The 115,343-nt window shown below is 52.4% G+C and carries 105 protein-coding genes and 4 pseudogenes (2 of these 109 running past the window's edge); 61 read left to right on the top strand and 48 right to left on the bottom strand.

Annotation, left to right across the window (positions count from 1 at the left end; genetic code table 11):
• A protein-coding gene (locus A6301_RS02385) for an ABC transporter ATP-binding protein (protein WP_234257022.1) crosses the window boundary here: on the bottom strand, positions 1-920 show its 5' portion. It extends 175 nt beyond the left edge of the window; 920 of the gene's 1,095 nt are visible here — the first part of the coding sequence; it begins with the start codon at positions 918-920; its stop codon lies beyond the left edge, outside the window.
• Between the two features lie 191 nt (positions 921-1,111).
• Positions 1,112-2,605, bottom strand: coding sequence for a PLP-dependent aminotransferase family protein (locus A6301_RS02380; protein WP_234257021.1), 1,494 nt, complete (start codon positions 2,603-2,605; stop codon positions 1,112-1,114).
• Between the two features lie 138 nt (positions 2,606-2,743).
• Here A6301_RS02380 and A6301_RS02375 point away from each other — a divergent pair, with 138 nt between their 5' ends.
• The 8 genes from A6301_RS02375 to A6301_RS02340 all read left to right on the top strand — a co-directional run bounded on the left by A6301_RS02375 (position 2,744) and on the right by A6301_RS02340 (position 12,756).
• Positions 2,744-4,009, top strand: a complete 1,266-nt coding sequence (locus tag A6301_RS02375; protein ID WP_234257020.1) for a 4-aminobutyrate--2-oxoglutarate transaminase — start codon at positions 2,744-2,746, stop codon at positions 4,007-4,009.
• A gap of 10 nt (positions 4,010-4,019) precedes the next feature.
• Positions 4,020-5,492 carry an NAD-dependent succinate-semialdehyde dehydrogenase gene (locus A6301_RS02370; protein WP_234257019.1) on the top strand — a complete coding sequence of 491 codons (1,473 nt, stop codon included), beginning with the start codon at positions 4,020-4,022 and terminating at the stop codon, positions 5,490-5,492.
• Positions 5,493-5,893: 401 nt separating this feature from the next.
• Positions 5,894-6,973, top strand: coding sequence for an ABC transporter substrate-binding protein (locus A6301_RS02365; protein ID WP_234257178.1), 1,080 nt, complete (start codon positions 5,894-5,896; stop codon positions 6,971-6,973).
• Positions 6,974-7,015: 42 nt separating this feature from the next.
• On the top strand, positions 7,016-8,284 hold the full coding sequence (locus A6301_RS02360; protein ID WP_215482956.1) for an ABC transporter permease: 1,269 nt from the start codon (positions 7,016-7,018) through the stop codon (positions 8,282-8,284).
• Between the two features lie 37 nt (positions 8,285-8,321).
• Positions 8,322-9,140, top strand: a complete 819-nt coding sequence (locus A6301_RS02355) for an ABC transporter permease (protein ID WP_137739791.1) — start codon at positions 8,322-8,324, stop codon at positions 9,138-9,140.
• A 481-nt stretch (positions 9,141-9,621) separates the two neighbouring features.
• Positions 9,622-10,356: an SDR family NAD(P)-dependent oxidoreductase gene (locus tag A6301_RS02350; RefSeq protein WP_205542596.1), complete on the top strand. Its 735-nt coding sequence runs from the start codon at positions 9,622-9,624 to the stop codon at positions 10,354-10,356.
• On the top strand, positions 10,349-11,458 hold the full coding sequence (locus tag A6301_RS02345; protein WP_234257018.1) for a phosphotransferase: 1,110 nt from the start codon (positions 10,349-10,351) through the stop codon (positions 11,456-11,458). The genes A6301_RS02350 and A6301_RS02345 overlap by 8 nt, the downstream gene beginning before the upstream one ends.
• Positions 11,455-12,756 (top strand): aspartate aminotransferase family protein, encoded by a 1,302-nt coding sequence (locus A6301_RS02340; RefSeq protein ID WP_234257017.1) that lies wholly within the window; start codon positions 11,455-11,457, stop codon positions 12,754-12,756. The genes A6301_RS02345 and A6301_RS02340 overlap by 4 nt, the downstream gene beginning before the upstream one ends.
• 34 nt (positions 12,757-12,790) lie before the next feature.
• On the opposite strand, the gene A6301_RS02335 is transcribed toward A6301_RS02340, so the two are convergent.
• Together A6301_RS02335 and A6301_RS02330 are read right to left on the bottom strand one after the other, a co-directional pair.
• Positions 12,791-14,278, bottom strand: coding sequence for a methyl-accepting chemotaxis protein (locus A6301_RS02335; RefSeq protein ID WP_234257016.1), 1,488 nt, complete (start codon positions 14,276-14,278; stop codon positions 12,791-12,793).
• Between the two features lie 482 nt (positions 14,279-14,760).
• Entirely contained in the window at positions 14,761-16,068 is a 1,308-nt protein-coding gene (locus A6301_RS02330) for a phosphatase PAP2 family protein (RefSeq protein WP_234257015.1), read from the bottom strand.
• A 210-nt stretch (positions 16,069-16,278) separates the two neighbouring features.
• Here A6301_RS02330 and A6301_RS02325 point away from each other — a divergent pair, with 210 nt between their 5' ends.
• From A6301_RS02325 to A6301_RS02295, 7 genes are all read left to right on the top strand, one after another.
• Entirely contained in the window at positions 16,279-16,941 is a 663-nt protein-coding gene (locus tag A6301_RS02325) for an HAD hydrolase-like protein (protein ID WP_234257014.1), read from the top strand.
• 399 nt (positions 16,942-17,340) lie between these two features.
• Positions 17,341-18,363: a methionine ABC transporter ATP-binding protein gene (locus tag A6301_RS02320; protein ID WP_234257013.1), complete on the top strand. Its 1,023-nt coding sequence runs from the start codon at positions 17,341-17,343 to the stop codon at positions 18,361-18,363.
• A complete protein-coding gene (locus tag A6301_RS02315; protein WP_107169635.1) occupies positions 18,356-19,015 on the top strand; it encodes a methionine ABC transporter permease in 660 nt (219 codons plus the stop codon). The genes A6301_RS02320 and A6301_RS02315 overlap by 8 nt, the downstream gene beginning before the upstream one ends.
• A 41-nt stretch (positions 19,016-19,056) precedes the next feature.
• Positions 19,057-20,169: an o-succinylbenzoate synthase gene (gene menC / locus A6301_RS02310; protein ID WP_234257012.1), complete on the top strand. Its 1,113-nt coding sequence runs from the start codon at positions 19,057-19,059 to the stop codon at positions 20,167-20,169.
• Between the two features lie 322 nt (positions 20,170-20,491).
• The gene (locus A6301_RS02305; protein ID WP_107169633.1) at positions 20,492-21,319 is read left to right on the top strand and encodes a MetQ/NlpA family ABC transporter substrate-binding protein; all 828 of its coding nucleotides are present in this window, start codon (positions 20,492-20,494) and stop codon (positions 21,317-21,319) included.
• 63 nt (positions 21,320-21,382) lie between these two features.
• The gene (locus A6301_RS02300) at positions 21,383-21,772 is read left to right on the top strand and encodes a type II toxin-antitoxin system RelE/ParE family toxin (RefSeq protein WP_107169632.1); all 390 of its coding nucleotides are present in this window, start codon (positions 21,383-21,385) and stop codon (positions 21,770-21,772) included.
• Positions 21,765-22,085, top strand: coding sequence for a DNA-binding transcriptional regulator (locus A6301_RS02295; protein ID WP_039358997.1), 321 nt, complete (start codon positions 21,765-21,767; stop codon positions 22,083-22,085). The genes A6301_RS02300 and A6301_RS02295 overlap by 8 nt, the downstream gene beginning before the upstream one ends.
• Positions 22,086-22,185: 100 nt before the next feature.
• Here A6301_RS02295 and A6301_RS02290 read toward each other — a convergent pair whose 3' ends face one another.
• Positions 22,186-23,604, bottom strand: a complete 1,419-nt coding sequence (locus A6301_RS02290; RefSeq protein WP_234257011.1) for a M20 family metallopeptidase — start codon at positions 23,602-23,604, stop codon at positions 22,186-22,188.
• Positions 23,605-23,746: 142 nt separating this feature from the next.
• Here A6301_RS02290 and A6301_RS02285 point away from each other — a divergent pair, with 142 nt between their 5' ends.
• Positions 23,747-24,673 (top strand): LysR family transcriptional regulator, encoded by a 927-nt coding sequence (locus tag A6301_RS02285; protein WP_234257010.1) that lies wholly within the window; start codon positions 23,747-23,749, stop codon positions 24,671-24,673.
• Positions 24,674-24,691: 18 nt separating this feature from the next.
• On the opposite strand, the gene sctU is transcribed toward A6301_RS02285, so the two are convergent.
• From sctU to sctW, 11 genes are read right to left on the bottom strand one after another with little or no spacing between them, the layout of a single operon-like run.
• Entirely contained in the window at positions 24,692-25,771 is a 1,080-nt protein-coding gene (sctU, locus tag A6301_RS02280; protein ID WP_234257009.1) for a type III secretion system export apparatus subunit SctU, read from the bottom strand.
• 13 nt (positions 25,772-25,784) lie between these two features.
• Positions 25,785-26,585 carry a type III secretion system export apparatus subunit SctT gene (gene sctT, locus A6301_RS02275; protein WP_205542578.1) on the bottom strand — a complete coding sequence of 267 codons (801 nt, stop codon included), beginning with the start codon at positions 26,583-26,585 and terminating at the stop codon, positions 25,785-25,787.
• Positions 26,586-26,591: 6 nt separating this feature from the next.
• Positions 26,592-26,852, bottom strand: coding sequence for a type III secretion system export apparatus subunit SctS (sctS, locus tag A6301_RS02270; protein WP_107169627.1), 261 nt, complete (start codon positions 26,850-26,852; stop codon positions 26,592-26,594).
• A 7-nt stretch (positions 26,853-26,859) separates the two neighbouring features.
• Entirely contained in the window at positions 26,860-27,513 is a 654-nt protein-coding gene (sctR, locus tag A6301_RS02265) for a type III secretion system export apparatus subunit SctR (RefSeq protein ID WP_205542576.1), read from the bottom strand.
• Positions 27,510-28,664, bottom strand: coding sequence for a type III secretion system cytoplasmic ring protein SctQ (gene sctQ / locus A6301_RS02260; RefSeq protein ID WP_234257008.1), 1,155 nt, complete (start codon positions 28,662-28,664; stop codon positions 27,510-27,512). The genes sctR and sctQ overlap by 4 nt, the downstream gene beginning before the upstream one ends.
• A complete protein-coding gene (locus tag A6301_RS02255; protein WP_205542572.1) occupies positions 28,661-29,182 on the bottom strand; it encodes a type III secretion system HrpP C-terminal domain-containing protein in 522 nt (173 codons plus the stop codon). The genes sctQ and A6301_RS02255 overlap by 4 nt, the downstream gene beginning before the upstream one ends.
• Entirely contained in the window at positions 29,179-29,616 is a 438-nt protein-coding gene (locus tag A6301_RS02250) for a type III secretion protein (protein ID WP_107169623.1), read from the bottom strand. Before A6301_RS02250 ends, A6301_RS02255 begins: the two co-directional genes overlap by 4 nt.
• Complete coding sequence (gene sctN / locus A6301_RS02245) at positions 29,606-30,973, bottom strand: type III secretion system ATPase SctN (protein WP_205542569.1); 1,368 nt, start codon at positions 30,971-30,973, stop codon at positions 29,606-29,608. Before sctN ends, A6301_RS02250 begins: the two co-directional genes overlap by 11 nt.
• On the bottom strand, positions 30,973-31,920 hold the full coding sequence (locus A6301_RS02240) for an FHA domain-containing protein (RefSeq protein WP_234257007.1): 948 nt from the start codon (positions 31,918-31,920) through the stop codon (positions 30,973-30,975). The genes sctN and A6301_RS02240 overlap by 1 nt, the downstream gene beginning before the upstream one ends.
• A gap of 9 nt (positions 31,921-31,929) precedes the next feature.
• Positions 31,930-34,032: a type III secretion system export apparatus subunit SctV gene (gene sctV / locus A6301_RS02235; RefSeq protein WP_234257006.1), complete on the bottom strand. Its 2,103-nt coding sequence runs from the start codon at positions 34,030-34,032 to the stop codon at positions 31,930-31,932.
• The gene (gene sctW / locus A6301_RS02230; protein ID WP_234257005.1) at positions 34,029-35,219 is read right to left on the bottom strand and encodes a type III secretion system gatekeeper subunit SctW; all 1,191 of its coding nucleotides are present in this window, start codon (positions 35,217-35,219) and stop codon (positions 34,029-34,031) included. Before sctW ends, sctV begins: the two co-directional genes overlap by 4 nt.
• Positions 35,220-35,546: 327 nt before the next feature.
• Between sctW and A6301_RS02225 the strand changes: the two genes are divergently transcribed.
• From A6301_RS02225 to A6301_RS02210, 4 genes are all read left to right on the top strand, one after another.
• Entirely contained in the window at positions 35,547-36,092 is a 546-nt protein-coding gene (locus tag A6301_RS02225) for an RNA polymerase sigma factor (protein ID WP_107169619.1), read from the top strand.
• A 240-nt stretch (positions 36,093-36,332) separates the two neighbouring features.
• Complete coding sequence (locus A6301_RS02220; protein WP_234257004.1) at positions 36,333-37,805, top strand: PAS domain S-box protein; 1,473 nt, start codon at positions 36,333-36,335, stop codon at positions 37,803-37,805.
• Between the two features lie 33 nt (positions 37,806-37,838).
• On the top strand, positions 37,839-38,480 hold the full coding sequence (locus A6301_RS02215) for a response regulator transcription factor (RefSeq protein WP_107169617.1): 642 nt from the start codon (positions 37,839-37,841) through the stop codon (positions 38,478-38,480).
• A 369-nt stretch (positions 38,481-38,849) separates the two neighbouring features.
• A complete protein-coding gene (locus A6301_RS02210; RefSeq protein WP_234257003.1) occupies positions 38,850-39,869 on the top strand; it encodes a sigma 54-interacting transcriptional regulator in 1,020 nt (339 codons plus the stop codon).
• Positions 39,870-39,934: 65 nt separating this feature from the next.
• Here A6301_RS02210 and A6301_RS02205 read toward each other — a convergent pair whose 3' ends face one another.
• The gene (locus A6301_RS02205) at positions 39,935-41,515 is read right to left on the bottom strand and encodes an EAL domain-containing protein (RefSeq protein WP_234257002.1); all 1,581 of its coding nucleotides are present in this window, start codon (positions 41,513-41,515) and stop codon (positions 39,935-39,937) included.
• 376 nt (positions 41,516-41,891) lie between these two features.
• On the opposite strand from A6301_RS02205, the gene A6301_RS02200 reads away from it, so the two are divergent.
• The 11 genes from A6301_RS02200 (at position 41,892) to A6301_RS02150 (ending at position 49,182) form a co-directional block, all read left to right on the top strand.
• Entirely contained in the window at positions 41,892-42,098 is a 207-nt protein-coding gene (locus A6301_RS02200) for a hypothetical protein (protein WP_014915546.1), read from the top strand.
• A gap of 67 nt (positions 42,099-42,165) precedes the next feature.
• Positions 42,166-42,537, top strand: a complete 372-nt coding sequence (locus A6301_RS02195; protein WP_234257001.1) for an EscI/YscI/HrpB family type III secretion system inner rod protein — start codon at positions 42,166-42,168, stop codon at positions 42,535-42,537.
• Between the two features lie 6 nt (positions 42,538-42,543).
• Positions 42,544-43,311 carry a type III secretion system inner membrane ring lipoprotein SctJ gene (gene sctJ / locus A6301_RS02190; protein WP_107169613.1) on the top strand — a complete coding sequence of 256 codons (768 nt, stop codon included), beginning with the start codon at positions 42,544-42,546 and terminating at the stop codon, positions 43,309-43,311.
• On the top strand, positions 43,308-43,925 hold the full coding sequence (locus A6301_RS02185; protein WP_234257000.1) for a type III secretion protein: 618 nt from the start codon (positions 43,308-43,310) through the stop codon (positions 43,923-43,925). The genes sctJ and A6301_RS02185 overlap by 4 nt, the downstream gene beginning before the upstream one ends.
• 36 nt (positions 43,926-43,961) lie before the next feature.
• Positions 43,962-44,561, top strand: a complete 600-nt coding sequence (gene sctL / locus A6301_RS02180; RefSeq protein ID WP_107169611.1) for a type III secretion system stator protein SctL — start codon at positions 43,962-43,964, stop codon at positions 44,559-44,561.
• Positions 44,562-44,687: 126 nt separating this feature from the next.
• On the top strand, positions 44,688-44,912 hold the full coding sequence (locus A6301_RS02175; protein WP_009112566.1) for a type III secretion protein HrpF: 225 nt from the start codon (positions 44,688-44,690) through the stop codon (positions 44,910-44,912).
• Complete coding sequence (locus A6301_RS02170) at positions 44,899-45,333, top strand: type III secretion system chaperone (RefSeq protein ID WP_234256999.1); 435 nt, start codon at positions 44,899-44,901, stop codon at positions 45,331-45,333. The genes A6301_RS02175 and A6301_RS02170 overlap by 14 nt, the downstream gene beginning before the upstream one ends.
• Positions 45,326-47,395 (top strand): type III secretion system outer membrane ring subunit SctC, encoded by a 2,070-nt coding sequence (gene sctC / locus A6301_RS02165; protein WP_234256998.1) that lies wholly within the window; start codon positions 45,326-45,328, stop codon positions 47,393-47,395. Before A6301_RS02170 ends, sctC begins: the two co-directional genes overlap by 8 nt.
• Before the next feature lie 27 nt (positions 47,396-47,422).
• Positions 47,423-47,614 carry an HrpT family type III secretion system protein gene (gene hrpT, locus A6301_RS02160; protein WP_107169608.1) on the top strand — a complete coding sequence of 64 codons (192 nt, stop codon included), beginning with the start codon at positions 47,423-47,425 and terminating at the stop codon, positions 47,612-47,614.
• Complete coding sequence (locus tag A6301_RS02155; RefSeq protein ID WP_107169607.1) at positions 47,607-47,954, top strand: type III secretion protein; 348 nt, start codon at positions 47,607-47,609, stop codon at positions 47,952-47,954. The genes hrpT and A6301_RS02155 overlap by 8 nt, the downstream gene beginning before the upstream one ends.
• 145 nt (positions 47,955-48,099) lie before the next feature.
• Positions 48,100-49,182 carry a harpin HrpZ family protein gene (locus tag A6301_RS02150; protein ID WP_107169606.1) on the top strand — a complete coding sequence of 361 codons (1,083 nt, stop codon included), beginning with the start codon at positions 48,100-48,102 and terminating at the stop codon, positions 49,180-49,182.
• 89 nt (positions 49,183-49,271) lie between these two features.
• On the opposite strand, the gene A6301_RS02145 is transcribed toward A6301_RS02150, so the two are convergent.
• From A6301_RS02145 to A6301_RS02135, 3 genes are all read right to left on the bottom strand, one after another.
• Complete coding sequence (locus A6301_RS02145; RefSeq protein ID WP_234256997.1) at positions 49,272-49,574, bottom strand: hypothetical protein; 303 nt, start codon at positions 49,572-49,574, stop codon at positions 49,272-49,274.
• 299 nt (positions 49,575-49,873) lie between these two features.
• The gene (locus A6301_RS02140) at positions 49,874-50,197 is read right to left on the bottom strand and encodes a DNA-binding protein (RefSeq protein ID WP_205542550.1); all 324 of its coding nucleotides are present in this window, start codon (positions 50,195-50,197) and stop codon (positions 49,874-49,876) included.
• Between the two features lies 1 nt (position 50,198).
• The gene (locus tag A6301_RS02135) at positions 50,199-51,647 is read right to left on the bottom strand and encodes a pectate lyase (protein ID WP_234256996.1); all 1,449 of its coding nucleotides are present in this window, start codon (positions 51,645-51,647) and stop codon (positions 50,199-50,201) included.
• A gap of 176 nt (positions 51,648-51,823) precedes the next feature.
• On the opposite strand from A6301_RS02135, the gene A6301_RS02130 reads away from it, so the two are divergent.
• Positions 51,824-56,707 carry an AvrE-family type 3 secretion system effector gene (locus A6301_RS02130; RefSeq protein ID WP_234256995.1) on the top strand — a complete coding sequence of 1,628 codons (4,884 nt, stop codon included), beginning with the start codon at positions 51,824-51,826 and terminating at the stop codon, positions 56,705-56,707.
• Between the two features lie 20 nt (positions 56,708-56,727).
• The gene (locus tag A6301_RS02125; protein ID WP_234256994.1) at positions 56,728-57,150 is read left to right on the top strand and encodes a type III secretion system chaperone; all 423 of its coding nucleotides are present in this window, start codon (positions 56,728-56,730) and stop codon (positions 57,148-57,150) included.
• Here the strand turns inward: A6301_RS02125 and A6301_RS02120 are convergent.
• Positions 57,147-57,818 carry a GntR family transcriptional regulator gene (locus A6301_RS02120; RefSeq protein WP_107169600.1) on the bottom strand — a complete coding sequence of 224 codons (672 nt, stop codon included), beginning with the start codon at positions 57,816-57,818 and terminating at the stop codon, positions 57,147-57,149. The genes A6301_RS02125 and A6301_RS02120 overlap by 4 nt on opposite strands.
• 116 nt (positions 57,819-57,934) lie before the next feature.
• Between A6301_RS02120 and A6301_RS02115 the strand changes: the two are divergent.
• The 8 genes and pseudogenes from A6301_RS02115 to A6301_RS02080 all read left to right on the top strand — a co-directional run.
• A pseudogene (locus tag A6301_RS02115) lies at positions 57,935-58,358 on the top strand (hemolysin); the annotation flags it as partial.
• A gap of 189 nt (positions 58,359-58,547) precedes the next feature.
• On the top strand, positions 58,548-58,937 hold the full coding sequence (locus A6301_RS02110; RefSeq protein ID WP_234256993.1) for a contact-dependent growth inhibition system immunity protein: 390 nt from the start codon (positions 58,548-58,550) through the stop codon (positions 58,935-58,937).
• An 88-nt stretch (positions 58,938-59,025) separates the two neighbouring features.
• Entirely contained in the window at positions 59,026-59,388 is a 363-nt protein-coding gene (locus A6301_RS02105) for a hypothetical protein (RefSeq protein ID WP_234256992.1), read from the top strand.
• 192 nt (positions 59,389-59,580) lie between these two features.
• Positions 59,581-59,838, top strand: coding sequence for a hypothetical protein (locus A6301_RS02100; RefSeq protein WP_133169864.1), 258 nt, complete (start codon positions 59,581-59,583; stop codon positions 59,836-59,838).
• A gap of 106 nt (positions 59,839-59,944) precedes the next feature.
• On the top strand, positions 59,945-60,328 hold the full coding sequence (locus A6301_RS02095; protein ID WP_234256991.1) for a hypothetical protein: 384 nt from the start codon (positions 59,945-59,947) through the stop codon (positions 60,326-60,328).
• 32 nt (positions 60,329-60,360) lie between these two features.
• Complete coding sequence (locus A6301_RS02090) at positions 60,361-60,747, top strand: hypothetical protein (RefSeq protein WP_234256990.1); 387 nt, start codon at positions 60,361-60,363, stop codon at positions 60,745-60,747.
• Positions 60,748-60,840: 93 nt separating this feature from the next.
• Entirely contained in the window at positions 60,841-61,569 is a 729-nt protein-coding gene (locus tag A6301_RS02085; protein ID WP_234256989.1) for a carbon-nitrogen hydrolase family protein, read from the top strand.
• Positions 61,570-62,135: 566 nt separating this feature from the next.
• Positions 62,136-63,257 carry an ABC transporter substrate-binding protein gene (locus A6301_RS02080; RefSeq protein WP_107169590.1) on the top strand — a complete coding sequence of 374 codons (1,122 nt, stop codon included), beginning with the start codon at positions 62,136-62,138 and terminating at the stop codon, positions 63,255-63,257.
• A 148-nt stretch (positions 63,258-63,405) separates the two neighbouring features.
• On the opposite strand, the gene A6301_RS02075 is transcribed toward A6301_RS02080, so the two are convergent.
• The 3 genes from A6301_RS02075 to A6301_RS02065 form a co-directional block, all read right to left on the bottom strand.
• Positions 63,406-65,112 carry a pectate lyase gene (locus A6301_RS02075; protein ID WP_205542529.1) on the bottom strand — a complete coding sequence of 569 codons (1,707 nt, stop codon included), beginning with the start codon at positions 65,110-65,112 and terminating at the stop codon, positions 63,406-63,408.
• 100 nt (positions 65,113-65,212) lie between these two features.
• Complete coding sequence (locus A6301_RS02070; RefSeq protein WP_107169588.1) at positions 65,213-65,965, bottom strand: oligogalacturonate-specific porin KdgM family protein; 753 nt, start codon at positions 65,963-65,965, stop codon at positions 65,213-65,215.
• A 131-nt stretch (positions 65,966-66,096) separates the two neighbouring features.
• Positions 66,097-66,915: an oligogalacturonate-specific porin KdgM family protein gene (locus A6301_RS02065; RefSeq protein WP_107169587.1), complete on the bottom strand. Its 819-nt coding sequence runs from the start codon at positions 66,913-66,915 to the stop codon at positions 66,097-66,099.
• An 877-nt stretch (positions 66,916-67,792) separates the two neighbouring features.
• On the opposite strand from A6301_RS02065, the gene A6301_RS02060 reads away from it, so the two are divergent.
• Positions 67,793-69,532 carry a type III effector HrpK domain-containing protein gene (locus A6301_RS02060; RefSeq protein WP_234256988.1) on the top strand — a complete coding sequence of 580 codons (1,740 nt, stop codon included), beginning with the start codon at positions 67,793-67,795 and terminating at the stop codon, positions 69,530-69,532.
• 24 nt (positions 69,533-69,556) lie between these two features.
• Here A6301_RS02060 and A6301_RS02055 read toward each other — a convergent pair whose 3' ends face one another.
• Positions 69,557-69,733, bottom strand: a complete 177-nt coding sequence (locus tag A6301_RS02055) for a hypothetical protein (protein WP_011093700.1) — start codon at positions 69,731-69,733, stop codon at positions 69,557-69,559.
• Between the two features lie 146 nt (positions 69,734-69,879).
• Between A6301_RS02055 and A6301_RS02050 the strand changes: the two genes are divergently transcribed.
• Positions 69,880-70,887 (top strand): Gfo/Idh/MocA family protein, encoded by a 1,008-nt coding sequence (locus A6301_RS02050; protein WP_234256987.1) that lies wholly within the window; start codon positions 69,880-69,882, stop codon positions 70,885-70,887.
• Positions 70,888-70,908: 21 nt separating this feature from the next.
• On the opposite strand, the gene A6301_RS02045 is transcribed toward A6301_RS02050, so the two are convergent.
• The gene (locus A6301_RS02045; protein ID WP_234256986.1) at positions 70,909-71,805 is read right to left on the bottom strand and encodes a helix-turn-helix domain-containing protein; all 897 of its coding nucleotides are present in this window, start codon (positions 71,803-71,805) and stop codon (positions 70,909-70,911) included.
• A gap of 144 nt (positions 71,806-71,949) precedes the next feature.
• On the opposite strand from A6301_RS02045, the gene A6301_RS02040 reads away from it, so the two are divergent.
• The 10 genes from A6301_RS02040 to urtE all read left to right on the top strand — a co-directional run bounded on the left by A6301_RS02040 (position 71,950) and on the right by urtE (position 87,023).
• A complete protein-coding gene (locus A6301_RS02040; RefSeq protein WP_234256985.1) occupies positions 71,950-73,278 on the top strand; it encodes an MFS transporter in 1,329 nt (442 codons plus the stop codon).
• A gap of 103 nt (positions 73,279-73,381) precedes the next feature.
• A complete protein-coding gene (locus A6301_RS02035; RefSeq protein ID WP_215483002.1) occupies positions 73,382-75,058 on the top strand; it encodes a glycoside hydrolase family 43 protein in 1,677 nt (558 codons plus the stop codon).
• A 205-nt stretch (positions 75,059-75,263) separates the two neighbouring features.
• The gene (gene atzF / locus A6301_RS02030; protein WP_234256984.1) at positions 75,264-77,066 is read left to right on the top strand and encodes an allophanate hydrolase; all 1,803 of its coding nucleotides are present in this window, start codon (positions 75,264-75,266) and stop codon (positions 77,064-77,066) included.
• Positions 77,059-80,673, top strand: a complete 3,615-nt coding sequence (uca, locus tag A6301_RS02025) for an urea carboxylase (protein WP_234256983.1) — start codon at positions 77,059-77,061, stop codon at positions 80,671-80,673. The genes atzF and uca overlap by 8 nt, the downstream gene beginning before the upstream one ends.
• Positions 80,674-80,710: 37 nt before the next feature.
• Positions 80,711-81,484 carry a GntR family transcriptional regulator gene (locus tag A6301_RS02020; RefSeq protein WP_234256982.1) on the top strand — a complete coding sequence of 258 codons (774 nt, stop codon included), beginning with the start codon at positions 80,711-80,713 and terminating at the stop codon, positions 81,482-81,484.
• Positions 81,481-82,749, top strand: a complete 1,269-nt coding sequence (gene urtA / locus A6301_RS02015) for an urea ABC transporter substrate-binding protein (RefSeq protein WP_234256981.1) — start codon at positions 81,481-81,483, stop codon at positions 82,747-82,749. Before A6301_RS02020 ends, urtA begins: the two co-directional genes overlap by 4 nt.
• Before the next feature lie 55 nt (positions 82,750-82,804).
• Positions 82,805-84,394 (top strand): urea ABC transporter permease subunit UrtB, encoded by a 1,590-nt coding sequence (gene urtB / locus A6301_RS02010; protein WP_234256980.1) that lies wholly within the window; start codon positions 82,805-82,807, stop codon positions 84,392-84,394.
• 23 nt (positions 84,395-84,417) lie between these two features.
• Positions 84,418-85,494: an urea ABC transporter permease subunit UrtC gene (gene urtC, locus A6301_RS02005; RefSeq protein ID WP_215483065.1), complete on the top strand. Its 1,077-nt coding sequence runs from the start codon at positions 84,418-84,420 to the stop codon at positions 85,492-85,494.
• Positions 85,487-86,323, top strand: a complete 837-nt coding sequence (gene urtD, locus A6301_RS02000) for an urea ABC transporter ATP-binding protein UrtD (protein ID WP_107169578.1) — start codon at positions 85,487-85,489, stop codon at positions 86,321-86,323. The genes urtC and urtD overlap by 8 nt, the downstream gene beginning before the upstream one ends.
• 1 nt (position 86,324) lies before the next feature.
• The gene (gene urtE, locus A6301_RS01995) at positions 86,325-87,023 is read left to right on the top strand and encodes an urea ABC transporter ATP-binding subunit UrtE (RefSeq protein ID WP_234256979.1); all 699 of its coding nucleotides are present in this window, start codon (positions 86,325-86,327) and stop codon (positions 87,021-87,023) included.
• A 243-nt stretch (positions 87,024-87,266) separates the two neighbouring features.
• On the opposite strand, the gene A6301_RS01990 is transcribed toward urtE, so the two are convergent.
• The gene (locus tag A6301_RS01990) at positions 87,267-87,662 is read right to left on the bottom strand and encodes a hypothetical protein (protein WP_107169576.1); all 396 of its coding nucleotides are present in this window, start codon (positions 87,660-87,662) and stop codon (positions 87,267-87,269) included.
• Between the two features lie 637 nt (positions 87,663-88,299).
• Between A6301_RS01990 and arsC (A6301_RS01985) the strand changes: the two genes are divergently transcribed.
• Positions 88,300-88,725 (top strand): glutaredoxin-dependent arsenate reductase, encoded by a 426-nt coding sequence (gene arsC / locus A6301_RS01985; RefSeq protein ID WP_107169575.1) that lies wholly within the window; start codon positions 88,300-88,302, stop codon positions 88,723-88,725.
• 35 nt (positions 88,726-88,760) lie between these two features.
• Here arsC (A6301_RS01985) and A6301_RS01980 read toward each other — a convergent pair whose 3' ends face one another.
• The 3 genes and pseudogenes from A6301_RS01980 to A6301_RS01970 all read right to left on the bottom strand — a co-directional run bounded on the left by A6301_RS01980 (position 88,761) and on the right by A6301_RS01970 (position 93,226).
• Complete coding sequence (locus tag A6301_RS01980) at positions 88,761-89,585, bottom strand: amino acid ABC transporter ATP-binding protein (RefSeq protein WP_233671819.1); 825 nt, start codon at positions 89,583-89,585, stop codon at positions 88,761-88,763.
• A 15-nt stretch (positions 89,586-89,600) separates the two neighbouring features.
• Positions 89,601-90,215, bottom strand: a pseudogene (locus A6301_RS01975) (amino acid ABC transporter permease); the annotation flags it as partial.
• Positions 90,216-90,239: 24 nt separating this feature from the next.
• Positions 90,240-93,226, bottom strand: a pseudogene (locus tag A6301_RS01970) (Tn3 family transposase).
• A gap of 167 nt (positions 93,227-93,393) precedes the next feature.
• Between A6301_RS01970 and A6301_RS01965 the strand changes: the two are divergent.
• Both A6301_RS01965 and A6301_RS01960 read left to right on the top strand, forming a co-directional pair.
• The gene (locus A6301_RS01965; RefSeq protein ID WP_234256978.1) at positions 93,394-94,053 is read left to right on the top strand and encodes a recombinase family protein; all 660 of its coding nucleotides are present in this window, start codon (positions 93,394-93,396) and stop codon (positions 94,051-94,053) included.
• 136 nt (positions 94,054-94,189) lie between these two features.
• Positions 94,190-94,720, top strand: a complete 531-nt coding sequence (locus A6301_RS01960) for a GNAT family N-acetyltransferase (RefSeq protein ID WP_007372632.1) — start codon at positions 94,190-94,192, stop codon at positions 94,718-94,720.
• A gap of 82 nt (positions 94,721-94,802) precedes the next feature.
• On the opposite strand, the gene arsH is transcribed toward A6301_RS01960, so the two are convergent.
• From arsH to A6301_RS01915, 9 genes are all read right to left on the bottom strand, one after another.
• A complete protein-coding gene (arsH, locus tag A6301_RS01955) occupies positions 94,803-95,525 on the bottom strand; it encodes an arsenical resistance protein ArsH (protein ID WP_234256977.1) in 723 nt (240 codons plus the stop codon).
• Between the two features lie 298 nt (positions 95,526-95,823).
• Entirely contained in the window at positions 95,824-96,243 is a 420-nt protein-coding gene (locus A6301_RS01950) for a tyrosine-protein phosphatase (RefSeq protein WP_234256976.1), read from the bottom strand.
• 217 nt (positions 96,244-96,460) lie between these two features.
• On the bottom strand, positions 96,461-96,970 hold the full coding sequence (locus A6301_RS01945; RefSeq protein WP_234256975.1) for an arsenate reductase ArsC: 510 nt from the start codon (positions 96,968-96,970) through the stop codon (positions 96,461-96,463).
• A 72-nt stretch (positions 96,971-97,042) separates the two neighbouring features.
• Complete coding sequence (arsC, locus tag A6301_RS01940) at positions 97,043-97,471, bottom strand: glutaredoxin-dependent arsenate reductase (RefSeq protein WP_234256974.1); 429 nt, start codon at positions 97,469-97,471, stop codon at positions 97,043-97,045.
• A gap of 57 nt (positions 97,472-97,528) precedes the next feature.
• Positions 97,529-98,818, bottom strand: a complete 1,290-nt coding sequence (locus A6301_RS01935; protein ID WP_234256973.1) for an arsenic transporter — start codon at positions 98,816-98,818, stop codon at positions 97,529-97,531.
• A gap of 40 nt (positions 98,819-98,858) precedes the next feature.
• Entirely contained in the window at positions 98,859-100,625 is a 1,767-nt protein-coding gene (gene arsA, locus A6301_RS01930) for an arsenical pump-driving ATPase (RefSeq protein ID WP_234257177.1), read from the bottom strand.
• Between the two features lie 23 nt (positions 100,626-100,648).
• Positions 100,649-101,014, bottom strand: coding sequence for an arsenite efflux transporter metallochaperone ArsD (arsD, locus tag A6301_RS01925; RefSeq protein ID WP_234256972.1), 366 nt, complete (start codon positions 101,012-101,014; stop codon positions 100,649-100,651).
• 22 nt (positions 101,015-101,036) lie between these two features.
• Entirely contained in the window at positions 101,037-101,516 is a 480-nt protein-coding gene (locus tag A6301_RS01920; RefSeq protein ID WP_234256971.1) for an arsenate reductase ArsC, read from the bottom strand.
• A gap of 56 nt (positions 101,517-101,572) precedes the next feature.
• Positions 101,573-101,926 carry a metalloregulator ArsR/SmtB family transcription factor gene (locus A6301_RS01915; RefSeq protein ID WP_234256970.1) on the bottom strand — a complete coding sequence of 118 codons (354 nt, stop codon included), beginning with the start codon at positions 101,924-101,926 and terminating at the stop codon, positions 101,573-101,575.
• A gap of 413 nt (positions 101,927-102,339) precedes the next feature.
• On the opposite strand from A6301_RS01915, the gene A6301_RS22450 reads away from it, so the two are divergent.
• From A6301_RS22450 to A6301_RS01900, 3 genes are all read left to right on the top strand, one after another.
• A complete protein-coding gene (locus A6301_RS22450) occupies positions 102,340-102,882 on the top strand; it encodes a sigma-70 family RNA polymerase sigma factor (RefSeq protein WP_370642166.1) in 543 nt (180 codons plus the stop codon).
• A 197-nt stretch (positions 102,883-103,079) separates the two neighbouring features.
• Entirely contained in the window at positions 103,080-104,081 is a 1,002-nt protein-coding gene (locus A6301_RS01905) for a permease (RefSeq protein ID WP_234256968.1), read from the top strand.
• A 13-nt stretch (positions 104,082-104,094) separates the two neighbouring features.
• Positions 104,095-104,325 (top strand): thioredoxin family protein, encoded by a 231-nt coding sequence (locus A6301_RS01900; RefSeq protein ID WP_234256967.1) that lies wholly within the window; start codon positions 104,095-104,097, stop codon positions 104,323-104,325.
• 204 nt (positions 104,326-104,529) lie between these two features.
• Here the strand turns inward: A6301_RS01900 and A6301_RS01895 are convergent, their stop codons facing one another.
• From A6301_RS01895 to A6301_RS01860, 8 genes and pseudogenes are all read right to left on the bottom strand, one after another.
• Positions 104,530-104,718, bottom strand: coding sequence for a hypothetical protein (locus A6301_RS01895; protein WP_234256966.1), 189 nt, complete (start codon positions 104,716-104,718; stop codon positions 104,530-104,532).
• Between the two features lie 95 nt (positions 104,719-104,813).
• Positions 104,814-105,641: a universal stress protein gene (locus A6301_RS01890; protein WP_234257176.1), complete on the bottom strand. Its 828-nt coding sequence runs from the start codon at positions 105,639-105,641 to the stop codon at positions 104,814-104,816.
• A gap of 17 nt (positions 105,642-105,658) precedes the next feature.
• The gene (locus A6301_RS01885; RefSeq protein WP_234256965.1) at positions 105,659-107,137 is read right to left on the bottom strand and encodes a SulP family inorganic anion transporter; all 1,479 of its coding nucleotides are present in this window, start codon (positions 107,135-107,137) and stop codon (positions 105,659-105,661) included.
• Positions 107,138-107,592: 455 nt separating this feature from the next.
• Positions 107,593-107,937: pseudogene (locus A6301_RS01880) on the bottom strand (amino acid ABC transporter permease); the annotation flags it as partial.
• Positions 107,938-108,015: 78 nt separating this feature from the next.
• Positions 108,016-108,570 carry a GNAT family N-acetyltransferase gene (locus A6301_RS01875; RefSeq protein WP_234256964.1) on the bottom strand — a complete coding sequence of 185 codons (555 nt, stop codon included), beginning with the start codon at positions 108,568-108,570 and terminating at the stop codon, positions 108,016-108,018.
• A gap of 74 nt (positions 108,571-108,644) precedes the next feature.
• On the bottom strand, positions 108,645-109,625 hold the full coding sequence (locus tag A6301_RS01870) for an ABC transporter substrate-binding protein (RefSeq protein WP_234256963.1): 981 nt from the start codon (positions 109,623-109,625) through the stop codon (positions 108,645-108,647).
• A 68-nt stretch (positions 109,626-109,693) separates the two neighbouring features.
• The gene (locus A6301_RS01865; protein WP_205542508.1) at positions 109,694-110,629 is read right to left on the bottom strand and encodes a transporter substrate-binding domain-containing protein; all 936 of its coding nucleotides are present in this window, start codon (positions 110,627-110,629) and stop codon (positions 109,694-109,696) included.
• A gap of 22 nt (positions 110,630-110,651) precedes the next feature.
• Positions 110,652-111,980, bottom strand: a complete 1,329-nt coding sequence (locus A6301_RS01860) for an LLM class flavin-dependent oxidoreductase (RefSeq protein ID WP_107169569.1) — start codon at positions 111,978-111,980, stop codon at positions 110,652-110,654.
• A 280-nt stretch (positions 111,981-112,260) separates the two neighbouring features.
• Between A6301_RS01860 and A6301_RS01855 the strand changes: the two genes are divergently transcribed.
• The gene (locus A6301_RS01855) at positions 112,261-112,806 is read left to right on the top strand and encodes a flavin reductase (protein ID WP_234256962.1); all 546 of its coding nucleotides are present in this window, start codon (positions 112,261-112,263) and stop codon (positions 112,804-112,806) included.
• 180 nt (positions 112,807-112,986) lie between these two features.
• Here A6301_RS01855 and A6301_RS01850 read toward each other — a convergent pair whose 3' ends face one another.
• A complete protein-coding gene (locus tag A6301_RS01850; protein WP_205542504.1) occupies positions 112,987-114,183 on the bottom strand; it encodes a M20 peptidase aminoacylase family protein in 1,197 nt (398 codons plus the stop codon).
• Positions 114,184-114,450: 267 nt separating this feature from the next.
• Here A6301_RS01850 and A6301_RS01845 point away from each other — a divergent pair, with 267 nt between their 5' ends.
• On the top strand, positions 114,451-115,343 hold the 5' portion of the coding sequence (locus A6301_RS01845) for an LLM class flavin-dependent oxidoreductase (RefSeq protein ID WP_234256961.1). The gene runs 88 nt beyond the window's last position; the window shows 893 of its 981 coding nt (coding positions 1-893); the start codon lies at positions 114,451-114,453; its stop codon lies beyond the right edge, outside the window.

The raw sequence follows: 115,343 nt of genomic DNA, 5'->3' as shown, positions 1-115,343 counted from the left end.
TGCTGAATGCGCGCTTTGACGTGCTGCATGGTGTCGTCGGTATGAGCCGCGTTGACGTGAATACGTTCCGGGCGGATGCAGAGGGTGATTTTACGACCCGGCGAACTGGGGCGGACTTTCAGTGCGCGCAGCGAGGTGCCGTCGTCCAGCGTTGCCCGATAGAACGCGCCTTCGGCCTCGGCGCGGGTGGCGAGCAGCGTATTATTTTCGCCGATAAACTGCGCCACAAAGGCGTTCTCCGGTTTTTCGTAGATATCGCTCGGGCTATCCATCTGCTGAATCACGCCGTCGTTAAACACGGCAACGCGGTTGGACATCGTCATCGCTTCGCTCTGGTCATGGGTGACGTATACCACGGTCAATTCCAGCGACTGATGCAGTTCTTTAATTTCCAGTTGCATATGTTCACGTAGTTGCTTATCCAGCGCGCCCAATGGTTCATCCATCAGCACCAGTTTCGGTTCGAAGACCAGTGCGCGAGCCAACGCCACGCGCTGCTGCTGACCGCCGGACATCTGGGCGGGATAGCGATCGGCCAGGCTGGTGAGTTTTACACGGTCTAATACCCGATCGACTTTCTCTTTGATATCGGCACGGTTCAGGCGGCGGATGGACAGCGGGAACGCCAGATTCTCTGCCACGGTCATATGTGGAAACAGTGCGTAGTTCTGAAATACCATGCCGATGTCGCGCTGATGCGGGGGAAGATGGTGCAATGGCGCTTCGCGCAGCAGAATTTCCCCCTGAGTTGGGGTCTCAAATCCGGCGAGCATCATCAAACTGGTGGTTTTTCCCGAACCGGAAGGCCCGAGCAGGGTCAGAAATTCACCTTCGCGGATATCCAGATTCAGGTTTTTGACGATCAGGCGATCGCCGTCGTAGGTTTTCTGAACATTCCTGAAACTGACATAATTTCTCATTTTTCACTCTCCGGCAGTCACTGTTATTCATAAGAATGCATAAACCATGCCGGATGCTGAACGAACAGAAAACACCGCGCGGTAATGCGCTAAAACGCGATTTATCATCACAACGGATGCGCAGTTATGGGGCGTGCAGGGGCAAATGGCACCGTAATGGTGCGAATCGACTCGAATGAAAACGAGGGCTGTCAAACGTCTGAATGGTGGGTATCCAGTGCCTTAATACAGGCCACAATCACGGAAAAAGCCGGCTCCATTTGAGGTTCCTCGACGCTGGCATAGCCCAGTAATAAACCGCGCTGTTGCGTCGGTTGCAGATAATAGCTGGAAAGTGGTTTGACCATCACGCCACGGCGCAGGATCGCGGCACTCAGCACGACATCATCAATGTGGGGCGGCAGGCTAAGCAGCATATGCAGTCCGGCGTTGCTGTTGTCTCCGATGTAAGCCGTTCCCAAATGCTGTTCGATCAGCGACGTCAATAACGTGCGCCGTTTGGCATACAGCAAACGCATACGGCGGATATGTGCGGCGTAGTGGCCTTCGCGGATAAACTGCGCAAGCGTTGCCTGTGTGAGCCAGTGTCCGCCGCGGTAGAGCTCGGAGTGTGCCGTCTTTAGCGATTGTGCCAGCAGTGGTGGCAACACCATGTAGCTGACGCGTAGGCCGGGGTAGAGCGTTTTGCTGAATGTGCCGATGTAGATCACCGGGGATTGCGACTGGAGTCCTTGTAGCGCGGGGATCGGGCTGCCGGAAAAGCGGAATTCGCTGTCATAATCGTCTTCCACCACCCAGCAACCATGCTCTTGCGCCAGTGCCAACAACCGTTGGCGGCGTGCCAGGCTCATCACCGCGCCCAGTGGATACTGATGTGACGGTGTCACGCAAATCAGGCGCGGTGCGGTATCGGACGAAAGCGTTTCCGGCGGTGCCAGCCCTTGTTCATCGACATCAATAGGAGCAACGCGCAGGCCGTTAATCGTCAGGACATTACGAATCCCCCAGTAGCAGGGATCTTCAATCCATGCCAAATCACCGGGGTTGCACAGCATTTTAGCCAACAGATCCATTGCCTGATGGGTGCCTTCGGTAATCAGAACCTGTTCCGGCGTACACTCGACGGAACGGGCGACACGTAGATAATCCACCAGTGCCAACTGAAGTTCGGGACAGCCGCCAATGGGCGAGTAAGAAAGTTGTTCAGGACGAACGCGCCGTGTCAGACGCGTCTGAATCCGCCGCCATAAATCATGCGGGAAGCTGGCGATATCAGGGATGCCGGGCATAAATGCCCCCCATTGGCGAACGGAAGCCCCGGCATAACCCAGCAGATGCATCCCGCGGCGGGAAAGCTCATGTTTAGGCTCTCGTATTTCCCCCGCATTACCGCTGCTCACCGGCAGCATATTGCCATCGGGTAACTGTTCCGTGACGAAGGTTCCGCTTCCTTTGCGTGCGTCAATATAGCCTTCTGCCAGTAGCTGCTCGTAAGCCGTCAACACGGTATTGCGTGACAGCGACAACTGCTGCGCCAGATCGCGTGACGACGGTAGGCGTTCACCAGCGGTAATGGCACCATCAAGAATCGCCAGCCGAATGCTGTCGTACAAACGCTTGTTTAGCGCACCGTCCTGCTGGTTGGCCAAACGTTGAAGCAATAAGTCGGTCAGGAGTGAGCGCAAAAGTGGACCCTTCAAATATTCAAAACTGGCACTGGATTATAGAACCATCTCGCGTCTAAATAACATCATCATCTTGCAACTACACTAACAGTCATCATTCAACGACTAACAGATGTGTTTAGGATACCGGAGCCGATCATGAAGAATAGCGAACTGAATCAACGCCGTCTGGCCGCCACGCCGCGTGGTGTGGGCGTCATGTGTGATTTCTATGCTGAGCGTGCGGAAAACAGCACCCTATGGGATGTTGAAGGGCGAGAGTTTATCGATTTCGCCGCCGGGATTGCGGTACTGAACACCGGGCATCGTCACCCGAAAATTGTCGCTGCGGTGCGTGAACAACTGGATCGCTTTACCCATACGGCCTATCAGATTGTACCTTACGGCAGCTACGTTACGCTGGCTGAGCGTATTAACGCGCTGGCACCCATTCAAGGCGCGGCAAAAACCACGTTCTTTACCACCGGCGCCGAAGCGGTGGAAAATGCGGTGAAAATCGCCCGTGCTTACACCAAACGCCCCGGCGTGATTGCTTTCAACGCGGCGTTTCACGGCCGCACGTTGCTGACTATGACGCTGACGGGCAAAGTGGCTCCGTACTCAACGGGATTTGGCCCGTTCCCCGGTTCTATTTTTCACGCGCTTTACCCGAATGAAAAGAGTGGCATCACCGTTGAACAGGCACTGGAAAGCGTCGAACGTTTGATGCATACCGACATCGCTGCCGATCAAGTTGCCGCGATTATTTTGGAGCCGGTTCAGGGTGAAGGCGGATTTCACGTCGCGCCACCTGCCTTTATTAGCGGGCTGCGCACGCTGTGCGACGAGCATGGCATTCTGCTGATTGCCGATGAGGTACAGACCGGCTTTGCCCGTACCGGTAAACTGTTTGCGATGGAGTATTATACTGAGAAAGCGGATCTGATCACCATGGCGAAAAGCCTGGGCGGCGGTTTCCCGATCTCTGGTGTGGTCGGCCGTGCTGAGGTAATGGATGCACCATCGCCGGGCGGGCTGGGCGGTACCTATGCGGGCAACCCGCTGGCGGTGGCTTCCGCGCTGGCGGTATTGGATGTGATTGAAGAAGAAAAATTGTGCCAACGGGCGCAGCGGCTGGGTGCCGCGCTGGTCGAAATGCTGGAAAAAGTGAAAGCGCAGTGTCCGGCACTGGTGGCGATTCGTGCACAAGGATCGATGGTCGCGGCTGAATTTAGCGATCCGAACACGGGTAAACCCTCGGCAGAGATTACCCGCCAATTTCAGAAAAGCGCGTTAGAAGCGGGCTTGCTGCTGCTGACCTGCGGTGTACATGGCAACGTGATTCGTTTCCTGTATCCGCTGACAGTTCCCGATGAGCAGTTCAGCAAGGCGATGAACATCCTGACGCGCGTATTAACACAATAGAAGAGATGCTATGCAACTGAAACAGTCTATTTCACTGAAACAACAAACATTATTCCGTCAACATTGCCTGATTGACGGCGAGTGGCAAGACAGCCAAAACGGTGAACGTCTGGATGTCACTAATCCGGCGACGGGTGAGGTGTTGGGTAGCGTGCCGCTCGTGACGGTGTCACAAACTGAGCTGGCGATTGCTGCTGCGGAACGGGCGTTGGTTGAGTGGCGTAAGAAGACGGGAAAAGAACGTTCGGCGCTGTTGCAGGCATGGGCGCGTCTGATTATGGACAATCAGGACGATCTGGCTGCGTTGCTGACGGCGGAACAGGGAAAACCATTGGCGGAAGCGCGCGGTGAAATTGCCTACGCCACCAGTTTTATCGACTGGTTTGCGGAAGAAGCCAAACGCATTGAAGGCAGCGTATTGCAATCGCCGCAGGGGCAACAGCGCTTGATGGTGATTAAGCAGCCCATCGGCGTATGTGCCGCGATAACGCCGTGGAATTTCCCGGCGGCGATGATTACCCGTAAAGTTGGCCCCGCACTGGCGGCGGGCTGTACGATGATCGTTAAACCTGCCGAGCAGACGCCGTTTACCGCGCTGGCGCTGGCGGAACTGGCGCAGCAGGCGGGTATTCCGCGCGGCGTGTTACAGCTCATTGTCGGTGATGCGCAGTCAGTGGGTAAGGTGCTGTGCGATAGCCCGGTGGTGCGCAAGCTGAGCTTCACCGGCTCTACGGAAGTGGGCCGCATCCTGATGGCGCAGAGCGCGCCGACGGTGAAAAAGCTCTCGTTGGAGTTAGGTGGCAACGCGCCGTTTATCGTGTTCGATGATGCCGATGTGGATCAGGCGGTGAAAGGCATTCTGGCCTCCAAGTTCCGCAATAGCGGGCAGACTTGCGTCTGTGCTAACCGAATCTATGTGCAGAATGGGATTTATCCAACGCTGGTAGAACGACTGCTCGAAGAAGTGAGCAAATTAAACGTAGGCGACGGTACGCAGCCGGGTGTGACACAGGGGCCGCTGATTGATGCCGATGCGGTTAGCAAAGTTGAGCAACATATTGCCGATGCGTTATCGCACGGCGCGACGCTACTGCTGGGTGGCAAACGTCATGAGCGAGGAGGCACGTTCTTCACGCCAACCATTGTCGGTGAGGTGACCCGCGAGATGCGTTTCGCTCGTGAAGAGACGTTCGGGCCCGTTGCACCACTGTTCCGCTTCAGTGACGAAGCCGAGGTGATTGCAATGGCGAATGATACCGAATTCGGGCTGGCCGCTTATGTCTACACGCGCGATGCCGTGCGTCAGTGGACGGTGCCGGAAGCGCTGGATTACGGCATGGTTGGCATCAATACCGGGCTGATTTCGAATGAAGTTGCGCCGTTTGGTGGCGTAAAACAGTCTGGGCTGGGACGCGAAGGCTCACGTTTCGGTATTGAAGACTATCTGGAAATGAAATATCTCTGCGTCGATCTTTCTCGGTAAATTGTTGTCCCGATAGTCGATGAAAGTGCGTGTCGGCAACCCACGCTGGCACGCACACAGCAAACGCGCAATGCGTCTGTGTGGTGCAGAGATAGGCTGGCTTGCACCACGATATGGCAAAAATGGCGAAATACAATCAGGGCAACATGTTGACTGCATAACCTTGTTGTTTCTCAGCCCCATTCCCGCCGTCGTTTTAGTAAAACATCAATAAAATTTCTGCATTGGCACAGTTTATGCTCATCTCTTTTTGCATAATTATGCTGATGCATCATGCATCAAAAGTACAGTGCACGAAAATAGAGTACGCAAAATAGTGATACGCATTTGACCGTTACGTTGACTACCACTCCAGGAGCGAAACTATGTCTATATTCAAGCCCATGTCTATATTCAAGCCCATGTCCAAACTTAGCAGCAACGCCAAAGCGAAAGGCCGCTTCAACCGTCCGGTACTGAAGAAAATAGCGGCCACGGCTTTTCTGGTGACGATGGCCTGTCAGGCGCAGGCGGAGTCCGTCACGGTGATCTCATTCGGCGGATTAAACAAGGATGCGCAGGATAAGGCGTTTTACAAACCGTTCGCCGCTGCGGGTAAAGGCACGGTGGAAGCCGGTGAGTATAACGGTGAAATGGCACGTATCCGGGCAATGGTAGAAACCGGGCAGGTGGGATGGGACGTCGTGGAAGTCGAAGGCCCTGAGCTGATGCGCGGTTGTAGCGAAGGCCTGTTTGAACCGCTTGACTGGTCAAAGCTTGGCGACCCATCCCAGTTTGTCAAAGGTGCTGTCACTGAATGCGGCGCGGGGATCTTCCTGTGGTCAACCGTCTTGACCTACAACGCAGCGAAACTGAAACAGGCGCCGAAAAGCTGGGCCGACTTCTGGAATGTGAAAGATTACCCCGGTAAGCGTGCGTTGCGTAAAAGCGCCAAATTTACGCTGGAAATCGCGCTGTTGGCCGATGGCGTGAAGCGTGAAGATCTCTACACCGTGCTGGCGACGCCAGAGGGCGTCGATCGTGCCTTTAAGAAACTGGATCAGATCAAATCCAATATTCAGTGGTGGGAATCCGGCGCTCAGCCGCTGCAATGGTTGGTGTCCGGCGATGTGGTAATGACCTCTGCCTATAACGGCCGCGTCGCAGCGGCGCAGAAAGAAGGGCATGACTTCAAGATTGTCTGGGCCGACAGTATTTACGATCTGGATAGCTGGGCGATCGTCAAAGGCTCCAAACACAAGGCGCTGGCGGAGCAGTTTATTGCGTTTGCCAACCAGCCGGAAAACCAGAAAATGTTCGCTGAGAACATTCCATATGGCCCGACGCACGTCAAAACCACCAGCCTGCTGGTTCCTGCTGTTGCCGCCAATTTACCGACCGCACCGGATAATCTGGCACAGGCCTTGCAGGTCGACACTGAGTTTTGGATCGATCACGGTGAAGAGCTGGAGCAACGCTTTAACGCCTGGGCCGCCCAATAAGATCGCAGTGATTTACCGTACGTGATGATGGAGAAAGTGCCTATGTCCCAGAGCGAAATCGTCGCCTCTGCACCGCCTGGCGGGAGCGAGGAAAATGCGACACTGAAACAGCAACTGTGGATCGCGCAGAAAGCCTATAAGAAACGCTCTTTGCTGCTAATTGCACCGCTGTTTCTGTTTATCGTGGTGAGCTTTTTGTTCCCAATCACCTCGATTTTGGGGAAAAGCGTCTCCAACCCGGAATTGCGCGACAACATGCCGCAGACCATTGCCGCGATGCGGCTTTGGTCGGGCAACAATGCGCCGGATGAGGCGGTCTTTCGGGCGCTGGTCAGCGATCTGCGCGATGCTCGCAGCAGTGGCAAGCTAAGTACGATAACTAAACGATTGGGGTATGAAGGAGCGGAATATCGCACGCTGATTACCCGTACATTGCGCAAGCTGCCCGCTGAGGGCAGCAGTGATGTACGTGACCAACTGATACGTGAGCAGCCGATGTGGGGGGAATTGGCGACCTGGCAAACGTTCGATCGCGCCGCGCGGCCTTTTACCAGCTATTACCTGCTGGCGGTGTTTGACCATAAAGTCGATGCCACGACCCAGCAAATCGTCCCGCAGCCTGCCGATCAGTCACTGTATGTCGATGTGCTGCTGCGTACGTTGCTGATGGCGGGCGTGGTGACGCTGCTGTGCGTGGGGCTAGGGTATCCGCTAGCGTACTGGCTGGCAAAACAGCCGTCTAACCGTGCCAACCTGTTACTGATTTTGGTCTTGCTGCCGTTCTGGACATCGCTGATTGTACGAACGGCAAGCTGGATTGTGCTATTGCAGTCTGGCGGGCTGATCAACCGCTCGCTGATTAACATTGGCATTATTGACGAACCGCTGGTGCTGGTATTCAACCGCATCGGTGTCTATATCTCGATGACTCACATTCTGCTGCCGTTCTTCATTCTGCCGTTATACGCGGTGATGAAAGGCATTTCCCCGAATTATGTACGTGCGGCGATCTCGCTGGGTGCGCATCCCTTTATTGCGTTCTGGCGGGTTTACGTGCCGCAAACGTATGCGGGTGTGACGGCGGGGGCGCTGCTGGTCTTCATGATGGCGATTGGTTACTACATTACGCCCGCATTGCTGGGGGGGCCAAGTGACCAGATGCTGAGCTACTTTGTTGCGTTCTTCACCAATACCACCATGAACTGGGGAATGGCAGCGGCATTGGGTACGCAACTGCTGATCATCGTGACGCTACTGTATGTGGTGTATATCCGCGTCACGCGCACCAATGCGGAAGCGGCGGCACATTAAGCTCGATATCCATAACCTTATACTGGGGAGATAACCAATGAGACAGCAGGGTGAAGTGGGTATCCGTCTGTGGAACACGTTCTTTAATTTCTACGGGGCGGCGATGCTGTTGTTTTTAATCGTCCCCGTGCTGGTGATTGTTCCGCTCTCGTTTAATGCGGGGTCGTTTTTGAGCTATCCGCTGACGGGATTTTCTCTGCGTTGGTATCGCGAGTTTTTTAGCTCTAGCGAGTGGCTGGGGGCGCTGGGCAACAGCCTGCTGATTGCGCCGCTGGCAACGTTACTGGCAACGGTGCTCGGCGTACTGGCCTCGGTCGGGCTGGTGCGCGGTGAATTTCGCGGTAAATCGCTGGTGATGGCGGTACTGATTTCGCCGATGATTGCGCCGGTGGTGATTGTTGCGGTCGGGATGTTTTTCTTCTTTGCCAAGCTGTCGCTGCTAAATAGCTATTTAGGACTGGTCTTGGCGCATGCGATGTTGGGCGTGCCGTTCGTAGTGATTACGGTCACGGCGGTGTTGAAGAACTACGATCACAATCTGACGCGGGCGGCTGCCAGTCTGGGGGCATCACCGCTGCTGGCTTTCCGCAAGGTAACGTTTCCGCTGATTGCGCCGGGGGTATTTTCCGGGGCGCTTTTTGCCTTCGCGACGTCGTTTGACGAGGTGATCGTCACGCTGTTTCTCGCCAGCCCACGCCAGCGCACGCTGCCGCTACAGATGTTTGCGGGCATTCGCGAGAACCTCGACCCAACGATAGCCGCCGCTGCCACCATGATGGTTGGTGCCGCGCTTGTACTACTGATCGTAATGGAGATCCTGCGCCGCCGTTCGGAGCGATTAAGAAGTGGGGGTTAATCTGGCGCACGTAGGGTATGCGTTATGTTTCGTGCGGGTTGATATTTGCATGCCGTTTCTTATCGCTATTAATGTAATGCGCAAGTGAGGGCAGTTGCTATCCGGCGTAAGAAATTATGCTGAGGAGATATCAGGTTTAGGATGAGCCGCATGGACGCGGCTCAAGCTTGCGCCACGTCGGGAGCGTGTCGCAAGCGGTCCTCTAAGCCTGATACCGACGAAGGCACCGCGTCAGCGGCATAATTAGCGCCGAAAAGCCAGTGGTCAAGGCGCTGCGGCGATTGAGCGCGCCTTGTCGGGCGTGTGATGAAGTCACAGAGAAATAACACTACTCATACGCACGAAACTTTCACATTAGGATGTATGTAGTCGTGAAAAGACTAGATTTCGCTGAAATTTTCTTCAGCTTTTTTTAAAACCCAATTTATGATGCATCAAACATCGTTTTGATGCATGTGTACAAAGGCTCAGGAGGTACGGTATGACTGCGCAAAAAACGTTACTGCTGACCGGTGCCAGCCGGGGGATTGGACATGCTACCGTTAAGCATTTCCACGCGGCAGGGTGGCGGATCTTTACCGCTTCACGTCAGAATTGGGCAGAAGAGTGCCCGTGGGCGGAAAAGTTACTCAATCATATTCATCTCGATTTGGAAGACATCGATAGCCTGCAACAGACGCTGCCGCTGATTAAGGAAAAGCTAGGCGGTCGCCTGGATGCGCTGGTTGATAACGCAGGGATTTCGCCAAAGGGTGAAGGAGGGCAACGTCTGGGCATACGTGATACGGATTATGCTACCTGGCTGCGCGTTTTCAACGTCAACCTCTTCTCCAGTGCGCTGCTGGCAAACGGTTTGTTCGATGAACTCAAAGCATCACAGGGGTGCATCATCAATGTGACCTCGATTGCGGGGTCGCGTGTGCATCCCTTTGCCGGCGTTGCCTACGCTACCTCAAAAGCGGCGCTATCTGCGTTGACGCGAGAAATGGCGTTTGATTTTGGTCCACACGGCGTTCGCGTCAACGCGATTGCGCCAGGGGAAATTGAAACCTCGATACTGTCACCGGGTACGGATGACATTATTGCGCGGCAGGTGCCGATGCAGCGTTTAGGTAAACCCGAAGAAGTGGCAAGTTTGATCTATTTTCTTTGTACCTCCGGTGCTTCTTACGTCAATGGTGCAGAAATCCATATTAATGGAGGACAGCATGTCTGATGTTTCCTCCATGTTGCAATGTCCAGCCTCCAACCAGCCGGTATTTGCCGAGGCTTTACCACACGATGACGAGTTAATGACGCAGCCTGTACCGCAGGTTTCCTGCCAGCAGGCGTTGGCGATTGCACAGCAAGAATATGACCTGTTCGGGCAGATGACCCTGCTTCAGGGCGAACGTGATATGAATTTCTGCCTGACGGTCACGCCAGACGAACGCTATATGCTGAAAGTGATCAACGCGGCGGAACCCGCCGACGTCAGCGATTTTCAAACGTCATTATTGTTGCATCTGGCTAGTCATGCGCCTGAACTGCCAGTGCCGCGTATCAGGTTGACAAAAAATGGTCGGGCAGAAACAGGCGTTGAGATTGGTGGCGAACTGCTGCGTGTGCGGCTGGTGAGCTATCTGGCAGGCGTGCCGCAGCATCTGCTCTCATCTTCAACGGCGCTGATGCCGCAGTTGGGGAGTACGTTGGCGCAGTTGGATAATGCACTTCACCGCTTTACACATCTGGCGGCAAACCGTTCGCTGCTGTGGGATATCAGCCGGGCGGATCAGGTGCGTCCTTACCTCGATTTCGTGTCTGAACCCCAGCAGTATCAGCATCTTCAGCGTATTTTTGACCGCTATGACAGCCACGTAGCCCCTGAGTTGGCGACGCTGCGCCGTCAGGTCATTCATAACGATCTTAATCCGCATAATGTGCTGGTGAGCCGTTCGTCGCCGACGCGGGTGACCGGCATTATCGATTTTGGCGATGCCGTGTTCGCCCCGTTAATCTGCGAAGTGGCGACCGCACTGGCGTATCAGGTTGGTGAGGGGCAGGATCTGTTGGAGCATGTTCTGCCGTTTGTTGCGGCGTATCACCAACATATGCCATTAACGCCGGGGGAGATCGCGCTGCTGCCGGATCTGATCGCGACCCGCATGGCGCTGACGCTAACTATTGCGCAGTGGCGCGCATCACGCTACCCCGACAATCGAGAGTATCTGTTACGTAATGTGCCGCGCAGTTGGCACAGCTTACAGCGCATGATGACCTATTCCCATGCGCAGTTTGCGACTCGTCTACAGCAGGCTTGCCAGGAGAACGTACGATGAATCAGAGTGGAATGATGTCTGAAATGACTGCGACAGATGCGTTATTGGCACGCCGCCAGCGGGTGCTGGGTAGTGGTTACCGCCTGTTTTATGAAGAGCCGTTGCACGTTGTGCGCGGCGAGGGCGTATGGCTGTTCGATCATCAGGGAAAACGTTATCTGGATGTTTATAACAATGTAGCCTCAGTCGGGCATTGCCATCCGGCGGTGGTTGAGGCGATGGCGTTGCAGAGCGCACAGCTCAATACTCACACACGTTATTTGCACCCTGCGATTGTCGATTTTGCGGAAGATTTGCTGAGCGAATTTCCCGCCGAGCTGAACAATGTGATGCTGACCTGCACCGGCAGTGAAGCTAACGATCTGGCGCTGCGCATCGCTCGACATGTTACGGGGGGAACGGGTGTCCTGGTGACGCGTTGGGCGTATCACGGCGTGACCAGTGCGCTAGCGGAACTGTCACCGTCGCTGGGGGAGGGTGTGGTGCGGGGGGATCATGTGAAGTTGATCGATGCGCCGGATACCTATCGTCAGCCCGGTGCATTTCTTACCAGTATTCGTGATGCGCTGGCACAGATGCAACAAGAAGGTATTCGTCCTGCTGCACTGTTGGTGGACACCATTTTTTCCAGCGACGGGGTGTTCTGTGCGCCGAAAGGCGAAATGGCGCAGGCGGCGGCGCTGATTCGTCAGGCGGGTGGGCTGTTTATTGCGGATGAGGTGCAGCCGGGCTTTGGACGCACTGGAGAATCGCTGTGGGGCTTTGCGCGTCATGGCGTCGTCCCAGATTTAGTGAGTTTAGGGAAGCCGATGGGCAACGGACACCCGATCGCCGGATTGGTGGGGCGTTCCGCGCTGTTCGATGCTTTCGGACGCGATGTGCGCTATTTCAACACCTTCGGCGGTAATCCGGTGTCCTGTCAGGCGGCACACGCGGTGCTGCGGGTGATTCGGGAAGAGCAGTTACAGCAGAATGCCCAGCGGGTTGGCGATTATTTACGCCAGGGGTTGCAGCAGTTGGCGCGGGATTTCCCACTGATTGGCGATATTCGGGCTTACGGTCTGTTCATCGGGGTGGAACTGGTCAGCGATCGCGAAAGTAGATCTCCGGCGCGTGAATCTGCGTTGCAGGTGGTGAACGCGATGCGTCAGCGTGGTGTACTGATCAGTGCGACAGGGCCTGCGGCGAACGTGCTGAAAATTCGTCCACCGCTGGTGTTTCAGGAAGAACATGCCGATGTGTTTTTAACCACGCTGAGCGACGTATTAGCGATAATCAGCGCCCGCGCGCGCGGGTAAGCGATTGCGCGGGGCGGTGAAAAAAAGAGGGGTGTTAGATACGGAACGCGGCAACGGCATGGCTGAGTTCACCCGCCCGCTCGGACAGTGAACCCGCGGCAGCGGCGGCTTCGTTAACCAGCGCGGCGTTTTGCTGCGTGACGGTTTCCATCTGTGAAATGGCGGTATTAATCTGCCCAATCCCCAGACTTTGCTCATTACTGGCAGTGGAAATTTCGGTCACGAGCGATGCCACGCGTTTTATGTCTTCCACCACGCTCTGAATCGTACTGCCCGCATCGATGACGACAGCATGGCCGAGCGTTGCCTGTTCGACGGACGTCCCGATCAGGCTTTTAATCTCTTTGGCCGCATTTGCACTGCGTTGTGCCAAAGTGCGGACTTCACCGGCAACGACCGCAAAGCCTCGTCCCTGTTCTCCCGCGCGAGCGGCTTCCACGGCGGCGTTCAACGCGAGGATGTTGGTTTGAAACGCGATACCGTCGATTACGCTGATAATATTGGTGATTTTTTCTGCGGATGACACCATGGTTTGCATCGCTGATGTGACATCACCCATCATCTTGCCTCCATCAACAGCACGTTGCGAAGCGGTTGTCGCCAACTGGCTGGCATGGGCGGCGTGGGTCGCATTCTGCTTGACGGAGGAGGTCATCTGTTCCATTGATGCTGCGGTTTCTTCCAGTGAACTGGCCTGCTGCTCAGTTCGGGAGGAGAGATCGATATTGCCGCTGCTAATCTGGCTGGATGCGGTTGCGATAATATCGGCGTTGCTGTGTACGCGCTCTACGATATCCGTCAGATTCAGCACCATTTCTCGTAGTGCGGTTTGCAACTGTCCCATTTCATCGCGCGAGGTAATGGCGATACGATGCGTCAGATCGCCACTCGCCACTTTTCTTGCCAAATCTACGGCATGCTTTATCGGCACGGCAATTGACATAATCAACCGCCAGCCTGATAACGCAACGATGATTATTCCCGCCAAAAGGATAATCACCACGGAGAATAATATTTTATTGAAACTACTTTGTGATTCGGAATAGAGTTCCTGGCCAACATCAGATTGTAATTTAATCAACTGGTCGGCAATTTTTTGCAGGGGTTCATATTCGCTTTTTAGTGTGTGATTGATAATATACTCTAATGCGTTCGTGTCATTTTTTTGTATTGCATTAATGGCGGGAATAACCGCTTTTTCATTGTACTGTTTGTATAAAACGGCAAATTGTTCTTCTAAGGTTTTTTCTTCGCCTGTTAAATAAGTCTTACTGTATAAGTCCCATTGCGCGTCATAAATTTTTTGTGCTTCTGCGATGTGCGCCAGTCCAGCTCTGACATTGTTTGGCTGCGAGAGATCAACGCTGGCAATTTCAAACATCACGTTGTTCACCTGTCTGGTGATATTATCCAGATAACCCAGTGCGATCAGCCGATCCTGATACAGCGTTTTTATCGATTGATTGGTATTATTTATGCCAAACAAACCGGTAACAGAGACAACCAAAAGCAATAATGCCATTAACAACATAACCGAAATTAATTTAAGTTTAATGCTCATAAGTACCTCTAAATGACTCCCGAATAAGGAGCGGTATTTCTATATCGACGGGAGAAAGAGAAGGTTTATGTTGAGATTAACTAAAATTTAAAAGTGGCATGAGGGGGCTTGCGATAGCAGTTGTTTACATTGATTTACAAACTGTTCAATATTCTATGCTGACTGGTTGGTAATAATTAAAATATTATCCTAGCCGGAAAGTTACCGTTACAGCTAAGTGAATAAAATAATCGTTAAGGTAATGCCATGAAGTCCGTTTTTTTTACGCCATGGTATCGCCATTGTGATTATTTTAAAAAAACAACATGGTTGTTTTTTAATAAAAATGAAACAGTACGAAGGATGACGATAATAGTAAGAATGATAAATTTCCGTTATTAATTTTTATTTTTAATGATAACCCTCTTCCCCGTGCACGAAAATGTGGAGGAAGAGGGTTACCGCTAACGGTGTTGAGCTAACTTCACAGCATCATGAAGATTAAGGCGCTGCCAGAAATTCTGTGCTCCTTTATCACCCGGCTCGCCGGAAAGCGGGTAGCCATCGGCCAGCGCGGTTTTCACCATCAGGTTTCTGCGTTGGGCGGCGGAGAGTGTTGGCAGTACAGCGTCGAGCAAGACTTCGGCACCTTCGGGAACGCTAACCGGAGACGCCGCACCAGGCTGAGCGGGTAGGCCGTACGTCATGGTGTAGTGATAAAACGTTTTCATTTCCGGTGCAGCGTAAGGGTCGTCCTGTGGTGAGTTTTTAGCGCAGTCGCTCAACGTGGTGCCACAAGCTTTCTCTAACGCGCTGCGTAACTCGGCTTTGGCCTGTTCAAACAGCCGGCGATACTGCGGATCGTTGAGATAATGTGCCACGTTACGTTCGGCAATCATGCGTGAACCGATCACGTCCAACGGATAATGCACACCCAGTACGACGCGTGAATAGCCATAGCGTGCACCGCGATCGATCAGCGGAACGAAACGCTCGGGGATCATTTCCGCTAGTAGTAGAGCGTCGGTGTAACCTGTATTGGTATGTCCGCTCGGAAATGCGCCGCCGGTAGCGGTATACGGTTTGTTATCGCCAATTACAGCGGTGTCTGGCACCAAATGAATCGTATTGTTCGGCTGTAGGAAAGGACGAGGATAGTTAAAATGTTGCTTGGCAGCGGACGTGCTGACGGCAGATAGCTTGAGCAACACGGCGGCCTTACGGATTTCACCGCGGTCATAGGCGGTGATAAATATCTTACCCAGCCGTGGGCCCAATGCATCAGCCAGATAGTAGAGATACCCCTGGCCTTCAGCATCCACTAGCGCCTGTTCGCGTTGACCCGTTGTGGCTTCACGATTAATGCGCGTCACGATAGCCGTATTTTGCTGTAACACATCGGTAGAAAGGTGTGAAAAGGATTCCAGTAGCGCAATGCCTGCTTGCTGGTTGGTTTTTACCGCGAAATCATAGCCGCTGTTGTTGAGCCAGTTGATATCCGCCTGCTGCGGTGTTTCTTGTGCCTTTTCCAATTGCGCGCGGGTGAGCTGTGGGGCATCGCCCTGTATCGCCTTGCGTAGTGCGGCCTGAATAGATTGTTCCAGTTCTATGACGCGGGGGCGGCTACTGGCCTGTGTGGTGGTATCGACAAGGGTGCTAATAGTCGCACTCTCCGGCTGAGGTGGGGCAGCAAACCCGGAAAGCGGTAGTAGAAAGAGACTGGCAATCGGTAATGTTCCGATCGTCGCAAACAGAGTCGTGCGATGACGCATGATGGCATCCTTAATGGAGAGGATAAACGTTTGTTGGTGCAGGATCAGGCTAGATGCAGATTGTGATAGTAATGTTTCAGGATATATTTTGAGATACTTATCAACGAATTATTATGCTTTGTTATGTTTTAGAACCCATCATGACTTATTCTTGGATAAGCCTAAAAGGAAATGTGAAGCCAGAAAATCAGACAACGGGGAAATGTCGGTATGAATATCATTTTTGATTTAGATGGAACCATCATTGATTCTGTTCCGGGAATTAAAGAGAGCCTTATTTATGCCATTCGAAAACAAGGGCATATGATTGATGACGACATTGACATTTCATCGCTCATTGGGCCACCCATGCACAATATTGTCAGAACACTGTTGGAGCCTTATGGTGACAACAGAGTAGAAGAAACAATAAATCTGTATCGTGCGCATTATGGTCAATTCGGACTTTACAATAGTGTTATCTATGAAGGGGTGCTGCCAGTGCTGAAAACCTTAAAACAGCGTGGCGATAAACTGTTTATTGCGACATCTAAAAGACAACTATTCGCTGGGAAAATACTCGATGATATGAAGATAAGCCCTTTCTTCTCAGACATCATTGGGACGTCGTCGGATGGAAAAATGGATGATAAGACAAAACTATTAGCTCATTTACTGACTAAAAATGGGTTGAAACCACGTTGTTCAATCATGGTGGGAGATAGAGAGGACGACATTATTGCAGCACAAAACAACCAGTTATTATCCGTCGGTGTACTGTGGGGATACGGAACGGCCAATGAGCTAACAACCCATCAGGCTGACGCCCTGTGTGCTCAGCCAACTGAGTTATGCCATGCGATCGACAAGATAATGTCATCACATCCTGCATAAAACTGCGCGTGACTATATAGAAGTAAAAAGCATAAAAAAGCTTCTAAAAAACAGAAAGGTGATTTGCTTTTTTTATCATTGACGCAAAGCTCATTTCTCTCTAACTTAAATAGACGATAATTTTTAAGTATTTTATTGATTTATAAGAAATTAATCGAATTATAACAAAAATGGCAGCCAAAAATAGCCCGGTTATTCCTCAATCTAAAAAGGCGATGAAGAGCCTATCTCTGTTCAAAATAACAAGTGAAATGGTTCCGTGGCACAGGCTTAACGCAGACTAGTGCGAAATGGTTTTACCCACGGACAAAGGCTTCCCTACATCAAACAGGCACACGGTTGCGTATGCCGACGTTACATCTCTTAAAATAGTCAGCAATAGCAGGAGTGAGTCAGGTAATGATTCGGTTAGAAAACGTGAGCGTTGATTTCCCCGCCGGGAAAACTGCACAGTCCAGGGCGGTAAACAACGTCAACCTGACCATTCAACAGGGTGAAGTTTTTGGGATTGTCGGCACCAGCGGCGCAGGGAAAAGTACGCTGCTGCGGACGATCAATTTATTACAGCGTCCCACCGAAGGGCGGGTTTTCCTGGGCGATACGCTGATCAGTGATGCGTCTGGCCGCGAGTTGCGCCAGCATCGGCAACGTATTGGCATGATCTTCCAGCATTTTAATCTGATGCACACCCGTAATGTCTATGACAATGTGGCGTTCAGCCTGCGTGCTGCGGGTAAAAGCAAAGCGGAGATTGCTGAGCGCGTGCCGGAAATTCTGGCGCTGGTTGGATTGCAGGATAAAGGAACCGCTTATCCGGCGCAGCTGAGTGGCGGACAAAAGCAGCGTGTTGGCATTGCTCGTGCCATTGCCAACCATCCCGAAGTGCTGCTGTGTGATGAACCCACCTCGGCGTTGGATCTGGAAACGTCGGCATCTATTCTGGCGTTATTGAAGAGTATTAATGTCCGGTTAGGTATCACGATCGTGCTGATTTCCCACGAAATGAGTGTGATTAAAAGTATTTGTCAGCGTATGGCGGTAATGACGGGCGGGAATATTGTAGAAGAGGGAGACGTTTTTACGATCTTCTCTGCGCCTCAACACGCTTATACCAAACAACTGGTTAGCCATACCAGTCCGGTCGAATTACCTGAGCGCTTTAAGCAAAATAATAAAGGCGTCTTGTTAAAAATACTTTTCGCCGATGATTCGGTAGAACAACCGATATTATCCGACGTGGCACAGCAGTTTCAGGTTTCGGTAAATATTCTGCACGGCAATATTGAATATATTAACGATCGCGCGTTGGGGCATATTATTGCCCAGATTTCATACCGTGACGATCCGGCAGCGGAAAATCTCGCTGCGGCTATTGCTTATATTCGACAGAATACCTTTGGGGTGGAGGTCATCAATGACTGAGTTAATCGGTGAATTAATCTTCGCCTTTGGTGAAACCTTCACCATGGTGTGCATTTCAACGCTGTGTGCGGTGGTATTCGGCCTGCCATTAGGCATCGCGATTTATGTGACCGATCGTCATTTATTCTGGCAGAACCGTTTTATCTATCTGGTCTCGACCATTCTGGTGAATATTATCCGCTCGATCCCCTTTGTGATCCTGCTGGTGCTGTTGTTGCCACTAACACAGTTGCTGCTGGGGAACACTATAGGGCCCGTGGCGGCGTCGGTGCCGATGTCGGTGGCGGCGATTGCGTTCTATGCCCGTCTGGTAGATTCCGCGCTGCGTGAAGTCGATCCAGGCATTGTGGAAGCGGCAGAGGCCTTTGGAGCCAGCCCGACGCGCATTATCGCTACCGTGCTGTTGCCGGAAGCCTTGGCTGGCTTATTACGTGGCCTGACGATCACGCTGGTCAGCCTGATTGGCTACTCGGCGATGGCCGGGATTGTTGGCGGCGGCGGTGTCGGCGATCTGGCGATCCGCTTCGGCTATTACCGTTATGAAACTGAAGTCATGGTTGTGACGGTGATTGCATTGGTCGTGTTGGTGCAGGTCGTGCAAACGCTGGGCGATATGCTGTCACGGCGGGCGAATAAGCGCGAGCGCCGCTAAACCGCGACAGAATACGTTATTCAGGACAGCAGAGAGATGTCATGAAAATAGACAAAATTGTATTACGAAAAATGAAAATGGCGTTGAAAACGCCATTTACTACCAGCTTTGCGACGCAGACGGAAAAACACTTTTCTATCGCGGAAGTTCATGCCGATGGGCAGATTGGCTACGGTGATTGCTCGGCTATTTCTTTGCCGTTTTATAACGAAGAAACCAACGTCACTGCCTGGCATATTATGCGTGACTTCCTGATCCCGATGGTTAAACAGGCGGGGGATATTGAACATCCTTCTCAGGTTCGCGATATTTTCGCGCCGGTAAAGCGTAATAACTGTGCCAAAGCGGCAATCGAAGGCGGTATCTGGGATGCGTACGCGAAGATAAAAGGTGTACCGCTGCATCAATTACTGGGCGGCGTACGGGATAAAGTCGAAGCCGGTGTCAGTATTGGTATTCAGGAAACGCCGGATAAATTAGTCAGCGTGGTTGATAATTTCCTGAAGGAAGGCTACAAGCGCATCAAAATAAAAATCAAGCCGGGAAAAGACTACGACTATATTGCGGCGCTGCGTCAGACGTTTGGTGATATTACGCTAATGGTGGATGCCAATTCTGCCTACACGCTGGATGATATTGATTTCTTTAAGCGCATCGATAAATTTAACCTGTTGATGATTGAACAGCCGCTGGCGCACGACGATATTATTGACCATCGCAAACTTCAGGCCGCGGTAAATACGCCGATCTGTCTGGATGAAAGTATTGCCTCGGTAGAAGACGCGCGTAAAGCAATAGAGCTGGGCAGTGCCAAAATCATCAATATTAAAGTGGCGCGCGTGGGCGGTATTACTGAAACCAAGCTGATTCATGACTACTGTCAGGCGCACAACATTCCGGTGTGGTGCGGTGGCATGCTGGATACGGCGGTCGGTAAGGCGCACAATATTGCGGTATCTACGCTGCCGAACTTTATCTACGCGCACGATATTCCACCGTCTTCCCGCTACTGGCATGAAGACTTCATGCTGCCGTTTGTCGAATTAGGCAAAGACAGCTGCGTCGCGGTGCCAAATAAACCGGGAATTGGCTTCGATATTAACCCTGCTCTGTACGATAAATATTGCTATGGACAGGAAACCTTTTTGTTTTAACTGATTATTGAATAAGTATTTTTTAGTAAGACGTGTGAGCAGTAAAGCGTTATCCAACACCAGGGAATAACGTTATAAAAATAGAATAGGGCGCTACGACGCCCATAACCGTTATACGACATGGCAGCAGAGAGCGTGGGATAGAAGAGTAAAGCGTCCGCGCCAGGGATGGCGCGGCTCGAGCGTACAGGGATGTATTTACAGCGTCTTTACGATCTACCCACGCTCTCTGCCCGCCTTACTTCGTCATCAATATCATGGCACCTATTACGCCCCAAATAATGGTAAAGACTGACTAAATCGGACAGACAGGAACGCGACGATGCGATTGAAAAAACTTATTCCACTGATGCTGGCGTTAGGTATCTCTCAGGCTTACGCAGCAGATTCAGGCAAAGAAATCACCATCGGCGTATCGCCGGGGCCGTATGGCGATATGGTCACGAAAGCGATCAAGCCGGAAATGGTGAAAAAAGGCTATGACGTGAAAGTGCGCGAATTCAGCGACTACATTCAGCCGAACCTGGCGCTGTCGAATAACAGTATCGACGCCAACCTATTCCAAAACCGCCGCTATCTTGACCGCTTCAGCGCGGATAAAGGGCTGAAACTGACGGAAGTGATCACCGTGCCGACTGCCAGCATGGGATTTTACTCCAACAAGGTGCGCTCGCTGAATGAGCTGAAAGCCGGTGATATCATTACGTTACCGAACGATCCGTCCAATCTGGCGCGTTCACTGGATTTCCTGCAAAAATACGGTCTGATCAAGATCAATCCAGAGATTACGCCGACTAAAGCTTCTGTGCGTGATATTACGGAAAACCCGAAAGGGCTGGTCTTTAAACCGCTGGAAGCAGCACAACTGCCGCGTGCATTGGGTGGTGTCGCGGGTTCATTGATTAATGCGAACTTCGCGATGGCTGCGGGTCTGAACCTGTCTGATGCGATTCAACTGGATGTGCTGCCGGAAGATTTGAAAAACATGATTGTTGTGCGTGCGGAAGATGCCGACAAACCGTTTGCTCAGGATCTGAAAGCCGCTGTTCAATCCCCTGAGTTCGCTGCATTCTTTGAAGATAAAAATTCCATGTTCCACGCGTTCCAAAAGCCTGAGTGGATGAAGAAGAAAGGTACGCAATCCGAATAAACGACTCCCGAACCGGTTGACGCTATTGCCCGATATTACCATAGTAATATCGGGCATTCTTTTATGGGACAAAAAAGGATTTTTGTTGCGCGTCACTACAATAAATCTCGTAGAAAATCAGGCATAACCGATCAACAGTTACGTGATATTGCGGCAGACATTATTGATCATCCAGATAAAGGCGGTCTCGGTGGTGGTGTTTATAAAAAGCGCGTTGCTACCAGTATGGGTAAACGTGGCGGTGCCCGGACAATAGTGGCTTACCATCGAGAAGGTAAGGTGTTTTTCTTTGAAGGATGGGAAAAAAACACGGTATCAACGCGTGGGAAAGAAATTCCCGATGATGTATTGGCGGCTTTTAAAATTGCGGCAACGGTGTTTAAAAATAAATCTGATGCCGATCTCGAAACAGACCTTAAAAACAAAGAGCTTGTTGAGGTGATAAATGGTTGATAAGCGCTTATTAAATATACAGAGCATGATTCAGCGTCAACATGCCGCAGGTACGGCCAGTGACGTCGATCTTGACGCTATCAATCGCCTGGTAGCGGAAAGTCAAAAAACGGAATCACGCGCCAGTATGGACGCGAGCAGAGTGCGGGCCATCCGTGAGCGTGAAAAAATTAGTCAAAGCCAACTGGCTGGCATCATTAATATGTCGGCCAACAGCGTTCAGAAATGGGAACGTGGAGTAAGCGCACCAACGGGTGCGGCGTTACGAATACTGGAGGTCATCGAGAGAAAAGGCTTAAGTGCTATTCTTTGATGATGCGGTTAAGAAAGATAACTGGTTGTTTTATTGCGTTTAGTGGCCGTCTGATACGGCCACTTTCGCGTGTGTAAGCATTGTGCTCAGGTTATAAACATCACTTCTGATGCACGTACACTCTGTGTGCTTCTAATAGCGTATGTCCTTGCTCTCCCAACTCCCAGAACAGGCCGGTCATGATCGCTAATCCTTCGCGGGCGACGGATTTCAACAGGTGTTCGTTAACGGCGTGCTGGCCGCATGCCGGATAGGAGTGGGGTAGCCACAGCGTCGGCAGGCCGAGGATGTCGGCGAAGACGTCATTAGGTAGTGAACCACCCAGATTCGGCAACAGCGCGGGTTGCTTGCCGCTAATTTGTTGCATCAGCGCCAGCGTCCAGTTGACCAGCGGATCTTCGGGGTTAAACCGTGTCGCCGGAGACGTGTTCAGTACCTCAACGTCTACTTGGGTAAAACCATGCTGGTCGAGGTGTTGACGTACATGCTGCGCCAGATGCTGCCAGTCGGTGCCGACCACAAAGCGCAGTTGGCAAATCGCGGTGGCATCGGCGGGAATGGCGTTCACCGGCTTGTGTGGGTTACCGGTAATGAACGACAGCACTTCCAGCGTGTTCCAACCAAATAGCCGCTCGGCAGGCGTGAGTCCCTCCGCCCCCCAGTTTTCATCAATCGCCGGATCGCCTTCGCTACCTGCGGGATCAACCGTGCTGAGAATGTCGCGCAGCGCTGGCGTCAGCGGCGGAGGAAGCAGGGCGTCGATCTTCATTCGACCTTGCCCGTCGACCAGACTGGCCACAGCGTTCGCTAACTGTGTACCCGGATTGCTCAGCAGCCCGCCCCAGTTACCGGAATGGTATGCCTGCTCGCGTGATTTGATGCGTAAACGGAAATTGGCACAGCCGCGAGAGCCAAGGAACAGCGTTGGACGTTCTGCATTAAGGCGTGGCCCATCGGAAGCGATAAAAATATCGGCGGCCAGTTCCTGCTTGTGCTGTTGGCACAGGTCGGCAAGCCCCGGCGAACCAATTTCTTCGCCCATCTCGAACAGCAATTTGCAGTTGAAGCCCAGACGCTGCCCGCGCGCCTGAAATACCTGCTCTAGCGCCATCAGATTAATACTGTGCTGGCCTTTATTATCGGCACAGCCGCGCCCGTACCAGCGATCGCCTTCTTCGATCAATTCCCAGGGGGTGAGCCCATCGCGCCAGTTAGCCTCGTCACCAAAAACTACGTCGCCGTGGCCGTAAGACAGTATGGTCGGCAGGCTGGGATCTTCAATGCGTTCGGCCAGCAGGAAAGGGGGATGGTTCGCATCTGACGAGGCAATGGGTTTTATGCTGAACTCCATCGTCTGCAATGCGGGCTGGATCTCATCCGTCAGATAGCGGCTCAGCGCGGGCTGGTTGTCTGCTTTCTGGCTTTCGCTGGCGTGAGCAATACGCCGAGCTAACGTTTGTTTAAATTCTCCGCGATCGAAACGTTCACAGGCGATACGAATAAGGTCTGCGCTGGTCATGCCTTTCCTTGCTGGATAATGTGCCGAAGTTACCGATATTTAAAGAAAAAATGAGCTTTGCAACAATAATAAAAATTGCAATTAAGCTTTGCTTTTAATATAAACCTTCGAATCCTCAGCACTTTCTGAAAGGAACGACGCCATGCACAGCTCCGAGATCCGTTATTTTTTGGTGGTTGCCACCACCGGTTCGCTCAGCGCCGCTAGTCAACACCTGTTTGTTGCCGTTTCTGCCATCAGCCGCCAGATTCAGCGGCTGGAAGAACGCATCGGTGTGCCGCTGTTCGAGCGGCATGCGCGCGGCATGGTGTTAAACGATGCCGGGCGTATTCTGGAAAACCATGTGCGTAAGAGCATGATGGACATGGATGCCGCCGTGGCGGAGATTCAGGGGCTGAAGGCCAGTCGCCGGGCGCTATTACGTATTGGTTGCACGGAGGGGATGGCGTTTGATCTGCTGCCAACCTTGTTTGCGCGTTTTCGCCAGCATGACCCGGATACCACCTTTGCGCTGAAGGTGGATTCGGCGATGCAGGTGTCGCAAATGATCCGCAACGGCGAAGTGGATATCGCGCTCCAGTTTGCGCTGGCACCCGAACAGGGCGTGAATGTCGAGCTGGCGCTGCCTGCGCCACTGATGCTACTGATGTCGGACGACCATCCGCTGGCGCAGCAGGCTATCCAACTGGCGGATCTGCATCCTTTCCCACTGGCGCTGCCGGAATCGTCTACCACGCTGCGACAGCTGTTTGACCTCTCATGCCGCATGAACGGCACTTTTTTAGAGCCGACGCTGTGCTGCAACAACTTCACTACGCTCTATTACTATGCGATGAGCACGCCGGGTGCGGTTACCGCCTGTAGCTTCTATTCCGTGATGTATAAGTGTTTACAGGAACCGATGCGCTTGAAGCCGCTGAATATTAAGCAGCTCGACCAGCGTTCGCTTCAGGTCCAAACGCTGGCAGGCAAGGCCCATGCTCCACAACAGCAGGATTTTCTGGATTTCATGATGGCAGAACTGCGGCTGGGGGAAACGTATTATCTAAGCCAGATCGCCGACGCCTAGCTATCCGGTGGGGTGTTTTCACTCCATCTCGATAATGTCGCGTTTTTGCTCGTCTTCGAGCTGGCGCAGGACGCGATACACCTGCGCGACAGCCTGAAGCGTTTCGCGCGGAATATAATGGCCTTCCGGCGTGGTGCGATACAGCGTCCGAGTCAGCCAGATGAAGCGAATCACCGGAATGTCTGCTTTTTGCGCCTGAGCGATGAGTTCTCTCGCTGTTTCATTCTCGCCTTTGAACAAAATGCGCGGCAGCGGCGTTTTGCCGGGGCGATAGTAGAGTCCTACCGCATAGTGCGTTGGGTTGACCAGCAGCATATCAGCGTCTTCCACCTTGGCTTTGGGACGTGGCGCAGCGGGCTCGTTCGCCATTTCATGCGCCAGCGATTTACGGTGGCCTTTCATATGCGGATCGCCTTCGGAATCCTTGTGCTCGTTGCGTAAATCCTCATGGCTCATGCGCTGCTGCTTGAGAAAGAAATATTTTTGCAGGCCGAAATCCATGGCGGACAGCACCAGCAGCGACGTCAGCGTGGTGCGGGCAATGCGCGTCAGCAGCGCTTTCACCCCTTGCCAGAAACCGTGTAGATCGCCATAGGCCAATTCAACCAGCGCCTCTAACTCTGGCACCACCACGTTATAAAAGACTGTGCCGATTACCACCGCTTTGAGAATATTGGTCAGCATTTCCACCAGTTTGCGCATGGAAAACATCTGCTTGAACTGATTGATCGGGTTCAGTCTATTGAGATCGAGCTTCAGCGCTTCGGGTGCAAACAGCGGGCCATACTGGAGCCAACCGCCCGCGATGCGTAGCAGTACGGCAAGTGCCGCAGCCAGCAGACAGAGCGTCCCCGCTAGCACGGCCGCGTCGTGAAACACTTCTTTAGCCACTTGGGTAAACGGTGTGCCAAGCCGTTGCAGCGGCAGTTGTACCAGCGCTTGCAGTTTCCCCATTGTGCTGTCCGCCAGTGCCAGTACACACTCCAACAGGCCGACGCAGATCAGTAGTTTGGGCACATCCTGACTTTGCCCGACTTCTCCTTTGCGGCGTGCGTCTTCCAGTTTCTTTTCGGTGGGTTGTTCCGTTTTCTCACTCATCGATTCCGCCTTGTTAGCTGTTCGATGCGGTAAAGAGCAGTGGGAGCAGGTGTTTGAGATCCGGCAGCCCCTGAAGTTTGTGGTCGCCTAAGTAGTGCAGCACTGGCAAATAAATGATGAAAAATGCCATCCCAACCAGACACTTGGCTGGAATCGACAGCACGAAGACCTGAAGCTGCGGGCTATACAGGCTGAGCAACGCAATACTGAATTCCAACAGCAGCAGTAGCGCCACCAGCGGCCCGGCGTACACCACTAAATGGGTGAAGGTGTCGGCCAGCAGGCTGAGATACACCTCAAACCCTTTTTCACTCGGTGCAGGCAGCCAGGACAGCACCGGCCAGATTTGGTAGCTGTCCCACATCAACTGCGTCAGCCCCTTTAGGCCGATGCCAATAATCAGCAGCAGAATCAGCGTCTGTTTCAGTAGATGGCCGAGCGGCGTGGCGTCTGAGCCCAGCGCGGGGTTGAGCTGACCGCCCATCAACGCGCCGCGTTGGTTATCGAACAGCGCCCCGACGGACTCAAACAGCCAGAACGGCATCGCCAGAATCAGCGCAATCAGTAACCCCACCATGAGTTCTTTGAACAACAGCGCGGGGAGCATCGGCCAGGACAGTGGCGTCATCAGGAGTTGCTGCTGCACGATGGGGGCGGGCAGCAGCGTCAGGGAAATCACCACGGCGTTGCGCATCATGCCTTTCAACACGTTGAGTGAAAAAACCGGCACCAGAATAAAGCACGGGTACAGCCGGGCGATGCCGAGCGTAATGGCGATGATAAAGTCGTAAACGTGCTGAATGGTGGCGATCATAAGGATTTATACTCCAGTCTGCGCAATCATGTTGAACGCGGTAATCGCCAGTTGCATCAGCTCTACGCCCACCCAGCGCCCGCAGAGCGCCAGCGTCAGCCCGACAGAGATCAGTTTGACGGCAAAGGGCAGTGTCTGATCCTGCAATTGCATCACTGCCTGTAGCAGCGAAATCAACACGCCGACGGTGACCGCAACCAGCAGCGGCGGCGCAGAGAGCAGCACGACCATCACCATGGCCTGACGGAAAAGCGTGATTATTTCCATCGTGGCCTCACAGGTAGCTGTAGAACAGGCCGTCCAGCAGTCGCGTCCAGCCGTTGACCAGCACGAACAGCAACAGCTTTAACGGCAGCGAGAGCGTCATCGGTGCGACCATCTGCATCCCCAGCGCCAACAGCACATTGGAGACGATGAGGTCGATGACGATGAACGGGATATAGATCAGGAAGCCGATTTTGAACCCGGCCTGTAGCTCCGACAGCACAAACGCCGGGATCACTAGCAGCAGGTTTTGTGTATTCACTTTCTCGGATAGCGAGGCGGGCCACATTTGCAGGCTGTTCTCATGCAGGTGGGTGAGAATATCCGGGTCAACGTTGCGCGACATAAAGGTTTGCAGCGGTTCCAGCCCGTAGGTCACGCTGGCCTGAAGTGAGGTGATGTCGGTCATATCCAGCGGCTTTTCCTGCACGCGTTTGCTGATGTCCTGAAATACCGGAGCCATGACAAACAGCGTCGCCGCAAGTGCGATACCGTACAGCGCCATATTCGGCGGCACCTGCTGTACCCCGATGGCGTTGCGGGTAATCAGCAGCACAATCGCAATCTTCAGAAAGCAGGTACAGACAATCATCATCAGCGGAATCAGGGAGAGTGCGCCCAGAAAGAGCGCAAACATCAAGGGATCGAATGCGCCGGCGGTCATGGTGCCAGCTCCTGTGCGGCGGTGTTGTCTTCATCCTGCATTGGCAACTTATGCGCTGGCGCGGAAAAGCGTTGGGTAATCTGTATCCCCAGTCGGCCTTCTACATCGACCAGATCGCCGCTCGCCAGCGCAATATCACCGTGATACAGCCAGGCTTGCCCCGGCACCACGTCGCGCAGCGTCAGCACGCTGCCGCTGGCAAGGTGTTGCAATTCCGCCAAGGTCAGCGTCAGGCTGCCGCAGCGAAGTTGTAAGACAATCGGCAACGGCGGTAAATTTTCAGTGACGTTGTCACGTGATAGTGTGAATTCACTCGCTGATATATCAACGTGGGCATCGGTTAGCATCGTGTCGGTAGCTGATGAGGGCATTGAGACAGTCTCCATGTCGGTAACGGTAAAGGTGTAGGGCGCGTTTGCTGTGAGCTGTAGCGTGCCGTGCAGGCGCAGTGTGCCGAATGACAGCGTTCCCTCGCCGGACGGCGTAACCCACGAGCGGTTAGGGAGGACAATGTCGCCGGTCTGGAGCCGTTGTAGCGCCGTAAACGGCAGCACGACGTCAGCCAGCGTGAGCGGGATCGCGATAGCCATTGCTGTGGGGAGCGCCTGGCACTGACGGTGCCAGTCGGTGTGGGAAAACAATGCCAACCAGACGGCATCAGCGGCCTGCATCCGGCTTCGCACGACAATCCCGTTCCAACTGGCGCTAAGCCAGACATAGCGCGTGTCATCGTTGTCATGTTGTTCTGCTGAATCTCGTTCTTCCGGGGGTGTTCTCGTTGGATACACTTCCCCCACAAGCGCCCGCAGTACGGGGTTGAGCGACTGGTTATAGAGCGTCCAGTACCACTGTGCCGCCTCATCGTCTTCTGTCACTGGCAGCAGTGGGCAGTCGGATAGCAAGCTGAGCACCGGAAACGGATCGGTCAGTGAGAAATTACCGATATCGCTACGCCAACCGCTTGCCTGTGCGGCAGACGTTTCCTCTATCAGCTCACGCGGATGCGCCAGTTGAAGGTGCAGACGACCAGCAACCCCATCGCGGATAAAAGGTAGCCATAGTCCTGCTGCCAGCGTCGATCGGATGCGGGCGTGCTGCACGCGCATCGTTGGCAGCGTCAGCGGTCGAATGTGTGGGGAATTTGAACTCATCGCTCATCCTCTCTGGCGTCAAAACGCAGATTGATCGGGCAGTCCAGCGCGGTAGAGATCGAACGACGGCAGGCTTCACGTCGATCTTTTAACTGATGGTAGCTTTCCCGGCTAAAGCGCAGAGAAATGTCCCAGCCGCGTGGCACCAGAGTGGCTAAGCGCGCATCGATGTCGCCCAACTGCGGCAGTTGCAGGCTGAAGGCAAACGGTGGGGCGCAAATGTTGTCCATTGCCTCAATTAACTCGCATTGCAGCGGCTGCCACTGTGACGGTGTCACATTTTGTGGGTTGTCAACTGATTCGCTATGCAGCGGCATCGGTGCGTTGATGGCGTTGCCCGATGGCAATGCGATAGGTGGTTCTTGGTAGAGCGCGTCTTCGAAGCCGTCCGAAAACGTGAAGGCTTCCCAAAAATCCATGTGTTGCTGATCGTCTACGCGCGAGGATGTGCCGTGCCGTGCGGCCTGCGCGTTCTGCGTCGCCGTCGATTCGGATGACGCAATCTGTCGGTTATTCATACGTGCTCCTGAGGTAACGTAAGCAGATATTCCAGTTTCTCCACCGCCTTCTGGCATTGGCGAGTGGTGTGTCGGGCGTCATCAACCTGACGCTGCTGGTCGTCGTGCTGTTGCTGCGCGGCCTGCACCTGCTGCACTTCTGCCGCTATCTCGCCGAGTAAACGCTGTTCGGCGGCAAGGTGCTTCTTCAGGTGTTCCAACGTTTGACGTTGCCCCTGCGTTTCCTGAGCAAACTGGTCGCGCTGCGTGTGGCTGGCCTGTCGCAGCGCCTCGACCTGCTGCTGGTGATGGCGTTGCTGCTCTGCAATCCTGATAAGCTGCTGTTCTTCCTGCCGCTGCTGACGCTCACTGCGGCTTAAGCGCTGGCGGCGTATTGGCATCAGTAGGTTCAATACGCTCTGTAATTCCGCATCGCGTTCGGTGTTATGGGGCATAGCGGCTGACTCCGGCGAGCTGTTGTTGAATCACGCCATAAGGCATCGGTTCACGCATCGACTGGCGCAGAAACTGCGTGATTTCTGCATGGGCGTTGACGGCGGAATCGGTTAACTCGTCATGACCGGGCTGGTATTCCCCCAGGCGGATCAGCATCTCAACCTGCTTGTAAGCGGCCATCAGACGTCGTACGCCGCCCGCATTGCGGGTGTGATCGGTATCCACAACGTTACTCATGGTGCGACTCAGGCTGGCGAGCACGTCGATAGCCGGATAATGCCCCTGTTCCGCCAAACGTCGGGCGAGCACGATATGCCCGTCGATCAGCGAACGTACTTCATCGGCGACCGGATCGTTCATGGAGTCTTGTTCGATCAAAACGGAGTAGAGCGCAGTGATGGCACCGTCTTCCGTTTGTCCGGCGCGCTCGACCAGACGCGGCAGCAGCGTATAGACCGATGGCGGCAACCCGCCGCGTCCCTGCGGTTCCCCAAGCGCGAGGCCGATTTCACGCTGAGCGCGGGCAAAACGCGTCAGAGAATCAATAATCAGCAGCACCTGACGGCCTTCGGCGCGGTAGGCTTCGGCGATAGCGGTAGCGGTAAAGGCTGCGCGGGCGCGTTCCATGCTGCTGCGGTCAGAGGTCGAGCACACCAGCACGGTACGGCGGCGTAACTCGTCGTCCAATTCGTGATCGAGAAATTCGCGCAGTTCACGCCCACGTTCGCCAATCAGCCCGAAAACGATGGCATCGCACGGCGTATTACGCGCCAGTTCCGCCAACAGCGTGGTTTTACCGCAGCCTGCACCGGCGAAGATGCCGACGCGTTGACCCTGGCCGAGGGTTAACAGGCCATCGACGGCGCGTAATCCGGTAGGCAGCGGCTGGCTGATGCGTGGTCGGGAGGTGGGCGGTGGCGCGTCGCCCAGTACCGGCTGTGTGCGCCCCGTGGGTTGACCCGGTTCAACGAAGGCGCTCTCGCCGCCGTCTTCCAATGCCCGCCCAAATCCGTCCAGCACGCTGCCCAGCAAACGTTCCGACACCTGAATGCGGTGTGGCTGATACAGCGGCGTTACGGCGGCACCCTGTGCGATGCCGTCCAGCGCCCCAAGCGCGGAGAGAAAGGTATTCTCCGGGCTGAATCCCACCACTTCTGCCATCATTTGGCTATCATCCTGACGCGCCACCCAGCACAGATCGCCAATACGTGCCTGCGGCAGGCTGCACTCCAGCAAAATACCGCTGACGGCCATGACACGGCCTTTTTTCTCCACGGGCGCGTAACCCGCCAGGTGCTGACGCTGCTGGGCGACCCACCGATCGAGCAGCGGAAAAGAAGAAGGTTGTGTCTGCATTACCAATTCACCGTTATCTGTTGTCTGCCGCTGAATTCAATCTGGTGCTCATCAATTCGCACCAGACGCAGGTTGTCGACCTCATCGCCGATGAAAAAGCGCTGGCCATCCGCCGTGACGACATTGGCGCGCGACCCGCTGGTCACCTGAACGATCTGAAACGGCAGTTGCTCCGTTTTCAGCTGTGTCCGGTTATCCACCGATAGCGCGGTTCTATAACGTTGGTGGAGTTGGGCGAGCATCCGTTCCAGCTTTTTTTGATCGTCCGGTGTTAATTGCCCGGTGAGCGTGAGGCGATCCTGATACGCCGCCACTTTTACGGCCGCGCTCAGTTCCCGTTCCTGCAACATCATACGTAGCGTGCTTTCCAACTGTGGCAGCGTGCCGAGCGGCTTGCGGGTATCCTGCGGCGGCGGGGCGGCAGGCATCGCGACGCTCTCCTGTAGCTGCCAACTGCCCACCATCACCAGCAGCAATGCGCCAAGCAGCAGGTAGCTGGCTTTGGCCCACAGCGGCAGGCGCGGTGCGGGTAGTGGCGTAGGTGTCGACAGAGTTGTCGGCGCAGTGGTATGAGCCAGCGGCTCGTCGGTGGATATATTCGCGGCGGGGATATCCTCTTCCGCTGTTGGTGGCGTTTGATTGTCATCAAGCCAGGGGGTATTGGCAGCCACAATGCAGAGCCAAATCTGCCCCAGCGCAAACGGTGTGCCGGGCGGCAGCGCGTCAATGTGCTCAACAGCGTGACCTTCGGTATTACACAAGGCGCCGTCCAGTGTACTGAGTGCCCAGCCGTCAGCGCTCTTCTCCAGTTGGCCGTGATAAGGCGCAATGCCGGGATCGTAGAGGACGAGATCGGCATCATCGGCGGCACCGATGCGCCAGGCGTTTCCGCACAGCGGCAGCGCCGCACCGCGATGTAAACCAGTCAGCACGCGTAATTCAAACATGATGTCTTCCTATGCGCTAAAGGGGTCAGGAGAGTCGTAAAGATCAAGGCGTCCGATGACGTTGATCGACAGGGTGGATTCCAGTTCGGTGAAGGACAGCACGGGGACGTGGTGAAATTCGTCCTGCAACAACGTGCGCAGGGGGCTGCGTAAATCCTGTGCTACCAGCACCAGACTGCGTTGTGACGAGAAAGGTGGAAACGCCCGCCGTAGCTGACCGAGCAGCGTTGAGGCATAGTCTTGTGTCAGAGCGAAGAAGGTTTCGTTCTGCGTTTGGCGCAGTGCATCGCGCAGTAACTCTTCGCTTTCTGGCGTCAGCAGCCAGACGGCGAGGCTGTTTTCATCGCTGTACTGGTGGCAGATTTGTGATTTGAGCGCCAGACGCACGTAGTCGGTCAACGCCAGCGTATCCCGCTCGTGCTGGCCGACTTCAATCAGCGCTTCGGCGATAGGGCGCACTGAGCGCAGCGGTACTCGCTCGGAGGCAAGCCGCTGTAGCACGCTGGCAAAACGCGAAAGCGGCATGATGCGCTGAAGCTCCTGCGCTAACTCCGGCTGCTCGCTCTCCAGCCAGGCCAGAATGGATTTGGTTTCCTGCAAGCCGATAAACTGTGAACCCGTGCGGTGAATGGCCTGTTCCATACGAGCCAGAATCAGTTCATCCGCCGTCCAGCGCGGTACATCGTCAGGCTGTTGCGCGACATGCGCCAACGGTAGCCATAGCCATTGGCTTTCATCGCGTAGCGTGTGACCCGATGTGGCGATCGTCGTATCAGCGAGTTCGATAGCGCTATTGGCCACCGCCAGTTGGTCGGTAACCAACGTGGCTTTAACGTAGGGAATTTCATAGACGCAAAACTGAAACTCATCCTCTGCCAGACGATCACTGAATTCGATATCAAAGGACGGCAGCGTAAAGCCAAAACGGTAGACCAGCCGGTTACGCAGACGACGGATATTCTGCACCAGCGCCGTCGCCGTTGGTTGCCCTTGCCAGACCGGATGAAACAGCAGCAGGTAAGCGCGCGTGGGGTTAAAGCGCCGTAGATCCTGATAGCCGTTCTGTTCGGCAGGTATGTTATCCGCCTCCAACTGGCTGGCATCCAACTGACCTTGCTGTTTGATGCGCCAGAGCTGGAACAGACCGCTGCCGAGCGAGGACACACTGATGGCGACAAATACCAGCGTTGGCATTCCCGGCAGCAGTGCAAAGCCAAACATGCCGATGGAGGAGATGATCCACGCTTTGGGCTGGCTGGTGAGCTGTTCCGCGATTTCCCGACCAATATTGGCATCCACTTTTTGCCCGTCGGCCGAGACGCGGGTGATGATCATCCCGGCGGTCAGTGAGATCAGCAGCGCGGGGATCTGGGCGATCAGCCCATCGCCGATGGTCAATACCGAATAGACGTGCATCGCATCGGACGCCGCCATGTTGTGTTGCAGCACGCCGATGGCGAAGCCGCCGATCATGTTGATGAACACGATAACCAGCGACGCAATCGCATCGCCTTTAACGAACTTCATCGCGCCGTCCATTGCCCCGAATAGCTGACTTTCTTTCGCCAAATTTTCCCGCCGCTGTCGTGCCTGATGGGCTTCAATCAGCCCGGCACGCAGATCGCTGTCGATGGACATCTGTTTACCGGGCATCGCATCCAGCGTGAAACGTGCCGCCACCTCGGCTACACGCTCGGAGCCTTTGGTGATCACCAGAAAATTCACCACCGTGAGAATCAGGAAGATGACCAGCCCGACGGCCAGATTTCCGCCCACTACGTAGTTACCGAAGGCTTCCACGATATGACCACCGTCCTGCTGGAGCAGGATCTGACGTGTCGTGGAAATGGAGATCGCCAGCCGAAACATGGTGGTCAGCAGCAGGACGGCCGGAAACGTTGAGAAGGCCAGCGGTTTGGGTAGGTACATCGCCAGCACGATCAGCAGGGAAGAGACACAGATATTGAGGGCGATCAGCACATCGATCAGCCCGGTAGGCAGCGGAATGATCATCATGAAGACGATAGACATCACGATAACCGCCCCCACGACCTCCGAGCGTTGCATCGCGCTTAGTGCAATGCGGTTTAGCCAGATAATCAACAGATTCATGGCTGCCCCTTATCCGATTCGCGTGCGTCCTGCTTTTGGTGGGGGGAAGCGTCACGTTGCACATTTTGCGCCTGCTGTTTTTCGTATTGGGCGATATCGCCAATCATGCCGCGTATCAACTGGATCGCCGTTTGCCGGTTTTTGCTGTCTCGCCATAGCGGATGGGGCAGATCGCTGACGAGCGGCAGCAGGGCGCTGAAAAATATGGCCTGGTGCTGCACCTGCGTCCCCGCAACTTCGCGGCCGAGATTATGCAGGTCGCGAGCGTAGGTACCATTGGTGCTTAAGCCAATCAAACGGCGAGTTAATTCCACGGCGCCGAGCGTAAACGCAGGCACTTTGTTCGCCAACCGCGTGAGTAGCGTCTGGCTGGATGACAGCGTGTGGCTCAGGTGACGGGAATCGTTGAGATTACTCAGCATTTTGCTGAGTACGGCTTTCGAAATAGAGGGCGTCAATGAGGCAATATCTGCCGCGAGTGCACGCTGCAACGTGCGTAGCCCTATGGAAAACGTCGTGGCATCAAAGCGTTCCAGCAGGGAATCCAATAGCGCGCTGGCTGACTGCTGATGCACGATTTTCTGATAGTACAGCTCGCGCATCGCCTGTTTTTGCTCTGGCTGCGTGCTGAACAGCGCAATAGCCGTTGCCGTATTCAGACCCGCCCGGACTTCTGGTCCTTTTTCCTGATGCAACTGCTGTAGCGCATTGGCAGCCGCCGTTGCCAATTCAGGCTGTTGTGCTGACTGTTGCTGAATGTGGCGCAGCAAAATATCGCCGCGCGCCGGATCGTTGCCTGCGGCCTCCAGCACGGCTTCAAGAGACGGTGAGCCTTGTCGCGTCAACAGATCGCGCATGCGGCTCAACTGCTGGTCGAGCGTACTCTGTGACGGATTTTCCAACATACGGAACAGTTCTGTCAGTTTCTCAATCCGTTCGACATTTGCGGTGACGCGAGCATCCGGCTGCTGGGCAATCTGCCGCCGATTTAACGACTTACTTCTCCGCTCGGCCTGCTCACCAAACGCCATGGCGACTTCTTCCATCGACGTAGAAAGCGGAGATCCGGGTGAAGCATGCAGTGGGCTTGCCTGCTGCACCGCAGTCTGTGGCACGGGATCGTCATCCACAACGACCGGTTGCGGTAGAGCGCTGCTAGAGGGAAGGACGGTCGGTATTTTGATCATGGTGTCATCCTGAATAAGTCGGCTACGTGTCGTGGTGTGACCGTGCAGTGAAATGAATGTATTGCTGTGTGGACGCAGAGAAGGATGGGTTCCCCGGCATGAAGTCATCGGAGCAGGCTGAATTTGATGGCGGATTGAATGAAATGCCGTTTTACTGATTGCAATAACTTGCAATTTCACGCTGCTGGCGTTGGCAATAAGTGGCGTGATAAAAAGAAAATTAAAAAATAACTGATTAAAAATCAGTGTGATAAAAATCATTCCGGGCTGGCACAAGGCTTGCTCTTCCGTTTTTGCCAATAGGGCATAACAACGGAGAGTCAGCAAATGGACATGTCTACCCTGAAACACATCGAACAGACCCCTTCGCTTTACCCGGCGCTCGCTGTCGATTGGGAACTGGTGTTTCGTCAACACGGAAAGAAATTGCATAACTTTATCCGCAAGCGTGTCAGCAACCGTGATGACGTGGAGGATTTACAGCAAATGACCTATCTGGAAGTGCTCAAACATCAGGATAAATTTGCGGGAGCATCGCGGCCGGAGACGTGGGTGTTCGGTATTGCCCTCAATCTGGTGCGTAACTATTTCAAGCAGGCACGGCAGCGCGCTCAGGAAATGGGCGATGAGATGCTGGAACATATCGCGATAGAGCTCGATCCCGGCACCATTACCGAAAGCCAGCGAGCACTGAAACGCGCGATGGACGCTATCGTCACACTGCCTGAGGACACCCGTCAGATGTTGACGCAACTGCTGGATACCGATGCCAGTTATCAGGATCTTGCGTTGCAGATGGGGATTCCGATTGGCACGGTGCGGTCACGGCTGTCTCGCGCCCGAGGTGTGATCCGTCAGGCCGTGGAATCCTGACGCGATTCCACGGGACGAAAGGATGCGCCTGCACCCGCTGTTTTTCACTGACTGCTGGGGTGACCGCCTGATTCAAGGTGGCGGTTACCGCTCAAAACATAGGTTACACGCAGTGATATCAGGTCGCATTTAGCCGTTGCAGGGTTTCCTGTCCATCTTCTGGAATGTTGAGACGCCGTATCGAGGCACCTGCACGGCGGGTGCCTGTGCGACGGTCTTAATTCAAACAAGGAGATGGCAATGATATTTACCCAACCTTTTCGTTCCGATGAGCACGCTAAAGCCCCCGAGCTGGAGCTGGTGGACTTTGCATTCAGCCGTATTAAGGATGCCATTTATATCGTCAATGAAGAGCAGTGCTTTTGTTATGTCAATGAAGCGGCCAGCCAGACGCTGGGCTATAGCATTGCGGAATTTATGCATCTGAGCGTTGCCGATATCGATCCGAGCTGGGCCGCTGAGCACCGTTCGCCCGACTGGTTGCAGGCGTATGACTCTGGCATGGGAACCACCTTTGAAACCCGGCACCTCACCCGTTACGGCATGACTATTCCGGTTGAGGTCAATCTAACGCATTTCCAACATAAAGGACGTAGCTACAGCATGTGTGTAGTCAGAGATATCAGGGAACGTAAACATATTGAACAGTTGGCCTACGCACGCGATCAGGAGTTTCGGGCGCTGGTAGAAAATTCACCGGACTTGATTATTCGCTTCGATCCCGGCCTGCATTGCCTGTATGCCAATCCCGCTAGCTTGAAACATTTGGAATTTACCGTAGAGCAGCTTCGGGGTCGGATGATTACGGAGTTGATGCCTGGAGCAGGGTGCGCAATCCGTATGGAACAACTGGTGCAGCAGGTTGTTGATACCCGCAGCAGTGCGGAAGGTGAAGTGATGGAACAGTTAGGCAAGGGCGATCAGTGCCATCCGAGTATTCATCATATTCGCTGCGTGCCGGAGTTCGATCAGTGTGGTGCGCTGGTTTCCATTTTAACGGTGGGACGTGACATTACCGCTATTCGGTATGCGGAGAAGAAACTGGCCGATTCTCATATGCAATTGCGCTTGTTGGCACGTCAGCGTGAGATTTCACGTGAGGAAGAGCGTAAGCATATCGCTCAGGAAATTCACGATGAACTAGGGCAACACCTGACCACGATTCGTATGAGCCTGTCGCTGATGCGCATGTGCTTTGCCAAGAATAATCCAGAGATGCAGGGGCATTTACAAAAGCTGATGCAACTGGCTGACCAAACGATTCAGGTGGTGCGTAATGTTTCGACGCGACTCCGGCCAAACGTATTGAACATGGGACTTACGCCTGCGCTGGAATGGTTGTGCGATGAATTTAATCGCCACTACAGCGCCACCTGTCTGCTACGGACGCTGGGGGACGCGTTGGCACTTGATGACGAAAGTACCACGGCAGCATTTCGCGTTGCGCAGGAATCGCTGACTAACGTGGCGCGTTACGCCGCTGCGACACAGGTGATCGTGACGTTGGATAACCAGCAGGACAGCATCGTGTTGCGGATTAAGGATAACGGCAAAGGGTTTGATGCGAACGCAAAAAATAAAAACGCCTTCGGACTGATGAGTATGAAGGAGCGGGGTCGTATGCTGGGAGGGGAAGTTATCATTGAAAGCGCCCCCGGCAAAGGCACACAGGTACAGTTAGCATTTCCTAAAAATGGCTATATCCGCGGATAGCGAGACAATAACAACAAAAGGAATAAATGAGCGATGGGCAAAAAAATACGTCTCATGATCGCGGACGATCACGTCATCATGCGTGAAGGGCTTAAACAAATTTTTGCGCTGGATGATTCGCTGAGTGTGGTGGCTGAAGCGGGAAATGGCGCACAGGTACTGACACAGCTACGCAACGTAGCCATTGATGTGCTGCTGTTGGATATGTCGATGCCGGGAATTAGCGGTGAAGCACTGATTGCGCGCGTGGTAGCACAATACCCACGTTTACCGATTCTGGTTCTCAGTATGTACAGCGAGGCGCAAATTGCGCAGCATGCGCTAAAGAGCGGCGCCAGAGGCTACATTACCAAAGACAAAGACCCAGAAGCGCTGTTATCGGCGATCCGACGCGTGGCGCAGGGGGCTCGCTATATCGACCACACGATTGCTGAGCAACTGGTGTTTTCCAATTACACGGAAGGTGGCAGAGTCGAACACGATGTTCTGACAGCGAGAGAGCATCAAATCATGATTATGTTTGCGCAGGGTATGGGTATTAACACGATTGCCAATGAACTGGCTATCAGCAATAAAACGGTCAGTACCCATAAAGCCCGCCTGATGGAAAAAATGCAGTTCAGTACCAATGTGGAGATCGTGAAGTATGTCTTTAGCAAAAAGCTCATTCCCTAGTATTGGGAACCTGTGGTGAAAACGAGAATAGATAAAAGGGATTCAACAATGGTGGAATCCCTTTATTGAGGCTTACGCATTCTTAACGCTGCCTTTTCGTTTTCCTGCTCATTGTTATAAAAATTAATAGGCTGTTTTTCCTTATTTTAGTGACTTTTTTGTAGGTATTTCCCTACAAACCTCTCTGTAATTCCTACCTGATGTTCAGCGATGCCTGATAGTTTCATTATTCAATGACGGTAATGCTTGTGGTCGTTCCACCGGTGATGAATCGGTGTGCGCCGCACGGAGAAGTACCTTGGGTGCACAGTGGTAACCCTCATGTTATGGAAGGCAGTCAGTTAGCCCGTTTGGGCCCAGGAGTCGTCAATGAATAATCATTACCGTCAGGACAGACAGCGCTATTCATCATTAGCAAGGCCAGCAGTAGAATGTGCTTCCTCATCATCGGAATATACTTCACACGCAACGGATGATATTCACTCATCGCTGTTGCCTATCGTCAATGTTATTGCTCCTCTCAATGTCGACATCGTACTTGAAGGCGAGACCGGGACCGGGAAAGATACGCTGGCGAATCGGATTCATCGACTTTCCCAATGCAGTGGCCCTCTGGTGGCGGTGAACTGTGCCGCCGTGCCGGAAAATTTGGCTGAGAGCGAACTGTTTGGCGTGGTATCAGGGGCGTATACCGGCGCTAGCCGTTCCCGCGCCGGCTATCTGGAAAGCGCGGATAAGGGAATCCTGTTTCTGGATGAAATCGACAGCATGCCCATGACATTGCAAGCCAAGATGCTACGCGTGCTGGAAAGCCGCGGCGTCAAACGGCTGGGGAGTACGCAGTTTACACCGGTGGATATGCGCGTGATTGTGGCGACGCAAACGCCGCTGCTGCAATTGGTAGAAAAGGGGCTCTTTCGACGCGATCTCTATTTCCGTCTGGATACGGTAAAGATTCAGCTGCCGACGCTGCGTTCCCGCAGCGATCTCATCTTGCCATTGTTCCAGCGTTTTAGTCAGGAAGCGGCGGTACGCCTGAGAATGACATTGCCGCCAATGACGGCGGAAATTTACGAACAGCTGCTGACCCATAGCTGGCCGGGCAATATCCGCGAGCTGAAAGCGGCAGCGGATCGCTGGGCTCTGGGGCTGTCGCCCCTGGCGGAAGTTCAGCCGCTGCTGCATCCCCGTCCTTTGCAACTGAAAGATCGTTTAAAGCGGATTGAAAAATTTCTGATTCAGGATGCGCTGCGCCGTCATGGCCACTGTATTGACGATGTGATTGTGGAGTTGGGTATTCCAAAACGTACGCTCTACCATCGTCTGAAAGTGTTGAATGTGATGGCGCGAGAGGCGTGTGCAGGGGGTGGGGAACCCTGTCAGACATAATGGCCTGATAGCGGCTGTTTAAAAACTGGCTCACCGCGAATGATGACGGTGGGCCAATGGCGAGATTACGTTTTTTCGATCGGCGGGCACTGATAGTGGAGGCTATCCGGCAGATCGTGCAACGCGACCGCTTTACCGAAATACCACCCTTGTATAATGGCGGAAGGACACTGTTCCAGGATATAGGCGGCCTGTTCCCGTGTTTCGACGCCTTCGATAATCACGCAGACATCCAGTTTTTTGATCAGGGTGAAGAGCAGGTCTGCCATGGCAGCATTAACCGAGTCCGTACCGATGGCGCTGACGAAAACCTTATCGATCTTAATCATATCGAATGATAAGTGGCTCAGATAATCCAGATTGGAATACCCCGTACCGAAATCATCAAGCGCGACCTTATAGCCCGCATGCTGTAATGCCTGAAGGCCAGTCGCCAGCGTTTGATGAGACGTACTCGAACGTTCAGTCAGCTCTAACATAATACGTGCTCTGTCTATCCCCATTTCGTCGCACATCTGCTGCAAGAAGCGGTGATAGTCTGGCGAAACAATATCGATTACCGACAAATTAATACTGAGCAGAAAAGGCGTTTCCCGTGTGAGGTAAGGCTGCATATCGCGCAATGCCTGACGCGTAATGATGCGGGTGAGCTCCGCGAGATAGCCCATCTCTTCCGCAATATTGATAAAATATTCCGGTGATACGTTGTCGCCGCGTTCGTTTTTCCATCGTGCCAGCGCTTCTACGCCAATAATAGCCCGCTGCGGCAAGCTGATGAGCGGTTGATAATGAACCTGAAACCGTTGATGTTTGATCGCACGTTTTAGCTGCGATGGTAGGGCCTGGTGCCGATCGTAGTAGAGCTGATAGGACAGGGTAAAACTGGCACCGATGAGCGCCCCGACAAAAAACAACGCGGCGATGATATACCAGGGACGATACAGGATTCCCGCGGAATCTAACTGAGCCAGTACGCAGATATCTCGGTTTGACTCACAGGAAAACGTCTGACGTTTTCCCATGGTTAACCACGCATTATTCGCCTGCTGTGCCTGTTTGAACGTCGACAGGTCGATGTCGCCAAACATTTGATAGATATGGCCCAAATTACGGGTTGTTAGCGCGGCGCTGTATCCGGCTGGCGGTTGGATAAAACGGCGAAATGCGGCGGCGGCGGTGACGGTGACGACATCGTTGAGGCTTGCCATATCTGCGGTAATACGTGGGTCAACCACGTCTTTCATTGCGGTCCACAGTTGCACGCCGTCGGGCGTTGTCAGGTTCGGCGGTAGCAGATAAATCGGTGGGTTGAGAATACCCCAGCCCGCAGAACAGATGAGGTAGTTGTTCTTGATACGCCCGATATCGCGCAGATAGACAGAATAAAAAGAGAGCAGGCGTAACTCTTTCAGATCGGCGTTGGAACAGGGCGCGTTATTCAGCGTCAGCACACGGTTGATGGTTTCTCTGCCTTCATTCGCGACAGCGGCTCCCTGCTTAAGCACGTCCTGGCTATAGCGCAGTAACTGCGTTTGCTCTAGCCTGGCGAGAACTCCTTGCCCAATAAACAGAGCCAGCAATGCGCTGCCAAACGAAACAAAAACAAGTCTGAACCATAATCCGGTGTTGGTAGTTAAGGCGAGCATAGCGATCATCCGGCTGCGTGACGGAAAGAATACGGCATGGGTTCAACTATCGCATCCTTGCCAACGATATAGCGTTTATCCGCCATTAATTTTTATAAGTGGTATGGCGTAACGCTCCTGCACATCATAAACAACGAGTGACCTTTAAGCAGAAGTCATCACCGTCATGATTATTTTAAAGGAAAACTCTCCACAGCTAACGGCAGGAAAGATTGATAAAAACAGGCTAGTTCTTCCCCTTAACCTGATTTCAGAAAGAATTACTTTTCTGCGGGAACTCACTCAGCCCGATCTCTACTTAATGAATGAACAAGATGACTGTGTGTACAGCATGACAGTTCACTACCGTAAACATTCATACTATTTGGAGATATATATGAGCTTTGGACTTTCCCAGATTGCATCTCAGGCGGCATCTCAGACTTTGGATACCGCGATGGCCGGTTCTCTAACGCGTGCCGCAGGCGCTCAGGCACAGAAAATGGCGATAGATACCGAAAACTCCATTCTGGATGGTCAGATGGACTCTGCTTCCAAGTCACTGAACTCTGGACAGAAAGCGGCGAAAGCCATCCAGTTCTGATTGTGAGTCAACGAGCCGGAGCCATGCTCCGGCTTTATTTTATCCTGTCTGCGATGGAATCCATATCATGAAAATCAACCATGCCAGTGCGCTGTCCCAGTCGGGGGAGGCACCGCTGGCAGATAGCAGCACGTCCTTTTCCTTTTCCGCCAATGATCAGGACGTTTCCTGGTTTAGCGCGGCGCTGTCGTCGACACCGCTGACGGCAGAACGTGGCAACAGTCAGTGGTTGGGCGCGCTGGCGGAAAAATCGCAGGGGCTGAACGGCGTCTTCAAATCTGCCGAACGCGACATCAGCCAGTCGATGCGCTCCAATAATCCTAAGGACGTACTGGATGCGACCCGAACGCTGTCGTCGTTCTATCTGGAAAGCCTGCTGAGCGCCAAACTGGTGGCGAAAAGTGTGCAAAGTCTGGAAAAACTCACCAACTTACAGTAGCGGCCTATGAAAATCGATAAGCGAGTCCTTCTTCTGCTGATCGGGCTATTGGCTGGCTGCGGCGAGCCGATTGAGCTGAATCGCGGGCTGTCGGAAAATGATGCCAACGAGGCGATTTCGATGCTTGGTCGCTATCAGATCGGTGCTGAGAAACGGGTAGACAAAACCGGTGTGACGCTGGTGATTGATGCAAAAAATATGGAGCGCGCAGTCAATATTCTCAATGCCGCCGGGTTACCGAAACAATCGCGCACCAATCTGGGGGCGGTTTTCCAGAAAAGTGGGGTGATCTCAACACCGTTGGAAGAGCGTGCCCGTTATATCTACGCCCTATCACAAGAGGTAGAAGCGACGCTGGCGCAGATTGATGGCGTGCTGGTGGCGCGGGTGCATGTGGTGTTGCCGGAGCGTATCGCACCCGGCGAGCCCGTCCAGCCCGCTTCGGCCGCCGTATTTATCAAATACCGCGCCGAGCTGGAACCTGATGGGATGGAGCCACGTATCCGTCGTATGGTTGCCAGCAGCATTCCCGGCCTGTCGGGTAAGGATGATAAAGAACTGGCTATCGTCTTTGTTCCGGCAGAGCCGTATCAGGACATCATTCCGGTTGTCACGCTGGGACCCTTCACGCTCACACCGGATGAGATGAAGCGCTGGCAGTGGAGCGCAGCGCTGTTTGGTCTGATGCTGGCCGGCCTATTAGGCTGGCGCGTAGGCATGCCTTACCTGCGACGGTGGCAGCAGAAGAAAGCGGAGGTGCCGTCGTCACAATGACAACACAAGCGCAAAGTGGGAGGCACGAGTCGGGTGATATCACACCGCTGGCGTGGCTGACCTGGTGGGTGGAGGACTGCCTGTTACAGGCTGATCCCAGTTGGTGGCGTGATAAGGTGACGTTACCCGATGTGCCACCGCGTCGTAATTGGCTGCATGTGAATACCGTGCAGCTTCATCGCTATTTTTCTCTGCCTGTGGTGCTGCCGCCGGAACCGCTTACCTCACTGATGCAGATCGGCGCGCTGGATACGGCGCAGCGGGAAACGGTATTGCGCCTGATGACACGGGTTTGCCAGCCCACACGTACCCCGGATTGCGCTGACGCAGAGGGTATATGGTGTGAGCGGCTGGCAAAAGCGTTGCGGCCGGGGTTGTGGCTACCGGCACCAGTGACATTTCCTGCTTCGCCGTCGGTGTCCTATCAGGACGCGTTGCTGTTACTGCGTATTCGCTATGGTGAGGCGTGCTGGCCGCGTTTGCGGCTGCTGTTTCCACGGGATTGGGCGCGCGATGGGGAAGATCATCGCAGCGCGCCGCCGATGTCATTACCCGCAGCCAGACTAAATGCGCTGTGTGAGGCGCTTATCTGGAAAGCCTCTGTACCTGCATAACCCTCCCATATCTATTCACGTTGCTAAGGACGACGCATGCTGACGACGAAGACGTTTGTGACATTACCCGGTGCAAGTCGGGATGAAACGGTGATTATTCCCGCGGCGCGGGTCGTGGCGCATCGGCGTAGCCGGACGCTCTGGGAAGCAGCCACGGTGCAGGCCGATACGATTGTGGCACAGGCGCACGAACGTGCGCGAACGCTCTGCGAGCAGGCGGTAGAACAGGCTGAAGCGGAATTTTGGCAGCAGGCAAATGCGCTGTTGCAAGGCATTCAGCAAGATCGCATGCACCTGGAGAAAATCATGATTACGCAAGCTGGACAGTTGCTGCGCGATGCGCTGGCGCAGTTACTGGATAAAACACCAGCACCGTCGCGCCACTACGCCTTACTGCGCCAGTTATTGAAACAGCAGCAGGGTGAGAGTCGGGGAACGCTGTACTGCCATCCCGCCCAGCTTACCGATGTGCGGAACTGGCTGGATGTGCATGCGCATCTGGAGTGGCGTCTTGCCGGCGATGAAGCGCTGGATAGCGATGCGATGAAACTGATGACGGCGCATGGTGTGATGTCACTGAGCTGGCGGCAGGCAACACAGCAGCTCATTCCTCCTGAGCCTTCCGCCGTCAGGTGAAATCCTCGTTTGCTGTGGGAACTGCACGCTGGGGTTAACCACTCACTATCAGGTCAATGACCCAAATATTAGGTTAACGATCGAAACCTGTTTTGTGAGGAAAATACCTTATGAGGAGAGAGTGCTATGTCCCTTAACCCCATTCAGCGTCGCCTTGACGCGCATTTGGTCGATTCGCAGCAACAGTTGGATGATATTGCGCTGAATGTTGCGGAAGGCGGTGCCAGCCAGGCGGATAGCTACGCCTTTTTTGAAGCCAGTATGGATTATTCCAATGCCAGTTGGGCGGTCGGGCAACTGTTGAGCGTTAAACACGGTTTGGCAAAGGCCATCATCAATGACTTCAACTGAGTTGGTCGCGATGCTGGAACGCTGGTTAAACGGCGGAACATCGATGTTGAAGTTGGTGATTGATGGCGGCGCGGTGGCGGTGGTGCGGCAGTCGTCGGGCGTAGCGTGCAGCGCTGCCATTCCACTGCCTACCTTGCCGGATGAGTCTCTGCTGGTGCGCGCACTCCAGTTGGCCGATGCCGCCCACGCACAGTTTCAGGAGGAGACTGCCGTGCTTTCGCTCTCACCACAGGATGAGCAGTTTTGGCTATGGATGCGACCCGATGCCGATGACGTCATGCAGCTGTGTCGCAGTCTGGAAACCTTACTTAATCAACGGGATGTCTGGTTGAGCCTGCTTACGCGGCACACAAAAGCACCCGTTCCCGCCCCACTTAATCTGAGCACGCTGGCTTTTTTGCAAGGAGAACGACATGCGTAAGGGATTGATGCGTAATGGATCGTATCGCGTTTTACTGATGTTCTATCGCTGGTTTTGCTGGGCGGTAGTGCTGATCGGGATGATCCCCGTGAACGGGATGATGTCGCTGGCGCACGCCGCTACGCCAGCCGACTGGAATAAGGGAGCGTATGCGTATTCTGCTGAACAAACACCGTTATCGGCGATTCTGACGGATTTCGCCAATAGCCACGGCGTGGATTTGGTGCTGGGGAATATTGCGGACAATGAGGTGACGGCAAAAATCCGCGCGGATAATCCTGCGCTGTTTCTCGACAGGCTCGCGCTGGAGCACCGTTTTCAGTGGTTCGTGTATAACAATGCGCTGTATGTCAGCCCGCAGGATGAACAAGCATCGGTGCGGCTGGAAATCTCCCCGGATGCCGCGCCCGATATCAAACAGGCGCTCAGCGGTATCGGACTGCTCGATTCGCGCTTCGGCTGGGGAGAGTTACCCGAAGAGGGCGTAGTGCTGGTTACCGGGCCGCAGGCGTATATCGATCTCATCCGCAATTTTAGCCAACAGCGGGAAAAGCAGGACGAGCGGCGTAAGGTGATGATTTTTCCGCTGCGCTATGCCTCAGTATCCGATCGGTCACTGCAATACCGCGATCAGAAGGTGACGATTCCGGGCGTCGCCACGATCCTCAATGAGCTAATGGATGGCCAGCGAACGGCACCCGCAGGGGCATCCGGTCCTGTGCCGGTTCAGCCGGATACGGGGATGGAAGCCATGCGGGATAGTACCCGTTCGCTGATGACGCAGTTGGCAACCCGCAATAGTCCGAAACGCAACGCTGGGGAGGGCGGGCGTATGGCACTAAGCGGTAAAATTTCTGCCGATGTACGCAATAACGCGTTGTTGATTAGGGATGATGAAAAACGTCGGGCAGAGTATCAGCAGCTCGTTGACCATATCGACGTACCGCAAAATCTGGTCAACATTGATGCCATTATTTTGGACGTGGATCGTACCGCGCTGTCGCGGCTGGAAGCGAACTGGCAGGCGCAGCTCGGCAATGTGAGTGCGGGCAGTACCATGATGATGGGGAGAAGCACGCTATTTGTCAGCGATTTCAAACGCTTTTTTGCTGATATTCAGGCATTAGAGGGAGAGGGAACGGCCTCCATCGTCGCCAACCCTTCTGTGTTGACGCTGGAAAATCAGCCCGCGATTGTCGACTTCAGTCGCACGGCGTTCATCACGGCGACGGGCGAACGTGTCGCGGATATTCAACCCGTGACGGCGGGCACCAGCCTGCAAGTGACGCCGCGGGTGGTCGGTGAAGGGGCGCAGCGCAGCATCCAACTGGTTATCGATATCGAAGACGGTCAGGTTGAGACGGGGCGTGAGGGGGAAGCCTCTGGCGTGAAGCGAGGAACTGTCAGTACGCAGGCGCTGATTGGTGAAAACAGAGCGCTGGTATTGGGTGGTTTTCACGTTGAGGAAAGTGGCGATCGCGATCGCCGCATTCCGATCCTTGGAGATATCCCGCTGCTGGGGAAACTGTTTACCTCGACGCGCCATGAAGTCTCTCGCCGTGAACGCCTGTTCATTCTTACGCCGCATCTTGTCGGCGATCAAACCGATCCTACTCGCTATGTATCCTCCGCCAATCGCCAGCAACTGAACGGTGCCATGAACCGCGTGGCGCAGCGCAACGGCAAAACGGATCTCTATAGCCTGATTGAAGGCGCGTTTCGCGACCTTGCCAGCCGCCAGCTTCCCGCAGGATTTCAGGCTGAGGACAAAGGTACGCGATTGGGCGACGTGTGCCGCTCGCAGTCGGGTCTGATCTATGACAGTTCTCGCTATCAATGGTATGGCAACGGGCAGGTACGCCTGAGTGTCGGGGTGGTGCGTAATGGTGGAACGCAGCCACAGCGTTTTGATGAAGCCGCCTGCGCCAGTAGCCGCACGCTAGCGGTGGCCGTATGGCCGAAAACAACACTGGCACCGGGGGAGTCCAGCGAAGTGTTTCTGGCTTTGCAGCCCGCGTTAACGCCTCAGCCTGCCCGACGCAACGTACTGATATCAAAATGATAACCTCATCCGCTACAGGAGATGCTTATGAACCAGAAAACGCTGTCAGTGTTGCTCATTGCATTCTTATTGAGTGCCTGCAACGCGCCGCGGCAGGCGACTCACTGCGCGTCTGTCACCTGCCGTCCGCAGCCGGAAACGCGCCAGCTCATTATCTGGTGGCAGCCTGACTTACGCAGCGGCCCGACGGATTACAGCAGGGTAAGCGTGGATGAATAAACCTGCGGAAGTATTCGACAATCAGCATGACTTTCTCATGGCGCTGGACACCGTGCCGACGGTCTGTTGGCGAATCCAGCCGGGTGTCACGCTGTGGTCTACGACGGTGTCGGCGCGGCAGGCGGCGATCGTCTTGACGCTGGCTCCTGCACGACATTATCCCGGCATGCTGCGACAAATATTACAACGCCGCTTTCTGGAGGCCGACGCGTTGTCGGCATGCGGTTTGAGTCTGGATGACCAACAAAATCTGCGGTTACACCACATTCTATCTCCCTCTGCCGAGCCCGCCAGGGCGGTAGAGGCACTGTGGCGTTTAGCGGGGCTTCCGCCGCGCTGAACCCTGAATAAATCACGTGTTTCCGTGCCTGTAATGGGAACCACGCTAGCCAAAAAATCACTTAATGGGGGAGTGTCACAATCACGCGGGCTGACCGCAAATCTATTGGCGCTTTCATACTCCATTTATTTATTGAGGAAACATTATGCTTAATTCTCTTGGTGGCGGGACGTCGTTGCAAATCACAATCAAAGCGGGCGGTAACGGCGGTTTATTTCAATCTCAGTCTTCACAGAATGGCGGCTCGTCGTCTCAGTCAGCGTTTGGTGGCCAGCGTAGCAACATCGCAGAAAAGCTGTCCGATATCATGACAACCATGATGTTCATGGGCAGCATGATGGGGGGGGGCCTGGGTGGCGGTCTGGGCGGTGGGCTCGGTGGTTTAGGCAGTAGCCTAGGCGGACTCGGTGGCGGTTTACTAGGCGGTGGCTTGGGTGGCGGTCTCGGCAGTAGCCTTGGCAGTGGACTGGGAAGCGCACTCGGCGGTGGCTTGGGCGGGGCGCTGGGTGCCGGTATGAATGCCATGAATCCATCGGCCATGATGGGCAGCCTGTTGTTTAGCGCACTGGAAGATCTGCTGGGCGGCGGGATGTCACAGCAGCAGGGTGGGCTTTTCGGCAACAAACAGCCGGCATCACCGGAGATCTCGGCGTATACGCAGGGCGTTAATGATGCTTTGTCCGCCATTTTGGGTAACGGCTTAAGTCAGGCGAAAGGGCAAACTTCACCGCTGCAACTGGGTAACAACGGTTTGCAAGGCTTGAGTGGTGCAGGCGCGTTCAATCAACTGGGTAGCACGCTGGGGATGAGCGTGGGACAAAAAGCGGGTTTGCAGGAGTTGAACAACATCAGCACGCACAATGACAGTCCGACGCGTTATTTCGTGGATAAAGAAGACCGAGGAATGGCAAAAGAAATCGGTCAGTTTATGGACCAGTATCCTGAAGTCTTCGGCAAACCCGAGTATCAGAAAGATAACTGGCAGACGGCGAAACAAGATGACAAATCCTGGGCTAAGGCGTTGAGCAAGCCAGATGACGACGGCATGACCAAAGGCAGCATGGATAAATTCATGAAGGCGGTCGGTATGATCAAAAGCGCAGTAGCCGGTGATACCGGGAACACTAACCTGAGTGCGCGCGGTAATGGCGGCTCGTCTTTAGGTATTGACGCGGCGATGATCGGCGATCGGATTGTCAATATGGGGCTGCAAAAGCTCTCCAGCTAAAACCGTGGGGATTCAAATCCATCATGCCGGTCACGTAATGTGTCCGGCATTTTTTTGACTTTCTGCAACAATGTCGCCGCTAAATGCCGTTATTCATCTTCTGCATTTTTCCGATCCCTGTACCAAGAATCAATGTCTGGATATTCTGCGTAATACATGTCACGCAGTTGTCGCTTGCATTCGTCAATCGCTTTTTGCGAAGACAAAATAAGGACATCTGGCTGGTTAGGGGAAGAGATATGCACAGCATGATGCTCGTTGGGAACAGGGATACTTTTATATCCGTATGCGCCTACTGAACCAGAAAGTAAGTTATGTAGAGCGTAAATATACTCGACATCATCATTCTCATTATTGAGCCATTCACTAATATTGTTGGTCAGTTTTTTCAACGCTATTTTCTCCATGAAATGACGACAGATAAAGCTTTCTTACGCCAGAATAGTAACTGGCGACGTGGTTCCTCATGCCTCCTGCTTGTTTGACGGCGTTCTGTTGAGAAACGAAAGGATACCTGAAGAATTGTTCATCGCTGTGTGCAGCGTAAATATCGCTATTATCCTGCGCGATGCAAAAGACTATAACCTTTGATTTATCGTGCTGCATTACGCTTGCGGCAAATATCACGATAAAAAAAGCCAGCACAGGTTTCCCCGGCTGGCTTTTTCCCCAGTATTGTATGGCGCAAGTATTACATTTGACGTACTGCGATAAAGCGATCGGCGATCAGACGGGCGATCCAAAATGAGGTCTGTGCCACGTCGCTATGTAACCCATTCTGCGTATGGATATCAGCCTGATGCAGGAAATCCTGCTCCAGCGAATCCACAAAGGCATCGAACTCGAACTCACCCTGCCGCCGCGTTCCTGATTGGTTAAGTACGGTATTCAACTGTGTTTTCACCAGATGAATAGCCTGGGTGAACGCTTCACGTTGAACAGGTGTGATGTATCCGCCTTGTCTGGCGATATCGGCCCAGCGGGTTGGCGTGGGCGACGTCATCGTGTTTGGCATCTTAATTCACCTGTAAGTTGGCGGAGTCAGGTACTTTGTAGTGATTATTGACGTTCGTCAGGTTGATATTGCTACCTTTGACGTTCAACCCTTCACTGTCGCTCTTCACAAACGAGAATTTGCCGTTTTCAGCGTCAATGTTACTCAGATTCAGATTCCAGTTACCCTGTTGTCCGCCGTTAGTGCGCACGAACGTACCGAAATCCTTCGCTTTGAAATTATCGATGGTCAGGTTGGCATCCGCGTTCAACTGGAAAATTTTATCGGCAGCGCCCTGAGCACTGCTGTTGGTGATTTCCACATTGGCAGGCTTGCCGTTGTTTGATTTCACCGTCAGCGCATCTTCACCGACGTTGGTCCAGTGCACGTTATCAATTTTGGCATCACCACGGACGTGTACACCGTCCGCCGCATTATCACCCAACACCACGTTTTTCAGCGTTGCACCTTGAGCCAGCTCAAACAGCGGTTTTTGGCCTTCAGCCTGGCCGCCGTCACCTAACTTGCTACCTGCGGTAAAGGTTTTGCCACCGCCGTCAAAAACCTCACCGGGGCCGACTTTGATGGTGTCATTTACCACCGTGGCATCACCGCTGGCGGTTGGGAAAGATACCGGGCCAGCACCGGCTGTTGACGCTGTGGCCGAGCCGCCATCAACGCCAGTTGGTGCAGCCGTTAATGGGGCGGGCGCTGCACCGCCGTTACCGCCGACTGATGAAGATGGTGCAGCCGGTGAACCACCGCCAGACAATGCGGCAGGTGAACCACCGCCGCCACCAGATGATGCCTGCGGTGCGCCCGTTGACGGCGATCCGCCACCTTGTGATTGTCCGCTACCCTGTGGTTGACCAAATTGACCTTTCTGTGAATCCATCAAATTACCGATCAATTCCAGCAGTGCTTTTAACAGCTCGTTGCCGCTCAGTTGTCCACCGCCGTCTTCCGTGGGATTGATCGCATTATCTAATGCGCTGCCCGCTGAATCCTGTAATAGGGAGCGGCTCAGATCTTCTGGGTTTTGTGCGCCGCCGGCACCGCCAGTACCGGACAAACCTGCGAGCGGCGAGGCACCGTTGTTACCGCCAGTTGCTCCCGGTGTACCGGAAGAAAGCGGATTCCCCGCTTCTTGACCATTTTTGCCAGGGATCAGCGCTTCCAGCAATTTCATCAGCATATCGGTAGGGCTACCGTTTTGCCCTAATGCCGAACTACCGCCATTACCGGCACCAGATGGATTCATCGGGCTGCCATGGGTTGATGACGGCGTATTGCCTTGGGTATTGGGCAAGAGAGCGCTAAGTAACGTCCCCAACGCCTCCATCAATTGGCTATTTTGCTGCGTGGAACGTGGTGATATTCCCCCATTACTGCCTGAAAGCGGGGAATTCAGACCTGTCGATGACAGACCTGCACCGGGTTGTATGCTGAGCGTAATCGTCATATCAGCCATAACATCTCCTTGAAAGTGAATAGTGATGGGTTATTAACAGGCTTACGTCTGTTGCGTATTAAGTGAGGGGCGGTGTGATGTGGTTCCCGATTGGGGGGAGAGAAAGATGACGGGAACCGAAAGGGGAATACGACCACTTAACTGGCACGTTCACTTCATCACTCTTGGAACTTGTTATGCAGAAAATCCAGCATGTTCAGCCCAGTCTGTCCATTTCGGAAATTGCACCTGCCGCGCTAGCTAAAACATCGTTATCGCAGGGCAGTAGCACCAGTGCGAGCCAGAAGGGAGCGCAATCCCTGATTCAGCAAGGTTTGCATGATAAAAACAAACCGCCTGAATTGGAGCAGGGAAGCCGCAGTCAGGTGAAGAATCAGGGGGCACGCTCAACGACGTTGCGCGAGCTATTTTCGTCGGAAGGCATGAGTCAGAACGCACCGCGCACGCAGCGTGATTCGCTGGCGTCGGGCGGGCCTATCCAGAGCTTGCCGCGTTTTGCTTCCACCGCAGATGCCGATAGCAAAATAAACGGCAGCGGCAGCCAGACGCTCGCGGCTAAATCCGATATCACGCTGGACAGCCACGGTAAGCTTCAGTTTGGCAAAGGTTTACCGGAAGCGTTGACGACGCTGTTGCAACAGACCATAGGGAAAAACAGCCAACCGTTCGTTGCCCATCATGAAAATCAAGATGCGCGATCAGGCGAACAACAGCATGCGTTAGCCGACAAATCAGGGCGGCTATTCGTTATTCAAAGCGATGAAAATCAGCATATTGCACTCCACAGCAGCGGCCGCAGCGCGATGCCAGCGGGCAAGTTGAGCGCGAGTAACGTACAGCTGGACTCCACGCCGGAACGTATTTCTCTGAAAGCAACCTCGGGCGAATCTACGAGTGTGCCGCTATCTGGGCGGATGAACCACGAGCTATTGACGGGCATCCACCGGCAACCCGACTCGGCTTCAGGCGCGGGCGAGCCATTGCGCCTGCATGACGGCAAGCTGTTTTCGTTAAATACCGAATTTGGCGTCTGGCAGCAAAACAGCGACGTTCCCCATAGCCAATTATCGCGGCAGGGGGATGGCCAACTGTATGCGGTCAACGATGATCACATATTGAGTAACTTGTCGTCGGGGATAGCGTCATCAGCGTTCAGCGATAAAATCACGGCGTTCTCCGCTAACCAGAACGGGCAATCGGCCGTGCTGACCGAGCAGGATCATCTGACACAATTACACCTGATGAGTGCGCTGGATGCCGCGCCGCAGCCGGTGGATCTTAAACTGGAAAATGGTGAACCGGTGTATGCGAAAGCGGTGGGATTAACCGCTGAACATCTGCTGGTTGCCGATAATGATGGCAAGCTTTATCACGCACCGTTGCCTGAGGCGGGAGAACCGCACGCCACCTTAACGCCAGTCAGCACATCTGGACTCAATGCGGCGTTGGGGACTGACCACCTGATTACCGGATTTGCCCACGATGAACATGGGCAGATGCAGGCACTCGCCACCGATCGTCAGGGACAAAAACATGTCGCGCCTCTGGGGCAACATGGGCTGTCACCAATGCCGGGGTGGAACCTGAGCGACAGTCTGGTGGTGGATAATAAACTGGGTCTGACCACAGAGGCACCCGCCGCAAAAGACACCGTAGATCTGGGTCGACTGGGGCAAATCGGGCTACAGGACGGCAAAGTCCATTTTTACAACGGCAATACTAAAAACTGGGAAGCATCCAGCGTTGAAGCCAGCCAATTAAAGCGCGGGCTGGACAATCAGGCTTACACGCTAAAAGACGGCGAAATCACGCCACTGTCCATCAATCAGAAATCAGCGTCGTTTACGCACGGTGACAACACCGTTTTTGCGCTGTCGCAGGTGCGTATGACGCCGTCTGCGGGCACCGCGCTCCCTGGGATCGCCAAGGACGACGGCGTATCGGCGATGGCCGTGGTCAACCGCAATAAATTTATTGTCGTCGATAAACAGGGCGATCTGCATTTTCACCAGATCAAGCCGGGAACGGATCAGTCCGCCGCGCCGCCGCTGGCGCTGCCTAAAAATGGGTTGTCCGGTGAGATACAGGACATCACGCTGGATCACCAGCAGACGTTATTCGCGCTGAACAAAGCGGGACAGCTCTTTCAGCTACCGAAAGACGACTGGCAGAATGCTGCGAACCATGATGAAGCACAATGGCAGCCGGTCAAGACGCCAGCAGAGGGCAAAGTCAATTCGCTGGGTACGGATGCGCAGCATCATTTGCAGGTTGCGCATGACGATCATGAACTCCACACCCAACACGGGAGCGCATGGAAAACGACGGTGCCGAAGGGGGAAGCGCCATTACCCTCGGAAGCACGTGCGGCAGAAACAGTGTTTGGCCGACTCGATGTGGCGACAAAAGGGACGAAAATACCGCTGACCGGTGTGTCGGTTAAAGCCGATGTTCAGGTTTTCGGTAAAACGGGTGAAGAGTCACAGCAGGTGAAAAGCAAACTGTCCGATTTGCTCAGAGCCCATGTTGTCTCGTTCTCCATGGAAGTACCACGACCGCTAAAAACCTTTGCCGACCATGTGCAGCACCACATCAGCGGCCGAGAAGGTCTGAAACCCGTTTACGACATGCAGACCGAATTACTGAAAAAGCTGGATGCCACGACGAGCCAGCCGCAGGGCGCGGCGCTGGATCTGGCGACTAAGCTCGACAATCTGGATCTGGGGGAACAAGGGAAGCCGTTGGTAAGCCTGTTAAAACAGTTCCAGACCGAACTGGAAAACAGCTCGGCCAAAGCAGCTCTGCTTATTGGCAGGCAGCAGGGCATGGTGAGCGATAACGGTGTGATGAACACAGAAGGTAAGCCTACCAGCGTGCACGGCAGAGAAAAAGATCTGGCTCCGGTGCTGCTGGCAGCGATGGAGAGCCACCCATCATCGAAAACGAGTACCGCCGGTACGCTGATAAAAGCCTTTGTAGACAGTAAAACGCCGATAGCGCAAAAGCCAAATAGCGAGTCGTTTGGGCAACAGCGAGATACCAGCGACGTCCTGTCGTTGGCAAAAACGCGGCTGGTGCTGGATACCCTGGTGCTGGGCGATTTGCACAAGCTGGCCGACCGCGCTGGGGCGCTATCAGGCACCTCGCCGAATGAGGCGGCGTTGGCCTCGATGATGAAAGCGCTTAATGCGCTACGGCAGGGGGATTATGGCGACAATCCGGTGAAGAAAATGACGGATATGGGGTTCACCAATCACAAATCGCTGGAGGCGGATTACGATTCGGTTAAAACCTTTATGAAGGCGTTCAGGAAAGAGGAGAATGCCGTCAGCATAACCTCGAAAACCGTGATGCAGGCGGCCATGATCGATAAAATGAAGGCGACCGTTTTGTCGTTGGACAGTAACGAAAGCATCGCCTTTAACCGGACCTATGGCGGCGGCGCATCTATGTCGTTTGTGGTCAGCGGCACGCCCCTTCCTTTCCCTCCGGTGCCAGGTGGCGGTGTCAGCGGCGAAAGGAATTACAACCTGAGTTTTTCCCGTGGCGAAAACGGCATTAATGTCGCCTTCGAGCGTTCGGGCGGGATTACCGGGAAAGTGAGCTATTCCGGTGGATATGACGTCAGCGAGTATCTGACAGGAAAAACCTCGGCGCAGATGACGCAAAACATTAACAGCAAACACAGCTTTGCACCGGATGTCCGTGCGTCATTCGGCATATCCGCCAGCCTGCAAATGGCGCAGCAAAACGCCCTGAATTTTACCCTCAGTGAAGAAGAACTGCCCGGTTTTATTGACGGACTGTCGAGCGGCACGATCAATCCGCTTGCTCTGCTGGATAAAGGCGAGCAGCACAGCGTGAAGGCAGGAAAAACGGTTAGCTTCAATCTGGATAGCAATGCGGCACTGGAACTGCGCGGTGGGATAAACCTGACAGAAAAAGGCGCGGCCCCCACTAGCGCTACATTACGTGGCTCTGTCGGGCTGACGGCGAGTGCCAATGTGTTGTCTGGCACCAGCTCGTCCAGCGTCGCGCAAGGAGAGAAATCCACCACCTACACCGAATCCGACAACCGCTTGCGCTTCATGAATCAGGCGGCGATGGGGGCTAACGCAACGATCAGTGCCGGAGCAGCCAGAACCACGCCGGATGGCTCCGTCCCGTTCTTCACCTCAGCCAGCGTCGGGGTGAACGTAGCGGCGGACTCGCGCACTAACCAATCGATTAGTCTGGATATGAAGAAAGCCGAACCGTTGGAGAAAAAGGATATGGATGCGTTGACCAAGACGCTGAACGCCGCATTCAACGATCCTGCCAGCCAGTTGTTGATTGACGGTGTGAAAAAAATCGCGGAGCCAGACGATCAGTTGGCCATATTGAATGAACACTTCGCCGATAAAACAGCCAAAAACGACGATCAGCATCAGGGGCTACTGAGTTTGCAAAAATTGAACGTGCGGCAGGATGTCGCCCAGCGTGATGGTGCAACGCTGGATAGCGTTAAGCACACCACGTCCTACACCAATCTCAGCAAACTGACGGAGAACGGACTGTTTCAGGTGATCGGTAACCATTTGTTCTCTTCGCTCCCTCCCAGTAATGCCGACCGTATTAATCAACTGATTGCGGACAACCCGGCATTGAAGGATATCGTGAATCGCTTGCAGGACAACGATCGTGCTTCGGTAACGGTCACATTGGAGCTGAAAGACGATGTGCGGGAAAAGATAGAAAAGGGCATCCAGAACAAGACGCACGGTAAGGATGATGTCATTGCGCTGTTTAAGGACGGCAATAATTTACGCCTCGCCAGTATCGATGTCTCGCAGACGGTGAAGAAGAGTGAAGGGTTCAATACTCCCGCGGTCATTATCAACGCCTCAAGCAGTGCGGGCGTCAGCATGAATAAACTGCTGGGCAGTGTGAGCTTCAGCTATGGGCAAGATCAAACCGTACCGCAAAGCTACAAGCTGAGCGGCGAGATTGCAAAAGCTAATCCCGCTACCGCTAATGCCTTGCAGCAGTTACAGCAAGAAGGGCTGCAACTGAAAAGCTAATCGTGATGAAGGAGAACAACATGACACCAACACAGCAGCATATTACCCGCTTATTACGCCATTATGGTGCACTCAGCCGGACTCAACTGGGTTTGCAGGACGGTATCTGCGCACTGCGCGAACCCGACGGGCAGGAGGCGATGGTTTTGGAAGTGCCCGCCAGCAGCAGTGTATTGTTATTGCACAGTGACGTGATGCAGCTTCAGAAGGACGTGGGTACATCGGTGTACCAACTTATGCTGATGCTCAATTTTGAGATGGCGGCGATGAAGGGATGCTGGCTGGCGCTGGATGAAAATTCGACGCTGCGTTTGTGCACTCAGCACACCGCCGCGTCGCTGGACGAGCCGAGCTTTACCGCGCTGCTACCCGCGTTTATCAGCCAGGTAAAAGAAACCCGGCTGCTGATTCGCGGACTATTACCACGGCTCATGGCGGCTTAAGGCTGCTGATCTACAGCAATAAAGGCCAGCATCGTTTCGCTGCCGTCCAGAATGTCGGATTGGATGGCCTGTCGGGCGGCGCTGGCATCGCGCTGCTGTAGCGCAGTAAAAACGTCCTCGTGATGTTCGATCGCCATCTGCACAGAAAAATGCGCATAGGCTTGCGCAATCAGCGGGCCGGTGCGCATCCATAAACTGCCAATAAACTGCGTCAACAACGGCATTCGTGCTGCCTGTGCCAGAAACAGATGAAATTCGCTATTCAACCGTAATGCTTCGCGTAAGTTTTTCTCTTCAATCGCCAGACGATTCTGGCGAATATTCTCTTCAATCTGCTTGAGCATCTTCGGGGTAATGTGCGTGGCAGCTAGCTCGGCTCCCGTACCTTCCAGTGCCAACCGTAGCGTGCGGATCTCTTTAAATTGATCGTCGGTCAATTGGGGAACGCGGATATCACGTGGTGTTTTGAGCACCAATGCCTGCTCTTTCGCTAATTGTAGGATCGCATCTCGCACCGGGGTTACGCTGGTGCCAACCTGAGCGGCAAGCTCACGTATTCTTAGGCGATCGTCCGGTTTGAGCTGACCGGTAATTAACGCCTCGCGCAGCATGGTGTAAACGCTGGAACCCAGATAGCTGTGATTGATCTGTCCGATTGGATAATTCACTGTTCCCCCAGAAAGAAGTGCTGCGTAATGAGATGAGATAGCGATATGGGTTGATACCGCAACTGTCCGCGGTGATGAAGCGCTAATATACAATATGATGCATCAACGAGGCTATGGTAACCAACAGCGGTTATATCAGCCTCAGTAAAGACAAGATGCACAGCAATTATGATAGTGTGCAACAGCAGACGGGGTTCTTTGCCGGTAAAGACGGATTTGGTATAAAAACGGGTGAGCACACTCAGCTTGACGCTGCCGTGATTGGTTCCACCGCCAGCGCCGAGAAAAACCGGCTGGAAACGGGGACGCTCGGCTGGGACGGGCTTAACAATAAAGCCGAATTCAAGGTGGAGCACTGCGGCGGTGAGTGAGGGTAGCCTGCTGTTGCGTGATACGGCGAAGCAGGTGCAGGATATCACCACGCTGAGCCGTGATGTTGAGCAGGCGAACAATGCGCTCAGCTCGATCTTTAACAAAGAGAAAGAGCAGAAACGTCTGAAACAGGCGCAACTGATTGGTGAAATCGGCGGGGCGCTAGGTGTCTCCAGCGGTGAACTGGCCGCGCGCGCCATTATGGCCGAATAATACCCCGGCATAATTAGGTGGCAATAATTTCAGGGGCAGATCATAGTTTGATCTTACCCTGAAAATGATAGGTAATGATGGCATCACCCAGAGGTATCTTAACTTGCTTCAGAAAATGTAAATTAACAATAAGGCACACGAAATATGACAACATTTAGAGAGTTATTATTGATTAGCAATAGCAATTATGAGCCAAATAAACGTTCATCTTTAGATGAATGGTTTAGTGGTATTCTGGATATTTCTCTTGATGAGTTAGATGTTAGTGATGTTGCTCGAGCAATAAGGCAAGATCTGTTTTTAGCCGCTGTGCTACCAAAAGCCGAAATTATTTTAAAGAAGAACCCTCTGGCTGGAGATGATTATGATGGACAATTAATATCGTCTATAGCGTCGTTAAATAGTGAAAAGATAAAAGTTGCATTACCTTGTTTTCGGAGAGTGAGTTCTTTATTAAATCAATTAGATAAAAATAACCTTGATGCTCAGTTGGTTATGGATATAGAAAAAATAGAGAAACTATCCATATCTTAAATAAGGTAATCTCGGCTCCAACAAGATTAGATAAAATTATTGTTATTGATCAGCCCGGAAGCCAATAAAAATAAAGTAAGGTGCGTAAATGTCAATTGACATAATATGTTACTCATCAATAAATATTGATGCGCTGAAAGAACGATTAGATATGGTGAAGAAGAATACTGGCCATCTCTTTGATGGTTCATACCTTATGTTTGAACCGCATGTCATTTTAAGCCGCCAACAACTTGAACTGATTGATGATCGTATCGAAAAGTACAACCAAGAATCTAAATTATTAACTGCTGAGTCGTTTGGCTTAAAAGAACCAAAGTCCTATTTTTTAGTTGCGGTCAATGACAAATCTTTCCCCGAGTTGAATACTTCTGAAATAGCCGATGTATTCAGGCGAGAGTTAGGGGGAAATAATGTTGTTGTACTTCTAAATGGCGAGGATTTAATCTAATATTTTATGATAAATTCTGACTATTAACAGGTCTGGCTTGTTTTATCAGTTATTCTGTCACAATCCAGATCAACCGTGGACCCTGAAGGATCAGGTGCTGTCCTTTGAATTTAGTGTTACTGTGTGACAGATTTTCATACAACTCAAATTTTCCGTTGAGTGAATTGAATAAACATAATGGTGGTAAATAAAATGAATGATATGGATAAATACTACACAATGAAACCATTTTCATACCCGAAAAAAGCCCCATTGACAGATGACGAGTTCTCAACCGATGATTGGTGGGTAGTAAGGAAAATAAATGAAGAACAGTATATTTTTTCCTGTTTTTCCGGCGGTAATGGTACTGAAGAACAAAAAGTGGAAATTACAGAGGATGAGTATAACCAGTTGGTTAGTTTTAATTTAACCGCAAGTGATATTTGTGTGAAATATAAAATTGGCTAGTGGGGTGCTGTAAAAAAATTGTTTCAGTTACGTGATGCTCTGAATTAGAATTACATGAACCAGAGTAGCTGACGTTTACAAGAAGTTGCGAAAACGGGGGGGTAATATGATAACTGAAAATGAAATTTTATATTTCATCTCGCTTCAAGATAAATTAATGAAGGCTTTCTTTATTGCGTATCCAGACATAAAAGATTTCGAGTTGTTGTTGGATTTCCCTAAGACAGGATGTGTTTTGGTTAATGGTGACAAATGGCGTTTTGTTAAGCATGGGAAAGGCATTAAATTTTTAATAGAAGACGCTCACTCGGTAAGGACGGTCGATGTTAATAGTGATATAAAAAATCCTAAGTTAATTGATATGTGGCGTTTGCCTCAATACTTTCCATTGTGTAATGATTACGAAATAAAAGAGTTATTAGATGAAATGGTTACGTCTGGAATTTTAAAAAAGAAATCAGGAAATAAATATGAGTTACAATCGTACTAAAGCGCGTACCATCGTTTGATGTAGAATATATTGTGAAAACCAGACGGATTAAGGATGAAAGCGATATGAATAGGGGGTTGGTTCAGCAGGCATTTAATGCTTTTTTTGATCGAACGGCCTGTGCCACGGTAGCTGACATTGCCCTGTTCCAGCGTTATTTATCTGAGCTTCGAGCGTATATTGCCGAGCTTGAGCAAACTTATGACCCTGTCGATCAATGGTCGATAGGGGAATTGAAAAAAACGGCGGAATTCTTATTGCATAACCAGCAGTGGATTGCAGGAGCAGAGCAAATGCAAGATCCGTTGCAGCAAGCTTTTGAGATTATTGCGCAGCATCGGCGGTTTTTAGATGACCACGGTCTGCTACCCGACTATCTTGATGTTATGCCTGAAAATGTATTCTTCAGCTATAAATGACTATCGTTAAAAATAAAAAACTCTTATTTTAATTTTTAGTTTATACGTGGTATAAGATCTATAATGTTCACTTAAAATAAATGAAATGGATTCATGATGAAAATTTGCATCGCTCAAATGGAATCAATTCTTGGCAATGTTGATGAAAATATAAAAAAGCATCAGGATATGGTTATTACGGCGGCGAAGAATTTTGTTGATATCATTTTATTTCCTGAACTCTCATTAAGCGGCTATGTCCCCTCATTAGCTGAATCATTAGCATTGCCCTCTGATGACGTTAATATTTATACCTTTCAATCTATGAGCGATGAATATAGGATTTTTATTGCAGCAGGTTATCCCGTCAGATTTAACGATGGAATAAAAATAACGATGGTTATTTTTCAGCCGGAAAAAGAAACGTTATTTTATTCAAAGCAGTTACTTCATCCTGATGAAATGTCTTTTTTTAAACAAGGCAAGCAACAGACAACGGTGCGCGTTGAAGAGGAATTAGTGGTGCCGGCGATATGTTATGAGTCTTTGCAGCCTGATCATGCACTTGAGGCTGCAAATCTGGCAGCCGATCTGTATGTCGCGAGCGTGGCAAAGTCATCGACTGGCGTCATACAGGCTTATGAACATTATCCTACCATCGCCAGTCAGCATAAGATGTTTTTCCTGATGGCGAATGCGGTGGGCCACGCCGATAATTTTATCTGTGCAGGGCAGTCGGCGATTTGGGATCGTGAGGGCAAACTTCTTATACAGGCTAACGCGACACAAGAAGCTTTGCTTATTCTGGATACTGAAACAGATAAGGTAACAATAATCGAGTGACAATTATTTTCAGCCTTTTATTTCAATGTCTAAATAGATAAATTATTTCAATCCTAATATTATTACAGGAATATAATTTTTAATTTACATAATTAAATATAAAATCATTATAAAAGATAAATAATTTCATTCCATTTTCTCTGGCTTCCTATCTTTATACTCTAAATAATTCGATTTTCAGGAATGCCGAGTAGTGCTGCCAACGGACATGTAACTTGAAGTATGACGAGTATATTGGGTTCGCGCTGAATAGAATAATCGTCTATCTTATTCATTCAATAATTTTAACTATACTGTTCACTTTTTATCTCTATGTGTTTTTATTTAATCCTGTAAACTCACGGTCAAATGACACATTATAAGTATGGGTATTTTTCTTTGGATAAGAGGTAATGCCGAAGGCTTATACGCTTCCTATTCCGATTTTATTTTTGGCGATCGACTATCGCCGAACCAATCCTGTGCGTCGTCTAGCCGCGATTCGCTGTTTACACCGTTGCCGCTTCAACGGCTCACCTCTGTCGTTTTTTGGCACGGGTTTTATTCATTAAGTGAAGGAAATCACAATGCAATACACTGGGAAGTACCTGAAGAAAACAGTGCTGATGTTGGCTATGATGGCCGGGCTCAGCGTCGGACAAAGTCAGGCGGCAGTCGAGCTGGAGACGCGTTCGCTGGATCAAATATATAAGAGTGCGTTGAGCGAAGGCGGTACGGTTACTGTCTATGCCGGTGGTGATGTGCAGTCACAGCAAGCGGGTTTCAAACGTGCGTTTGAGACGCGTTTTCCCGGCATTAAGTTGAACGTGATTGTGGATTACAGCAAATACCATGATGCCCGTATCGATAACCAACTGGCGTCCGATGCTTTGGTTCCTGATGTGGTGCAATTGCAAACAGTGCAAAATTATCCACGCTGGAAAAAAGAGGGCGTGTTACTGAACTACAAACCACGGGGCTGGGACAAGATCTACCCGGAATTTCGTGATGCAGATGGTGCCTGGATCGGTGCCTATGTCATCGCGTTCAGCAATCTGGTCAACACGCAGCTTCTGGATGAAAAGTCCTGGCCGCGTGAAGCTAATGACTATCTTCGTCCCAGTCTAAGAGGCAACTTGATTCTGGCCTATCCTAATGACGATGATGCAGTGCTGTTCTGGTATAAGTTGGTCGTGGATAAATACGGCTGGGACTTTGTTAAAAAATTACAGGAACAAGATCCGGTCTATGTACGCGGCACCAACGTGCCCGGTGTTGAAATTGCGACGGGAAAATACAGCGCGACATTTACCAGTTCCGGTGCGCTCGTTCCGGCTGCGGATTCCGTGACCCGCTTTGTTTTGCCGAAGTCCGATCCTTTTGTTTCCTGGGCGCAGCGTGCCGCCATTCTCAAACAGGCTAAACACCCCGAAAGCGCCAAGTTGTATCTAAGCTGGCTGCTCGATCCGCAAACGCAGACTCAGGTTTCGCGGATGTGGTCGGTACGTACTGACGTTGCACCACCCGCGGGTTACAAACCTATCTGGGAATACCGCAATACCCGTCCGCAGGCTTTTGCCGATTTCATGTACGATCGCGGTGCGGTCGAGCGCTTTCGCGCACAGCTGAGCCTGTATATCGGTGAGGTAAAAGGGGAACCCACTCCAGGCTGGCTCGGTCCACGCCCGACAGTGCCTTTGGTTAACTGATAGCATCTGATCGAACCGATTGTTGGAATGATTACGCTAATTAATGCTGCTCACTTAATGTGAGCAGCATTGTCAATGAATCGTTAGGTAGGGCTACAGGAGATGACCAATGGCAATGAACCGCCATTGGCCTATTGAGGCTTAACGCTTACTTCTTATTGTTTGGCTTTAATGTCTCGCCGACATTCAGCAGGAAGATCTCGTTATCGCGCGTAGACACGCGTGTTGAACCATCTTCCATGCGGTAACCGCCTTCGGTGAAGCCTGCACCATTCAGGAATGGAGCAACGGACTGTGGTTGATTACGTACCGTGGCTTCCAGCGCTAACAGAGCGTAAGGCTCGATGGTGTCGACATCGGCATATTGTCTGTTGGGTTCAGCCATGAAAAAGCCGTTTTTATAACGCGTACTGATAATGTTATCGCCTACTTTTTCCGCCAGCGACAGGTAGTCCTTCACTTTGCTCGCCTGATACAGATCCAGCAGCGCGAACAGGGCGTAAGGATCGCTGTTCTTTGTTGCGAGATCAATTTTGACGTCCTTACCCGGTGCTGAACCTAATTCACCAAGTCCTTGTGCGCGAGCGATGCCGCGTGCGACACGCCATAGTTCAGCATCTGGTGAAACGGTGTAGGCACGAGCATACGAGAGCAGGAATGCGTTATCCGCAGGATAAGGCTTGAGCACGGTGCCTTTTTTGCCGTAGTAACCGTCACGTGGCAGGACATAGTTGGAGAGATCTTTGCCGTTAGCGAGCATCGGACGGAAGGTGTTATCGGACTCGTTGTAGGCATATTTAGCAAAGGCTTTGAGGCCGTCGGTTGTCCACGTCAGCAACTCTTTGCCTTCCGCCCCTAAATCTTTACCGAGTTGGAGCTGCATGAGCGCATTTTCAGAATAGATTGTACTGGTGCGTCCTTTCAGCATCATATTGCCTTCCAATGCAGTTGGACCGAACTCTGGGCCAAACTGACGCTGAGCGCGATCGCCGTATTTGGAATGCGTATCGGCGTCGTCGGTGGTTTCGTCGCGTTTCAGCGCCTGCGTAAACTGATACACGCCGAGTCCGGTTGCTTTATCCCGTGGCAGCACATATTGCTGCGCCAGACGTTTTGCCCAGATTAGCGCTCCCTCTTCTTTATTGTATTTATACAGCAAGGAAGCGGAATAGATGAGATCGTTACCGGCATTCAGGAAGCTAAGGCCTTTGGTCGCGAAGAAGGGCGGTTGTTGCTCGAACGGACTTTGCCAGAGTGCACCTATTTTTTGCCCATATTTACCGTGGCGACTGGTTTCCATGATCTTCCAGTCATAAACGTGCGCATTCCAGAAGCCGCGAATAAAGCGCGCGGTCGCCTCTTTATCGACGCTGAACATCAAATCGTAGTAGGGATAGGCATTTTTCAACTCATGCACCATCTCTTTTTCACTGGGGCCTTCCGGTTGCAGCGTTTTTAAATCAACGAAACGGTGGCCGCCCCAAATCAGCAGGCCGCTCTCATCCTGATAATGTTGAAAATGATACTTCACAATCGCTTCGGCACGCTGCTTATAGCTGGGGTTACCGCTTAGATTACTGAGCCCGACCAGCACGCGCATCAGGTTTTGCTGAGCGGAAAAGTTGGACAACACGGCCTGACGACCATCAGGGAAGATCCATTCCATCTGTTTGCCGGTGCGAGGATCGACACCATCAGCAAGCAGTGGCGTGGGTGATTGGCCGTGATAATGGTCACCGGCTTTCGTCAACACGTTGTCAACGTATTGGTTGACGATGGTGAGGCGGTCTGGTGTCGCGGCGCTGGCCTGTAAAGCGACCAGGCCCGCAAGGAGCGATAGCGTAAATCTTTTCATGTTATCTACCTGTAACGAGTGTTAATCCATAGCTATAATAAAGAGGACCTGTTTGGTTAACAGGTCCCCCGAGAAACAAGTGCGTAGCAGTAAGCCGTCTTTAGAAGGTATAGGTGAAGCCGACTTTCCCTTTCCCTTCACGCGATTTCACATCGCGCCCGCTAGCGACATCTTCAACGCCAACGTGTGCCGTCCAGTTTTCATTGATGGTATAAGACACGTCGAAATCCTGCTGATAGTCATGCTTCTTGTTGTTTTGCAGCACGTAATCCGCGTGATAGTAGTAAGCGGTATACGCCAACGTGAAATTATCGAAGCCTTTATAGGCAACACCAGCTTCATAGCGTTGGCGATGGGTGTCATCGTCCGTGCTGGTACGCTTGCTGCGAGTGATTTTTCTAAGGTCATAGCGATATTGCGCATGAAGATCCATTGTATCAGTCACAGCCCAGGTCAGTTTCAAGCCTGGCGTGTAGCGTGCACCTGAAGTTTGACTATCGCCGATATTGCCGACAGTGCCTTCACCGCTGGTGCCGCCGGAGTAGAAGCGCGCTTCCAGGTTGGGCGTCAGCGTTAGTTCTGGCGTTAACTTGTAGGCATAGCCGGTATAAAAAGCATAAGAATTAGAAACGACATCATCGATGGTCAGATCTTTATTCTTATTATAAAAATTCAGCTCAACGCCAACGTAGAGGCCATTATCCATAAAATGTCGCATGCCGATTTCATCACCGTGATAGCGATTCATCGTACCCCAGCTATGTTCATAGCTGAGTTTGGTATCAGAGGCTGACGCGGAAATAGCATAGATTTGGGCAAAGAGAATACCGGCCACAAGGTAGCGTTTTTTCATTATAGGCACCATTAATATTGGTCGTTAATTGTGAAAACTGTGCGCTGATAGACAAAATTCATTCATGAATTTATTTTTTCATCAACGCAGCACGAAATACGGCATGTTTTCTTTATAAAATTCGGTATTTCTTAGAAAACGTAGTTGAAACCAACTTTGATTTTCCCCTGACGGCTTGATGATGTGCTGGATTGGCTAATATCATCATACTCAATGTAAGGAGTTAGCTGTTTGTTTAACTTATATTGAACTTTGAACTGATGCTCATAGTCCGTTTTACCATTGTCATAAACGGCGTATTCTCTTTCTGTGAATTCACCTTTGCTATATTTATACGATTTGGTGGTGTTATCACCGATATAGTAGTTAAAGACATAAGTCAGACTAATATTATCAAACCCGGAATAGGTTACCCCAGCATCCAGACGGTGGCGTCCGGTGTCAGATTTTGATAAATAAGATTCCCCTGCGTGACCATATTTGTCCGATGTGGAAATGGTCGAATAACGCGAGCTGCGAGTGGGCTTTTTATATTCGTAGCGGTAGCGGCCATAAGTGGACCAGTCGCTGTTAATACGGTAACCATATTTTAACCCCGACTGATACATCATGGAGGCATTCCCGATGGAAAACTCGAAGCTAGGTGTTAAAGTTGCAGCCTTGCTTAGCTTGAAGTCTTTACCAATCACCATACCGCCTGAGCCGCCTTGCATATCGTCATAGGCGACGTCATAGTTGCTGTTCCCACCCGCAGATGTACTGAATTTGACTTCGTACGACCAGCCGTTGGTTTTCTTATGAATAAGCTTGACGGAGTCTGAGTGGCGGCGGTCTTCCGTCTTCCAGTTGTGCTCATATTGGAAGGTGGTTTTGCCGTCGGTCTCTGCCTGGGCGAGGAAAGGAGCGAATCCAGCACAAACGAGGAGTAGGTTACGTGTGTATATTTTCATTCTATCTTTCTCTTTTTGAATATACTCGCCATGCTTCAAGTTGCATGTGCGTTGGCTGCGTTACCCGAATCACTTACTTGAGTAAGCCCATCGGGACTTCTTCGCTTGCCGCCTGCCTGAAACTTGAATTATTTAGAGTAAAATAAATAATACTATTGACGAGCGCAGTCTCTATCTTTAAAACCAGACAGTTGATGTCATTTTTTGGGCGTAAAAATAGAATCACCAGGAATGATGATAACGCCATTAATAATGTTATACAGGGTATCCCCCTGGTAAATCAGGTTCTATCAGCTCATCGAATACTCCTTATATAGAGGCTGAGTTATGAATATTTCACACATAGCAACGGCTAATGCTGAAGAGTGAATATCGATAATTCTGACCTTTTACAATTCGTTCTAATTAATCAGCAGACTTGATAATTAGGTTGTATGGCATTATGGTGAAAAGGAAACGCTGTTTCATTTATGTGGATCACACATTTGGTTACTGTTTGAAATTTTTTGTAATCTTTTAATCTGATTATTGTAAGGGAATGGAATAAGTGTATGGAGGACATTGTTGTAAGATTGGGGGATGTATCTCTTGAACGTTAATGATGATAATGATATGTAATTGAACAATGTTTAACCTGTCGCCTGTATTGCTTCTACCACGAACTCGAAATTATTTTATCGACGTGCCGTTGTTAAATGAATAAGTAACCGATAGCCATCAACTATCCCTAAAATTTTAGGGAACCTATCTTATTTTCACGCCACTCATCTCTAGCTATCTCCGTCATGCTGCGGTCAGCACGTTTGCAGGCCTTTCCGTGTGGAATGACGCGGGACATCCGTTTATTAAGTTTGGCGACAGCAGAATGGGGGCGTTAATGATCAACCGTATTGAGAGCAAAAGCAGTTGGGGAAACGCGGCGCCTGCATATGGCGCGGAAGCCAGCAGACAACATGGGCAACATGCAGCATTGCCCGCTGCGCGGTCGGGATCGCGCTCAATCGATTTTGGTGATGTGCCGCCGATTTCCTCTGATTTGAGAGCGATGGCACCTACGCGGGCACTGCCAGCCATGCAGATTGCGGACAGCTCGCTGATTGCGGAACCGAAACCTCTCGTCGATCTTCAGGCGATCGATAGTTCGGCACACAGTAACGCAAAAGCACTGGAAAAGTGGTCGACACTACTGAGCGATCTGCCGGAAAACGAACGCGAGAAGGCGGCAAAGGAATTGAACCGTCCGCTGGCTGCAGCGAAAATGCTACAGGATGGCGGGGTAAACGCGGAAAAAGCACTGATCTATCTGCGTGAGAATTCTGCCATCTATACGGCGATGGATACGGCAAAAGATGGAGGTAGAGCCGACGGACATATTTCGAATCGGGATACCCAATCCTTTATTAATAACATGGAACGGCGCGCTAGCGATGCCAGCCACGCGGTGAAGGAATACAAGGCGAAAAATCCGTCAGCCGATGCGCAGTCGCTGCGGTTAGTGCAATCTTCCGCGCTTTTACTGGCTAATGAACCGTTACTTAATGCCGCCGACCCCAAGAAATCCCATGCGCATTCCCCTCCGCAACAGAACGAACGCACCAGCACGCTGACCGATCTGAACGCGATCATAACCAATAACCCGACGCTGTCACCTCAGCTTAAAGCAGCGGTAAAATTGTGGTCTAACCCTGGATTATTCGGAATTTTGGAGCATGCGGATGTTAAAGGGGAGAAGCTGGCACGCGTCCCGCACGATGGCAAACTGATGATGAAGGACATGACAAGCTGGATTCGGGAGCAGGCGCCGATAAACCGTCAGGAAGCGGCGGAGACGCTGCACAATGCGGCAGCATTAGGGCTGGCAGCGAAAACCGATATCAGTAAGCTGAATGACGCTATTTTTACCCAACCGCCGCAGTATAGCGGGGCGCAAAAATCGGCAACGCTGATCAAACTGCAACAGACGCTGGAACAGGTGGTAGCAGGGCGAGAATATCGGAACACTGACGAAACGGAAAAAGCGCTGAATCAACGTATTGAGGCGTTACAGAAAGACGGAGATGTTATTCAACATTTTGAGCAAGCGGTGCCACGCGAGATTAACACCATTTTACTGTCCGACCCGCTGTTAGCGCAGGCGGCAATGAGCCAACGTTTTTCTACGGCGTCACCGACTGTGCCGCGATCTGTTGGGCTGGATACTTCACTTTCGGCTGTATCTCACGCAGATTCAGGAGTAAAAAGCGATGCGAAGGCGCTAAAAGATGCCGGACGCAGCGTGATGGATTTTGCTAAATCGTCGCTGCATGCGGAGGATTTAACCAAGGCTGCGGGGAGCAAAACGGCCATTGGGCTGGCAGGTAAAGCGGGGGCGGCGATTGCCGGAAAAGTGGTCGGCGCTATTGCAGGTGAAGCTGCGGGGGCCGCCGCTGCTTCCGCCGTTGGCGCAGCCGCAGGCCCAGTAGGTTGGGCAGTGAGCGGGGCGCTCAGCATCGGTATGGGAATTGCTGAGCTAGTGAATTTTTTCAATGCCAAAAACAAACTCAAACACCGGCGGGAAGATTTTGCCAAGACGGTTAATCCCGTGCTGGAGCAGTTCAATATCCCCAAACCGCGCTAAGGTGCCCGCTTAAATCTCGACGGCTTAAATTTCAAAACCTGGAGCGACTTCTTTCACTGGTTTTTTACACGCTTCAGGCTTTGGCTGATTCGCTGGCAGGTTTTTGCAGTCTGGAGCAAAAGGATTCAACGCATCGCGATTCAGATAGAGCACAAACAGGATCAGAATGAGGAGGGGGATCAGTATACGTTTTCTTTTCATGGTTATTTTTCGTGGTTGCGTTACAAAAATGTGTATATGTTAAAAAAACAGGAAAAATTCTAACGTGTTACGTGGCTTTTGTCTTTAGCCTGCTCGGTTTCCACTCTATTGTAGTGATTCGACATAGTGAGATCGGCGAGGTGAAGATGAAAAAGATTCGGTTTGCAGCGATTGGGTTAGCGCATAACCACATTTACGATATGTGTCGACAGTTGATTGATGCAGGCGCTGAACTGGTTGGCGTATTCGAATCCGACCCGGATAATCGAGAAAAATTCACCTCGCTTTTCCCCTCCATTCCTTTTGCATCATCGGCAGAACAGTTGATTAGCGACACATCGATCGATCTCATCGCCTGCGCGGCGATCCCCAGTGATAGAGCCGAACTCGCGTTGCGAGCGCTGGATGCCGGCAAAGATTTTTTCACGGCTAAGCCGCCGCTGACCTCGTTGGAACAGTTGGATGCCGTCCAACGTCAGGTGGCGAAAACGGGTCGCAAGTTTGCTGTGTACTTTAATGAACGCATCAATGTAGATAGCGCGCTGTTTGCGGGTGAACTGGTGCAACAGGGCGAGATTGGGCGGGTGATTCAGACGATGGGGGTTGGCCCACATCGTGAACGCGGCGCGCGGCCTGACTGGTTTTATCAAAAGCATCAGTATGGGGGAATTCTCTGTGATATCGGCATCCACCAGATAGAACAGTTTCTCTATTTTACTGGCAACACCGATGCGCGAGTGGTGACCAGTCAGACGGCGAATTACCACCATCCGCATCATCCCGAATTTGAGGATTTTGGTGATGCCATGCTGTTGGGCGACAATGGAGCGACGGGCTATTTCCGCTGTGACTGGTTTACGCCGGATGGGTTGAGCGTTTGGGGCGACGGCCGTTTGACGATACTGGGAACGGAAGGCTATATCGAAATCAGGAAATATGTCGATCTCACGCGCGGTGAAAGCAACATTGTTTATCTGGTGAATAGCAAGGGTGAGCAGCGTTTTACCCCCGCAGGCCGCGTCAAACGCCACTTTTTCCCGGATTTTTTGCGTGACTGCCGTGAACGCACCGAAAATGCGATGTCGCAGTCGCATATCTTCAAGGCAACAGAGTTGTCGATTCTGGCACAGCAGGCTGCGACGAAGATTGCCTGACGATTGCACGACGACTCCCCGTCAATCCGGCAGACAGGGGGTTATCTGAACCGGAGCCGCTAAATTTTGTGATGCCCAGATCCTGTGTCTGAAGGTGGCTGGGCTACAGCCCATGACAATTTTAAATTTCATACAAAAATACGCGCTGTCCGTAAAACCCGCATTTTCAGCAATATCGGCAATTTTTAACTCTGTCGAAGACAGTAACCGGATGGCATGCTTTATTTTTTTTAATAACATATATTGTTTAAACGTCATGCCAAAGTAACTTTTGAATAGCCGAGAAAAATAGGATTTAGACCAATTGCAGGCAGCAGAAGCCTCTGCCGTTGTGATCTCAGACACCGTGCTGTTTTCCAGGCTGTACAGATATTTTATCAGGCTTGATGCACTAGACGTAACATCGTGGTCACTTTCATTTTCTTCCTGACTTTCAAAAGAAAATACCAGTTCAAGAAATGACGCTAATAATTTCGTCATCAATAGTGATGACCTGTTATAGGTAAACAATTCATTGCACCAGGATAGCAGTGTATCAATACGTTCTGCATTTCTTTCGTCAATATGGAAAACCAGGGGTTTTGATTTTTTTAGTGAGGAAATTGAGGCGTTAGTTTCATTGATGAAATCGTTTTCAAACTGGAATAAATAACGTAAATGATTGGGTTGAGGCGATAAAAACATATCATGAATGACGAGGGCTGGAACGAAGATGAGCGTATTATCTTTGATTTTATACTGGTTGTCGTTAATGGAAAAGAGTCCGTCCGCTCTTCTGAACCACATAATTTCATTCATGAAGTGATAGTGTGGGATAACATCGCAGCCGTTAAATTTTAGAACGTCATCCTCTACCAGAGTATAAAGTTCCCCCGTTAAAACAGGAATGATTTCGTAAATGGGATGTTCGTCACTCATAAGGTTCACTTTCATTATATTTTTATCTTTTTTTTATACATATCTCCCGGATGAAAATCAATAACCTGATTTTGAGGATGAGAGAGTAAGCCTACTCTGAGTCCCCAAAAGGGTTGAGCTCTGTCAAATTGATGTGGGGGAGTTATGTCTGATTCTGCAATAAGTATTAAAGAAAAAATAGGGTATGGATTAGGGGACACGGCCTGTAATTTAGTCTGGCAGACTGTGATGCTGTTTATGGCTTACTTTTATACGGATGTTTTTGGTTTATCGCCTGCCCATATGGGAACCATGTTTCTCGTGGTTCGGGCGATTGATGCAGTCATTGACGTTGGTATTGGTGCTCTGGCGGATAGAACGAGAACGCGGTTTGGGCAGTTCAGGCCTTATATTCTCTGGTTCGCCATTCCGTTTGGCGTGGTTTGCACGCTGACGTTTTATACGCCTGATTTTAGTTACACCGGGAAACTGATTTACGCTTATGCGTCTTACCTGCTGCTGTCCATCGTCTACAGCGCGATTAACGTGCCGTACTGTGCGATGATTAATAACATCAGCAACGACTCCCGCCAGCGGGTTTCTCTCCAGTCATGGCGGTTTTCGCTCAGCGCCATCGGTGGGTTAATCGTCTCTATCTCCGCGTTGCCGTTGGTAAAATACATAGGGAAAGGCAATATTCAGGAAGGCTATTTCTATACCATGATGGTATTTGGCGCACTGAGTATTGTGTTTTTTTACCTCTGTTTCTCAAATACCCATGAGCGATACATCTCCCCGGTAGAGCAAAATTCAGGTTCTGTCTGGCGTGATTTTAAAACGCTGTGCGGGAACCGCGACTGGCGTAGCATGTTCACGTTGAATGTTATCAACCTGATTGCGGTGTTATTCAAAGGCGGTAGTGCGATCTATTATTGTAACTATGTATTGAATCGCCCGGATATCAGCACGTATTTATTAACCACGGCGATCATTTCTGGAACCATCGGTGCATTTATATCACCATACGTTTTTAAAAATATTGATAAGGTGAGAGGATTTAAATATGCGATGTTCCTGGAAGCCATTTTACTGATTGCCATCTACATCATCACTCCCGACATGCTGTGGCTGATATTTGGTACTGTGATACTGGTTAATATCATTCAAGGGGCGGCGACGCCATTGCAATGGGGAATGATATCGGACGTGGTTGACGTATTGGAAAAAGAGAGTGGCAGGAAATTAAGTGGCATTGTATTTTCCACCAACCTATTTGCGATTAAGCTAGGTATCGCGCTGGGCGGTGCATTTATTGGCTGGCTATTGTCCTGGAGTGGTTATATCGGTGGGGCTGACGTTCAGCCGGAAAATGCTGTTAATACCGTCGCGCTTCTGTTTTCTGTTTATCCGGCGATATTGGTTTTTAGTCTGGTGATTATTATGAATCATTATACCTTGAATGATGCCAGACTTGAGGCAATAACGAAAGCCTGAAAGTAAACCTTACCGAAAATGCAAATCCACAAGCAATATTAGCTATGCAGATAATGCTACTTGATGCTATGTGATTTAAGAATAGATTATAACGGAGTGCTTTATGATCAAAAATCCCATTTTTAAAGGATTCAATCCCGATCCGTCTATTTGTCGCCGTAATAATGATTATTACGTTGCTGTTTCTTCTTTTGAATGGTTTCCCGGAATACCGATTTACCATTCTACCGACTTAAAAAACTGGACGTTGCATACTCATGTTTTAAATGATGAAAAGAAAGTCGATTTAACGCGACTGCCTTCAGCAAAGGGAATTTGGGCACCATGCCTCACCTGGTGTGAAGAAGAACAGCTTTTTTACGTCATTTACGGCGTGATGAACTCGATGCATGGCCGATATTTCGATGTAGACAATTATCTGATTACAGCACCGGATATTACGGGTCCCTGGAGCGAGCCCGTCTATTTGCATTCTGGTGGTTATGATGCCTCCATTTTGCATGACGATGACGGGCGGAAATGGATTGTCGCTGTCGATTGGGAAACGCGCGATGGCTACAACGGCGCGATTTCTCTGGTGGAATATTCGCCAGAAACGCAGGCTGTCATCGGCTACCCGAAACGAATTTGGGCGGGAATGACGGGAATTGGCGCGGAAGGCCCGCATCTGACAAAACGGGGCCGTTACTATTATCTGATGTGCGCGGAAGGTGGGACGGGCTACGGGCATTGCGTGACGATGGCGCGAGCGGAACAGGTCTGGGGGCCTTATGAAAGCGATGCGGGTAACCCAATTCTCACGTCGGTGAATCCGGCGCTATTTGAAAAGAATAACGCGGAATATGAGAAGCCTGACTTTTCGATTTTAGGCGTGAAAGACTATCTGCGGCCAGAGTGTTTTAACCCAGAGGTGAAAATACAAAAGGCGGGCCATGGTAGCTATGTCGAAACGCCAGAAGGAGAGGTGTATTTGGTCCATCTCTGCGCGCGGCCTTTTCGGCCAGAGTTATGCTGCCCCTTAGGGCGCGAATCGGCAATACAGAAAATGCGCTGGACGACAGAGGGGTGGATGCGGTTGGAAGGGGATGACAACATGGCGAAAGCCGTCGTCGAACCGAGCGCCTTGCCTGAATCGCCGTCATTCGTAACGCCTGCGCGCGACGACTTTAATGATGATACGCTCGCACTGCATTACTACGCTCCGCGAATTCATCCTAATTCATTTACCGACCTGACAAACCGAGCCAGCCATGTCTGTTTACGCGGGCAAGAATCGCTCAGTTCCACGAATAACGTCAGCTTACTGGCCAGAAAATTAACCTCTGTTTATACGACGGTGAAAACCAAAATGTGCTTTACCCCAGAGGTGTTCCAGCATAGTGCAGGACTGGTGTTGTACTACGACAATATGAACTATCTCTATTTACAAAAGCACTATGACGAAGAAAATCAGTGTGCGGCACTTTCTGTTATTCACATGGAAAATGGTGCGAAGCGGGAAGACTGGCATGCCAGTGCTCGGCTTAATGCCGACGCGGTGTATTTACGGCTGACGATTGAAGGGCGGTCGATTTCCTTCGCCTGGTCGTATGACGATGTACATTATCAATCGGTCGGGAATGTTTACGAAACGATCAAGTTTTCGGATGAATATAGCCAACATGGCGAGTTTACGGGGACGTTTGTTGGGATCGCCTGTGTAGACAGCGTGTTGCATCAGCATACTGCTGCGTTTGATTTCTTCGATTATCAGGCGGATGAAATTCGAGATATTGAATAAATCACGTCAGAGATAAACGCAGCGGTCGCGTATTTTTCGCGAGTTAAGCCATAACAACCGTGCTCCGCAATGGCGCACGGTTGTTCCTTTTCTGTGCACGCCAATGAAGTGAATTCATTTAATTACCTATAAATCAATAGAATAAAAACTGGCATGGTTTTCGCTTTAGTGAATTCAATCTTGTATACCAGATGGGATTCACACTATGCCAAGAATGACGGGACTCACGCTTCAGGAATGGAAACAGCATTACCAACAGCAGGCCGATAGCGTTGGCAAGACGTTAAGTTCACTGCTTGCTAGTCTGTCGGCGGACGATCCCGCGTGGATCGTGCTGGCGACATCTGAACTGCTTGAGGTGCAGATCGCGGCGCTATTACCGCGATATCGTGAAAACCCAGACGCGCTGCCGCTGTTTGGCGTTCCCTTTGCCGTCAAAGACAATATTGATGTTGCAGGCTGGCCGACGAGCGCGGCGTGTCCGGCATTCACCTATTTGGCCGACAAGGATGCGACTGCCGTTGCCAAATTAAAAGCGGCAGGGGCCATTGTCATTGGCAAAACCAATCTCGATCAGTTTGCCACTGGGCTAGTCGGTACGCGCTCACCGTTTGGCGAGGTGCCGAACACCTTCAATGCAGACTATATCAGCGGTGGCTCCAGTTCAGGATCGGCTTCGGTATTAGCTCGTGGACTGGTGGCATTTTCGTTGGGCACCGACACCGCCGGATCGGGACGGGTTCCCGCAGGGTTTAACAATATCGTTGGTCTTAAGCCGACCAAAGGGTGGCTATCGGCAAGCGGTGTCGTACCAGCCTGTCGTTTGAATGACACCATCTCCGTGTTCGCGTTAACGGTCGAAGATGCGTTTACCGTCGCTGAACTGGCTGGCGGATACGATGCAGCAGATGCGTATTCACGCCGTCATCCTGGGAGTGCGCCTGCCGCGCTGCCAACCGCACCGCGCTTTGCTATCCCCAGCGATCCGACCTTTTTTTCCGATGCCACCGCACAGGCAGCATGGCAGCACGCGCTGGCTGAATTAGAAGCGACGGGTGCGACGCTGCATCCTATCGATTTCAGTGTGTTCACGCAGTTAGCAGAACAGCTTTACCAAGGCCCTTGGGTGGCGGAGCGTACGGTGGCTGTGGGTGACCTGCTACGTCAGCCAGAAAACATGGACCCGGTGGTGCTCGGTATTGTGGCGAGCGGCGAGCGTTTCAGTGCAGTGGATACTTTCAAAGCCGAATATCTGCGGGCTGAACTGGCACGCCAAATCCAGCAGAGGCTGACCGCGTTCGATGCGTTAGTTGTGCCGACCTCGCCGACCATCCACACGCGTGAGGCGATGAAGCAGGAGCCGGTGCGCTACAACTCTCAGTTGGGAACCTATACCAACTTTACCAATCTGGCCGACCTCTCGGCGCTGGCGCTGCCTGCTCCTTTCCGTGCTGACGGCTTGCCCGCAGGTATCACGCTGATTGCACCCGCCTGGCATGACCGTGCATTAGCAAGCTTTGGCCTGCGCTGGCAGGCGCATCTTGCGCTTACGCTGGGCGCAACGGGAAAACCGCAGCCTTCCGTTTCCGCTGTCTTGCCGCCTTCCGCATTGCACGTTCGCCTCGCCGTTGTCGGTGCACATCTAACGGGCATGCCTCTGAACCATCAATTAACTAACCGCGATGCGGTACGAATAGAAGAGACGCGCACGGCGGAAAACTATCGTCTTTATGCGCTGGCAAATACGCAACCGGCCAAGCCCGGTTTAGCGAAAAGCACCGATGGCGCGGCGATCGTCGTCGAACTGTGGGACATTCCACTGGCGCGCTTTGGTGAGTTTGTCGCAGAGATTCCAGCGCCGTTGGGGATTGGCACGCTGGCGTTAGCGGATGGCCGACAGGTTAAAGGCTTTATTTGCGAACCAGCCGCGCTGAGCGACGCCGTGGATATCACGGCATTCGGCGGCTGGCGCAACTGGCTTGCCCGTCAGGAGGCGTCTCATGTTTAAAACCGTACTGATCGCTAACCGCGGTGAAATTGCCTGCCGCGCGATACGCACGCTGAAGCGCTTGGGTATTACCAGCGTGGCAATTTATTCCGACGCGGATAAAAACGCGCAGCATGTGAAAGATGCCGATATTGCTGTATCGATTGGTGGGGAAAAGGCCAGCGACAGCTATCTGTGTATCGATAAAGTGCTTGCAGCCGCGCAACAGACGGGGGCTGAGGCGGTCTGGCCGGGCTATGGTTTTCTCTCTGAAAGCCTGCCGTTTGCCGCCGCGTGTGAAAACGCGGGCATTGCGTTTGTCGGGCCAACCGCGCAGCAAATTGGTGAATTTGGCCTGAAGCACCGCGCCCGTGAATTGGCTGCCGCCGCTGGTGTACCGATGACGCCGGGAACACCGCTGCTGGCCTCGCTGGAGGAGGCGCTGACCGCAGCAGAAGAGATCGGCTATCCGGTGATGCTGAAAAGTACAGCCGGTGGCGGGGGGATCGGTCTGACGCGCTGTGCGGATGCCGCTGCGCTGCAAGCCGCATGGGAGAGCGTGCGCCGGTTAGGCGAGCAATTTTTCAGCGATGCTGGCGTCTTTCTCGAACGCTGCATCGATCGCGCGCGTCACGTAGAAGTACAAATTTTTGGCGATGGCAAAGGCCGCGTGGTGGCGCTGGGCGAACGTGATTGTTCATTGCAGCGGCGCAACCAGAAAGTGGTGGAAGAAACGCCCGCACCGCATTTGCCGGACGCTACGCGCGCGGCGCTGTTGGCTTCGGCAGTAAAACTAGGCGAGCTGGTCAACTACCGCAGCGCGGGAACGGTGGAGTTTATCTACGATGCCGAGCGTGATGCGTTCTTTTTCCTCGAAGTGAACACGCGTTTACAGGTTGAACATCCAGTGACCGAGTGCGTCACCGGGCTGGATTTGGTCGAATGCATGCTGCGTGTTGCGGCGGATGAACCGCTGGATTGGGTGCAACTCGCACAGCTCCCGCGTGGCGCGGCGATTGAAGTGCGTATTTATGCGGAAGATCCGCTGAAAAACTTCCAGCCCAGCCCCGGCGTGCTAACCGAAGTCGCGTTTCCCAGCGACGTGCGGGTCGATGGCTGGGTGAGCACGGGTACCGCGGTGTCAGCGTATTACGATCCGATGATCGCCAAACTGATCGTTCATGCAGAAACTCGTGAGCTGGCGCTGGAGAAGATGCAGCAGGCGCTGAATGCTACACGTTTACACGGCATTGCCACCAATCTGGATTATCTGCGTCAAATTATCGCCACCGACGCGTTCCGTAGCGGAACGGTATGGACGCGGATGCTTGATAGCTTTACGCCGTCTGCGTCGGTCATTGAAGTGATCCAACCCGGCACCTGGAGCAGCGTGCAGGATTATCCCGGCCGCCTCGGTTATTGGGATATCGGCGTGCCGCCATCCGGTCCGATGGATGATTTTGCCTTCCGGCTGGCGAACCGCATTGTCGGTAACGATGAGGTTGCGGCAGGGCTGGAATTTACGCTGCAAGGGCCGACGCTGCGTTTCCACAGTACAGCGGTAATTGCGCTGACGGGGGCTGACTGCCCGGCGACGTTGGATGGGGTGGCGGTGCCATACTGGCAGCCCGTTACGGTCACGGCCGGACAAACGCTGACGCTGGGGCGCGCGCAGTCTGGCTGCCGCACTTATCTGGCGGTACGCAACGGCATTGATGTGCCGCAATATCTCGGCAGCCGCTCGACTTTCGCACTCGGAGAATTTGGCGGTCATGCAGGAAGAACGCTGCGCGTGGCGGATATGTTGGCGATCTCTCAACCCGATTTGCCCGCCTGCACCACACCCGCCCCGGTGAGCACACCGCAGGCCGTGGATGCCGCGCTGATCCCGCAGTATGGCAACGACTGGCGCATTGGTGTGCTCTACGGCCCGCATGGCGCACCGGATTTCTTTACCCACGCGGCGATCGACGAATTTTTCGCAGCAGAATGGCAGGTGCACTACAACTCGAACCGACTTGGCGTGCGTCTGGTGGGGCCGAAGCCCAGCTGGACGCGGGCTAACGGCGGTGAGGCCGGGTTACATCCTTCCAACGTTCACGACTGTGAATACGCCATCGGCGCGGTGAATTTTACCGGCGACTTCCCGGTGATCCTCACGCGAGACGGGCCAAGTCTGGGCGGGTTTGTCTGCCCGGTCACCATTGCCAAAGCGGAACTGTGGAAAGTCGGTCAGGTGAAACCGGGTGACCGCATCTGTTTCCATCCTATCAGCGCGGAGGAAGCGCTGGCGCTGGAACAGGCGCAGTCCGATCGTGTTTCTACGCTGGGCATAGCCCATGCGCCTGCCTTTGATGTTCCCTCGTTGGCGACGACAGAACACGGTTCCGCCACAGTGCTGGCGGCAGTGCAGGCTACGGCGACTACGCCAGCCGCCGTTTACCGTCAGGCAGGCGATAACTACATTCTGATCGAATACGGTGAGAACGTGTTGGATCTGGCACTGCGGCTGCGTATTCATCTGCTGATGGCGGCGATCCGCGCTTCTGAGACGGCAGGAATAGAAGAACTGTCACCTGGCGTGCGTTCGCTACAGGTGCGTTATGACAGTCGGATTCTCCGCCAGCGTGCACTGCTGGATGTGTTACTGGATCTGGAAAGCCAGCTTGGCGATGTCAGCCAGATGACCGTGCCGTCGCGCATCGTCCATTTGCCAATGGCGTTTGAAGATAGCGCCACGCTCGGTGCGGTGGAACGTTACCGCGAAACCGTACGCGCCAGCGCGCCCTGGTTGCCGAATAACGTCGATTTTATTCAACGCATTAACGGCTTACCGAGTCGTGATGATGTGCGCGACACCATTTTTGATGCCAGCTACCTGATTTTGGGATTGGGTGATGTTTATCTCGGCGCGCCCTGTGCGGTGCCCGTCGATCCACGCCACCGTTTGCTCAGCTCCAAATACAACCCTGCGCGCACCTTCACCGCCGAAGGCACGGTCGGTATCGGCGGCATGTACATGTGTATCTATGGCATGGATTCGCCGGGCGGCTATCAACTCGTAGGGCGCACGCTGCCGATCTGGAACAAGTTCCTCAAAAATGATCAGTTCATCGCCGATGAACCCTGGCTGCTGCGCTTCTTCGATCAGGTGCGGTTTTATCCGGTTAGCGAGGCCGAACTGACGACGCTGCGTGAGGATTTCCGCGAAGGACGCGCGGCGATCCGCATCGAGGAAACCGAGTTTGATTTTGCTGAACACACACGTTTCCTGGCGGAACAGGCTGAAGACATCACCGCGTTTCGCCAGCGTCAGGCTTCAGCATTTGAAGCCGAAGTGGCGCTGTGGCAGCAGGAGGAGGACAGCTCGCCGTTGGAGAACACACCATCGGCATCCGTAGACAACGACGAAGACGCGTTTCAGGTCAGCGCGGATATGAACGGCAATATCTGGAAAGTGTTGGTGAACGTGGGGGATGTCATCGAAGCCGGACAGCCGCTGATTATCGTCGAAGCCATGAAGATGGAACTGACGATTAGTGCGCCGCAGTCTGGTCGGGTGAAGCGTATTGGCTGCCAGCCGGGTCGACCGGTTAGTCCCGGCGATGCCTTGCTGTGGCTGGAATAACGGATTGGCAGGAATAAACGGCTAAATGGAGAAAACGATGCGAACAGGCATACAGAAAAGCAACAAAGATCGCCCGGAAGCACTGGCAGAGCGGGTATATCAAACGCTGAAAAACGACATTTTCGATTTTCGACTCATGCCGGGCGATCGCTTTAGTGAAAATGAGATTGCCGAGCGGATGTCGGTCAGCCGTACGCCAGTGCGTCAGGCGTTGTTCTGGCTGGAGCGGGAAGGCTATGTCGAAGTCTATTTCCGCAGCGGTTGGCAGGTTCGTCCGTTTGATTTCGCCTATTTCGAGGAACTGTATGACTTCCGCATTGTGCTGGAACGCGAAGCTATTCGGCGACTGTGTGGGATGCCACCAGGTCGTTGCGCGGAGTTACTGGCTGACCTGAAACGCTTCTGGATTGAAGAACCGCGTCTGGATGACGGCAAGATCGTATCCCGTTATGACGAAGCGTTTCACCGGGGGCTGGTTGCGGCGGCGGGCAATAGCGAAATGGCGCGTATTCACGGTGAATTGACGGAGAAAATCCGCATCATTCGCCGCCTCGATTTCACCCGTGAAGATCGCATCGACGCCACCTATAAAGAACATGCCCAGATTTTGCTGGCGATATTGCAACAACACACTGAGGAGGCGCAGCGCATTCTGACCGATCACATTGCGGTCAGTAAGGCCGAAGTCAGGAAAATTACTTTGCACATGCTACAGCAGGCGCGACCTCAATCGGTTCCAACCGCATCTGTTTCACCTGACGCCTCACACGATTCCATTCTCACTCAACATGACTTAAGGGCTAATAAATGAAAAGACGTTCATTGCTAAAAGTTTTTGCGCTTTCCGCGACGGTAGTGGGTATGGGGTTAACCTGGAGCGTGCAGGCGGTGGAGACCATCAAAGTCGGCATTATGCATTCGCTGTCCGGCACGATGGCGATTTCGGAAACGCCACTGAAGGATGTGGCGCTGATGGCCATTGATGAAATCAACGCCAAGGGTGGGGTGCTAGGTAAAAAGCTGGAGCCGGTAGTGGTCGATCCTGCATCAAACTGGCCGCTGTTTGCTGAAAAGGCGCGTCAGTTGCTGACGCAGGATAAAGCGGCGGTGGTGTTCGGCTGCTGGACATCGGTATCGCGTAAATCGGTGCTGCCGGTATTTGAAGAGCTAAACGGTTTGCTGTTCTACCCGGTGCAGTATGAAGGGGAAGAGATGTCGCCGAACGTGTTCTATACCGGTGCAGCCCCCAATCAGCAGGCGATCCCCGCAGTGGAATACCTGATGAGCGAAGACGGTGGGGCGGCGAAGCGTTTCTTCCTGCTGGGTACTGACTATGTGTATCCGCGTACCACCAATAAAATCTTGCGCGCCTTCCTGCATTCCAAAGGCGTGCAGGACAAAGATATCGAGGAAGTCTATACGCCGTTTGGTCACAGCGATTACCAGACCATCGTGTCCAATATCAAGAAATTCTCGACGGGGGGTAAGACGGCGGTAGTTTCTACCATTAACGGCGATTCCAACGTGCCGTTCTATAAAGAACTGGCGAATCAGGGCATCAAAGCGACCGATGTGCCTGTTGTCGCGTTCTCGGTAGGCGAAGAGGAACTGCGCGGTATCGATACCAAACCGCTGGTCGGTCATTTGGCAGCATGGAACTATTTTGAATCGGTAGATAACCCAACCAATGCCGACTTCGTGGAAGCCTACAAAGCCTATGCCAAAGCGAAAAACCTGCCGAATGCGGGGTCGGTGGTGACTAATGACCCGATGGAAGCGACCTATGTGGGCATTCACATGTGGGCGCAGGCGGTAGAGAAAGCGGGCACCACGGACGTGGATAAAGTCCGCGCCGCGATGGCGGGTCAAACCTTTGCCGCACCGGATGGCTTTACGCTGACGATGGACAGCACCAACCACCATTTGCATAAGCCGGTGATGATTGGCGAAATCGAGGAAAACGGTCAGTTCAACGTGGTCTGGCAAACCGATAAACCGGTTCGCGCTCAGCCCTGGAGCCCGTACATCGCCGGTAATGATAAGAAGCCCGATCATCCAATCAAAGCCGCACAGTAAACATCGCCCCTATACGCCCCGTCCAACGATTGGACGGGGATATTTCCTCTCTTATATGGCGGACATTGCGATGATTAATCGTCAATTATCTACGTTTGTGCTGTCGCTGTGTCTGATGCTTCCCTGTCTGGCACAGGCTGGGCCTGCGGCCGATTTCGCCGCCGCCAGCCGCACGCAGCAGGCTGAACTGCTGCAACAATGGGCCGCAGCGCCGGAACCTGCGCGCTTGCCGCTGCTACAGGCACTGCGTAATGAATCGGTGGTGCTCGATCGGGATCAGCAGCCGTTTATGGATGTACAGGGTACGTTAACGCCGCTGGAAGGGAGTGCGGAACCGGTTGGTGCGACCAAAAAACTGTTTATGAATAACCGCCTGCGCGTGCTGATTGCCACCGCGCTGGCCTCGCACCAGTTAGTCAGTGATGATGCGACCACTCGCCTGAATGCGGTGCGGCAATTGCAGGGCGACAGCAGTGCGGAACAACTGCCGCTATTGGTACAGCGCCTTGGGGTAGAGAAAGACGCGCAGGTGCACGATGCGCTGAATATTGCGATTGCCACTCGGCAGCTAAGCGACGCCGATCCGTTGGTGCGTCTTGATGCCGTCAAACGATTAGGGCAGACCGGCGATCCGCAAATGCAGGCGCTGTTACAGCCGTTGACGCAGGCACCCAATGAATCCGATACCGGCGTGCGTGCGGCAGCGCAAGAGAGTTTGGATCAAATTAAGCAAAGTTTGATCGTCGGCGATCTGCTGGGGCAGGCGTTTACCGGGCTGTCGCTCGGTTCTATTTTGCTGCTGGCGGCATTGGGGCTGGCAATCACCTACGGGTTGCTGGGCGTCATCAACATGGCGCACGGCGAAATGCTGATGCTGGGAGCATACGCAACCTGGCTGGTGCAGTCGCTGTGCCAGCAGTTTGCACCCAGTTGGCTGGCGTATTATCCGCTGCTGGCGCTGCCTGTCGCTTTTTTCATTACTGCTGGCGTCGGGATGGCGCTGGAGCGCACGGTGATCCGCCATCTTTATGGCCGACCACTGGAAACGCTGCTGGCGACCTGGGGGATTAGCCTGATGCTGATCCAACTGGTGCGGATGCTGTTCGGTACGCAGAATCTGGAAGTGGCGAACCCCGCGTGGCTGTCTGGCGGGCTGCGTGTATTGCCGAATCTGGTGCTGCCGTATAACCGCATCGCGGTAATTCTGTTTGTCCTCGGCGTGCTGCTGCTCACTTGGATCTTACTCAATAAAACCCGCCTTGGCATGAATGTGCGGGCGGTGACGCAAAATCGGGCGATGGCAGACTGCTGCGGCGTGCCGACCGGACGCGTCGATATGCTGGCTTTTGGCCTCGGCTCTGGCATTGCTGGTCTTGGTGGGGTGGCACTGTCGCAATTGGGCAACGTCGGACCGGAATTGGGACAAGGTTACATCATTGATTCCTTCCTCGTCGTCGTGTTAGGCGGGGTCGGACAGCTTGCAGGGACAGTGGTTGCCGCGTTCAGCCTCGGTATCCTTAACAAAGTGCTGGAACCGCAGATCGGTGCGGTGCTGGGTAAAATCGTCATTCTGGTACTGATCGTACTGTTTATTCAGAAACGGCCACAGGGGCTGTTTGCATTCAAAGGACGGGTGATTGACTGATGACGCAACCTATTACGCAATCTATTAAGCAGCCGATGACGATAACCCTGACGCAGCGCGCGCCGCGACTCATGCTTGGCCTTGGTTCGACGCTACTATTGGCTTTGCTGATCCTGCCGTTTCTCGCGCTGTTGCCCGCAGAGAACCCGCTGGCGATCTCCACTTATACGCTGACGCTAATCGGCAAAATTCTGTGCTATGCGATTGTCGCCGTGGCGCTGGATTTGGTGTGGGGCTACGCCGGGCTGCTGTCGCTCGGCCACGGCCTGTTTTTCGCACTGGGCGGCTACGCGATGGGCATGTACCTGATGCGACAGGCCGCTGGCGAAGGGATGCCCGCATTTATGTCATTCCTGTCGTGGACGGAGCTACCGTGGTTTTGGGCCGGCACGCAGTATTTCGTCTGGGCGCTGTGCCTGATTGTGCTGGTGCCGGGTGTGCTGGCGTTTGTGTTCGGCTGGTTCGCATTCCGCTCCAAAATCAAGGGCGTCTATTTCTCAATCATGACGCAGGCGTTGACCTACGCCGGCATGTTGCTGTTTTTCCGTAACGAAACCGGCTTTGGGGGTAACAACGGATTTACCGGTTTTACTACGCTGCTGGGCTTCCCCATTACGGCTACGGGTACACGCATCGGGCTATTTGTTGCCACCGTGCTGCTGCTTGCTGCCAGCCTGCTGGTGGGGTTTACGCTGGCACGTAGCAAATTTGGCCGTGTGTTGACGGCGGTGCGCGATGCGGAAAATCGCCTGATGTTCTGCGGCTACGATCCGAAAGGCTTTAAGCTGTTTGTCTGGACGCTTTCCGCCGTGCTATGCGGGCTGGCAGGGGCGCTGTATGTGCCGCAGGTTGGCATCATCAACCCTAGCGAAATGTCACCAACTAACTCCATCGAGGCGGCGATCTGGGTTGCTTTGGGTGGACGCGGAACGCTAATCGGCCCGCTGCTCGGTGCGGGGATCGTCAACGGAGCGAAAAGCTGGTTTACCGTGGCCTTTCCCGAATACTGGCTGTTTTTCTTGGGGCTGATGTTTATTCTCGTCACGCTATTTTTACCGCGTGGGGTGGTTGGATTGTTGAGGAGGAAGAAACATGACTGAGTCTGTATTTGTACCCTCAGCGGCTGTACCTACGGTTTCTTCACAGACCCAGTTTGCCCAGCGACATCCGTCGGATCGCCATCGACACCAGACCGACCCTGTGCTGCAACTCGACAAGATTAATGTGAGTTTTGACGGTTTCCGTGCGCTCACCGATCTCTCATTGCAGATTGGTGTGGGGGAACTGCGCTGCATCATCGGGCCTAACGGCGCGGGGAAAACTACGCTGATGGATGTGATTACCGGTAAAACGCGACCGGATAACGGTAAGGTGTTTTACGATCAGTTCACTGACCTGACGATGCTATCGCCAGTGGACATTGCCCGTGCGGGAATAGGGCGAAAATTCCAAAAACCGACGGTATTTGAAGCACTGACGGTGTTCGAAAACCTCGAAATCGCGTTGAAAACCGATAAATCGGTGTGGGCAAGCCTGCGTGCCAGGTTGAACGGCGAACAACGTGATCGGATTGACGACACGCTAGCGCTGTTGCGGCTCGGCCATGAACGACAGCGACCCGCAGGGCTGTTGTCGCATGGGCAAAAGCAGTTTTTAGAAATTGGCATGCTGTTAGTTCAGGAACCACATCTGCTATTGCTCGATGAACCCGCAGCCGGGATGACCGATGCAGAAACCGCCTATACCGCCGAACTGTTCCGCAGTTTGGCAGGTAAGCACTCGTTGATGGTAGTGGAACACGATATGGGTTTTGTCGAAAGTATTGCTGACCACGTTACGGTGCTGCACCAGGGACAGGTACTGGCAGAAGGATCGCTGCGCGAGGTACAGGCTAACGAGCAGGTTATTGACGTTTATCTGGGGCGCTAACATGTTAGAAATTTCAGAATTGAATCAATATTACGGCGGTAGCCACATCCTGCGCGGCTTATCTTTTGAGGTAAACTCCGGCGAAATTACCTGCCTGCTAGGGCGCAACGGCGTAGGGAAAACTACGCTGCTGAAATGTCTGATGGGCTTGATCCCGGCAAAATCCGGCACAATTCGCTGGCAGGGCGACGCGATCAATACGCGTAAACCTTATCAGCGTGTGCAGGCGGGCATCGCCTACGTGCCGCAGGGGCGGGAAATTTTTCCTCGCCTGACGGTAGAGGAGAATCTGCTGATGGGGCTATCACGCTTTCCGGGCAAACAGGCGCGACAGGTGCCAGATGAGATCTGCCAGCTTTTCCCGGTGCTGGATGAAATGAAACAGCGGCGCGGCGGTGATTTGTCCGGCGGGCAACAGCAACAGCTGGCGATTGGACGCGCGCTGGCCTGCAAACCACAGTTATTGATTTTGGATGAGCCGACAGAAGGGATACAGCCATCGGTCATTAAAGAGATTGGCGCGGTTATTCGCCAACTGGCGCAGCGCGGTGATATGGCGATTCTGCTGGTCGAGCAGTTTTACGACTTCGCCGCTGAACTGGCAGACAGCTATCTGGTGATGTCACGTGGGGAAATCGTCCAGCGCGGACGGGGAGAAACAATGGAGCAAGACGGCGTACGGGGACTGGTCGCGATTTGATATGTGTTCTGTCTAAAACGTTGAGTTGAATAGGCTGCGTCTACATATTTTCAATATTACATAATGAGTAGAAGAGGCAGCCTAATTTTCTGTAGCAGATACACCGCTAGCGTACCAACGCGAGCGGTGTTCAAACGTTAATTTTCACCCTGAATGTCGAATTGCTTAGGATATAAAATTATAAATTTGACTTTATATTTAAAAAATCGAATCCATATCTGAAATTATATTAACGGGACTGAATTATTCTGCTTTTTGTATCAACAACGTGGCCTGACCGGCATTATCATTACAATTATCGTCAACGATATAGGCTACAAACGGTGATGTTGTTGTATCCACAACCGTCGGAGTGCTGGTCACAGAAACGCCCCAGCGGGCATTTTTAAATCCACCTTGCAACATAACACTATCGATAATGCAACTATTAGATGCGCCCATGCAATTCATGGTATTAGAAACGAGAGAAAAAACATATCTCCCTTGATCTAAAGTAAATTTTACGGGGGTGCCTGTTAAGGTGTCAGTAAACGGTGTACTCAAACAATTGCTTTTAGGATCAATCGTTATGTTCGTTGCAGCTTCTGTGGCGAAAGAAAAAAAGGCCAGCATGAACATGCTGATAGCGGTATTACGCATGATTAAATCTCCTGATAAGCGGGTCATGGATGAATTAATGCAATCTTGCAATGCATATCGTCATCAATAAACCAATCCATTAAAAAATCGCGCTTATTCTAGGCTATAAAGGGTAAAAATCCTCAATGATTTAACCTATTAATTAATGATTTTTTTAAATATAATTCTCTGATTATGTTTTTTTCTAAAATTTTATTTTTTGGGAAATTGTTATTCAACAAATGGGTGCTTTATTGGATATAACAGCCACATTCAAAGCTTGTCAGGAAAATGTACTTTGCTGTAGAACGTGTATCCTTGCAAACATCAGCACATCAGAATTCACGATGGTGTTGCGACTTATTTTGTCAGGCGGGTTTATAGTGATGTCTCGTAACTTCAACGTAGAAAATTGCGTTGAAGTGGGCGTGTACGGACAGACATGAACACCGCGTTGTTAACACGCCCGAAATGATAGTGCCTACGCTATAAGCAGCATGCTTTCGACGCGAGTATTGCTGTGCAGAAACCACCGTTTCTTCTCTCTTCTGCTCAAATATATACTCTGCTATCTGTATATTCGACGTATCGTCAGTTATCTTTTCTAGCCACAGGCGTGACTTTCCGTCTCACTGTTACGTTGCTATGAGATATCGATATGAACACAATTAGTATCTACCACAACCCCGACTGCGGTACCTCGCGTAATACGCTGGAGATGATCCGTAATAGCGGCGCAGAACCCACGGTGATTTACTATCTTGATACGCCGCCTTCACGTGATGAACTGGTGACGCTCATTGGCGACATGGGAATGACGGTTCGTGCCTTGCTGCGCAAGAACGTAGAACCTTACACACAACTGGGGCTTGCTGAAGAAAGATTTACTGACGAACAGCTCATTGATTTCATGTTGCAACATCCGATCCTGATAAACCGTCCGATTGTCGTTACTCCGTTGGGAACCAGACTATGTCGTCCATCAGAGCAGGTGCTGGATATTCTCCCCGATCCGCAACGAGGTGCATTCACGAAAGAAGATGGTGAAGAAGTCACTGATGAAGCGGGCCAACGCGTGAAATAGAGCCAGAAGGGAGACATCTGGCTCAATGCGCTTTCTCACAGCACCTTATTCAAAAAATTGATGGTGCGCGGGTGGCGGGGATGGTTTAGCACCTGCCAGGAATCACCGCTTTCGACGATTTTGCCATCGACCATAAATACCACGCGGTCTGCGACTTCACGCGCAAAGCCGATTTCATGTGTGACGACAACCAGCGTCACGCCGGAGCGGGCAAGTGATTTGATGACATCCAACACCTCGCCGACCAGCTCGGGATCGAGGGCGGACGTCGGTTCATCAAACAGCATCACTTTCGGCTTAAGTGCCAGCGCGCGGGCGATGGCGACGCGCTGCTGCTGACCACCGGAAAGGTGGCGTGGATAAGACTGCGCTTTATGGCGTAGCCCGACGCTTTCCAGCAGGGTAAAGGCGACATCTTCGGCCTCCTGGCGGGAATAGAGTCGATGCGCCAGCGGGGCTTCAATGATGTTTTCCAACACCGAAAGATGGGGGAACAGATTGAAATTCTGGAATACATAGCCGACGTTGATACGCTGGCGTAACACGTCCTTTTCTTTCAATTCGTAGAGCGTATTCCCTTTGCGGCGATAGCCGATGTAGTCGCCGTCGATACGGATAAAGCCTTGATCCACGCGCTCAAGATGATTAATAGTGCGCAGCAGCGTGGATTTCCCCGAACCGGATGGGCCAAGGATTACCGTGACCGAGCCGGGTGCTAGCGTCAGATTGATATCCTCCAGCGCTTTATGTTGACCAAAATGTTTCGCCACATTGCGGATCTCGATCAGCCCACGCGCGCTTTCTGCCTGTGGCTGCGTAGTGGTTCGGGCGTGAGCAAAATAGTCGATAGCTTCAGACATGGTGAATCTCCAAAATCAGGTGAGTGAACGTGCGCGTTTGCGCGTCAGGAAACGGACGAACCTCTGGCGCGGTGTAGGCGGCATTTCGCGCACGGCACCGCGGGACACATAGCGTTCCACGTAGTATTGGACGATGGAGAGCACAGTGGTAATCAGCAGATACCAGATGGTAGCGACCATCAGCAACGGAATAACCTGTTGTGTACGGTTGTAGATGACCTGAACGGTGTAAAACAGCTCTGGCAGCGCCAGTACGTAAACGATCGAAGTGCCTTTCGCCAGACTGATGATTTCGTTGAAGCCGGTGGGCAGAATGGAACGTAGCGCCTGTGGCAGAATGATACGCACCGTGCGGCGACCACCGGGCAGACCGAGTGCCGCAGAGGCTTCAAACTGACCCGCGTCCACGCCGAGAATACCGCCGCGAATAATTTCCGCCGTATACGCAGATTGCACTAGCGTCAGGCCAAGCACGGCGACGGAAAATTGATCCAGTAGGTCAATCGTCGGATAGCGCAGAAATACGACGGAGGTGAACGGAATGCCTAACGCCAATTCGTCATAGAGATAAGAGAAGTTGTACAGGATGATCAACACCAGAATCAGCGGGAGTGACCGAAAGAGCCAGATAGGGGTCAGTTTGGATATCGAAAATTATTGTACGTTAAGGCTATTTCTTGACCTTTCGACTTTAGCGGGTCTCAGCCGACGAAACTTACCGGAAGCCGGTATCCGGTTGCTTTTCCAGATATAATCACCTGTCAGATTGATGTGTTCCCAGCCTAACGGCGACAAATGCGACAGCAGTTGCTCGTTAATCTTCACCCCTTTACGCTTCAGGGCATCGACCGCTCTTTCCATATACACGGTATTCCTCAGGGAGATAGCCGCCGTCAGCAGCGTCAGTCCGCTGGCGCGATAGCTTTGATTTTCCGGCTTTCGGTCCCTGATTTCTCCCAGCCGGTGCATGAATACCGCACGCGCCAGCGCGTTACGGGCTTCACCTTTATTCAGTCCCGCTTGTACCCGCCTACGCAGTGCAGGATCGCGGAACCAGTCGAGCATAAACAGCGTTCGCTCAATGCGGCCAATTTCTCTCAGTGCTTTGGCAAGTCCGTTTTGCTTGGGGTAGCTGGCCAGTTTTTCAGCATCAGGGATGCCGTTACGGTTCCCTGCTTTATCGAGGTCGCCAGACGCAGCACTGCACGCCAGTGAATCTCGATCTCTTTCAGGTTCAGGCTGGTCGTGGATATCAGCGACTGAAGCGCCGGGAATTGATCCGCTTTCCCTTTGATAAACAGCTTCTTGTCGTGGAGATCCCTGATTCGTGGACAGAACGCAAATCCCAGCAGATGCATCAGGGCAAAAACATGATCGGTGAAACCCGCGGTATCGGTGTAATGCTCCCTGATTTCCAGGTCGCTTTCGTGGTACAGCAGGCCATCGAGCACATGGGTTGAATCCCTGACCCGACTGATTATGCAGGTGTAAAACGGGCTGTATTGATCCGAAATATGGGTATAAAACTGACGTCCGGGCTCCTGTCCGTATTTCGGGTTAACCTGCCCTGCGTATCGGCCTGAGCTGCCAGTTCTGAAATTCTGCCCATCCGATGATGAGGTTGTCCCGTCTCCCCAGAACGCCGCTAATGGCCGCTTCCCCTGCGCATTCACCAGCTCGGCGAGGGCAGCTGAATAGGTTTCGTCGCGGATGTACCATGCCTGAATATCTTCCAGTGATGATTTGGTGCTTCCGGGGCAGGCTTCCGCCATTTTGCTCAGTCCAAGATTGATGCCATCCGCAAGAATGGTGGTGAGAAGCAGGCGGGTATCGGGACGGGCGATGTCATTTTTTATATGCGAAAAATGTCGGGTAAACGTTGTCCAGCTGTTTACCTCGTCGAGAATTTCCGTGATTTTAGGGCGCGGTAACATGCTGTAAACCAGCTCTGCCAGCGGTGAAACCTGCACCGGAACGCAGTTATCCAGCGGAGAGACTTTTACACCTTTGTCAGTTATTTCCACATCGGGCAGTTCACCACGCGCGGCCATGGCATTGACCTCTTCAAGTCTGGACTGAAGCAGGGTCATACGGCTGGTAATGTACTCATGATAATCAGCTGATACGGGCAGTGGCAGCGCCGGTGTGAGTTTGTCAAAGTCCTTTTCGGGTATGAGGTAATCATCAAAGTTTTTGTAGCGCCGTGAGCCTCTGACCCAGATGTCCCCGGAACGCAACGCCCCCTTAAGCTCGCTGAGCGCACAAAATTCATAGTACTGCCGGTCAATACCCGCCGGAGTCATCACTACCTTGCGCCAGCTTTCAGGGACAAACTCAAGCGGTGCCGTCGCCGGTACTTTGCGGGATTGCTTCCGGTACATGTCTTTGATCACAACCAGCGCATCAGCCAGAGGTTGCGCTGCCGGAGTGGCGACTAACTGCAAAGCGGACAACATGCGCGGGGCATATTTCCGTAATGTGCTGTATTTCTCGGTAATAATATGCAGCGGGTCAAAATTATTCTTTCTGGCGAGATGGCGTGTTTCCTCCAGACTGGCGACAAATTCAGGCCATGGCAGTATGTTTTCTATTGCGAGCCATGGATCGCCACCGCAATCACGGGCTTCAGACAGCGCCTGACCGACATCGATGTATTGCCTCAGTTTTGACTGGATCAGCTTGCCGGTCTGCTGAAGGCGCTCAGCCTGTGTTCTTTTGGCTTTACTGAACAGGCTGTTCAGCATTCGCTCATGCAGCTCAATCACTTCGTCTGTCAGTGTGGCTCTGGCTTCTTCCAGCACGCATACCAGGATCGCATGACGCCGGGCTGCTGAAAATCGGGTCAAATCCCGGCTGCTCATCTTTCGGCCTTCCCGCGCCAGTTTCAGCAACCGGTTCTGGTGAATGGTACGATCTATACCTTCAGGTAATGCCAGCGATTCAATGCCACTGAGCCGATCAAGGTGTTGCAGCACGTTCTTACCATTGATTTTACCCGGCGGTTGCAGAAGCCATGTCAGCTTGGAAGGCTGATTATCTGAAGACTCAAGCAAACGATCCAGGGCATCCCTGTGAGCCGAAGTTAACGAGGCATTCAGGGTCTGAAATACGATTTTATCGCCGCCAGCCATGGCCTCCGCACAGGTACGCTCCACGACATCAATCGAAGGGATTATCACGTTGTTCTTCCGGAGCCAGACCAGCAGTTCTTCGGCCAGGAGAATACCTTTATCGGTGCGCGTCGCCATCGGCAGCAGGTGTGTAATGCAGTCCTGCTGTATTCTGCCGGTGAACGGCTTTACGCCAAGATAGCGGTACAGTTCGGTTAAATGCTCACGTCGGGTCGTATCCCTGCCGGAAAGGTAAGCAGGCCAGAGATCCCCGGTAAGTTTTAGCCTGCTGGCGATATGCTTCAGCAGCGCATCAGAGGGCGGGATTTTTTTATCCGGGGCAAAGCCGACATTTTTCAGATAGCAAAGAAGGACGGCAAAACCAAAACGGCTGGCAGGTTTACGGTGAGCACTGATAAGCGCCAGATCATGCTCACTAAAATACGCCATTCGTGTCAGCGTTAACTCATCGTCCGGTAATGCCAGTAGAGATTCTCTTTCCGAATGAGAAAGAATCTGCCTCCTTGCCATATAGTTTCCCTCATAAATTATTCGGTGCGGTATTTTTAACAAAAATGCTTATCGCATAAGGGTACACCCTGATGCCACAATCAAAACGTGACGGCACACGATGAATGACATAACCTATATGCGATAGAATCAATGCAATAACTTAAATGCGATAATGCGGTGGAAAAATGTTCATCAGGGCTTATTTGAGAGCATCGACGGAAGATCAGTTCGCCGATCGGGCAAAAGAGATGCTGGAGCAGTTCGTCCAGGCGCGGGGGCATAAAGTAGCCAGCTACTACCGGGAGAATATCAGCGGGACAAAACTTAACAGTCCGGAACTGGGGCGTCTGCTGATGGACAGTCACCACAATGATATTTTACTGGTCGAGCAGATAGACCGCCTGACCCGTCTGAGTAACAGCGACTGGATGACGCTGAAAAAGCAGATTGAGCAACATGAATTGCGGATTGTCAGCCTGGATGTGCCCACATCATGGCAGGCGTTGTCGGATAAAGACCCTTCGCAGGCAGACCCGGTCACCCGGGCCGTGATAACTGCCATCAATAACATGCTTATCGACCTGATGGCGGCTATGTCGCATAAGGACTGGCTGAGTCGCCGCCAGCGGCAAAAACAGGGAATAGATCGGGCGCATTCTATGGGGAAATACCGTGGTAAGCAGGCTGACCATGAGCGTCATCAGAAAGTGTTGTATTACCGCCAGGTAAAAAAACTGAGCATCAGGGAAACTGCAGAAGCTACTGGTTACAGCCTTTCGCAGGTATGCAGAATACAGGCACTTTATAAACCCAGTGAAGGCCGTACAGAATCGCTGTCATTGTAAACTCAGCTGAATGAAGGATGACACGATTATCCGGCCGGATAAAATATTTAATTATAGGGGTGATAAGCATTTCGCTATGTCTGAAGTTTTTTCCATGAAGTACGCTTAAGCTCTTATTCAGCAGGGAGTTACACAGATGGAAATAACTGAAGCAGATGAAAGACATATATCCGCGATTCAGCAGATATACGCCTGGCATGTATTGCATGGCACAGCCACTTTTGAAACAGAGCCCCCCGATGTGGCAGAAATGACCGCCCGGCAAAAAAAGATACATGCTGCCGGACTCCCGTGGTTTGTCGCGACAGAGAATGGAGAGGTTCTGGGTTATTGTTACCTTTCACTTTACCGTGAAAGATGCGCATACCGGTTCACTCTGGAAGATTCCGTATACATAGCCCCTGCATTTCAGGGGCGAGGGATCGGAACGCTGTTATTGTCACGTGTAGTGGCATGGGCAGAGGAACATGGTTTTCGCCAGCTTATCGCCGTAGTGGGTAACAGTGAAAATATCGCCTCTCTTTCACTGCACCGTTCCGCAGGTTTCAGCCATACGGGGACACTCAAATCCGTGGGGTTTAAGCATGGTCGCTGGCTTGATACAGTAATACTGCAACGCACTCTTGGTGCCGGTGATGTTACACTTCCGGACATACCATCTGGCTGAAGCTCCTCTCTACATCCGGAAGGGCTATTACGGGGCGTGCCTTCCCCGAAAGAAACCAGATATCTCCCGTAAATCTTATGCACTATATGCTGCGCTGGTTTACCCTCCCGGAAAGTGCAGAGGCACTTTCCTTACGTTCACTGTAGCGGTCAACCAGGTAGGCAGCTCTCCCCCGGGTAAGCAACGTAAACTTCATCAGCTCTTCCATCACATCCACGATCCTGTCGTAATAGGCTGAGGGCTTCATCCTGCCTTCTTCATCAAATTCCTGCCAGGCTTTGGCGACTGACGACTGATTGGGAATGGTGATCATACGCATCCAGCGTCCTAAAATACGCATCTGGTTAACCGCGTTAAAGGACTGGGAGCCACCGCTGACCTGCATCACCGCCAGCGTTTTCCCCTGCGATGGGCGTACAGCCCCTTCGCTCAGTGGGATCCAGTCTATCTGTGCTTTCATAATCCCGGTCATCGCCCCATGACGTTCAGGGGAGCACCACACCATTCCTTCTGACCATCGCACCAGTTTACGTAGCTCGGCAACTTTTGGGTGGGTATCCGGAGCATCATCTGGCAGGGGAAGCCCGGACGGATTAAAAATACGAACTTCAGCGCCCATGGCGGTGAGCAGACGTGCCCCTTCCTCCGTAGCCAGGCGGCTGTATGAACGTTCACGTACAGATCCATAAAGCATCAAAATACGTGGTGCATGCCCGGGCGTTTCAGATAAAGGTTTGCCAGTGAAGTCCGGAGCATCGAAAATGTCAGGGATGATATTTGGCAGGCTGTCATTTAATTCGTTCATTGCAGGTTTTACTCACGGGTTGATGTATTGTTAAAACACTGGCTGCGCTGCCCATGCAACACTCATCCAGCAAAAATCCGACAATCTGGCTCAGTTGTTTATACTGCGGCTGGCAGTACAGGGTGACGGCCCTGCCTTTCCTGACGTATGAGCCTCACTGACTCCCTGAAAGGGCAGAGTGAAGAATCTGCTGCTGCCGGGCGTTTGAAAAACACAGTTCAGGGGCCATCAGGGGACAGGTTTGCCCCCTGATGGATAATTTTTCGACGGGCAGGTCTGCCAGCACATTACGGCGTTTTTACTGGTAGCCGTATCGCTTACTAAGATAATTGACCTGTACCGGCGAAGTCAGTGATTTTGGCCTGATTAGCTGGACCTGTTTTTTCACCTGAGCAGGCTGATAACCTGACTCGAGCATCAGAACAGCGGCCATCATGCCTGTCCGGCCAGAACCACCATGACAATGGATAACCAGCGTGCCGCCAGACCGGACTAAAGCCAGCAGGCTCGTTTTCTCTCGGGCAAATGCCTGTTCAAATGGCTCTTCAGGTGCACAGCTGTCTTGTACGGGGAGGTGAAACCAGTCCATATGAAGGTCAGCGCACAGTGACGGAAGTGCATCAGCCTGATGTTCACTGAGTTCAGCCAGCGTCATCATCGTGATAACAGCCTGCGCACCGGCTTCTTTTAAGGATTTTAATGAATCAGCAAGGGACACCCCTCTGGTTCCCGGGCAGGGGGTAAATATCAGCCTGGCACCATTGTCCAGGGTGAGAATATCAAACGGATGAAACATCAATAAAGACTCCATACTTATTGTTATTAATCTGGTTAACGTTATGCCTTTACCTCATCCATGCTGGCTGTATCAACAGGGATAACGTCCTCAGGACATCGTCAGAGTTTGTAAGAAAGGGTGGCCGACCGGTACCGGATTAATGTTCGTCAGTTCCGGTATTACCCATTGCCTGCAGCTGCTTCTGTAATGAAAGCCGATCGATTTTATCCAGGGGAAGGCTCAGAAACAGCCGGATGCGCGTGGCAATCTGTTTTTCAACCTCCACAAAAGCGTGGTATTTCTCCGTATCGGTTCCCTCTGTTAAAGCCGGATCCCGGAAACCCCAGTGGGCCGTTATGGGGCCGCCCGGGAACACCGGACATCCTTCTCCCGCCATCCGATCACACAGCGTAAAAATGAAATCCATTTGCGGAGCATCAGGATGCCGAAAGTTCTGCAGGTGTTTGCTTTTCAGGGATTCAGTACTGAATCCCTGATCGTTAAGTACCCTGAGCGTCAGCGGGTGAGGTGAACTGGCCGGTTGAGTGCCGGCGCTGAATGCCCGGAATTTTCCCCCGCCAAGCTGGTTCATCAGCACTTCCGCAAACAGGCTACGTGCCGAATTCCCTGAACACAGGAACAGGACATTGTATGTTTTACTCATCATCGCGGCTTACCTTCTGTCAGGCCGGAAAGGTATGATCGGGCCGCTCAGGTGCTGACAGCCCGACCACTGGGATTACTTCACGACACGCTGCCCCTGGGCATCAATCACCTGTTCGCCGTCCTCTTTGCTGAACGCTCCCTTTTGTGCATCCGGCAGAATTTCCAGCACCACCTCAGACGGACGGCACAGCCGGGTACCCAGAGGCGTAACCACAACAGGACGATTGATCAGGATGGGATGCTGCAGCATAAAATCAATCAGCTCATCGTCACTCCATTTGTCCTCTGCCAGGCCCAGTTGCTCATAAGGCTCCACATTTTTACGCAGCAGGTCGCGCACGCTGATCCCCATATCAGCGATGAGTGTGACCAGCTCAGCGCGGGCCGGCGGCGTCTCAAGGTATAAAATGACTGTGGGTTCCACACCACTGTTGCGGATCAATTCGAGGGTATTGCGGGACGTCCCGCAGGCCGGGTTATGATAAATCGTAATTGCGCTCATAAATCACTCTCTTAGGGTTTGACGGGCGCAGGTCAGTGACGACCAGTGCCGGGTTAATCAGAACGAAACGGATAAACGTAATGCCAGAGCAACCAGCGTCACAAACAGCACGGGCAGGGTCATTACGATGCCGACCCGGAAGTAATATCCCCAGGTGATCCGGATATCTTTCTGCGCCAGCACATGTAACCACAGCAGGGTGGCCAGACTGCCGATAGGGGTTATTTTGGGCCCCAGGTCGCTGCCAATGACATTGGCGTAAATCATGGCCTCTTTAATCACTCCGGTCGCGGTACTGCCATCGATAGACAGTGCTCCTACCAGGACGGTTGGCATATTATTCATGATCGAGGAGAGGAAGGCGGTCAGGAAGCCCGTGCCCAGCGTGGCCGCCCACAGGCCCTGGCTGGCGAACTGATTAAGCACAGCAGACAGGTAGTCAGTCAGTCCGGCATTACGCAGTCCGTAGACCACCAGATACATGCCCAGGGAGAAAATCACAATCTGCCAGGGGGCTCCGCGAAGCACCTTTCCGGTATTAATCGTATGTCCTTTTTTGGCGACCAGAAACAGGATGAGTGCGCCGACGGCGGCAACTGCACTGACGGGGATCCCCAGGGGTTCAAGCCCAAAGAATCCGAGCAGTAAAAGAGCCAGAACCCCCCAGCCTGTCCGGAAGGTATTCCGATCGCGGATAGCCTCTTCCGGCGCTTTAAGGCGCGAAATTTCATAGGTCGCGGGAATATCCTTCCGGAAATACAGATGCAGCATCACCAGGGTGGCAATAATGGCCGCGATATCAACCGGCACCATAACGGACGCATATTCATTGAACCCGAGCTTAAAGAAATCCGCCGAGACGATGTTCACCAGGTTCGAAACGATGAGCGGCAGGCTGGCGGAGTCTGCGATAAATCCTGCCGCCATGACGAACGCCAGCGTGGTGCCTTTACTGAATCCCAGTGCGAGCAACATGGCGATAACGATAGGTGTCAGGATGAGCGCCGCACCGTCGTTGGCAAACAGAGCCGCTACCGCAGCACCCAGTAAAACAATCCAGGAAAACAGCCATCGTCCGCGGCCGTTACCCCAGCGTGCGACGTGCAGAGCTGCCCATTCAAAGAAACCTGATTCGTCGAGTAACAGACTGATAATAATGACCGCAATGAACGCAGCCGTCGCATTCCAGACAATATGCCAGACGGCCGGAATATCACCGGGGTGAACCACACCAGTAATCAGTGCGAGTAAGGCCCCGAGCATTGCGCTCCAGCCTATTCCCAGCCCCCGGGGTTGCCAGATGACCAGTACAATGGTCAGAATAAAAATAGCTGCAGCCAGCCACATAAAGCCTCCTGTCGGGCAGGACTCTTACTGCCCGTATTTATTATTTTCCTGCCTGACGGGTAAGACGTTTGAGTTGTTCAATACCTGTAGGCTCTTCCTGCTGCAGAGGGATCAGCGCCATGCGTGAGGCCAGCTCCGTCCTGACCTTATTGATCTGAGCAGCTTCGTGTGCAGCCCTTGTTAATAACAGCGGTGACGTTGTTTCTGTTGCGACCAGACTGTTATTGATGAGCCATGCCCAGGGTTCAATACCGGCCCGACGTAAATCCTCCTGTAAACCGGCAGCTTCGAGAACAGGAGTGGTTTCAGGCAGGGTTACGAGCATGATTTTGGTTCGCTCAGGATCCTGCAACTGCATCATTGGCGTCAGATAATGCCCTTTTTCGCCCATTCGTTTTACCACTTCACGATGGTAAGCTCCCGTGGCATCCAGCAGTAACAGGGTGTGGCCTGTCGGGGCGGTATCCATGACCACAAAACGTTTCCCGGCTTCCCTGATCACACGGGAAAATGCCTGGAATACGGCGATTTCCTCCGTGCAGGGGGAACGTAAATCTTCTTCCAGTAACGCCCGTCCCTGTGGGTCCAGCTCCTTTCCTTTGGTGGCAAGAACATGTTCCCGGTAGCGCGCAGTCTCGGCATGCGGATCGATACGACTGACCTGGAGATGAGGCAGTTGTCCGTTAAGCGTGCTTTCAAGGTGTGCTGCGGGATCCGATGTGGTGAGATGGACATCAAACCCTTTATCAGCGAGGGCCACGGCAACAGCGGCGGCAAGCGTTGTTTTTCCCACGCCGCCTTTGCCCATCAGCATCACCAGACCATGTCCGTCACGGGCAATATCCTCAATCAGCATTTCCAGGGACGGTGCGGAGAGAGGCTCTGACACGGGTTTCGCTGCGGGCAGTGAGCATGGCTTATTTTCTCCCGTCAGCAAGCGGCGAAGCGCCGTCACGCCAACCAGGTTTTCCTGCTGAAGGCTTAACCTGTCCGTCGGAAGCGATGCAAGCACCTGCGGCATGTGAGAAAGAATACGTTGTTCACGCTGATACAGTGCGCTGGCAAGACTGTCCTCTGAGGCTTCTCCGGCAGGCATGATCCCGTTTATGACCAGGTACTGGTGCTTCAGACCGACATGCAACAGTTCATCATGCGTGCGGGCAACTTCAGCCAGCGTTGGCTGCTGAGCGCGGGCGACCAGGATTAACCGTGTCTTTTCCCCGTCTGCCAGCACCGATAATGCATGCGAGTAACGTTCCCGCTGTTTTTCCAGTCCGGCCAGCGGCCCAAGGCAGGATGCACCGTCAGGATTCGTCTCGATAAAACTGCTCCAGGCACCTGGCAGCTGTAGCAGACGAATGGTATGCCCTGTAGGGGCGGTATCAAAAATCACATGGTCAAAATCATTCAGTAACGCGTCGTCGGTCAGCAGCCCGGTGAACTCATCAAAGGCGGCAATTTCTGTTGTGCAGGCACCGGATAACTGTTCTTCAATGCTGCGGACGACATCTTCGGGCAAAATCCCTTTAACCGGATCAACGATGCGGGCACGATATTGTTGCGCCGCCGCCTGCGGATCGATTTCCAGCGCAGTGAGTCCGGGTACGTCAGAGATGACCGTCAGGGTGTTACCAATCTGCTGCCCGAAGACCTGGCCCACATTGGACGCGGGATCGGTACTGACCAGCAGGATGCGGTTGCCCTCTTCAGCCAGACGAATAGCGGTTGCGCAGGAAAGCGAGGTTTTTCCGACGCCACCTTTCCCCGTAAAAAAGAGAAACTTCGGGATAGTGTTGAGATAATTCATCATAAGCTCCTGTCCGGTTGGGTTCAGCAACATGACGTGTTGCCGCCACAGCAGTTTTTCCCCGGAGCCATACCAATTTTTTCCTGATTAAGCCCAAACCAGCGAGCCAGATCCTGCCGTGTAGGATAGCGACCGGACAGGGCGAACTCGCCATCCAGCAGAATTAATGGCAGGCTTTCAGCACCGGAGCGCTCAAGAAAGGCTTTAACTGAGGGATTCTCAGCAAATGCCAGAGGCTGCTGCGACAGGTTAAAACGTTCCACCGACACACCCTGCTGTTTCAGCCACGTGACGTCTGCGGAAAATGACACCAGAGCCTGGTCCACTTCCGTCCCGCACACGCCCGAACTGCAGCAAAGTGCCGGGTCATACACTGACAATGTTTTCATTCTCTATTCCTTCAGGTTTCAGTTAAAAAATGGTTTCACCGATCCGGTTCAGCTCAGCCTGAAGACGCTCCTCAGGGCCCGACAGGACTGATGGCGCAAGCAACAGAAAGGCTTCAATCCGGCGACGTAGAATATGCCAGGCCTGTTCGAAAGCGGCATCGATCTCCTCTTCACTTCCGGTAGCCTTATCAGGATCCTCGACTCCCCAGTGTGCCCTCACCGCCGGAGCCAGATACGCAGGACAGGTTTCACCCGCCGCATTCCCGCACACCGTGATCACCACATCCGGGGTCACAGGGAGGTTGTCCCACGATTTGCTGTAGTACCCATCTGTGGATATCCCTTCTTTCCTGAGAAGAGCAAGAGAGCGGGGATGGACTTCACCTTTAGGCTGACTGCCTGCGCTGAAGGCGTGATGCACTTCCGGTGAAAGCGCATTAAACGTCGCTTCGGCCAGAATGGAACGGCAGGAATTACCGGTACACAGAAAAAGAATATTCATAACATCACCATATAAATTCGTTAAAACATATATGTATGGATAAATTTTTTAATTTGTTAAAGACAAACCGCTCTGCCGCTGGTTGTGGCGCTGTTGCGGGCAATCCGCCCGGCCAGAAGCGAAATTTCCTCTTTCTGGCTTAAATAAGCCTGTTCAATGACGGCTGCCGCCCAGGCGGGCATATGCGCTGAAAGCCGGTAGTGGATCCATTTGCCTTCTCGGCGGTCAATAAGCAGTCCACATTCCCGTAGCATGGAGAGATGGCGGGATATTTTGGGCTGAGATTCCTCAAGCGTTCCGCAAAGCTCGCAAACACAGAGTTCTCCTGAAGCTCTCAGCAACAGAACGATTTTCAGGCGAGTTTCATCCGAGAGATTCTTGAAAAGCTGAAGCGCGGTAATCGGGGCCATAAATACTCCGGGGTTTTGTTCAACTTCATCTTAGTCTTCGCTGTATTGATGTCAATAACATATTCGATTTAATGAATATGAATGGCTATAATCAATAAGACTGAGCAAGGGAGGTCACAGTGCGTATCGAAAAAGTCACAGGCTGGTTATTCAGGCTGATCCCGGAACGCGTTTTTGACGCGTTATCCGGGATCGTATGCGCGGAAATGGATGGTATTGTGCATGATCCTCTGCCGGAAGAGACAGAGAGGAAGGCCACACGCCCAGCAACAGGACAGAAGCGGCGAAAATGAAAGTTCTGGCTGGATGCTGTCAGCCTGTCACATCGTCAGGGCCTCGGGATCCACCTCACTCTGCCGTGAGGCCCGTCGGCGACCCGACAGCAATTACGGAGATATCTGGAGAACGCTTTGATGGTGCAACAGACAGACTCACTGCCTTGCCTGATGAAGGCATGGAAGCTGCACGAACACGAACTTTATTGCTGGTTAATCAGACAAACGGGTAATCAGGCTGATACCGATGATCTGATACAGGAGATCTTCCTCAGGGCAGTACGGCAACAGCGGAAATTCTGTGACATCGTGAATACCAGAGCCTGGCTGTTTGAAGTTGCCCGCCATCTTGTCATTGATAAAAACCGCCGGCGGCGCGCATATCAGCCGCTCCATGAAGGTATGTGTATACCGGATAATGTCACAGAAACAGTCGACTCACTCGCCGAATGTCTGCCCCGGATACTGAATAAAATGACAGAATCGGATCGGACTATCCTTACACTCTGCGATATGGAAGGGATGAAACAGGCAGATTTTGCTGACCGAAAGGGTCTCACGCTTGCTGCAACCAAATCGCGATTATTACGGGCGAGAGCAAGATTGCATCAGAAACTCTCCACTGAATGCCAGGTCAGACTGGACGAGTCCGGTCGGGTATGTTGTTTTACTCCCCGGTGAAGACCTCAGGACATGCAGGGAACCTGTTTCTGCGGCATATCATCCCTTGATTGCTGTGGTGGGGATGACGTTATCAGAACATAGAATGAGGCAAGCCGCTGCTCAGGTAAATCTTTCCCGGTAAATCGTAAAAATCAGCATCCTTTTCTGTCAAACAGCGTCTTCCGTGGAAACAACCATCGTGAGGCATGTACGTTATGTTCCAGATTTTCACTGATTTTGCCACCTGGCTGGTCTATGAAAGGCTTAGTCTCAGTCCTTCAACCAAACTGGGGGATGCTCTCCATTTTTTTGTCGAAGACGTGAGCAAGATTTTCATTCTGTTGCTGGTCTTAATCTACTTCGTGGCTATATTACGGGCCTCGCTGGATGTCGGTAGGGTCAGAGATTATCTCGCCGGTAAGCACCGGGGGACAGGATATTTTCTGGGCTCCTGCTTTGGTGCCATTACGCCGTTCTGCTCCTGCTCGAGTATCCCTGTATTTCTGGGATTTACATCAGCGGGTATACCGCTCGGGATTACCATGGCCTTTCTTATCACTTCCCCGCTTATCAATGAAGTCGCCGTCCTGCTTCTGGTCAGCCTGCTCGGATGGAAGTTCACACTTGTTTATATTGTTGTCGGTATGGCTGTTGGTATAGCTGGCGGGGCTTTTCTTGATCATATTAAGGGCGAACGATGGTTAGCCGACTTTGCTGCTGACGCCCTCAGGGAAGGGCAGCAACATCAGACTGATGGGATCCGCCTCCCCACCGGGACACAGCACATGTCTCTCTCAAGGCGACATGCCTTTGCTAAAGATGAAACGCTCACCATTTTTAAACGAGTCTGGTTCTGGGTCATTCTCGGGGTCGGGCTTGGCGCGGCGCTCCATGGGTTTGTGCCGGACGGATGGATCGCGTCGCATCTTGGTGCCGGCCAGTGGTGGACCGTTCCGGTAGCCGTACTGGTTGGCATTCCTCTCTATTCCAATGCGACCGGTGTCATCCCCGTGATGGAAAGCCTGATAACCAACGGCCTGCCAGTGGGTACAGCACTGGCTTTTTGCATGAGCACTGTGGCAGTCAGCTTCCCTGAGTTCGTTCTGCTCAAACAAGTAATGAAGTGGCAATTACTTTTTATCCTGCTGCTGATGTTGCTGACCGCATTCACACTGGTTGGCTGGGTTTTTAACGTGGTATTCCCACTGGTTTCCTGAAGAGGATAATAAAATGAAGCATGTAAAAGTCCTGGGTACAGGGTGTTCCGGTTGCAAAACAACCCTCCGGCTTATCCGCCAGGTCGCTGATGAGCGTGGCGTCGCTGTTCAGCTTGAAAAAGTGGAGTCATTACCTGAAATAATGAAATACAAAGTGATGTCGACACCGGCAGTCGTCATTGATGACATCGTTGTACATGCTGGAGGAATACCGTCAAGAGACATGATCGAAAGCTGGCTCTGATCTACCCTGCAGAAGGCATCACTGAGAGGTGTAAAGGTCTGGCCCGGAGATTATGTATTCACCTCCGGGCGCTCTCCAGCGCAGGTAACATACAGACGCTGATTCTTCATTTTTCAGGGCCGGTTAAGGATAGCGTTTTACTCTCCGGATACGGACAGGCTTTCTACCGCCTTTGTTCACTCTTTATTCAGACGATTATACAATTTATTCGTTCGCACTCTGACGTTTCGCTTCAAGCTCAAGGATCCAAAGGCACATCTGCTCAATAAGCTCAGGGGTAATCGTTTTTTTAAAACGAGCAATAACTTCAGCATCCGTGTCATCCATATATTTTAAGGGCTTCTCAAATGCCAGGGTGGCAAGCCGGGAAAGTGCAAGAATTTCATCAATCATAAGGGGTTTCTGCATATTTCCGCCTTCTCTTGCAGATTCAGGGGGGGGGGGCAGTCTGGCACCAGGCGTTCCCGGAGTTTTCTCCGGGAACTGAGTTATCTGAGCATTAACAGGGGAACACGCGTCTGTTCGAGCATCGCAGTGGTGTTACTTCCGATGAAAAAACGTCGCAGGGAAGAGTGGCCATATGCCCCCATCACAATCAGATCCATATCGTTGTCCGAGACATACTCGCAGAGTGCCTCCGTGATCGAACGTCCTTCCGCTAACCGGGATATCGCACTGATGCCAGCGCTCTGCAGACTACGCTTCGCCTCTTCAAGAGGATGAGCATCCCCGTTAACCATCACGATATGACACTCCATGCCCTGCAGCAGAGGGCTGAGCGTCAGTCGACGCAGGTTTCTCCGGCTTTCCTCACTGCCATCAAACGCAAACATGACTCTGGAAGGGACAGAAAAAGCTTCAGGTACAATCATTACCGGCTTCTTCTGCAGGCGGATAATGCTCTCCAGATTGCTGCCAACCGGGTGCTGTGCTCCCCGGCGGCCGAGCACCATCAGACGAATACCCTTCAGGTCAGCCAGGATGATATCCAGTGCGCCATGCTTCTGAAGTTGCTGAACATCCGGGATACCAGTCTGACTGAGCAGTTCTGCGCATCCGGCAAGAATGGCGCGTCCCTGCGTCATCAGCAGACGGTTACGCTCCCCCTCTATCCGGACAAGTTCCTGCGTCAGTTGCTCCCGGCTGTCAATACCGATAGCCCCCGTCAGGTCAGAAACAGCCGGTTGTTCATTTTTTTCAAGCACATGCAGCAGGGCAAGAGGTGCGTCAAGCTTCCCTGCAACCCAGGCCGCATACTCACACACAGAACGTGTTGATGACGAACCATCCACGCAGGCAATAACGGTGTTTTCCATATCATTAATTTCTGACATTAATGACCTCCCATCAGTTTTTCGACTTCTTCGGGTTTATCGTGAACACCAAAGCGATCAACGATTGTACGGGTTGCTTCGTTCATCCCTCGGATCTCAACGTCTGTTCCTTCTCTGCGGAATTTAATAACCACCTTATCCAGAGCGCTGACTGACGTAATGTCCCAGAAATGAGCATGCGTCACATCAATGACCACTTTCTCTACGGCCTCGCGAAAATCAAAATACGCCATAAAGCGGTCGGCAGAGGCAAAGAACACCTGCCCGGTGACCTTATAGAGCCGGGTTTCTTCCCTGAGTTCTGAAGAGACAGCCAGAAAACGCGCCACTTTAGTGGCAAAATTCAGGGAAGCGATCAGCACACCGGTGAGTACCCCGAATGCCAGATTATGAGTGGCCACCACCACCACAACCGTTGCCAGCATCACCACGCTGGTTGAAACAGGATGGCTTTTAAGATCCACAACTGAACGCCATGAAAAGGTACCAATTGAAACCATGATCATCACGGCGACCAGCGCGGCCATAGGGATTTGCGAGACCAGGTCCCTAAGGAAGACCACCATACACAGCAGGACCACACCGGCAGTGAGGGTGGACAGACGGCCCCGGCCACCAGACTTGACGTTGATAACGGACTGACCAATCATTGCACAGCCCGCCATCCCCCCGATAAAGGAGGTGCAGATATTGGCGATGCCCTGTGCCTTGCATTCCCTGTTTTTATCACTGGGGGTATCGGTCATATCGTCCACAATCGTGGCCGTCATCATTGATTCCAGTAGTCCTACAACAGCGAGCCCTGCGGAGTACGGGAGAATGATCAGGAGCGTATCAAGATTCAGCGGAATGTCCGGCAACAGGAAGACCGGGAGGCTGTCAGGCAGTTTCCCCATATCCCCGACAGTACGCACATCCAGATGCAGCCACATGGCAATAGCCGTCAGTACCACGATACAGACAAGGGGAGAAGGGATTGTTTTATTCAGATACGGGAAGAGGTAAATAATGGCGAGTCCCCCTGCCGTCATTGCATAAACATGCCAGGTCACATTGGTGAGCTCAGGTAACTGCGCCAAGAAAATCAGGATCGCGAGTGCATTAACGAAGCCGGTGACCACGGAGCGTGAGACTAATCGCATGAGGCCGCCGAGCTTAAGATAGCCAGCTATTAGCTGGAATATGCCGGTCAGCACGGAGGCAGCCAGTAAGTACTGCAGTCCATGATCCTTCACCAGGGTCACCATCAGGAGCGCCATTGCTCCCGTTGAGGAAGATATCATCGCCGGGCGACCACCAAAGAAGGCCATAACCAGCGGGATACAGAAGGCGGAGTAAAGCCCCACCTGAGGGTCAACACCGGCAATAATGGAAAAGGCGATCGCTTCTGGAATGAGTGCGAGCGCGACAACAATACCAGCCAGCACGTCACCACGGACGTTACCCAGCCAGTCCTTACGCGTCGAGGACAGCAACATAGTAATTTCTCAGTTTTCAGATGTAGTTAGCCCCGGAGGACATAAGTTTTAAATACGGTAAAGCACATCCGCAGACGGGATGTTATTGCGTGCGTTCTGAGGCTCGCTCAGTACGGCGGAGGAAGGAAAAACTCAGGGTGGCGTAATGCGCATGGTCAGCAGGTAAATCCTCGAAATCAGGTACACAGTTCTTTGTGAGAAAAATAAGCCAGCGCAATGTACTTTTGTGCTGACCACATGCTCTGCTTGATGCAGAGTCTTACTACTATAAACGAAAATACAACACGATCAATGCAAAGGCCCCATACGGGCAGTTTAAGCAACAGAATATGACTGTCGGTGATCAAGGTAACCGCATGCATGTCTTGATATCAGAAAGAATACGTTTCCTGAACATCCCCTACGTTGATAAAAAAGTTCTTAACGTACAATAATTTTCGATATCCAAACTGACCCCAGATATACAGCCATGACAGCGTGGAAAGCAGGTACGACGGCGAAAGGCGAGCCAGCGCCAGCGCGGTGCCGAAAATAATGCTGAATAATGTGCCAAGTGCGGTCAGCAACAGCGTTTGCCCTAGTCCGGTAAGAATCACTGGATTAAAAAACCACTCGGCAAAGACTGCCCACTCCCAACGTGGGTTCAGCGCGATGGATTGAATAATCCCGGCAAAAATAAACAGCGAAAACAGCGCACCGGCAAAGCGGAAAGGGTAACGCGCGGGAACAATGTTTAATGGCGGTTCCTGTGCCTGACTCAGCGGTGGCTGTTGAGAAGACGTTTGTAGAGATTGCGTCATGATCGATACCATTTGAAGGTGATGCTGAAAAATGTCGTTTTGTGGTTAACCCATTGCGTTATTAGTGGTGCGTAAGGATCAACACAATTTCAAATGGCGGTTGATCATCTCGACTTCCGTTTGCCACGCGGCCTGTGGCGTTGCTATTTCAAACAGTGCTTTCTTAAACGGTAAACGCCCATCGTAAGGAGGAATGCTGTAAGTCGCTGGATCGATGGTGGTATCGAACTGAGGGGTATAACCGTGGCTCAGGTATAAGCGCACCGCTTCAGGCTGACGGAAGCCCGTCGTCAGGAAAAAATGCTGATAGCCTAGTCGCCGGGCATGCTGCTCCAGCTCTTGCATCACTTTCCCTGCTAACCCCTGACGGCGCAGCGAATTATCCGTCCATACCCGTTTAATCTCAGCGGTGGTGCTGTCGTAGCGTTTAAATGCGCCGGTAGCAATGGGGACACCTTGACGCAGCAGCGCAATAAAAATGCCGTGCGGCTGTTGGTAGATTCCCGGAGGATCGCTTTCCCGTTCACCAAAAAAATCGCCATAACGCTGTGCATATTCCGCGAACAGACCGTCGATAATGGGGGCCACAATAGGGTCTTCGGGCTGGGTAATGATGAAGATGTCGTCGGACATAAGTGCTCCTGATTCATTAGCGTATTACGGGCTATCGGTAACGTACATGACATCCCGATAGCCATAGGACGGGATTAATCGCCCAGCCCAGGTGGATTGATTTCTGAACGGTCAATACGCTCAATACTCTCTCCCCAACGGTTCAGCACCCGATCGTATTCGCCGCTTTTAATCACGCCGTTCAACGCGGTATTAATCGGCTGTACCAATCCGCTGCCTTTGCGCGTGGTGACTGCGATATGTGCGACGTCGGGGTAACCGCCGTTTACCGTACCCACATGCTTAACTTTGCCTGTCAGCTCTGCCTTGTAGGCACCCACCACGTTTGGACCAAAATAGGCATCAGAACGGCCGGATTGCAGGCTGAGGTTGGCGGCGGCATCGTCCGTGACATAGATCGGCTGAAAGGCGGGCAGGCCGTTGGCGCGATTTTGTTTATCCCACGCCAGCAGGACGGCTTCCTGATTAGTGCCTGAGCCGACGATAATCTTCAGCCCGGCGATGTCTTTCGCTTCCTTGATGGATTGAATCTTACTGGTGGATTTCACATAGAAACCGAGTGAATCGATGCGGTAAGTGGCGAAATCGAACTTTTCTTTACGCTCTTTGGTGACCGTAATGTTGATGATGGCGGCGTCATATTTACCGGAGGCTACACCGAGCGGCCAGTCTTCCCACGAGGTGGGCACAATGTTCAGCTCCAGCCCAAGGCTGTCTGCCACCAGTCGGGCGATATCCGGCTCGCTGCCCACCACGGTTTTGTTGTCGTCAGCCAAAAAGGCCAACGGCGGTGATGATCCCAACGCGGCAATGGCGACGGTGAACTTGCCCGGCGTAACAAACTTAAAGTCGGCTGGAATCTGCGTGATGGCCTCTGCATTTTTCGGTGCATGGATTGGCTGCTGATTGGCTTTCAGGTCGATGGCGGCCTGTACGCTGGTTGCGGACAGCGTGCCGAGCAGTAGCGATCCTGCCAGTAGCGTTGTCAAAAGTGATGGGCGCACGCGAGGTGTTGCGACCGACTGTGCGTTGATGTGGGTGATCTCTTTTTGCATCTCTTTTTCCCTTGCAGGTTATTATTTATAATGGTGACATTGTCACTTTTGGGGTTAATTACCGTTACTTAATCACCGATACCTGGCGGATTTACCACGGACTGCGTGACCTTTTCATCGTCTTCACCCCAGCGATCCAGTACCTGTGCATAGCTACCGTTGTGGATCGTGCCATTGATGGCGGTGCTGATTGCCTGCGCCAGACCATTGCCTTTTTGCGTGGTGACGGCGACATAAGCGACCGTCGGGCCTTTGCCTACCATGCGCGTCTTGCCCGTCAGCGCTGCTTTATAGGCTCCGATGGAATGTGGACCGAAAAACGCATCAACGCGCCCAGACTGAATGCTCAGATTGGCGGCAGCATCGTCGGTGACGTAGACCGGCTGCACGGGGGGAAGGCCATTGGCACGGTTTTGTCGGTCCCACCCCAACAAAATGTTTTCCTGATTGGTACCGGAACCGACAATTACCTTCAGGCCCGCCACGTCTTCCGGCTTATTGATTGCGGTAATTTTGCTGGTCGATTTCACATAAAAACCCAATGTATCAATGCGGTAGGTAGCGAAATCGAATTTTTCTTTGCGCGGTTTTGTCACGGCAATATTAAAAATAGCGGCATCGTATTTCCCCGCCGTGATACCCAGCGGCCAGTCCTCCCAAGAAGCAGGAACCAGCTTTAGTTCGAGCCCGAGACTGTCTGCCACCAGCCGTGCGATGTCGGCGTCGCTGCCGACAATCGTTTTGTTGTCGTCAGCCAGCAACGAGAGCGGCGGTGAACTGAGCGATGAGACGGTAACGGTCAATTTACCCGGCGTCACAAATTTGAAATGAGCCGGAATCTGCGCAATAGCCTCGGCATTTTTCCCCGTGCGAATGGGAATCTGGTTGGCCTTGAGATCAATACGGCTGACGAATCCCGTGTCTTGCGCCTGCGCACTTATTGCCAGCGTGGCGCTAAGCAGCGTTGCCAGATTTGTCGCGGTAATAAAAGGGGAACGTTTCACGGTAAATCTCCTGTAGCGCGAATTAGCGCGTGAATTGATTCACCGGATAGTCCAGCGCCAGATTTTCCCGTAGCGTATAGCCGGCATACTCCTGGCGGAACAGGCCACGCTGTTGCAGCAGAGGAACGACGCGATCGACAAAGTGATTGAGCGTATCCGGCGTGCCACCCTGAATAATGAAGCCGTCTGCTGCACCATTTTCAAACCAGCGCTGTAAACCATCTGCCACCTGCTCAGGTGTACCGCTGAAGACCGGACGCGGTGATGCGGCTTCCAGTGCAACCTGACGCAGCGTTAAGCCTTTTTCCTGCGCGTTGCGTTTGATTTCGTCGGTAGTGCTGCGGAAGCTGTTTTTCCCCAGATCGCCAATATCAGGGAAGGGCGCATCCAGTGGATGTTGTGAGAAGTCATAGTGTTCAAAATAGCGGCCCAGATAGTTGAGGGCATCTTCAATTGTCACTAGCTGTGCCGTTTCCTGATACTGGCGCTCTACGTCTTCTGCATCGTTGCCGACAATGACGCTGACGCCTTGGAATACGTGCAGTTGATCGGCGCGGCGACCGTTTTCTTCCAGCTTCTGCTTCACTTCGCGGTAATAGCGCTGTGAGTCTTCCAGTGTGTGTTGGTGGGTGAAGATGGCATCGGCGTGTTTGGCGGCCAGTTTTTGGCCGTCTTCAGACGCACCCGCCTGAAATACAATCGGGCGACCCTGCGCGGATCGGCCAATATTCAGCGGCCCTTGTACCGAGAAGAATTCCCCCTGATGATTCAGCGTGTGTAACTTCTCAGGATCGAAGAACTGCCCGCTGGCTTTGTCACGAATAAAGGCGTCGTCTTCCCAGGAATCCCACAGGCCTTTCGCCACCTGAAGAAATTCATCGGCAATGCGGTAGCGCAGTGCATGTTCCGGGTGCTGTGCGCGGGAAAAATTTTTCGCTGAGCCTTCCAGCGGTGATGTCACCACGTTCCACCCTGCGCGGCCATTGCTCAGATGGTCGAGGCTGGAAAACTGTCGGGCGGTGGTAAAGGGCTCGGAATACGATGTTGACAGTGTGCCGACCAGGCCAATATGGCTGGTGACGGTAGCCAGTGCGGAGAGCAGCGTTAACGGCTCGAACCGGTTGAGAAAGTGGGGGATGGATTTTTCATTGATATACAACCCATCAGCCACGAAGACAAAGTCGAATTTACCCTGTTCGGCTTTTTTTACCGCATCCAGAACAAAGCCAAAATTAATACTGGCGTCTGGTACGACATTTTTATGTCGCCATGCGGACATATTTCCCGCCGCACCTTGTAATATTAAACCCAGTCTTAATTGCCGTTTTGATGATATTTGTTTTTCACTCATTATTCGAAACCTTTTATTAATTGAACACACTTCCATGAAAGTGAAAACAATCCATCAATAAACCGGCTATCAATCGATAAGCCATCAATAGGTATTCACGTATTCAATGAAAGGTTAATAGGACGTTAATAGCGTGTTTTCACTATTGATGAGGCGAGGTATGATGTAAAACAACAAAAATGTATAATGAAATTCAAAAATTTCAGATGATGGCGCGGCTTGTTTTGTTAGTATGATGTTAATGGCTATGTGTCTCGCCGTATCTAAAGGATAAAATTTGATGTCTGATTTGACAGTTGAACGACGCGCAACCGCGAATGACGCCGTTCCCTCTGCGGCGGTGACCGCCGTTGACCAGCAGGCGTTTCGTGATGCAATGGCAAAATTGAGCGCCGCGGTTAATATCGTTACGACGGATGGCCCGGCCGGTAAGGCCGGATTTACGGCATCTGCCGTGTCCAGCGTCAGCGACACGCCCGGCACGCTGCTGGTGTGTCTGAATCGTGGTTCATCGGTGTATCCCACGTTTCAGGCGAATGAACATTTGTGCGTTAATACGCTAACGGCAGATCATGAAGCGCTGTCGTCGCTGTTTGGGAGTCGATCATCGACGGAAGAACGGTTTGCGGCAGCGGAATGGGACGTGTTACACACGGGTTCACCCGTATTGCAGGATGCTTTGGTTGCATTTGACTGCCGGGTTGAGGAAGTGGTGAGTGCGGCGACACACGATATCTTTATTTGCCGAGTGTTAGCGATTAAGCAGGGCGAAAGTACCGATGGTCTGGTGTATTTTTCCCGTGGTTATCACGCCGTTCGCGGTTAATGAGTATCGCTTTCTTTCTAACTCCGATCGTTTGACGATCGAGATACCCGGAGCAACCACGGGGTGAGGCGTCCCTGCGGGAACCTCATCCCCGTGTCTCTCCTAATATCGGATTTATGTAACCACTACACCTCCCCCCAATCGACTGGGCGGAGGTGATTATATTTGCAGATCAAAATATTACGATGGAGACAGTACCGCCTGTGGAACGGTGCTTTTCGTGGTACGCAGGCGATGCAGTGCGGCTTCCGCTAACTGTGCAAAGTAGCGTGATGCCGGCGCAATAGCACTTTCATCTGGGTTGAACTGAGGGTGGTGCAGACCAAATTCGCTGTTTGAGCCAATGCTGACGAACGTGCCCGGCACGTCCTGAAGGTAAAGGGCAAAATCCTCGCCGCTCATTTGCAGTTCGGCGTTTTCTACCTGATAGCCTGCGTCTCGGGCAATTTGCTTGCTGAAGTCTGCCCATTCGCTGGTGTTCACGACAGCAGGCGGGCCGGGATACCACTTCAGTTCCGCTTTGGCGCCCAGCGCAAGGGCAATACCACCAATCAGTTGTTCAATTCGCTCCGGTATTTCCGCGCGGATCGCGGCATTGTAGGTGCGTACGGTCCCTTCCAGCTCTACCGTTTGCGGCAGTACGTTCCAGGTGTTACCGCCCTGAATACGCGTGACGCTGATCACCAGCGATTCCAGAGAACTAAAGCTGCGGCTGGGGAGGGTTTGCAGCGCATTGACGATATTGCAGGCGGTGACAATGCTGTCGATACCCTGTTCCGGCTTGGCCGCGTGCGCCCCTTTGCCTGTAATGTGAATAGCGAAGCGATCCACATTGGCATAAAACGGGCCGCTACGCGTGGCGAACGTCCCCGCAGGAAGCTCTGGCGCATTGTGCAGGCCGAAAACGGCGGCAACATCGGCGAGTGCTCCGGCACGGATAAACTGTTTGGCACCGGTAGACACTTCCTCTGCCGGTTGGAAAAATAACCTGACTTTACCCGGTAAGACATGCTCACGTTTTTTCAGCAGGCAAGCAGCACCGAGCATGACGGCGGTATGGAAATCGTGGCCACAGGCATGCATAACGCCAGCATGCTGGGAGCGAAAATCGACATCAACCTGTTCTTCAATGGGTAATGCATCAATATCGGCACGCAGCGCAATGGTTGGGCCGCTGCCGTGACCCATTTCGGCAACGACGCCTGTGGTTAACGCCAGAGGTAACAGACGGATGTCTTTCTCTTGTAGCCAGCGGGTAATGTGCGCGGTGGTTTGGTGTTCCTGATTGGATAATTCCGGGTACTGATGTAAGTGCCGTCGCCAGTTAATTAACTGTTGCTCAAATGACGTATCACAACAGGGGATAGATTCAGCCATATCAATACACCTCCTTAACAAAACGTAAACATGGTAAAGGTAGCCGATAGCCACTCAATGGATAAATACCGTCTGGTTATATTTCATGTCTTTTTATGATGGCGCTTTTTTGTATTCATTTATTATGAATATTTCTGCTAACAAAATTCATTATTGATATTTATTTTTCACACTTTTATGCAACATTCTTCTTATTCTGTTTTTTTGTTATGCCTATTTATTGCTATGAATAGTGTTAACGGATAGTCGCTAAAATAAGGAAACATCGTGGGATATAAGCTCAGTTTATTAGATCAAAGCCCTATCGCCGAAGGAATGAGTGTGGCGCAGGCGTTGGCGCAAACCGTGTCGTTGGCGAAAGTGGCGGAAGCACTTGGCTATTACCGCTTTTGGGTTTCCGAGCATCATAATTCCGATGAATTGGCCGGGTCGTCTCCCGAGGTTTTGATCACCTGGCTGTTAGCGCACACGACAACGCTGCGTATCGGTTCCGGCGGCGTGATGTTACAGCACTACAGCCCGTATAAGGTTGCAGAGAATTTCCATGTCATCAGTGCGTTGGCGGGCGGACGTGTTGATTTAGGCATCGGCAAAGCACCAGGCGGATTGCCACGGGCGACGCGTGCACTTCAGCAGGAAATTGGCGAGATTGAACGCGTCTCCTTCACGGAGAAATTACATCAGTTAAACCATTTTCTCGGCAGCCATGATGATAGCGCCGAACGCCTGAATGCGACGCCGCTGCCGGAGCATGAGCCGCAGCGCTTTCTGTTGGGTGCCAGCCAGGAGAGTGCGCAGCTAGCTGCATCGCTAGGCTGGAATTTTGTATTCGCGGGGTTCATTAATGCCAGCGAAACACTGTTAACGGAATCACTCTTGAGCTACCGGGAATTGAAACCAGCCAGCGCCCAGACGCTGCTGTCGCTGTCGGTGATTGCCGCTGAACGTTATGAAGATGCGGAAGCGCTGGCTAGCACACAGCATAATTATAAAGTCTATATTGAAAACAAACCGCCGCTGACGGTAGGCAGTCAGGAACTGGCAGACAATTTCGTTCGGCAGTCGGGGGCGACGGATTTTCGTATTGAGCAGGAGCCGCGGCATGTGCTTTACGGCACGCCGGAACACGTACATCAGCGCTTGAAGCATTATCACCAGCG

The sequence above is a fragment of the Pectobacterium sp. IFB5596 genome (assembly GCF_021432585.1).
GTDB lineage: Bacteria > Pseudomonadota > Gammaproteobacteria > Enterobacterales > Enterobacteriaceae > Pectobacterium > Pectobacterium punjabense.
Note: the sequence above shows the minus strand (reverse complement) of the source record. Positions and strands in the feature narration are given on the sequence as shown.

What these genes read in the sequence shown, in the direction of transcription:
- A6301_RS02375 (WP_234257020.1), top strand. Translation starts at nt 2,744, where the DNA reads ATGAAGAATAGCGAACTGAATCAACGCCGTCTGGCCGCCACGCCGCGT.
- A6301_RS02370 (WP_234257019.1), top strand. Translation starts at nt 4,020, where the DNA reads ATGCAACTGAAACAGTCTATTTCACTGAAACAACAAACATTATTCCGT.
- A6301_RS02365 (WP_234257178.1), top strand. Translation starts at nt 5,894, where the DNA reads ATGTCCAAACTTAGCAGCAACGCCAAAGCGAAAGGCCGCTTCAACCGT.
- A6301_RS02360 (WP_215482956.1), top strand. Translation starts at nt 7,016, where the DNA reads ATGTCCCAGAGCGAAATCGTCGCCTCTGCACCGCCTGGCGGGAGCGAG.
- A6301_RS02355 (WP_137739791.1), top strand. Translation starts at nt 8,322, where the DNA reads ATGAGACAGCAGGGTGAAGTGGGTATCCGTCTGTGGAACACGTTCTTT.
- A6301_RS02350 (WP_205542596.1), top strand. Translation starts at nt 9,622, where the DNA reads ATGACTGCGCAAAAAACGTTACTGCTGACCGGTGCCAGCCGGGGGATT.
- A6301_RS02345 (WP_234257018.1), top strand. Translation starts at nt 10,349, where the DNA reads ATGTCTGATGTTTCCTCCATGTTGCAATGTCCAGCCTCCAACCAGCCG.
- A6301_RS02340 (WP_234257017.1), top strand. Translation starts at nt 11,455, where the DNA reads ATGAATCAGAGTGGAATGATGTCTGAAATGACTGCGACAGATGCGTTA.
- A6301_RS02335 (WP_234257016.1), bottom strand. Translation starts at nt 14,278, where the DNA reads ATGGCATTATTGCTTTTGGTTGTCTCTGTTACCGGTTTGTTTGGCATA.
- A6301_RS02330 (WP_234257015.1), bottom strand. Translation starts at nt 16,068, where the DNA reads ATGCGTCATCGCACGACTCTGTTTGCGACGATCGGAACATTACCGATT.
- A6301_RS02325 (WP_234257014.1), top strand. Translation starts at nt 16,279, where the DNA reads ATGAATATCATTTTTGATTTAGATGGAACCATCATTGATTCTGTTCCG.
- A6301_RS02320 (WP_234257013.1), top strand. Translation starts at nt 17,341, where the DNA reads ATGATTCGGTTAGAAAACGTGAGCGTTGATTTCCCCGCCGGGAAAACT.
- A6301_RS02315 (WP_107169635.1), top strand. Translation starts at nt 18,356, where the DNA reads ATGACTGAGTTAATCGGTGAATTAATCTTCGCCTTTGGTGAAACCTTC.
- menC (WP_234257012.1), top strand. Translation starts at nt 19,057, where the DNA reads ATGAAAATAGACAAAATTGTATTACGAAAAATGAAAATGGCGTTGAAA.
- A6301_RS02305 (WP_107169633.1), top strand. Translation starts at nt 20,492, where the DNA reads ATGCGATTGAAAAAACTTATTCCACTGATGCTGGCGTTAGGTATCTCT.
- A6301_RS02300 (WP_107169632.1), top strand. Translation starts at nt 21,383, where the DNA reads ATGGGACAAAAAAGGATTTTTGTTGCGCGTCACTACAATAAATCTCGT.
- A6301_RS02295 (WP_039358997.1), top strand. Translation starts at nt 21,765, where the DNA reads ATGGTTGATAAGCGCTTATTAAATATACAGAGCATGATTCAGCGTCAA.
- A6301_RS02290 (WP_234257011.1), bottom strand. Translation starts at nt 23,604, where the DNA reads ATGACCAGCGCAGACCTTATTCGTATCGCCTGTGAACGTTTCGATCGC.
- A6301_RS02285 (WP_234257010.1), top strand. Translation starts at nt 23,747, where the DNA reads ATGCACAGCTCCGAGATCCGTTATTTTTTGGTGGTTGCCACCACCGGT.
- sctU (WP_234257009.1), bottom strand. Translation starts at nt 25,771, where the DNA reads ATGAGTGAGAAAACGGAACAACCCACCGAAAAGAAACTGGAAGACGCA.
- sctT (WP_205542578.1), bottom strand. Translation starts at nt 26,585, where the DNA reads ATGATCGCCACCATTCAGCACGTTTACGACTTTATCATCGCCATTACG.
- sctS (WP_107169627.1), bottom strand. Translation starts at nt 26,852, where the DNA reads ATGGAAATAATCACGCTTTTCCGTCAGGCCATGGTGATGGTCGTGCTG.
- sctR (WP_205542576.1), bottom strand. Translation starts at nt 27,513, where the DNA reads ATGACCGCCGGCGCATTCGATCCCTTGATGTTTGCGCTCTTTCTGGGC.
- sctQ (WP_234257008.1), bottom strand. Translation starts at nt 28,664, where the DNA reads ATGAGTTCAAATTCCCCACACATTCGACCGCTGACGCTGCCAACGATG.
- A6301_RS02255 (WP_205542572.1), bottom strand. Translation starts at nt 29,182, where the DNA reads ATGAATAACCGACAGATTGCGTCATCCGAATCGACGGCGACGCAGAAC.
- A6301_RS02250 (WP_107169623.1), bottom strand. Translation starts at nt 29,616, where the DNA reads ATGCCCCATAACACCGAACGCGATGCGGAATTACAGAGCGTATTGAAC.
- sctN (WP_205542569.1), bottom strand. Translation starts at nt 30,973, where the DNA reads ATGCAGACACAACCTTCTTCTTTTCCGCTGCTCGATCGGTGGGTCGCC.
- A6301_RS02240 (WP_234257007.1), bottom strand. Translation starts at nt 31,920, where the DNA reads ATGTTTGAATTACGCGTGCTGACTGGTTTACATCGCGGTGCGGCGCTG.
- sctV (WP_234257006.1), bottom strand. Translation starts at nt 34,032, where the DNA reads ATGAATCTGTTGATTATCTGGCTAAACCGCATTGCACTAAGCGCGATG.
- sctW (WP_234257005.1), bottom strand. Translation starts at nt 35,219, where the DNA reads ATGATCAAAATACCGACCGTCCTTCCCTCTAGCAGCGCTCTACCGCAA.
- A6301_RS02225 (WP_107169619.1), top strand. Translation starts at nt 35,547, where the DNA reads ATGGACATGTCTACCCTGAAACACATCGAACAGACCCCTTCGCTTTAC.
- A6301_RS02220 (WP_234257004.1), top strand. Translation starts at nt 36,333, where the DNA reads ATGATATTTACCCAACCTTTTCGTTCCGATGAGCACGCTAAAGCCCCC.
- A6301_RS02215 (WP_107169617.1), top strand. Translation starts at nt 37,839, where the DNA reads ATGGGCAAAAAAATACGTCTCATGATCGCGGACGATCACGTCATCATG.
- A6301_RS02210 (WP_234257003.1), top strand. Translation starts at nt 38,850, where the DNA reads ATGAATAATCATTACCGTCAGGACAGACAGCGCTATTCATCATTAGCA.
- A6301_RS02205 (WP_234257002.1), bottom strand. Translation starts at nt 41,515, where the DNA reads ATGCTCGCCTTAACTACCAACACCGGATTATGGTTCAGACTTGTTTTT.
- A6301_RS02200 (WP_014915546.1), top strand. Translation starts at nt 41,892, where the DNA reads ATGAGCTTTGGACTTTCCCAGATTGCATCTCAGGCGGCATCTCAGACT.
- A6301_RS02195 (WP_234257001.1), top strand. Translation starts at nt 42,166, where the DNA reads ATGAAAATCAACCATGCCAGTGCGCTGTCCCAGTCGGGGGAGGCACCG.
- sctJ (WP_107169613.1), top strand. Translation starts at nt 42,544, where the DNA reads ATGAAAATCGATAAGCGAGTCCTTCTTCTGCTGATCGGGCTATTGGCT.
- A6301_RS02185 (WP_234257000.1), top strand. Translation starts at nt 43,308, where the DNA reads ATGACAACACAAGCGCAAAGTGGGAGGCACGAGTCGGGTGATATCACA.
- sctL (WP_107169611.1), top strand. Translation starts at nt 43,962, where the DNA reads ATGCTGACGACGAAGACGTTTGTGACATTACCCGGTGCAAGTCGGGAT.
- A6301_RS02175 (WP_009112566.1), top strand. Translation starts at nt 44,688, where the DNA reads ATGTCCCTTAACCCCATTCAGCGTCGCCTTGACGCGCATTTGGTCGAT.
- A6301_RS02170 (WP_234256999.1), top strand. Translation starts at nt 44,899, where the DNA reads ATGACTTCAACTGAGTTGGTCGCGATGCTGGAACGCTGGTTAAACGGC.
- sctC (WP_234256998.1), top strand. Translation starts at nt 45,326, where the DNA reads ATGCGTAAGGGATTGATGCGTAATGGATCGTATCGCGTTTTACTGATG.
- hrpT (WP_107169608.1), top strand. Translation starts at nt 47,423, where the DNA reads ATGAACCAGAAAACGCTGTCAGTGTTGCTCATTGCATTCTTATTGAGT.
- A6301_RS02155 (WP_107169607.1), top strand. Translation starts at nt 47,607, where the DNA reads ATGAATAAACCTGCGGAAGTATTCGACAATCAGCATGACTTTCTCATG.
- A6301_RS02150 (WP_107169606.1), top strand. Translation starts at nt 48,100, where the DNA reads ATGCTTAATTCTCTTGGTGGCGGGACGTCGTTGCAAATCACAATCAAA.
- A6301_RS02140 (WP_205542550.1), bottom strand. Translation starts at nt 50,197, where the DNA reads ATGCCAAACACGATGACGTCGCCCACGCCAACCCGCTGGGCCGATATC.
- A6301_RS02135 (WP_234256996.1), bottom strand. Translation starts at nt 51,647, where the DNA reads ATGGCTGATATGACGATTACGCTCAGCATACAACCCGGTGCAGGTCTG.
- A6301_RS02130 (WP_234256995.1), top strand. Translation starts at nt 51,824, where the DNA reads ATGCAGAAAATCCAGCATGTTCAGCCCAGTCTGTCCATTTCGGAAATT.
- A6301_RS02125 (WP_234256994.1), top strand. Translation starts at nt 56,728, where the DNA reads ATGACACCAACACAGCAGCATATTACCCGCTTATTACGCCATTATGGT.
- A6301_RS02110 (WP_234256993.1), top strand. Translation starts at nt 58,548, where the DNA reads ATGACAACATTTAGAGAGTTATTATTGATTAGCAATAGCAATTATGAG.
- A6301_RS02105 (WP_234256992.1), top strand. Translation starts at nt 59,026, where the DNA reads ATGTCAATTGACATAATATGTTACTCATCAATAAATATTGATGCGCTG.
- A6301_RS02100 (WP_133169864.1), top strand. Translation starts at nt 59,581, where the DNA reads ATGAATGATATGGATAAATACTACACAATGAAACCATTTTCATACCCG.
- A6301_RS02095 (WP_234256991.1), top strand. Translation starts at nt 59,945, where the DNA reads ATGATAACTGAAAATGAAATTTTATATTTCATCTCGCTTCAAGATAAA.
- A6301_RS02085 (WP_234256989.1), top strand. Translation starts at nt 60,841, where the DNA reads ATGATGAAAATTTGCATCGCTCAAATGGAATCAATTCTTGGCAATGTT.
- A6301_RS02080 (WP_107169590.1), top strand. Translation starts at nt 62,136, where the DNA reads ATGCAATACACTGGGAAGTACCTGAAGAAAACAGTGCTGATGTTGGCT.
- A6301_RS02075 (WP_205542529.1), bottom strand. Translation starts at nt 65,112, where the DNA reads ATGAAAAGATTTACGCTATCGCTCCTTGCGGGCCTGGTCGCTTTACAG.
- A6301_RS02070 (WP_107169588.1), bottom strand. Translation starts at nt 65,965, where the DNA reads ATGAAAAAACGCTACCTTGTGGCCGGTATTCTCTTTGCCCAAATCTAT.
- A6301_RS02065 (WP_107169587.1), bottom strand. Translation starts at nt 66,915, where the DNA reads ATGAAAATATACACACGTAACCTACTCCTCGTTTGTGCTGGATTCGCT.
- A6301_RS02060 (WP_234256988.1), top strand. Translation starts at nt 67,793, where the DNA reads ATGATCAACCGTATTGAGAGCAAAAGCAGTTGGGGAAACGCGGCGCCT.
- A6301_RS02055 (WP_011093700.1), bottom strand. Translation starts at nt 69,733, where the DNA reads ATGAAAAGAAAACGTATACTGATCCCCCTCCTCATTCTGATCCTGTTT.
- A6301_RS02050 (WP_234256987.1), top strand. Translation starts at nt 69,880, where the DNA reads ATGAAAAAGATTCGGTTTGCAGCGATTGGGTTAGCGCATAACCACATT.
- A6301_RS02045 (WP_234256986.1), bottom strand. Translation starts at nt 71,805, where the DNA reads ATGAGTGACGAACATCCCATTTACGAAATCATTCCTGTTTTAACGGGG.
- A6301_RS02040 (WP_234256985.1), top strand. Translation starts at nt 71,950, where the DNA reads ATGTCTGATTCTGCAATAAGTATTAAAGAAAAAATAGGGTATGGATTA.
- A6301_RS02035 (WP_215483002.1), top strand. Translation starts at nt 73,382, where the DNA reads ATGATCAAAAATCCCATTTTTAAAGGATTCAATCCCGATCCGTCTATT.
- atzF (WP_234256984.1), top strand. Translation starts at nt 75,264, where the DNA reads ATGCCAAGAATGACGGGACTCACGCTTCAGGAATGGAAACAGCATTAC.
- uca (WP_234256983.1), top strand. Translation starts at nt 77,059, where the DNA reads ATGTTTAAAACCGTACTGATCGCTAACCGCGGTGAAATTGCCTGCCGC.
- A6301_RS02020 (WP_234256982.1), top strand. Translation starts at nt 80,711, where the DNA reads ATGCGAACAGGCATACAGAAAAGCAACAAAGATCGCCCGGAAGCACTG.
- urtA (WP_234256981.1), top strand. Translation starts at nt 81,481, where the DNA reads ATGAAAAGACGTTCATTGCTAAAAGTTTTTGCGCTTTCCGCGACGGTA.
- urtB (WP_234256980.1), top strand. Translation starts at nt 82,805, where the DNA reads ATGGCGGACATTGCGATGATTAATCGTCAATTATCTACGTTTGTGCTG.
- urtD (WP_107169578.1), top strand. Translation starts at nt 85,487, where the DNA reads ATGACTGAGTCTGTATTTGTACCCTCAGCGGCTGTACCTACGGTTTCT.
- urtE (WP_234256979.1), top strand. Translation starts at nt 86,325, where the DNA reads ATGTTAGAAATTTCAGAATTGAATCAATATTACGGCGGTAGCCACATC.
- A6301_RS01990 (WP_107169576.1), bottom strand. Translation starts at nt 87,662, where the DNA reads ATGCGTAATACCGCTATCAGCATGTTCATGCTGGCCTTTTTTTCTTTC.
- arsC (WP_107169575.1), top strand. Translation starts at nt 88,300, where the DNA reads ATGAACACAATTAGTATCTACCACAACCCCGACTGCGGTACCTCGCGT.
- A6301_RS01980 (WP_233671819.1), bottom strand. Translation starts at nt 89,585, where the DNA reads ATGTCTGAAGCTATCGACTATTTTGCTCACGCCCGAACCACTACGCAG.
- A6301_RS01965 (WP_234256978.1), top strand. Translation starts at nt 93,394, where the DNA reads ATGTTCATCAGGGCTTATTTGAGAGCATCGACGGAAGATCAGTTCGCC.
- A6301_RS01960 (WP_007372632.1), top strand. Translation starts at nt 94,190, where the DNA reads ATGGAAATAACTGAAGCAGATGAAAGACATATATCCGCGATTCAGCAG.
- arsH (WP_234256977.1), bottom strand. Translation starts at nt 95,525, where the DNA reads ATGAACGAATTAAATGACAGCCTGCCAAATATCATCCCTGACATTTTC.
- A6301_RS01945 (WP_234256975.1), bottom strand. Translation starts at nt 96,970, where the DNA reads ATGATGAGTAAAACATACAATGTCCTGTTCCTGTGTTCAGGGAATTCG.
- arsC (WP_234256974.1), bottom strand. Translation starts at nt 97,471, where the DNA reads ATGAGCGCAATTACGATTTATCATAACCCGGCCTGCGGGACGTCCCGC.
- A6301_RS01935 (WP_234256973.1), bottom strand. Translation starts at nt 98,818, where the DNA reads ATGTGGCTGGCTGCAGCTATTTTTATTCTGACCATTGTACTGGTCATC.
- arsA (WP_234257177.1), bottom strand. Translation starts at nt 100,625, where the DNA reads ATGAATTATCTCAACACTATCCCGAAGTTTCTCTTTTTTACGGGGAAA.
- arsD (WP_234256972.1), bottom strand. Translation starts at nt 101,014, where the DNA reads ATGAAAACATTGTCAGTGTATGACCCGGCACTTTGCTGCAGTTCGGGC.
- A6301_RS01920 (WP_234256971.1), bottom strand. Translation starts at nt 101,516, where the DNA reads ATGAATATTCTTTTTCTGTGTACCGGTAATTCCTGCCGTTCCATTCTG.
- A6301_RS01915 (WP_234256970.1), bottom strand. Translation starts at nt 101,926, where the DNA reads ATGGCCCCGATTACCGCGCTTCAGCTTTTCAAGAATCTCTCGGATGAA.
- A6301_RS22450 (WP_370642166.1), top strand. Translation starts at nt 102,340, where the DNA reads ATGGTGCAACAGACAGACTCACTGCCTTGCCTGATGAAGGCATGGAAG.
- A6301_RS01905 (WP_234256968.1), top strand. Translation starts at nt 103,080, where the DNA reads ATGTTCCAGATTTTCACTGATTTTGCCACCTGGCTGGTCTATGAAAGG.
- A6301_RS01900 (WP_234256967.1), top strand. Translation starts at nt 104,095, where the DNA reads ATGAAGCATGTAAAAGTCCTGGGTACAGGGTGTTCCGGTTGCAAAACA.
- A6301_RS01895 (WP_234256966.1), bottom strand. Translation starts at nt 104,718, where the DNA reads ATGATTGATGAAATTCTTGCACTTTCCCGGCTTGCCACCCTGGCATTT.
- A6301_RS01890 (WP_234257176.1), bottom strand. Translation starts at nt 105,641, where the DNA reads ATGGAAAACACCGTTATTGCCTGCGTGGATGGTTCGTCATCAACACGT.
- A6301_RS01885 (WP_234256965.1), bottom strand. Translation starts at nt 107,137, where the DNA reads ATGTTGCTGTCCTCGACGCGTAAGGACTGGCTGGGTAACGTCCGTGGT.
- A6301_RS01875 (WP_234256964.1), bottom strand. Translation starts at nt 108,570, where the DNA reads ATGTCCGACGACATCTTCATCATTACCCAGCCCGAAGACCCTATTGTG.
- A6301_RS01870 (WP_234256963.1), bottom strand. Translation starts at nt 109,625, where the DNA reads ATGCAAAAAGAGATCACCCACATCAACGCACAGTCGGTCGCAACACCT.
- A6301_RS01860 (WP_107169569.1), bottom strand. Translation starts at nt 111,980, where the DNA reads ATGAGTGAAAAACAAATATCATCAAAACGGCAATTAAGACTGGGTTTA.
- A6301_RS01855 (WP_234256962.1), top strand. Translation starts at nt 112,261, where the DNA reads ATGTCTGATTTGACAGTTGAACGACGCGCAACCGCGAATGACGCCGTT.
- A6301_RS01850 (WP_205542504.1), bottom strand. Translation starts at nt 114,183, where the DNA reads ATGGCTGAATCTATCCCCTGTTGTGATACGTCATTTGAGCAACAGTTA.